At 49.1% G+C, this 115,343-nt stretch carries 104 protein-coding genes, 3 tRNA genes and 1 other RNA gene (2 of these 108 cut by a window edge); 64 read left to right on the forward strand and 44 right to left on the reverse strand.

All coding sequences use genetic code 11. From position 1 onward, the window contains the following. The 7 genes in view from hemW to J3B89_RS09215 are tightly spaced (at most 41 nt apart) and all read right to left on the reverse strand, a layout consistent with a single transcriptional unit that may run on beyond the window. On the reverse strand, positions 1–876 hold the 5' portion of the coding sequence (hemW, locus tag J3B89_RS09185) for a radical SAM family heme chaperone HemW (RefSeq protein WP_215397238.1). It extends 267 nt beyond the left edge of the window; only the first 876 of its 1,143 coding nucleotides appear in the window; it begins with the start codon at positions 874–876; its stop codon lies beyond the left edge, outside the window. Between the two features lie 2 nt (positions 877–878). Next, a complete protein-coding gene (rdgB, locus tag J3B89_RS09190) occupies positions 879–1,475 on the reverse strand; it encodes an RdgB/HAM1 family non-canonical purine NTP pyrophosphatase (RefSeq protein WP_215397239.1) in 597 nt (198 codons plus the stop codon). 12 nt (positions 1,476–1,487) lie between these two features. Then, a complete protein-coding gene (locus J3B89_RS09195; protein ID WP_215397240.1) occupies positions 1,488–1,910 on the reverse strand; it encodes a DUF4426 domain-containing protein in 423 nt (140 codons plus the stop codon). 41 nt (positions 1,911–1,951) lie between these two features. Next, complete coding sequence (gene yggU / locus J3B89_RS09200; RefSeq protein ID WP_215397241.1) at positions 1,952–2,248, reverse strand: DUF167 family protein YggU; 297 nt, start codon at positions 2,246–2,248, stop codon at positions 1,952–1,954. After that, positions 2,245–2,784 carry a YggT family protein gene (locus J3B89_RS09205; protein ID WP_215397242.1) on the reverse strand — a complete coding sequence of 180 codons (540 nt, stop codon included), beginning with the start codon at positions 2,782–2,784 and terminating at the stop codon, positions 2,245–2,247. The genes yggU and J3B89_RS09205 overlap by 4 nt, the downstream gene beginning before the upstream one ends. Positions 2,785–2,822: 38 nt before the next feature. Then, positions 2,823–3,638 carry a pyrroline-5-carboxylate reductase gene (gene proC, locus J3B89_RS09210; protein WP_215397243.1) on the reverse strand — a complete coding sequence of 272 codons (816 nt, stop codon included), beginning with the start codon at positions 3,636–3,638 and terminating at the stop codon, positions 2,823–2,825. An 8-nt stretch (positions 3,639–3,646) separates the two neighbouring features. Continuing rightward, positions 3,647–4,333 carry a YggS family pyridoxal phosphate-dependent enzyme gene (locus J3B89_RS09215; RefSeq protein WP_215397244.1) on the reverse strand — a complete coding sequence of 229 codons (687 nt, stop codon included), beginning with the start codon at positions 4,331–4,333 and terminating at the stop codon, positions 3,647–3,649. Between the two features lie 30 nt (positions 4,334–4,363). Here J3B89_RS09215 and J3B89_RS09220 point away from each other — a divergent pair, with 30 nt between their 5' ends. The 3 genes from J3B89_RS09220 to J3B89_RS09230 are packed head-to-tail and all read left to right on the forward strand — an operon-like array spanning position 4,364 to position 6,996. Further along, positions 4,364–5,416, forward strand: a complete 1,053-nt coding sequence (locus J3B89_RS09220; RefSeq protein WP_215397245.1) for a type IV pilus twitching motility protein PilT — start codon at positions 4,364–4,366, stop codon at positions 5,414–5,416. Between the two features lie 6 nt (positions 5,417–5,422). Then, entirely contained in the window at positions 5,423–6,547 is a 1,125-nt protein-coding gene (locus J3B89_RS09225) for a PilT/PilU family type 4a pilus ATPase (RefSeq protein ID WP_215397246.1), read from the forward strand. Between the two features lie 26 nt (positions 6,548–6,573). Continuing rightward, entirely contained in the window at positions 6,574–6,996 is a 423-nt protein-coding gene (locus J3B89_RS09230; RefSeq protein ID WP_215397247.1) for a CBS domain-containing protein, read from the forward strand. A gap of 3 nt (positions 6,997–6,999) precedes the next feature. On the opposite strand, the gene J3B89_RS09235 is transcribed toward J3B89_RS09230, so the two are convergent. Together J3B89_RS09235 and J3B89_RS09240 are read right to left on the reverse strand one after the other, a co-directional pair. After that, on the reverse strand, positions 7,000–7,707 hold the full coding sequence (locus J3B89_RS09235) for a lytic transglycosylase domain-containing protein (protein WP_251372321.1): 708 nt from the start codon (positions 7,705–7,707) through the stop codon (positions 7,000–7,002). A gap of 72 nt (positions 7,708–7,779) precedes the next feature. Further along, the gene (locus tag J3B89_RS09240) at positions 7,780–9,063 is read right to left on the reverse strand and encodes a DUF3422 family protein (RefSeq protein ID WP_215397248.1); all 1,284 of its coding nucleotides are present in this window, start codon (positions 9,061–9,063) and stop codon (positions 7,780–7,782) included. Positions 9,064–9,363: 300 nt separating this feature from the next. On the opposite strand from J3B89_RS09240, the gene J3B89_RS09245 reads away from it, so the two are divergent. Together J3B89_RS09245 and J3B89_RS09250 are read left to right on the forward strand one after the other, a co-directional pair. Then, entirely contained in the window at positions 9,364–10,227 is an 864-nt protein-coding gene (locus tag J3B89_RS09245; RefSeq protein WP_215397249.1) for an EamA family transporter, read from the forward strand. A gap of 82 nt (positions 10,228–10,309) precedes the next feature. Then, entirely contained in the window at positions 10,310–10,741 is a 432-nt protein-coding gene (locus J3B89_RS09250) for a CBS domain-containing protein (RefSeq protein ID WP_215397250.1), read from the forward strand. A 239-nt stretch (positions 10,742–10,980) separates the two neighbouring features. Here the strand turns inward: J3B89_RS09250 and J3B89_RS09255 are convergent, their stop codons facing one another. The 10 genes from J3B89_RS09255 to hisG all read right to left on the reverse strand — a co-directional run bounded on the left by J3B89_RS09255 (position 10,981) and on the right by hisG (position 22,399). Continuing rightward, positions 10,981–13,134, reverse strand: a complete 2,154-nt coding sequence (locus J3B89_RS09255; protein WP_215397251.1) for a S46 family peptidase — start codon at positions 13,132–13,134, stop codon at positions 10,981–10,983. A gap of 153 nt (positions 13,135–13,287) precedes the next feature. Next, positions 13,288–14,778 carry a diguanylate cyclase domain-containing protein gene (locus J3B89_RS09260; protein WP_215397252.1) on the reverse strand — a complete coding sequence of 497 codons (1,491 nt, stop codon included), beginning with the start codon at positions 14,776–14,778 and terminating at the stop codon, positions 13,288–13,290. 194 nt (positions 14,779–14,972) lie between these two features. Then, positions 14,973–15,587: a bifunctional phosphoribosyl-AMP cyclohydrolase/phosphoribosyl-ATP diphosphatase HisIE gene (hisIE, locus tag J3B89_RS09265; RefSeq protein WP_215397253.1), complete on the reverse strand. Its 615-nt coding sequence runs from the start codon at positions 15,585–15,587 to the stop codon at positions 14,973–14,975. Positions 15,588–15,897: 310 nt separating this feature from the next. Next, a complete protein-coding gene (hisF, locus tag J3B89_RS09270; RefSeq protein WP_215397254.1) occupies positions 15,898–16,671 on the reverse strand; it encodes an imidazole glycerol phosphate synthase subunit HisF in 774 nt (257 codons plus the stop codon). After that, entirely contained in the window at positions 16,653–17,390 is a 738-nt protein-coding gene (gene hisA, locus J3B89_RS09275) for a 1-(5-phosphoribosyl)-5-[(5-phosphoribosylamino)methylideneamino]imidazole-4-carboxamide isomerase (RefSeq protein WP_215397255.1), read from the reverse strand. The genes hisF and hisA overlap by 19 nt, the downstream gene beginning before the upstream one ends. Then, positions 17,387–17,980, reverse strand: coding sequence for an imidazole glycerol phosphate synthase subunit HisH (gene hisH / locus J3B89_RS09280; RefSeq protein ID WP_215397256.1), 594 nt, complete (start codon positions 17,978–17,980; stop codon positions 17,387–17,389). The genes hisA and hisH overlap by 4 nt, the downstream gene beginning before the upstream one ends. After that, on the reverse strand, positions 17,980–19,050 hold the full coding sequence (gene hisB / locus J3B89_RS09285) for a bifunctional histidinol-phosphatase/imidazoleglycerol-phosphate dehydratase HisB (protein WP_215397257.1): 1,071 nt from the start codon (positions 19,048–19,050) through the stop codon (positions 17,980–17,982). Before hisB ends, hisH begins: the two co-directional genes overlap by 1 nt. Continuing rightward, complete coding sequence (gene hisC, locus J3B89_RS09290; protein WP_215397258.1) at positions 19,047–20,162, reverse strand: histidinol-phosphate transaminase; 1,116 nt, start codon at positions 20,160–20,162, stop codon at positions 19,047–19,049. The genes hisB and hisC overlap by 4 nt, the downstream gene beginning before the upstream one ends. A gap of 3 nt (positions 20,163–20,165) precedes the next feature. Then, positions 20,166–21,488: a histidinol dehydrogenase gene (hisD, locus tag J3B89_RS09295; RefSeq protein WP_215397259.1), complete on the reverse strand. Its 1,323-nt coding sequence runs from the start codon at positions 21,486–21,488 to the stop codon at positions 20,166–20,168. Positions 21,489–21,490: 2 nt separating this feature from the next. Next, positions 21,491–22,399: an ATP phosphoribosyltransferase gene (gene hisG, locus J3B89_RS09300; RefSeq protein ID WP_215397260.1), complete on the reverse strand. Its 909-nt coding sequence runs from the start codon at positions 22,397–22,399 to the stop codon at positions 21,491–21,493. A 453-nt stretch (positions 22,400–22,852) separates the two neighbouring features. On the opposite strand from hisG, the gene J3B89_RS09305 reads away from it, so the two are divergent. The 7 genes from J3B89_RS09305 to J3B89_RS09335 all read left to right on the forward strand — a co-directional run bounded on the left by J3B89_RS09305 (position 22,853) and on the right by J3B89_RS09335 (position 27,981). Continuing rightward, positions 22,853–23,104: a hypothetical protein gene (locus J3B89_RS09305; RefSeq protein WP_215397261.1), complete on the forward strand. Its 252-nt coding sequence runs from the start codon at positions 22,853–22,855 to the stop codon at positions 23,102–23,104. A 91-nt stretch (positions 23,105–23,195) separates the two neighbouring features. Then, a complete protein-coding gene (gene yoaA / locus J3B89_RS09310; RefSeq protein ID WP_215397262.1) occupies positions 23,196–25,121 on the forward strand; it encodes a DNA repair helicase YoaA in 1,926 nt (641 codons plus the stop codon). Position 25,122: 1 nt separating this feature from the next. Beyond that, complete coding sequence (tsaB, locus tag J3B89_RS09315; RefSeq protein WP_251372322.1) at positions 25,123–25,821, forward strand: tRNA (adenosine(37)-N6)-threonylcarbamoyltransferase complex dimerization subunit type 1 TsaB; 699 nt, start codon at positions 25,123–25,125, stop codon at positions 25,819–25,821. A gap of 62 nt (positions 25,822–25,883) precedes the next feature. Further along, the gene (locus J3B89_RS09320; protein ID WP_215397263.1) at positions 25,884–26,186 is read left to right on the forward strand and encodes a hypothetical protein; all 303 of its coding nucleotides are present in this window, start codon (positions 25,884–25,886) and stop codon (positions 26,184–26,186) included. A gap of 61 nt (positions 26,187–26,247) precedes the next feature. Next, positions 26,248–26,985, forward strand: coding sequence for an SDR family NAD(P)-dependent oxidoreductase (locus tag J3B89_RS09325; RefSeq protein ID WP_215397264.1), 738 nt, complete (start codon positions 26,248–26,250; stop codon positions 26,983–26,985). Beyond that, on the forward strand, positions 26,985–27,485 hold the full coding sequence (locus J3B89_RS09330; RefSeq protein WP_215397265.1) for a DUF2878 domain-containing protein: 501 nt from the start codon (positions 26,985–26,987) through the stop codon (positions 27,483–27,485). The genes J3B89_RS09325 and J3B89_RS09330 overlap by 1 nt, the downstream gene beginning before the upstream one ends. Next, positions 27,469–27,981, forward strand: coding sequence for a chalcone isomerase family protein (locus J3B89_RS09335; protein WP_215397266.1), 513 nt, complete (start codon positions 27,469–27,471; stop codon positions 27,979–27,981). The genes J3B89_RS09330 and J3B89_RS09335 overlap by 17 nt, the downstream gene beginning before the upstream one ends. Positions 27,982–27,983: 2 nt before the next feature. Here the strand turns inward: J3B89_RS09335 and J3B89_RS09340 are convergent, their stop codons facing one another. After that, positions 27,984–29,282, reverse strand: a complete 1,299-nt coding sequence (locus J3B89_RS09340) for an alkaline phosphatase (protein WP_215397267.1) — start codon at positions 29,280–29,282, stop codon at positions 27,984–27,986. Positions 29,283–29,649: 367 nt separating this feature from the next. Here J3B89_RS09340 and J3B89_RS09345 point away from each other — a divergent pair, with 367 nt between their 5' ends. The 5 genes from J3B89_RS09345 (at position 29,650) to J3B89_RS09365 (ending at position 37,032) form a co-directional block, all read left to right on the forward strand. Next, a complete protein-coding gene (locus tag J3B89_RS09345; RefSeq protein ID WP_349814208.1) occupies positions 29,650–30,423 on the forward strand; it encodes a class I SAM-dependent methyltransferase in 774 nt (257 codons plus the stop codon). A gap of 156 nt (positions 30,424–30,579) precedes the next feature. Then, positions 30,580–32,235, forward strand: coding sequence for a long-chain-fatty-acid--CoA ligase FadD (fadD, locus tag J3B89_RS09350; protein ID WP_349814209.1), 1,656 nt, complete (start codon positions 30,580–30,582; stop codon positions 32,233–32,235). 63 nt (positions 32,236–32,298) lie between these two features. Further along, complete coding sequence (rnd, locus tag J3B89_RS09355) at positions 32,299–33,432, forward strand: ribonuclease D (RefSeq protein ID WP_215397269.1); 1,134 nt, start codon at positions 32,299–32,301, stop codon at positions 33,430–33,432. A gap of 147 nt (positions 33,433–33,579) precedes the next feature. After that, on the forward strand, positions 33,580–34,965 hold the full coding sequence (locus J3B89_RS09360) for a DUF4397 domain-containing protein (RefSeq protein WP_215397270.1): 1,386 nt from the start codon (positions 33,580–33,582) through the stop codon (positions 34,963–34,965). Positions 34,966–35,106: 141 nt separating this feature from the next. Then, on the forward strand, positions 35,107–37,032 hold the full coding sequence (locus tag J3B89_RS09365; protein WP_215397271.1) for an alpha/beta hydrolase family protein: 1,926 nt from the start codon (positions 35,107–35,109) through the stop codon (positions 37,030–37,032). A 70-nt stretch (positions 37,033–37,102) separates the two neighbouring features. On the opposite strand, the gene minE is transcribed toward J3B89_RS09365, so the two are convergent. From minE to minC, 3 genes are read right to left on the reverse strand one after another with little or no spacing between them, the layout of a single operon-like run. Continuing rightward, complete coding sequence (gene minE / locus J3B89_RS09370) at positions 37,103–37,363, reverse strand: cell division topological specificity factor MinE (RefSeq protein ID WP_068230267.1); 261 nt, start codon at positions 37,361–37,363, stop codon at positions 37,103–37,105. 3 nt (positions 37,364–37,366) lie between these two features. Further along, positions 37,367–38,176, reverse strand: coding sequence for a septum site-determining protein MinD (minD, locus tag J3B89_RS09375; protein ID WP_215397272.1), 810 nt, complete (start codon positions 38,174–38,176; stop codon positions 37,367–37,369). A gap of 10 nt (positions 38,177–38,186) precedes the next feature. After that, entirely contained in the window at positions 38,187–38,894 is a 708-nt protein-coding gene (gene minC, locus J3B89_RS09380) for a septum site-determining protein MinC (RefSeq protein ID WP_215397273.1), read from the reverse strand. A 166-nt stretch (positions 38,895–39,060) separates the two neighbouring features. On the opposite strand from minC, the gene J3B89_RS09385 reads away from it, so the two are divergent. The 10 genes from J3B89_RS09385 (at position 39,061) to J3B89_RS09430 (ending at position 49,585) form a co-directional block, all read left to right on the forward strand. Continuing rightward, the gene (locus J3B89_RS09385) at positions 39,061–39,333 is read left to right on the forward strand and encodes a YcgL domain-containing protein (protein WP_215397274.1); all 273 of its coding nucleotides are present in this window, start codon (positions 39,061–39,063) and stop codon (positions 39,331–39,333) included. 25 nt (positions 39,334–39,358) lie between these two features. Then, complete coding sequence (locus J3B89_RS09390; protein ID WP_251372323.1) at positions 39,359–40,387, forward strand: lytic murein transglycosylase; 1,029 nt, start codon at positions 39,359–39,361, stop codon at positions 40,385–40,387. Positions 40,388–40,392: 5 nt separating this feature from the next. Next, on the forward strand, positions 40,393–41,055 hold the full coding sequence (locus tag J3B89_RS09395; RefSeq protein WP_215397276.1) for a fumarylacetoacetate hydrolase family protein: 663 nt from the start codon (positions 40,393–40,395) through the stop codon (positions 41,053–41,055). Positions 41,056–41,057: 2 nt separating this feature from the next. Beyond that, positions 41,058–41,552, forward strand: coding sequence for a YcgN family cysteine cluster protein (locus tag J3B89_RS09400; RefSeq protein ID WP_215397277.1), 495 nt, complete (start codon positions 41,058–41,060; stop codon positions 41,550–41,552). Between the two features lie 24 nt (positions 41,553–41,576). Continuing rightward, positions 41,577–42,194, forward strand: a complete 618-nt coding sequence (locus J3B89_RS09405) for a mechanosensitive ion channel domain-containing protein (protein WP_215397278.1) — start codon at positions 41,577–41,579, stop codon at positions 42,192–42,194. 93 nt (positions 42,195–42,287) lie between these two features. Beyond that, positions 42,288–45,701: a chromosome segregation protein SMC gene (gene smc / locus J3B89_RS09410; protein WP_215397279.1), complete on the forward strand. Its 3,414-nt coding sequence runs from the start codon at positions 42,288–42,290 to the stop codon at positions 45,699–45,701. Between the two features lie 14 nt (positions 45,702–45,715). Further along, on the forward strand, positions 45,716–46,621 hold the full coding sequence (gene zipA / locus J3B89_RS09415) for a cell division protein ZipA (protein ID WP_215397280.1): 906 nt from the start codon (positions 45,716–45,718) through the stop codon (positions 46,619–46,621). A 108-nt stretch (positions 46,622–46,729) separates the two neighbouring features. After that, the gene (gene ligA, locus J3B89_RS09420) at positions 46,730–48,763 is read left to right on the forward strand and encodes an NAD-dependent DNA ligase LigA (protein ID WP_215397281.1); all 2,034 of its coding nucleotides are present in this window, start codon (positions 46,730–46,732) and stop codon (positions 48,761–48,763) included. Between the two features lies 1 nt (position 48,764). After that, a complete protein-coding gene (locus J3B89_RS09425) occupies positions 48,765–49,100 on the forward strand; it encodes a DUF3392 domain-containing protein (protein WP_215397282.1) in 336 nt (111 codons plus the stop codon). Then, entirely contained in the window at positions 49,097–49,585 is a 489-nt protein-coding gene (locus J3B89_RS09430; RefSeq protein WP_215397283.1) for a DUF2919 family protein, read from the forward strand. The genes J3B89_RS09425 and J3B89_RS09430 overlap by 4 nt, the downstream gene beginning before the upstream one ends. Here the strand turns inward: J3B89_RS09430 and J3B89_RS09435 are convergent. The 4 genes from J3B89_RS09435 to J3B89_RS09450 all read right to left on the reverse strand — a co-directional run bounded on the left by J3B89_RS09435 (position 49,582) and on the right by J3B89_RS09450 (position 52,023). Then, positions 49,582–51,207 (reverse strand): response regulator, encoded by a 1,626-nt coding sequence (locus J3B89_RS09435; RefSeq protein WP_215397284.1) that lies wholly within the window; start codon positions 51,205–51,207, stop codon positions 49,582–49,584. The two genes, J3B89_RS09430 and J3B89_RS09435, sit on opposite strands and share 4 nt — an antisense overlap. A gap of 435 nt (positions 51,208–51,642) precedes the next feature. Next, positions 51,643–51,718 (reverse strand) — tRNA-Val (locus tag J3B89_RS09440). Positions 51,719–51,763: 45 nt separating this feature from the next. Next, positions 51,764–51,839, reverse strand: a tRNA-Val gene (locus J3B89_RS09445). Positions 51,840–51,947: 108 nt separating this feature from the next. After that, positions 51,948–52,023: transfer RNA gene (locus J3B89_RS09450), tRNA-Val, on the reverse strand. A 200-nt stretch (positions 52,024–52,223) separates the two neighbouring features. Between J3B89_RS09450 and gltX the strand changes: the two genes are divergently transcribed. After that, positions 52,224–53,642 (forward strand): glutamate--tRNA ligase, encoded by a 1,419-nt coding sequence (gltX, locus tag J3B89_RS09455; protein ID WP_215397285.1) that lies wholly within the window; start codon positions 52,224–52,226, stop codon positions 53,640–53,642. 168 nt (positions 53,643–53,810) lie between these two features. Next, entirely contained in the window at positions 53,811–54,608 is a 798-nt protein-coding gene (locus J3B89_RS09460) for a DUF481 domain-containing protein (RefSeq protein WP_215397286.1), read from the forward strand. A 55-nt stretch (positions 54,609–54,663) separates the two neighbouring features. Here the strand turns inward: J3B89_RS09460 and serA are convergent, their stop codons facing one another. The 4 genes from serA to ssrS form a co-directional block, all read right to left on the reverse strand. Further along, on the reverse strand, positions 54,664–55,890 hold the full coding sequence (serA, locus tag J3B89_RS09465; protein WP_215397287.1) for a phosphoglycerate dehydrogenase: 1,227 nt from the start codon (positions 55,888–55,890) through the stop codon (positions 54,664–54,666). An 82-nt stretch (positions 55,891–55,972) separates the two neighbouring features. Beyond that, a complete protein-coding gene (rpiA, locus tag J3B89_RS09470; RefSeq protein WP_215397288.1) occupies positions 55,973–56,629 on the reverse strand; it encodes a ribose-5-phosphate isomerase RpiA in 657 nt (218 codons plus the stop codon). Positions 56,630–56,899: 270 nt separating this feature from the next. Beyond that, positions 56,900–57,520, reverse strand: coding sequence for a 5-formyltetrahydrofolate cyclo-ligase (locus J3B89_RS09475; RefSeq protein ID WP_215397289.1), 621 nt, complete (start codon positions 57,518–57,520; stop codon positions 56,900–56,902). A 36-nt stretch (positions 57,521–57,556) separates the two neighbouring features. Continuing rightward, a non-coding RNA gene (ssrS, locus tag J3B89_RS09480) (6S RNA) lies at positions 57,557–57,741 on the reverse strand. A 195-nt stretch (positions 57,742–57,936) separates the two neighbouring features. Here ssrS and J3B89_RS09485 point away from each other — a divergent pair. From J3B89_RS09485 to J3B89_RS09515, 7 genes are all read left to right on the forward strand, one after another. Next, positions 57,937–58,518 carry a UPF0149 family protein gene (locus J3B89_RS09485; RefSeq protein ID WP_215397290.1) on the forward strand — a complete coding sequence of 194 codons (582 nt, stop codon included), beginning with the start codon at positions 57,937–57,939 and terminating at the stop codon, positions 58,516–58,518. Next, entirely contained in the window at positions 58,519–59,715 is a 1,197-nt protein-coding gene (gene ubiH, locus J3B89_RS09490) for a 2-octaprenyl-6-methoxyphenyl hydroxylase (protein WP_215397291.1), read from the forward strand. A gap of 1 nt (position 59,716) precedes the next feature. Continuing rightward, the gene (locus tag J3B89_RS09495) at positions 59,717–60,940 is read left to right on the forward strand and encodes an FAD-dependent monooxygenase (protein ID WP_215397292.1); all 1,224 of its coding nucleotides are present in this window, start codon (positions 59,717–59,719) and stop codon (positions 60,938–60,940) included. A 189-nt stretch (positions 60,941–61,129) separates the two neighbouring features. Then, complete coding sequence (gcvT, locus tag J3B89_RS09500) at positions 61,130–62,209, forward strand: glycine cleavage system aminomethyltransferase GcvT (protein WP_215397293.1); 1,080 nt, start codon at positions 61,130–61,132, stop codon at positions 62,207–62,209. A gap of 56 nt (positions 62,210–62,265) precedes the next feature. After that, on the forward strand, positions 62,266–62,652 hold the full coding sequence (gene gcvH, locus J3B89_RS09505) for a glycine cleavage system protein GcvH (protein ID WP_215397294.1): 387 nt from the start codon (positions 62,266–62,268) through the stop codon (positions 62,650–62,652). Positions 62,653–62,756: 104 nt separating this feature from the next. Continuing rightward, positions 62,757–65,648: an aminomethyl-transferring glycine dehydrogenase gene (gene gcvP / locus J3B89_RS09510; protein WP_215397295.1), complete on the forward strand. Its 2,892-nt coding sequence runs from the start codon at positions 62,757–62,759 to the stop codon at positions 65,646–65,648. Between the two features lie 162 nt (positions 65,649–65,810). Further along, positions 65,811–66,035: a toxin-antitoxin system HicB family antitoxin gene (locus J3B89_RS09515; protein WP_251372324.1), complete on the forward strand. Its 225-nt coding sequence runs from the start codon at positions 65,811–65,813 to the stop codon at positions 66,033–66,035. Between the two features lie 126 nt (positions 66,036–66,161). Here the strand turns inward: J3B89_RS09515 and J3B89_RS09520 are convergent, their stop codons facing one another. Further along, positions 66,162–66,665 carry a DUF4231 domain-containing protein gene (locus J3B89_RS09520; RefSeq protein WP_215397296.1) on the reverse strand — a complete coding sequence of 168 codons (504 nt, stop codon included), beginning with the start codon at positions 66,663–66,665 and terminating at the stop codon, positions 66,162–66,164. Positions 66,666–66,806: 141 nt separating this feature from the next. Between J3B89_RS09520 and J3B89_RS09525 the strand changes: the two genes are divergently transcribed. Then, positions 66,807–67,106 (forward strand): HigA family addiction module antitoxin, encoded by a 300-nt coding sequence (locus J3B89_RS09525; RefSeq protein ID WP_215397297.1) that lies wholly within the window; start codon positions 66,807–66,809, stop codon positions 67,104–67,106. Positions 67,107–67,337: 231 nt separating this feature from the next. Here the strand turns inward: J3B89_RS09525 and J3B89_RS09530 are convergent, their stop codons facing one another. Both J3B89_RS09530 and J3B89_RS09535 read right to left on the reverse strand, forming a co-directional pair. After that, entirely contained in the window at positions 67,338–68,462 is a 1,125-nt protein-coding gene (locus J3B89_RS09530) for a UvrD-helicase domain-containing protein (RefSeq protein WP_215397298.1), read from the reverse strand. After that, a complete protein-coding gene (locus J3B89_RS09535; protein ID WP_215397299.1) occupies positions 68,459–70,111 on the reverse strand; it encodes an ATP-dependent nuclease in 1,653 nt (550 codons plus the stop codon). The genes J3B89_RS09530 and J3B89_RS09535 overlap by 4 nt, the downstream gene beginning before the upstream one ends. 399 nt (positions 70,112–70,510) lie before the next feature. On the opposite strand from J3B89_RS09535, the gene J3B89_RS09540 reads away from it, so the two are divergent. The 4 genes from J3B89_RS09540 to J3B89_RS21480 all read left to right on the forward strand — a co-directional run bounded on the left by J3B89_RS09540 (position 70,511) and on the right by J3B89_RS21480 (position 74,063). Next, positions 70,511–71,218 (forward strand): hypothetical protein, encoded by a 708-nt coding sequence (locus J3B89_RS09540; RefSeq protein WP_215397300.1) that lies wholly within the window; start codon positions 70,511–70,513, stop codon positions 71,216–71,218. A gap of 366 nt (positions 71,219–71,584) precedes the next feature. Continuing rightward, the gene (locus J3B89_RS09545; protein ID WP_215397301.1) at positions 71,585–73,201 is read left to right on the forward strand and encodes a TIGR04141 family sporadically distributed protein; all 1,617 of its coding nucleotides are present in this window, start codon (positions 71,585–71,587) and stop codon (positions 73,199–73,201) included. Between the two features lie 475 nt (positions 73,202–73,676). Next, positions 73,677–73,934: a type II toxin-antitoxin system ParD family antitoxin gene (locus tag J3B89_RS09550; RefSeq protein WP_215397302.1), complete on the forward strand. Its 258-nt coding sequence runs from the start codon at positions 73,677–73,679 to the stop codon at positions 73,932–73,934. 21 nt (positions 73,935–73,955) lie between these two features. Then, the gene (locus J3B89_RS21480) at positions 73,956–74,063 is read left to right on the forward strand and encodes a type II toxin-antitoxin system RelE/ParE family toxin (protein ID WP_349814211.1); all 108 of its coding nucleotides are present in this window, start codon (positions 73,956–73,958) and stop codon (positions 74,061–74,063) included. Positions 74,064–74,171: 108 nt separating this feature from the next. Here J3B89_RS21480 and J3B89_RS09560 read toward each other — a convergent pair whose 3' ends face one another. After that, positions 74,172–75,761: a DUF1176 domain-containing protein gene (locus J3B89_RS09560; protein ID WP_215397304.1), complete on the reverse strand. Its 1,590-nt coding sequence runs from the start codon at positions 75,759–75,761 to the stop codon at positions 74,172–74,174. Between the two features lie 391 nt (positions 75,762–76,152). On the opposite strand from J3B89_RS09560, the gene J3B89_RS09565 reads away from it, so the two are divergent. The 5 genes from J3B89_RS09565 to rlmC all read left to right on the forward strand — a co-directional run bounded on the left by J3B89_RS09565 (position 76,153) and on the right by rlmC (position 88,480). Further along, a complete protein-coding gene (locus J3B89_RS09565) occupies positions 76,153–78,441 on the forward strand; it encodes a YgiQ family radical SAM protein (protein ID WP_215397457.1) in 2,289 nt (762 codons plus the stop codon). Continuing rightward, entirely contained in the window at positions 78,441–78,962 is a 522-nt protein-coding gene (gene thpR / locus J3B89_RS09570; RefSeq protein ID WP_215397305.1) for an RNA 2',3'-cyclic phosphodiesterase, read from the forward strand. The genes J3B89_RS09565 and thpR overlap by 1 nt, the downstream gene beginning before the upstream one ends. 128 nt (positions 78,963–79,090) lie before the next feature. Next, a complete protein-coding gene (locus tag J3B89_RS09575; RefSeq protein WP_215397306.1) occupies positions 79,091–84,913 on the forward strand; it encodes an alpha-2-macroglobulin in 5,823 nt (1,940 codons plus the stop codon). A 30-nt stretch (positions 84,914–84,943) separates the two neighbouring features. Next, complete coding sequence (gene pbpC / locus J3B89_RS09580; RefSeq protein ID WP_215397307.1) at positions 84,944–87,268, forward strand: penicillin-binding protein 1C; 2,325 nt, start codon at positions 84,944–84,946, stop codon at positions 87,266–87,268. A gap of 66 nt (positions 87,269–87,334) precedes the next feature. After that, positions 87,335–88,480 carry a 23S rRNA (uracil(747)-C(5))-methyltransferase RlmC gene (rlmC, locus tag J3B89_RS09585; RefSeq protein WP_215397308.1) on the forward strand — a complete coding sequence of 382 codons (1,146 nt, stop codon included), beginning with the start codon at positions 87,335–87,337 and terminating at the stop codon, positions 88,478–88,480. On the opposite strand, the gene J3B89_RS09590 is transcribed toward rlmC, so the two are convergent. Beyond that, on the reverse strand, positions 88,477–88,788 hold the full coding sequence (locus J3B89_RS09590) for a hypothetical protein (RefSeq protein WP_215397309.1): 312 nt from the start codon (positions 88,786–88,788) through the stop codon (positions 88,477–88,479). The genes rlmC and J3B89_RS09590 overlap by 4 nt on opposite strands. A gap of 139 nt (positions 88,789–88,927) precedes the next feature. On the opposite strand from J3B89_RS09590, the gene imuA reads away from it, so the two are divergent. From imuA to J3B89_RS09615, 5 genes are read left to right on the forward strand one after another with little or no spacing between them, the layout of a single operon-like run. Further along, positions 88,928–89,596, forward strand: coding sequence for a translesion DNA synthesis-associated protein ImuA (gene imuA, locus J3B89_RS09595; RefSeq protein ID WP_215397310.1), 669 nt, complete (start codon positions 88,928–88,930; stop codon positions 89,594–89,596). Between the two features lies 1 nt (position 89,597). After that, on the forward strand, positions 89,598–90,995 hold the full coding sequence (locus tag J3B89_RS09600) for a Y-family DNA polymerase (RefSeq protein WP_215397311.1): 1,398 nt from the start codon (positions 89,598–89,600) through the stop codon (positions 90,993–90,995). Between the two features lie 9 nt (positions 90,996–91,004). Next, positions 91,005–94,094 carry an error-prone DNA polymerase gene (locus tag J3B89_RS09605; protein WP_215397312.1) on the forward strand — a complete coding sequence of 1,030 codons (3,090 nt, stop codon included), beginning with the start codon at positions 91,005–91,007 and terminating at the stop codon, positions 94,092–94,094. Between the two features lie 11 nt (positions 94,095–94,105). After that, complete coding sequence (locus J3B89_RS09610; protein ID WP_215397313.1) at positions 94,106–94,651, forward strand: isochorismatase family protein; 546 nt, start codon at positions 94,106–94,108, stop codon at positions 94,649–94,651. Continuing rightward, positions 94,651–95,787: a dienelactone hydrolase family protein gene (locus J3B89_RS09615; RefSeq protein ID WP_215397314.1), complete on the forward strand. Its 1,137-nt coding sequence runs from the start codon at positions 94,651–94,653 to the stop codon at positions 95,785–95,787. Before J3B89_RS09610 ends, J3B89_RS09615 begins: the two co-directional genes overlap by 1 nt. An 18-nt stretch (positions 95,788–95,805) precedes the next feature. Here the strand turns inward: J3B89_RS09615 and J3B89_RS09620 are convergent, their stop codons facing one another. After that, positions 95,806–96,642: a 23S rRNA (adenine(2030)-N(6))-methyltransferase RlmJ gene (locus J3B89_RS09620; protein WP_215397315.1), complete on the reverse strand. Its 837-nt coding sequence runs from the start codon at positions 96,640–96,642 to the stop codon at positions 95,806–95,808. Positions 96,643–96,781: 139 nt separating this feature from the next. Between J3B89_RS09620 and J3B89_RS09625 the strand changes: the two genes are divergently transcribed. From J3B89_RS09625 to J3B89_RS09640, 4 genes are all read left to right on the forward strand, one after another. Beyond that, on the forward strand, positions 96,782–97,654 hold the full coding sequence (locus tag J3B89_RS09625; RefSeq protein ID WP_215397316.1) for a tRNA/rRNA methyltransferase: 873 nt from the start codon (positions 96,782–96,784) through the stop codon (positions 97,652–97,654). Between the two features lie 329 nt (positions 97,655–97,983). After that, the gene (locus J3B89_RS09630) at positions 97,984–98,592 is read left to right on the forward strand and encodes a DUF2589 domain-containing protein (RefSeq protein WP_215397317.1); all 609 of its coding nucleotides are present in this window, start codon (positions 97,984–97,986) and stop codon (positions 98,590–98,592) included. Between the two features lie 64 nt (positions 98,593–98,656). Continuing rightward, complete coding sequence (locus tag J3B89_RS09635; protein WP_215397318.1) at positions 98,657–99,361, forward strand: hypothetical protein; 705 nt, start codon at positions 98,657–98,659, stop codon at positions 99,359–99,361. Positions 99,362–99,366: 5 nt separating this feature from the next. After that, positions 99,367–99,921: a hypothetical protein gene (locus J3B89_RS09640; protein WP_215397319.1), complete on the forward strand. Its 555-nt coding sequence runs from the start codon at positions 99,367–99,369 to the stop codon at positions 99,919–99,921. On the opposite strand, the gene J3B89_RS09645 is transcribed toward J3B89_RS09640, so the two are convergent. The 7 genes from J3B89_RS09645 to metK form a co-directional block, all read right to left on the reverse strand. Beyond that, positions 99,899–100,165, reverse strand: a complete 267-nt coding sequence (locus J3B89_RS09645; RefSeq protein ID WP_215397320.1) for a DUF1653 domain-containing protein — start codon at positions 100,163–100,165, stop codon at positions 99,899–99,901. The genes J3B89_RS09640 and J3B89_RS09645 overlap by 23 nt on opposite strands. Next, positions 100,149–100,565, reverse strand: a complete 417-nt coding sequence (gene ruvX, locus J3B89_RS09650; protein WP_215397321.1) for a Holliday junction resolvase RuvX — start codon at positions 100,563–100,565, stop codon at positions 100,149–100,151. The genes J3B89_RS09645 and ruvX overlap by 17 nt, the downstream gene beginning before the upstream one ends. Further along, the gene (locus tag J3B89_RS09655; protein WP_215397322.1) at positions 100,565–101,122 is read right to left on the reverse strand and encodes a YqgE/AlgH family protein; all 558 of its coding nucleotides are present in this window, start codon (positions 101,120–101,122) and stop codon (positions 100,565–100,567) included. The genes ruvX and J3B89_RS09655 overlap by 1 nt, the downstream gene beginning before the upstream one ends. Before the next feature lie 24 nt (positions 101,123–101,146). Beyond that, positions 101,147–102,109, reverse strand: a complete 963-nt coding sequence (gene gshB / locus J3B89_RS09660; protein WP_215397323.1) for a glutathione synthase — start codon at positions 102,107–102,109, stop codon at positions 101,147–101,149. Positions 102,110–102,118: 9 nt separating this feature from the next. After that, positions 102,119–102,847, reverse strand: coding sequence for a 16S rRNA (uracil(1498)-N(3))-methyltransferase (gene rsmE, locus J3B89_RS09665; protein ID WP_215397324.1), 729 nt, complete (start codon positions 102,845–102,847; stop codon positions 102,119–102,121). Between the two features lie 106 nt (positions 102,848–102,953). Continuing rightward, positions 102,954–104,525 (reverse strand): AbgT family transporter, encoded by a 1,572-nt coding sequence (locus J3B89_RS09670; RefSeq protein WP_215397325.1) that lies wholly within the window; start codon positions 104,523–104,525, stop codon positions 102,954–102,956. Between the two features lie 186 nt (positions 104,526–104,711). After that, positions 104,712–105,860, reverse strand: coding sequence for a methionine adenosyltransferase (metK, locus tag J3B89_RS09675; RefSeq protein WP_215397326.1), 1,149 nt, complete (start codon positions 105,858–105,860; stop codon positions 104,712–104,714). A gap of 333 nt (positions 105,861–106,193) precedes the next feature. Between metK and tkt the strand changes: the two genes are divergently transcribed. The 9 genes from tkt to J3B89_RS09720 all read left to right on the forward strand — a co-directional run. Next, the gene (gene tkt, locus J3B89_RS09680) at positions 106,194–108,191 is read left to right on the forward strand and encodes a transketolase (RefSeq protein ID WP_215397327.1); all 1,998 of its coding nucleotides are present in this window, start codon (positions 106,194–106,196) and stop codon (positions 108,189–108,191) included. A gap of 76 nt (positions 108,192–108,267) precedes the next feature. Next, positions 108,268–109,284, forward strand: coding sequence for an erythrose-4-phosphate dehydrogenase (gene epd, locus J3B89_RS09685; RefSeq protein WP_215397328.1), 1,017 nt, complete (start codon positions 108,268–108,270; stop codon positions 109,282–109,284). Positions 109,285–109,297: 13 nt separating this feature from the next. Further along, the gene (locus J3B89_RS09690) at positions 109,298–110,479 is read left to right on the forward strand and encodes a phosphoglycerate kinase (protein WP_215397329.1); all 1,182 of its coding nucleotides are present in this window, start codon (positions 109,298–109,300) and stop codon (positions 110,477–110,479) included. A 45-nt stretch (positions 110,480–110,524) separates the two neighbouring features. Then, positions 110,525–111,589: a class II fructose-bisphosphate aldolase gene (gene fba, locus J3B89_RS09695; RefSeq protein ID WP_215397330.1), complete on the forward strand. Its 1,065-nt coding sequence runs from the start codon at positions 110,525–110,527 to the stop codon at positions 111,587–111,589. Between the two features lie 247 nt (positions 111,590–111,836). Continuing rightward, complete coding sequence (locus J3B89_RS09700; protein WP_215397331.1) at positions 111,837–112,607, forward strand: DUF3450 domain-containing protein; 771 nt, start codon at positions 111,837–111,839, stop codon at positions 112,605–112,607. A gap of 6 nt (positions 112,608–112,613) precedes the next feature. Then, complete coding sequence (locus J3B89_RS09705; protein ID WP_215397332.1) at positions 112,614–113,981, forward strand: MotA/TolQ/ExbB proton channel family protein; 1,368 nt, start codon at positions 112,614–112,616, stop codon at positions 113,979–113,981. Further along, on the forward strand, positions 113,981–114,508 hold the full coding sequence (locus J3B89_RS09710; protein ID WP_215397333.1) for a MotA/TolQ/ExbB proton channel family protein: 528 nt from the start codon (positions 113,981–113,983) through the stop codon (positions 114,506–114,508). The genes J3B89_RS09705 and J3B89_RS09710 overlap by 1 nt, the downstream gene beginning before the upstream one ends. Positions 114,509–114,520: 12 nt before the next feature. Continuing rightward, the gene (locus J3B89_RS09715) at positions 114,521–114,925 is read left to right on the forward strand and encodes an ExbD/TolR family protein (protein ID WP_092791992.1); all 405 of its coding nucleotides are present in this window, start codon (positions 114,521–114,523) and stop codon (positions 114,923–114,925) included. Positions 114,926–114,927: 2 nt separating this feature from the next. Then, positions 114,928–115,343: the 5' portion of an energy transducer TonB gene (locus J3B89_RS09720; protein WP_215397334.1), read on the forward strand. It continues 202 nt past the right edge of the window; 416 of the gene's 618 nt are visible here — the first part of the coding sequence; it begins with the start codon at positions 114,928–114,930; its stop codon lies beyond the right edge, outside the window.

The raw sequence follows: 115,343 nt of genomic DNA on the forward strand, positions 1-115,343 counted from the left end.
ATAGCCTTTTGGATGCTTAATTTTCACAGTACGCAAAATAGCATTACGTGACGGCAGGGTAATTTTGCCGTGCGCACCACAGCCTATGCCTAAGTAGTCGCCGTAGCGCCAGTAGTTCAGGTTATGCTTGCACTGATGGCCGGGTTTGCTATAGGCCGAAATTTCATACTGCTGATAACCATGTTGCTGCAACAGCGCCAGGCCCTGCTGCTGAATGTCCCATAGGGTATCATCGGGTGGCAGTACCGGCGGGCGTGAGGCAAAGGCTGTATTAGGCTCAATGGTTAGCTGATACCATGACAAATGCGGCGGAGCCAAGTCTATCGCTTGTTGTAAATCGGCCAGCGCGCCGCTGACGTCCTGCTGTGGCAGGCCGTGCATTAAATCGAGGTTAAAGCTGTCAAGGGGCAGGTTTTGCGCCAGCTGTGCCGCCCGTATGGCTTCGCTGCTATCGTGAATACGGCCCAACGCTTTTAATTGCGCGGTTTGAAAGCTTTGCACACCAATAGAAAACCGTGTTACGCCTGCCTGCACATAACCGGCAAAACGCTCGGCCTCTACCGTGCCGGGGTTGGCTTCCATGGTTACTTCCATATTGGCATCGCAGTTTAATCGCTGTTTTACGCCGGTTAAAATCTGGCTAATGCCTGCAGCAGAAAATACGCTGGGCGTGCCACCGCCAATAAAAATACTACTTAGGCTACGCCCGGTTACTAAGGGTAAGTCTTGCTCTAAGTCGGCCAGCAGATGGGCAATATACTCCTGCTCAGGAATACCTTGTTTTACCGCGTGCGAGTTAAAGTCGCAGTAGGGGCATTTTTGAATGCACCAGGGAATATGAATATACAGTGCCAGCGGCGGTAACTGCAGCGCCACTTTTAGTTCGCCCGTAGCTGGTTAAGTAGTTGCGCCAGTGCTTTACCACGATGGCTAAGCTGTTGTTTACGTTCGCGGCTTAGCTCTGCACTGGTACAGCCTTCGGAGGCAATATAAAACACCGGGTCGTAGCCAAAGCCGCCATTGCCCGATGCAGCCAGCGTAATTTCACCGTGCCATATGCCATGGCATACCAGTGGCGTGGGATCTTCAGCATGGCGTAAATATACCAGCACACAATGAAACTGCGCTGTGCGCTGTGCCGGCGGCACATTCTGCAATGCATTAAGCAATTTAGTGATATTAGCGGCATCAGTGGCTGCTTCACCGGCGTAGCGCGCCGAGTATATGCCGGGTGCGCCGCCGAGTGCGTCAACCGACAGGCCTGAGTCATCGGCTATAGCCGGTAAACCGGTAGCCAAAGCGGCATGGCGGGCTTTTAAAATAGCATTTTCAATAAAGGTCAGGCCGGTTTCGTCGGCATCGGTTACGCCAAGTTCAGTTTGTGGCACTATCTGATAGTGGTGCGGTGCCAGCATTTGCGACAGTTCTGCTACTTTGCCTTTATTGCCGGTAGCCAGCACAATTTTTTGTGTCATCGGAAACTCTTCTTAATCTACGTAAAAGGTCTGGTCGAACTGTAGTAACTGCGATTCATTGCCACTGGCTACGGTAATAGCAAAGCTAAAACGCTGTTCGTTATAAAAGGGTAACTGCGCCAGATAATATACTGCATTACCTTCTGCCACTTCGGTAAATTCCAGTTTGCGCTGGCGGCCCTGTAAATCTTTGGCAGTGCCGCTTAGCGCCACTTTTTGCGCTTGCTGGCTGGTTTTATCCAGTACCGATATATTAATAACCGCATTATATTTACTGCGTTGCAGCCGGTATTGCAGGGCTATTTCCGGTGTTAGCAACGGAGCAGGAAAGGCAATGTAGTGTACGTCCCAGTTACCCAGTTGTTTTTTTTGTTCGGCCACCGCGCTAAAGCTAATGGCAATGCCCAACAACAGGGCGATAATAATGCGCTTCATGGTTCACCTCGGTATTGGCACAGGGTATTAAGTATAGTGGTTTAAGCGGTTGTCAGCTGGTTTTTCACCAGCTCTGGTAGCTGATTAGGCGCCATTATCAGTATTGTTTTATGCCGCCCGGTCTCACCTTTTTCAATCACTACCTGCGATTTGGCTACGGCAAAGCTCTTAGCCAGAAACTTCTGCAAATGGGCATTGGCTTTGCCATCTACCGGCGGTGCTGTAATGGCAACTTTAATTTCGTCGCCATAAAGCTCTACCCAGGCGTCGCGGCTGGCTTTGGGCTGAATATACAGTTTTAACCGTATATCCGCCCCGCACCGTGTTACTGCAATCAAAAGCCCGGGAACCAGTTACTAAACAGGATGTTTAAAAATTGCAGGCCAATCAGCACAACCAGCACTGATAAATCCAGCCCGCCAAGTGGCGGTAAAATACTGCGCACAGGGCGTAATAATGGCTCGGTTAGCTGGTGCATAACATATTCAACCGGGCTGCGGCCCTGGCTAAACCAGCTAAGCAGAGCGCGGATCACTAAAATCCAGAACAGTAAGGTAAGCATTTCTTTTATCAGAAACACAACTGACAACACTAAACTGGGGGCCAAGGCTATCTGGCCAATCTGAATAAGCTGCAACACCAGCAATTTTACCAGCATAATGCTGTATGCCAGCAGCAGTGTTGCGGTATCCAGCCGGCCCAGGCTGGGAATAACCCGGCGTAGCGGTAATACCAGCGGGTTGGTGGCTTTTACCACAAACTGGCTGAACGGGTTGTAAAAGTCGGCACGTACCAGTTGTAACCACAGGCGTAATATCATGACCATCAGGTACAGGCTAAACGCAGTATCAATCAGAAATAGCACAGCTTGCATCAGGCTCTCCGCATCTTAAATTATAACAACGATGAAAATTACAAACTCTGCGCCATTTCCTGCGCCCGTTTTATGGCGGCATACATGGCATCTGAAACCATTTTTTCAAGGCCCTGGTTGGCAAAAGTGGTTACTGCTTCGTGCGTTGTGCCACCTTTTGATGTGACCTGTGCACGCAAATCAGCGAAGCTGAGATCGCTGTTCAGTGCCATGGTTGCCGCGCCCAGCGCGGTTTGCGCTACCATTTGTTTGGCTTGTGCTGCGTCAAAACCCAATTGCTCTGCCACTTGCTGCATGGCCTGCATAAAGAAGAAGAAATATGCCGGTGAGCTGCCGGTAACGGCAATAACATGATCTATCTGTGCTTCATTGTCTAACCAGACATTCATGCCGGTGCCACTGAACATATGATCAACAAAGGCTTTTTCATAGTTAGAGCAGCCCTGTGGCAGCAAGCCGGTAACGCCCAATCCTACCAGTGACGGCGTATTCGGCATAGCGCGCACCAGACGGATATTACCCAGCCACTGCTGATAGCGCGCTACGGTAATACCGGCAGCCAGAGTAACAAACAGTTTTTCGGTTATCTCCGGTGCGGCATTGATGAGTGTTTCACACAATTCCTGCATCATCTGTGGTTTAACGGCCAGCACAATAACATCGGCTTTGGTTACCGCTTCAATGTTATCCAGGGTGGTTTGAATGCCAAAATCGGCGGCCAGCGCCGTGAGTTTAGGCTGGCTGCGGTTGGCGGCAATAATGTTTTGGGCCGGATAACCTGCGCGCACCATGGCAGCGATAACGCAGCGGGCCATATTGCCAGCGCCGATAAAGGCGACAGTATTGTCATTCATCTGTGTAGTCATTCCTTGTGATAATCTCTTGCGCCAAAAATTGCGGTGCCTAATCGTATCATAGTTGCGCCGTATCGCAGAGCCAAAGGCCAGTCATCCGACATACCGATAGATAATTCATCTGCCAGCGGGTAGTGTTGCTGTAATATTTTTGACAGTTGCGCCATGGCCGCAAAGGCCGGTTCGCTCATGCCCGGTGCCGGTATGGCCATTAACCCTTTTAACTGCAGCTGTGGCAGGGCGCTTACACCGGCTGCTAATGGCAGCATATCTGCCGCCGCAATACCGGCTTTGCTGGGTTCATTACTGATATTAATCTGTAGCAGCACTTTAAGTGGCCCGAGCGTTGCCGGGCGCTGCGCAGCTAAACGCTCAGCAATTTTAAGCCGGTCGATACTGTGTACCCAGTGCGCGGTTTCGGCTACCAGCCTGGTTTTATTTGACTGCAACGGGCCGATAAAATGCCAGGTAATGTCCGGATAATTGCTTAATTGTGCTACTTTTTCGGCTAATTCCTGCGGGTAGTTTTCTGCAAACTGGCGCTGTCCGGCCTGATAGGCGGCAACGATTGCAGATACCGGCTTGATTTTACTTACCGCCAGCAGTTGCGGCGTGAATTTTGTTGCTGGTAAAGCCTGCAATTTTTCCGTCAGGTTCTGATAGGCGCGGTTAAGTTGTTCTGCTATGTTATTCATAAAGATTGGCAACGTAGAGTATAAATTGTCATGGATATTACCGAATTATTAGCCTTTAGTGTGCAACATAAAGCGTCAGACTTACACCTTTCCGCCGGTGTGCCGCCGTTGATACGGGTTGACGGTGATGTGCGCAAGCTGAATATTCCGCCGCTGACTCATAAAGACGTGCATGCACTGGTGTACGAGATTATGACTGACAAGCAGCGCAAAGAATACGAAGAACACCTCGAAGCCGATTTTTCTTTTGAGGTGCCCAACCTGGCCAGGTTCCGGGTTAACGCCTTTGTGCAAAACCGTGGCGCGGCGGCGGTATTTCGTACTATACCCAGTGAGGTGTTAACACTGGATGATTTAGGTGCGCCGGAGATCTTTAAAACCATTGCTGAAAACCCGCGTGGGCTGGTGTTGGTTACCGGGCCGACAGGTTCAGGTAAAAGTACTACCCTGGCGGCGATGATTGACTACATTAACACCATGCGCCATGACCATATACTGACAATAGAAGACCCGATTGAATTTGTGCACAACAACAAATCCAGCCTGATTAACCAGCGTGAAGTACACCGCGATACCCATAGTTTCAGCAATGCTTTGCGCTCAGCGCTGCGTGAAGACCCCGATGTAATACTGGTAGGTGAATTACGCGACCTGGAAACGATTCGTCTGGCGATGACAGCTGCTGAAACCGGCCATTTGGTGTTTGGTACTTTGCATACCACTTCAGCGCCCAAGACGATTGACCGTATTATTGACGTCTTTCCCGGCGAAGAAAAAGACATGGTGCGCTCGATGTTGTCAGAGTCACTGCGCGCGGTTATTTCACAAACTCTGTTAAAAAAGGTGGGCGGTGGCCGTATAGCGGCGCACGAGATCATGGTTGGATTACCGGCTATTCGTAATCTTATCCGCGAAGATAAAATTGCCCAGATGTATTCGGTAATACAAACCGGCGCAGCCCATGGTATGCAAACCATGGATCAATGTCTGGTTAATCTGGTAAACCGGGGGTTGGTATCGCAAAAAGATGCTGCGGCCAAAGCGCAGGACAAAAACACCTTTGGTGCCATGGGCAGGATATAAACACTTATGCAGCTAATTGATTTTCTGGAAAAAATGGTAGCTGTTAAAGCATCGGATATGTTTGTTACCGCCGGTATGCCGGTAGCAGCAAAGATAAACGGTGAAATGACGCCTATTGATGAAACACCATTGACGGATGCCGCGTCATTAAAGCTGGTGCTATCGGCTATGAATGACAAGCAGCAGCAGGAGTTTATGAGCAGCAAAGAGTGCAACTTTGCTATTGCCAACGAGGCGGGCCGGTTTCGGGTGTCAGCGTTCTGGCAACGCGACTGTGCTGGCATGGTAGTACGGCGTATTATTACTAAAATTCCTAATGTGGACGATTTAGGCCTGCCGCCGATCATGAAAGAGGTGATCATGTCCAAACGCGGCCTGGTACTGTTTGTCGGCGGTACCGGTACCGGTAAATCGACGTCGCTGGCGGCTTTGCTGGGGTACCGTAATCGCAATGCCAAGGGCCATATTCTGACGATAGAAGACCCGATTGAATTTGTGCACGAGCACCATAAAAGTTTAATTACCCAGCGCGAAGTGGGTATTGATACGGAGTCATTTGAGGCGGCACTGAAAAGCTCGTTACGTCAGGCACCGGATGTGATTTTAATTGGTGAAATCCGCAGCCAGGACACAATGGAATATGCTCTGTCGTTTGCGGAAACCGGCCATTTATGTATTGCCACCCTGCACGCCAACAATGCCAACCAGGCAATTGACCGTATTATGCATCTGGTGCCCAAAGAGATGCACCAAAAGTTACTGTTTGATTTGTCATTAAATCTGCGCGGTATCGTTGCGCAGCAGCTTATACCTACTGCCGATGGCCATGGCAGGCTGGCCGCCATTGAGGTATTGCTGAATTCGCCGTTAATTGCCGATTTAATTGCCCGTGGTGAAATGGGCGAAATTAAAGCGGTAATGACAAAATCACGCGAGTTGGGAATGCAAACCTTTGATCAGGCGCTGTACGATTTATATCAGCGTGGCCAAATTACTTATGCTGACGCTATTCACCATGCCGATTCGCCAAACGACTTACGCCTGATGATTAAACTGCGCAGTGGCGACACTAAAGGCGCAGGGTTCCTGTCTGGTGTAACCATAGAGGGTTTTGAAAATAAAGATAATTAACCAGCCGATGTCACATTGAGGTTGCTATGGCTATTGCACAGATCATGACACACCGCAGCAAACTGGTTACCACTATGGCCGATGCCAGCCTGGCCTCGTTACGTGATGTCTTTTCCAGAGCGGGTTTTCAGCATGTGCCGGTGGTGGATCACACCAACCGCCTTGTTGGTATCGTGTCGGTAAAAGACTATTTTCGTGAGCTCAGCCCGGTAATGGATTCCGCCAGTGATCCGGCAATCGGCCTGTTTATCCGCTCGCGCAAAGTGCATCAGGTGATGGTAAGCCCGGTTATTACCGTTAGCGAAACCACAGGTGTAAAGCAGGCTGCCGCTTTACTGTTACAACACAATATCAGTTGTTTACCGGTAACTGACGAATATAAGCATTTACTTGGCCTGGTATCGTGGAAGGATATTATGCGCGCCGCCCTACACAGGCCAGCCATTTAGCTGTTAACCGGCGCGTTGATAGCGCTTGTGCAAAATAGCCACCCGTTCAACATAGGCCTGAGTTTCGGCAAAAGGCGGAATGCCGTTATAACGGCGCACATTACTGCTACCGGCATTGTAAGCTGCCAGTGCCAGCGGTAACTCACCGTTATGCTGTTTTAATAACTGGGCCAGATAACGGCTGCCGGCAGCAATATTGTGTTCCGGCACACTGGCATCGCTTATGCCAAGCTGCCTGGCGGTACCTGGCATCAGTTGCATTAAGCCTACCGCGCCTTTAGATGATATTGCTGACGGGCGAAAAGAGGATTCGGCATGAATAACCGCACGGATAAGGGCAGGATCAAGCTGATGTTCTGCTGCGGCTCTGGCAATAAACTGATCAAAGGGCCGGGTATACAGAGGTACGGTGTGCCAGTTAACTTTGGAACCGGGATCGCAGGCAAAGCAGTCAAACCGCACCACCTGATAAGGCAGGTTTAGCGGCTGACGATCCGAAAACAGTGCTGTGCCATCGCTTTTTACCGATTTATATACTGCAATAGTAGGGTAGGCTTTTGTCTGTGCTTGCGGCAATGTTGTATTGTTGCTGTCTGGCGAAAGCTTAAGCTGCTTTTTTTCCGTTGTCTGCGGCTCAGCCGTCAGCATCAGGCTACAGCTTAAAACAAACACAGCAATGGCAGTACCGGCAGATGACAAAGCTACATCCATGTATAAATTCAGCGGACTGAAAGTAAAGCACTAAGCCGGTAAAAGCTCAAGCCATACCGGCTTATAAAAGTTTCAACGACTTTTATCCCGGTGTAACTGGCGGTTAATCCAAAACAGTACCGCAGCCACAATAACAACCACTACCGGCACACTGATACTTTGCCATTGTTTGGTATTTAGCTGTGGCAGCCAGTAACTCAGTGCATCAATGGCTTTGTCACTAAGCTGCACGGCATAGTAACTGATGGCTACCAGCGATAAACCCTCAACCATTTGCTGCATATTCAGCTGCAGTTTGGCCCGTTTGTCCATAGACGCCAGCAGTTGCTGGTTTTGTTGCTCCAGTTTTAAATTAATCCGCGTACGCAACAGCTCAGTAGATCGGCCTAAACGGCCAGATAAGGCATGCTGGCGGTATGCTACCGATTCACTGGTACGAAATGCCGGTGTTAAGCGCCGCTCGGTAAAATCCTGCAATGACAACAAGCCTTCTATCGGGGTTTCGTTCAGGCTTCTGATCCGGTCCAGCGTTAGCTGGTAATAGGCGGCAGTGGCTTGCAAACGCGAGCTGGTTTCGGCAATCAGATGTTCAGTTTGGGCTGCCATGGTGGTAATTTCGTTAAGTAAATGCTCATCGTCACTCAGGCGCAGCTCTATGCGTTGGGTAATATCCGACAAGCGTTGTTCCAGCATATTTAGCTTGCTAAGTGCCTGGCGCGATTGTGGCCAGCCCAGCAGTGATAATTTGCGGTAATTACCAAGATCAAACAACTGTTGCACTAAACGCCCCAGCGCTGCGGGGCTTAAGCCCTGATCCAGCAATAACATGCGGCCGGCACCTTCGGCATGTTTTTGAAAGTCGGTCCAGATACGGGCTTTTTGCCCGGCCAGCATACTGCTGATGCAATTGTCCGGGTTAAATAACTGGTTGGTGTCGGCATGGCTTTTTAGCTGTGCCGGTGTGATAACGCTTAGCTGAACCACACGGAAAATCTGGCCCGGAATATTATCCAGCCAGTTCTTCGTGGGCAGAAAATCCAGTGGATCATCAAATAGCTGCTTTTCGCTGCCATTTTGAATAAAGATATAGCTGGAAAACTCGCCATGTTTTTCAAACCGCAGGCTGCCGCCAAACAATGGCAGGTTAATGTCATGGTCGGTTTCACTAAAATGGCTGCCTTGCGCTGTGGCCAGTTGTTGCATAAAGCTAAGTTCGCTGCTACGCGAGGCCGGCGATACCGTTAGCATAAACTGGCACAGCCGGCTTGGCGCCGTTAGCGCCGGAAAAGTACGCTGCTGCAATTCTTTATCCAGTACATCACGCAGAGGATGGCTGCGGTTATGTAGTCCGGTCATAATAATGCTCCTGAAGCTGAAGGCACAAAACATGAATGAGCACAAATACCGTTAGCTTAAGCAAAGCAGCTAATGTGCCAAATGCTTGCTTAATAGCAATATGTGCCTAAATGATTGCTGCAAAATGATATTTTCTTTACGTATTGGTGTAATTCCACAGCAGGTTATGCCGGATAACGCTGTGTTTGCCCTGAAATAACGCAACCGCGGCGTAATTCAGTGCGCACTCAGTTACATTTGGCGCTGGCGGCGGGTTACAATGCTGCTCTTACCTTTTGCGTTCTGTCGGGTTTTAAACTTATGTCAATTGTGCTCAATCGTAACCTGGTTGTGGCGGTGGTCAGTGTTTTGCTGGCAATGCTGACTATTCAGTCTGGTGCATCTATTGCCAAGCAACTGTTTCCGGTAATAGGCCCCGAGGGCACTACCGCGCTGCGGCTGGGGTTTTCTGCACTGGTGCTGTGGCTGGTATTCCGGCCGTGGCGCAGTTTGCCAACAAACCGGCGTGACTGGAATGCTATAGTGACTTATGGCCTGTGTCTGGGCGGTATGAATATCTTGTTTTATTTAGCTATTGCCCGTATTCCGCTGGGTATTGGCGTAGCACTGGAATTTACCGGGCCTTTGGCCGTTGCATTGTTTTTATCACGACGTAAACGCGATTTAATCTGGGTAGCCTGCGCTATTGCCGGCATTTTATTACTGCTACCCGATATGCGTGGTGCCGACGCGCTGGACCCGATTGGCGTAGTACTGGCACTTGGCGCAGGTGCGTGCTGGGCCGGGTATATTTTATTTGGTAAGCGCACCAATGCGCAGGCTTCGGGCGGTATTACAGTGGCACTGGGTATGACAGTGGCGGCTGCTTTTTTGGTGCCGCTAGGTGCTGTGAGCCAGGGCATGGCGCTGCTTAGCTGGCAGGTGCTGCCATTGGGGCTGCTGGTGGGTATTTTATCCAGTGCTTTGCCTTATACACTGGAAATGGTGGCACTGCGTAATATGACATCGCAAAACTTTAGCGTTTTTATGAGCATGGAACCGGCAATAGCCGCGCTGGCTGGCTTTGTTATTCTGGCAGAATTGCTTACGCTATGGCAGTGGCTGGCGATAGGCCTGGTTATCGTGGCATCGCTTGGCAGTTCGATAAGTTCAAAGCCTGACTAAACGGCAAAAACTTGATCCAGCGCCAATTGAAGGTCTACCTTATGCGGTATAACTGAAAACCTGTTTTAATACGGAGACTGTTATGACCATTACTACTGTGGCCCAATTAATGACGCCAGATCCCTTATGTGTAACCCGGGGGGCCAGTTTAAAAGATGCACATGATTTAATGCGTGGCAAAAATATCCGCCATATTCCGGTAATAGATGCCGATGGTATTTTGGTGGGAATGCTGACGCAAAAAATTATGATTGCCAAAGTAATGGGCTTAATGGCGCAGTTTGGCGCCACCGCGCTGGAGCGTAAAGAAAAACAACAGCTGGTAGCCGATATGATGGCTACCGATTTTGCTGCAGTAACGCCGGAGCAATCGTTAAAAGAAGTGGCGGGGTTTTTCGTTAAAAACCGTCATGGTTGTATGCCGGTGGTAGATGAAAACAATAAACTGAAGGGCATACTGACCTCTTCAGATTTTGTCAGGCTGGCGGCTGAATTACTTGAAAAAGCAACTTAGACGATTGAACTCACTTTGGTGAGAATCGACTTGTTCTAAACAGACCGTTGACGGCATGGATGCGGACAAATTCGTCTGGAGCGAATTTGAACAGCGAAGCTGGTCCGCAGGATAAACTTCATGGACGAAGTTTATAATCTAGCCTACAGGGATGTATTTACGGCGTGTCTGTGTGGACAAGTCGGTTCGATCCGGAGCTGTGAATGAAAAAGGGCCTTGCGGCCCTTTTTTGCGGATGGTTATTGAACACCCATTTCTTGTAACAGGTTATCTGCGCCGTCCAGCTGCATTTGCCACAGCATAAAACGGTGATCTACCTGAATAGAACGGGTGTTGTCCGGGTTGAAATCCCAATCTGAAATGATGGAATCCAGCGTGCCGTCAAAGGCTAAACCTACCAGTTCGGCTTTGCTGTTTAATACTGCCGAGCCTGAGTTGCCGCCGGTAATATCCAGTGTAGCCAGGTAATTTACCGGTACAGAATTTAAGCTCTCTACTTTATACGGGCCGTATTGTTTGGCTTTTATCGCATCCAGCTGTTTTTGCGGTGCATTAAATTCGCCTTCACCGGTTGCTTTGGCAGTAATACCGCGCAGCGTGGTAAAGGGCGCCCAGGCGTTGCCATCTTCAGTGCCGTGCGCGCGGCCTTTTACGTTACCGTAAGTTACCCGTAGTGTGCTGTTAGCGTCCGGGTAAACGGCCTGGCCTTTAGACTGCATAAAGGCTATTTTGGCGCGCATATAGCTGGCGTACGCCTGCTGAATTTTACCGGCCAGTTCTTCTTCTTCAGCTTCACGTTTTAAATCGCTTTGATACAGTGCTACCGCAGCTTTGACAAAAGCATCGCTGCTTTGGGCAAATTGCTGTGGTGTGCTGTCCAGCAGGGCAGTACGTTTAGCCAAATCAGTTAAATCGCTGTTGGCGTACCAGCTGTCAATCAGGTTTTTCAGCTGTTCGCTGCTCATGCCATCTTTAATGCCCATCGCTTTGTCAAAATCGGCGTTACGTTGTTTTTTCGGCAAAGCGGCGTATTTGCTCAGGTTGTGCAGGTCCAGCGCTTTTTCTACGCCAACATCCAGGTTGCGCTCCATACCGGCAACAAAAGCTTTGTAGCGCGGAATGTCGCGCTGCTGAAAGCCAGCTTTACGCTGTGCATCCGGTTTGGTGCTTTCCTGCGCTAAACGATACAACGCGCGTGATGCTGCCAGCAGGCGCGGCGTGGCGTTGTTTAGCAGGTAATTGGCCCGTTCTTTGGTTTGGTTTTCTTTTAACAGTTTTTCTATTGCCGTTAAGTCTTTAGCGTAGGCTTTTTTATTGTCGCTGTTGCTGTTAACCCAGGCTGTCAGCGCTTTATGCTCTTGTGTTTTACGCTGTAAAAAGTCGCTTTGGGCAAAGCTGTCCAGCATGCCCTGACGGTTTTTCATATAGTTATTTAAGCCGGCAACACGGCTAGCGTACTTTAACTCAGCATCCTTATTGCTGGCCGTTTCGCGGGCAATAATATCCAGGGTGTCTTTAAACTGTGCCACGGTATTGGGGTAAGCCCATTCAAAGGTTTCGCTGACTTCGCTTGGTAAACGGTGGCGGTTAGTTCGGCCCGGGTAACCCAGTGCCATGACAAAATCGCCTTCTTTTAAGCCGTCTTTGGCCAGCGTTAAATGATAATCCGGCTTATAGGGCACGTTATTTATGCTGTAATCAGCCGATTTACCTTCAGGGCTGACATAAGCGCGGTAGAAACTGTAATCGCCGGTGTGGCGTGGCCACATCCAGTTGTCGGTGTCGCCGCCAAATTTGCCCACACCTTCGGCCGGAGCATGCACTAAACGTACATCTTTAATTTCCAGCTGTTTGATCAGGTAAAACTCTAAGCTGCCGTAATAGGCGGCTACGGTGCAGCGGTGGCCTTCGTCTTTTTCGCATTCAGCGACAATAGCTTTCTGGTTAGCTTCAATAGCATCGATACGCTTTTTACCACTTAGTTTAGCGGTTTGGGTATTAATCACTTGATCGGTAACGTTATCTACGGCTTTGGTGACAAAAATCCGGCTGCCAGGCGCGGCAGCAACTTCATCGCCAAGCTGTTGGGCTAAAAAGCCGTTGGCCAGTAAGTCGTTTTCCGGTGTTGAGTTATGCGCAATGCTGCCATAAACACAGTGGTGGTTAGTGGCAACTAAACCATTGGGTGAAACAAAAGAGGCTGAACAACCGCCCAAACTGACAATAGCAGCGGCCGGAAATTCGGTTAATTTGCTTAAGTTGGCCGGGTCCAGTTCCAGCCCTGCGGCTTTTAATTCGGTGGCAATTTGCGGCAGTTGCTGTGGCATCCACATGCCTTCATCAGCCATGGCAAAACTGCTGGCCAGTGCCAGCATCAGAATGGATTTTTTCATAAGTACTCTTTTATTTTAATTTTGACAGGAATATTACACGTAAGACGGCCACTATAGTCGATGCCTGCACAGGCCTTGTCAATACTCTGCTAAAGGTGGGGATGCTGCTATGCGACAGGTGTCGTCGTTCAAGCGTTGGCTGATAGCAGCGGCTTATTTATCGGAAAACCAACAAGGCTGGTTCCGGCCCAGCCGTTTGGCTTGATACATAGCTGTGTCGGCCTGGCGTAGTAGTTCATCACTGTTATTGTTACCCTGAAACAATACCAGACCGATGCTGCAGGCGCATTGATGCATATGGTTTTCAGATAAGGGATAGGGGCGGGAAAGCACCTGGGTAATTTTGGTGGCAATTTGTTGCATATAGTGTTTGCTGCGATCGGCATCCGTATCAATATCGCGCAGTAATACAATAAACTCATCGCCACCAAAGCGGGCTACGGTATCTGTCTGGCGCACGGTGCTAAGCAGACGGCTGGCTACGTCTGCCAGTAAGTTATCGCCTTTTTTATGGCCGTATATATCGTTTACCGGTTTAAAGTTGTCCAGATCGATAAACATTAAACCACTGTACTTTTGGCTGCGTTGGCTGGATGCTATCGCCTGCAGTAAGTGTTCTTCTAATAAACGTCGATTGGCCAGGCCGGTGAGGTTATCGTAAAACGCTAATCGGCGGATCTGTGCGGCACTAAGGCTACGGCTAATAGCCAGCTCAGCCAGGTTGCTATAAGCTTTAATAATATTAAGCTGCTCAGTTGAAGGGGTGGCCGGTTGATGATGGTAAATAGCAAAGGTACCCAGCACCTTACCCTGGGCATTTTTTACCGGCTGCGACCAGCAAGCTTTTACATCGGCCAACTGCGCCAGTGCCTGATAAGGTTGCCAGTAAGGATGTGTGCTGATGTCTGTCACAATAACCGTTTCTCCGGTAAACGCCGCTGTACCGCAAGAACCTACGCCCATGCCAATAGGTATACCGTCTAATGTCTGATTGTACCTATCCGGCAATGATGGTGCTGCACCATGATGCAGGGTTTTACCGTCCTCATCCAGTAACAGAATTGAGCACAGCATTTCGGGATGCAGCAGCTCTACCTGAGTTACCAGGGTGTGCAATATGCTTTTTAATTCGGTACCTTCGCTAATCTGGCTTAAAATTTGATTTTGTAGTAGTAGCTCCTGCGTATGCTGAGCTACCTTGCGTGTTGTTTGTTGCAGGTGCTGCTGATAGCGGGCGTTTATCAGGCTGAGTTTTGTAATTTGTAGCGTCAGTGGCGCCAGCATTTGCATTATGCTGTTGAGCTGGGCTTTATCCATATTGCTGTTATTTAGCCGGCGCTTGCCAACCAGCAAATTGGCAATATGTTCGCCGTCCAGTATTATTGGCGTCGCGTAATCATGCTGGCCGTATTCGGCATACATCTCAGTTACCTGCGCTAAATCACTACGGGCATCTGGCCAGTCAGATGACGCCAGCACCTTGCCGTTTATATCAAGCAATACCACGGGGGATCCCATTAGCTGCCGGACATTGTTAAAAGCGGTGTTAAGGGCTGAAAAATCAACAGTAGCAACCAGTTTGCTGGCTGGTTCATTGTCTGATATCTGCTGTGATTGAGCATTGCCGGTGGATACGTCCTGCATCTGGATTTGCTTAGCCTCGGCTTACATATGCGGCGGTTTAATCCTAATAACGTTAACAGTGTAGTCAAGGGAGAGTATTGTTGCCACGTTAACTTTAAACCTTATAGTAAGTTAAACCAGCGCCGGTTATAAATCCATAACCTTGCGCTGGCTGTATAAATTAAAACTACACCTGCCGTTTTAATCTAACCATGTTATTTATGCCGCTGTTGCAGTACCTTAATTACATCGTTCAGCTCCAGCTTTTGGCTGCGTAGCAGTACCAGCAGGTGGAAGATTAAATCGGCGGCTTCATTGGCCAGTTCTTCTTTATCGCCAGCCATGGCAGCAAGGGCTGATTCGACACCTTCTTCACCGACTTTTTGCGCAATACGTTTTACGCCTTTGGCAAATAAACTGGCGGTGTAGCTGCTGGCAGGATCTGCGCCTTCACGCTGTTTTATCACTTGCTCTAAGTCATATAAAAACGCCAGTTGCGGGCTGTTGGCGCTACTATCGTGCCAGCAGGTTTCAGTACCCACATGGCAGGTGGGGCCTTGCGGCAGTGCCAGCACTAAAATGCTGTCGGCATCGCAGTCGCTGTCGATGCTAACCAGTTGGAGTGTATGGCCGGAGCTTTCGCCTTTAGTCCACAGCCGCTGTTTGCTGCGGCTGAAAAACGTCACCTGGCCGCTTTGCAGTGTGTGTTCAAGCGCCTCTGGGTTCATATAACCCTGCATCAGTACTTTGCCAGAGATGGCGTGCTGGACTATTGCGGGTAATAACTGGTTATCGGGCCAGCTTAGCGCTTTGATTTGTTCTTCGTTCATAAGTAACCTTTATTCGTTTTATTGTACCGGCTAGTAGGCTCTGAGGTTTAGCTGCACACAGAGACGCCGTAAATACCTCCCTGTAGGCTCCTCTGTGGCATCCTTGCCACAGACGCTCTGTTTAGCAGCTAATCCTCGTCGCTTAAGACATTTGCTTAACGGCTGGCACAAGCAAAGCAAGCGCGGATGTACTTTTTGCTGTGACCGTTGAAGCCCCGGACGGGCTGAGACGAGCCCCCATGGACGGTTTATGGCGTGTCGCAGCAAAAATGTACGCAGCGATTGCGTGTTCGACGCTCCGTTTCCGTTCTTACGGCCGGATGCTGATACCATCGGCAATCAGTTTGGCTTTTAACGCCGCAATTTCAATTATACCTTTATGAAACACACTGGCCGCCAGGGCACCGTCTACATCTGCCTGGTTAAACACATCGGTAAAATGTTGCATAGTACCGGCGCCACCACTGGCAATCAGCGGTACTGTGCAAATATCGCGGATGCTTTTTAACTGGGCAATATCATAACCCTGGCGTACACCGTCCTGATTCATGCAGTTAAGCACAATTTCACCGGCACCACGTTTTAACACCTCAGCCACCCAATCACGGGTAAGCCATTGCGTTTTCTGCGTGCGGCTTTCATCGCCGGTAAACTGATATACCTGGTACTGGCCACTGGTAACATCAAAAAAGCTGTCGATACCTACCACCACGCATTGCTGGCCAAAATGGTGGTTCAGCTCGTTAATCAACTCTGGCCGGGCCAATGCCGGGCTGTTAACCGAAATTTTATCTGCGCCCATTTCCAGAATCTTTCCGGCGTCAGCCACCGTTTTAATACCACCGGCCACGCAAAACGGAATGTCGATCACTTCTGCTATGCGCTGCACCCAGCTTTTATCCACTACGCGGCCATCGCTTGATGCGGTAATGTCGTAAAATACCAGTTCGTCTGCACCGGCTTCGGCGTAACGCTGGGCCAGTGGTACTATATCACCGATAATTTCATGGTTACGAAACTGCACACCCTTAACCACTTTACCATCGCGCACATCCAGGCAGGGAATTAACCGTTTTGCCAGCATGCTATAGCCTCCTCAAGCGTAAACTTAGCCTCCAGTAACGAGCGGCCCAAAATAACGCCAGCTACGCCGCTGCCAATTAAAGCGCGGATATCATTTAATGAGCCGATGCCGCCGGAAGCCTGCCACTGAATTTGCGGATACTTTGCTGCCAGCTCTTTATACAACTGCACATTAGCACCACTTAGGGTGCCGTCTTTACTGATATCAGTACAAAGCACATGCTGGGCACCGGCAGCGATATAACCGTCCAGCACCTGCTCCAGCGTAATATCAGATTGTTCTATCCAGCCATGTGATGGCAGGGTTTTCTCGCCTTTTTCATTAATGGCAACATCCAGCGCCAGCACAATTTGCTCGCCCCCGTATTTACGCACCCAGCTTTGTACCAGCTTGCTTTGGCGAATGGCCAGGCTGCCAATAACCACACGGCCGGCACCGGCGTCGAGTAAGTCAATTAAATCCTGCTCACTACGCACACCACCGCCAACCTGAATATGCAGTGGTGAGGCTGTCATCAGTTCGGTTAATAATTTTAACTGGCGTTTGCCGGCATCTTTGGCACCCGATAAATCAACAATATGCAGCCAGTCGGCACCGGCCTGAGCATATTGATTACGCAGGTTAATCGCTCTGAACGCGTACTCAGTGGTATTGTCATAGCGGCCCTGATACAGCCGCACCACATTGCCGTCGATAAGATCAATTGCCGGAATAATCATAATTGCCACTCCAGAAAATTCTGTAATAAACGTGCGCCGGTTTTGCCAGAGCGCTCGGGGTGAAACTGGGCTCCGGCAACATTATCTTTGCCAATTACTGCCGCAAAATCGTTGCCATAATGGCACTGTGCCAGGCTGTAGCTGTCTGGTGCTACGGCAAAGCTATGAACAAAATACACGTAGTCTGTTTCGGTAAAACCCTGCATTAACGGATGGTTGTTGATATTTTTCAGCGTATTCCAGCCCATATGCGGCAGACGGAGCTCGCCGCTTTGCATTGGCAGCACTTCGCCCGGAATAAGGTTTAAACAGGCTACGTCACCTTCCATGCTATGGCGGGTAAGCAGTTGCATACCCAAACAAATACCCAGCATGGGTTGTTGCAGGCTTTGCAGGGTATTAATCAGTTCAGCCTGTTGCAGCCTGGCCATGGCGTTGTGGGCCGTACCTACGCCCGGCAGCAGCACTTTATCTGCTGCTTTAATTACCCTGGCATCGCTGCTGATGCTGGCTTTAACGCCTAAGCGTTTAAAAGCAAAATACACCGAGCTGATATTGGCGCAGCCGGTGTCAACAATCACCAGTTGCATTACAGTACCCCTTTTGAGCTGGGTAGCGCTTCGCCTGAAACGGTAATGGCCTGGCGCAGCGCGCGGCCGAAAGCTTTAAACAGGCCTTCTACCTTGTGGTGTTTATTGCCTTCGGTAATGCTTAGGTGCAGCGTCATTAACATGGCATCACTTATTGATCTGAAAAAGTGCGGCACCATCTCCAGAGTTAAGCCGCCAACTGCGCCTTCGCCGAGCTCGCCGTTAAATACAAACAGTGGCCGGCCGGATAAATCAAGCACACATTCGGCGCGGCATTCATCCATAGGCAGCACAAAGCCAAAGCGGTTGATGCCACGTTTATTGCCCAGTGCCTGCTTTAATGCCTGGCCAAGCGCCAGTGCGGTGTCTTCCACGCTGTGGTGATCGTCAATATGCAAATCACCACTTACTTTTACCTGTAGCGAAAAACCGCCGTGGGTGGCAATTTGCTCCAGCATATGGTCGAAAAAGCCGACGCCGGTGTCAAAAAAGTTATTGCCGCTGCTGTCCAGATCCACTGAAATTTCGATATCGGTTTCGCGTGTGGTACGGCGCACGGTCGCTTTACGGCCGCGGCTTAGTAAGCGCTTGGTAATCTCGCCCCAGCCCAGATTCTCGCGATTATATTGAAATGACGGCAGGCCCATATTTTCTGCCAGTTGCACATCGGTTAGCCTGTCACCAATTACATAAGAGTTGGTAAAGTCGATTTTGCCCTGCTGCAGGTAGTCTTTTACCAGCCCCAGTTTAGGTTTGCGGCAACTGCAGTTGTCTTTATCAAAGTGCGGGCAAATTAGTACGTCATCAAACTGAATACCCTGCGAGGTTAGCAACTGCATCATTTTATTGTGCGGTGCATCAAAGGTATCACGCGGGAAACTATCGGTACCCAGGCCATCCTGATTGGTAACCATAACTAAACGGTAGCCAGCAGCTTGTAGTTTTAACAAAGCAGGCACCAGGCCTGGCTCGTAGGCCAGTTTTTCCAGGCTGTCGAGCTGTTTGTCTACCGGCGGCTCTTCTACCATGGTGCCGTCGCGGTCGATAAATAAAATAGGTTGGCCACTCATGCGCGTTCTCTCTGTACTGTTTGTTGTAATGCTGTCTGCTGCCGGGTTGTCAGCGAGTTAAAATAGTTATCCATTACGCTGCAGAGCGCTTGCATTTCAGCCGGGCTGCCGACAGACACCCGTACTACCTGCGACAACCCCAACTGGCTGGATTGATTACGAATTAAAATGCCTTGTTGTGCAAGTGCCGCTACGCATGCTGCCGCATCGTCTACCTGTAGCAATACATAGTTGGCATTGCTGGGCCACACTTTACTAATGCCGCTGCGCTGTTTGGCATAAGCGATAAATTCGTCCCGCAAGGTGTTTATTGTTGTAACGGTGTTTTGCATTACCGCGACAGACTCAGCTGTTAAAGCTTGTGCGGCAATTTGTGCTACCGGTTCAGCAAGTGGGTAGGGCGCAATCATTTGTTTTAGCGCATTAATAATATCCGGCGCGGCCAGCGTAAAGCCGCAGCGCAGGCCCGCCAAAGCAAAGGCTTTAGACAGGGTGCGCAGTATCACCAGGTTTGGATATTGTGGTAGTAAATCAACTACTGACGCTTGCGGGGCAAATTCAATATAGGCTTCATCCAGCACTACTAAGGCGCTGTCTTTATAGTGCTCCAGCACGGCAATAATCTGCTCGCGCGGGATTAAATCGCCGGTGGGGTTATTCGGGCTGCAAATAAACACCAGTTTGGGCGTGGTAGAAAATAACGCCGCCAAATCCAGCGTAAAATCGGCGGTAAGCGGCACTATATTCACCGGCACCTGGTTACTTTGCGCGCTGATGGCATACATGCCGTAAGTTGGCGGGCAAATGCTGATGCTGTCTTGTTTCGGCTCACAAAAGCTGCGGATCAACAGCTCAATGCCTTCATCGGCACCACGGCTTACCAATACCTGTTCTGTTGCTACACCGGCATAAGTGGCATAGCTGTCGATCACCGCTTTGGGTTGGCACGACGGATAGCGGTTAAAACTGCCGCTTAAGCTATATTCCGGCGCCAGCGCGTTTTCATTAGCGTTAAGCCAGATAGCGCCGCCGCTCATACTGCTGCGGGCCGAGGCATAAGGCACTATGGCTTTTACTGCGTCACGGGCCAGTGAATTAATACTGTTACTCATGGTTTATTCCTTTGCTTGCTCTGTCAGGGCGGCCAGGCGCAGGGTTACTGCGTTGGCGTGAGCCTGCAGGCCTTCTGCAGTGGCCAGCACTTCAATGGCCGGGCCTATATGGCGTATACCGTCAGCAGATAATTTTTGCACTGTGTAGCGCCGGTAAAAGTCGGTTAACGACAAACTGGACACGGTTTTGCTGTAGCCGTATGTCGGTAACACATGGTTGGTGCCGCTGGCATAATCTCCGGCCGATTCAGGCGTCCATTTACCAACAAAGATACTGGCGGCGCTGGTAAATGTATCAACCAGCGCATCATCACAAGCGGTTTGCACTATTAAATGCTCCGGCGCATAAGCATTGGTTACCGCCACGGCCTGAGTTAAATCGGCGGTTAAAATATAGCGGCTATGGCTAAGCGCGGCGGCGGCAATATCTTTACGGGGTAGTTGTGCTAATTGAATGGCTACCTCGGCCTGTACTGCGCTGATCAAGTCAGCACTGTTGCTAACTAATACCACCTGGGAGTCGGGGCCATGCTCAGCTTGCGATAGTAAATCGGCGGCAACAAAGGCCGGGTTGGCGCTGCTATCGGCCAGCACCAACACTTCAGACGGGCCGGCCGGCATATCGATCATCGCGCCTTTGGCATCCTGGCTCACTTGCTGTTTAGCTTCGGTAACATAGCGGTTACCCGGGCCAAAAATTTTATCTACTTTAGCAATAGTGTCTGTGCCATAGGCCAGCGCGGCTATCGCCTGGGCTCCGCCAATGGTGTAAATCTCGCTAATGCCACACAATTCGGCCGCGTACAGAATTTCCGGCGCGATATCACCCGCTTCAGGCTTACCCGGTGGGGTAACCAGTACAATACGGCTACAGCCTGCCAGTTGTGCCGGTACACCCAGCATTAACACCGTGGAGGGCAGTGGGGCACTGCCGCCGGGAATATATAAACCGACAGCAGCAATAGCATGGCTTTTAAGCTGGCACACTACGCCAACACTGGTTTCTACCTCGATTTCACGCGGCAACTGCGCAGCGTGAAATTTGCGGATATTGTCATAGGCCAGTTCTATCGCCGCTTTGCGCTTTGGCAGTAAGCGGTTTAACTGTGCCAGTTTGGTTTGCGGGCTTAAGCGCAGTGGGTTGGCATTCAGGCCATCAAACTGGCGGCTGTATGCTACCAGTGCTTCATCACCCTGCTGGCGCACAGCCTTAATAATAGTACGCACCTGGTCGCTTAAGCTGGCTGAATCGGCAAGTTCCGGCCGTGCCAGTGCAGCTTGCTGCTCGCTTTTTGATAACTGCGCCCAGTTAATTACCCCGATCATAGCTACTCCATCATCTTTTCAATTGGCAATACTAAAATCGAGCTGGCGCCCAGTGCCTTTAACTGTTCCATGGTTTCCCAAAATAACGTTTCACTGCTAACCACATGAATGGCTACCATATCGCTGTTACCGGCCAGCGGCAGCATCGTCGGGTTTTCCGCACCCGGTAGCAGCGCAATTACTTCGTTCAAGCGGGCGCGCGGTGCGTGCAACATAATGTATTTACTTTCATTGGCTTGCATTACGCCGTTAATGCGCGGCATCAGCTTGCTGATCAGCTTCAACTGGCGCTCGTCGGTAAGGTTTTTGCGCTGAATAAGCACCGCTTTGCTGCGGTAAATCACATCGACTTCTTTTAAACCATTGGCCTCGAGCGTAGCGCCGGTAGATACCAGATCGCAGATGGCATCGGCTAAACCGGCGCGGGGGGCCACTTCTACCGAACCTTTTAAATTAACAATACGGGCATTTACGCCTTGTTGCTTTAAATAGCGTGCCAGCAGGCGCGGGTAGGTAGTGGCAATGGTTTTGTCTTCCAACGACACTGCGCCGCTGTAGCTTTCTTCCTGTGGTACAGCGATGGACAGACGGCAACCACCAAAATCGAGCCGTTTTAATACGGTGTAATCGAAGCTGTCGTTGTCGAGTTTGCGCTGTAATGACTCTTCTTCCAGCACATTTTCGCCCACGATACCCAAATCACAGACACCGTCCATCACCAGACCCGGAATATCGTCATCGCGCACCCGTAGAATATCAATATCCATATTCTCAACATGGGCAATAAGACGCTGCTCACGCAGGTTAATTTTTAAACCGCAACTGGTAAGCAGGGCCTGAGAGTCGACCGATAAACGGCCGGATTTCTGCATGGCGATACGTAAGCGTTTAGATTCTGTTGCCGGACTCATACTGGTCTCCGTGACGATAATAAAATTAGTAAAGTAATAAACAAAAACCCCGGCCTGGGCGCGGGGTTTTTGTTTATTACTTTACCACCGGAGCGCCAGACCATAGCCCTCCGACAAAGCGGACGGCTAGTACCTATGATGATGGTGCAGTACAGTAATAATATTCATAATCAGGGTTTTGCTGGTTAAGTTGCTATACAAGTTACCCTTGTGTAGCAGCAAGTGCAAGCCTGTTTTGGTTTTGAATATATTACAGTTCTATTTTTAAGTTATTGAAATTAAGTTGTTTTGTGTGTTTATTGGCTATGGGTGGCAATAAATTATTTTCTTTTAAAATCCAGACATTGGAATTTTAAGCTTAAAAAATGGTCAACTTGTATAGTCAATGCGGGTTTGAGATAAAGTTTTCAACCGGACAGCCGATAACGGGTAAATCGCTTTGAGGATGAGCTGATGGATGCTTTTATGCCTTTTATACAACGTGTACCGGGTACGCCAATAGAGCAGGATCCGAAAGTTGTGGTGCCGGTTTTTAAAGAGGCGCGCTTAAGCCCGATTAAGCCCAACGAACAAAAGTACCTTATTTTAACCCGGCCTGTGCGCAAGCGTGATCCACGCCAGCAAGAATACCCCAATGCGCCTTACACCACGCCGGAAGAAGACCAGCATGTTGATAAAGATGGTCATCTGGATATTTTTGTCTGAATTTTCCCGCCATTAAGGCATAATAACCGCCTTATTTTTCTGCCGGTTGTTTCAGTGCTGTCTACTTTCTTTAATCACAATCTGAGTTGTTATGCGTAAGCAGGTTACCAGTGCTTTTGCACCGGGCGGTGCTTTAGCTGCGCATATTGCCGGTTTTAATGCCCGCGAAGCGCAAGTAGAAATGGCACAGGCAGTAGCGGATGTCATTGAAACACCTGCCGCCCTGGTGGTAGAGGCGGGTACCGGTACCGGTAAAACCTATGCCTATTTAGTGCCGGCGCTGTTAAGCGGTAAAAAAGTGGTGTTATCTACCGGCACCAAAAACCTGCAGGAACAGCTGTATTTCCGCGATTTGCCCAAAGTAGTTAAAGCTCTGGCCAGCCCGTTACAACTGGCGTTACTTAAAGGCCGCAGCAACTATCTTTGCCTGTTTCGTTTAGAGCAGCATTACAACCATGTGCCGATGCAGGATGATCAGTTGATCCAGGATTTAAGCCTGATCAAAAAGTGGTCGGCCGAAACCCAAAGTGGCGATATCGGTGAGTTAAGCTATATCAGCGAAGACTCCAAAGCCTTGCCCTATGTTACCAGCACCACAGACAACTGCCTTGGCAAAGACTGCCCGGTGTATGAAGATTGCCATCTGTTAAAAGCCCGTAAAAAAGCCCAGGCTGCTGATTTGGTAGTGGTAAACCATCATTTGTTTTTTGCTGATCTGGCATTAAAAGACACCGGCTTTGGTGAGCTGCTGCCGCAAATGGATGTGATTATCTTTGATGAAGCACACCAGTTGCCGGATATTGCCAGTGACTACTTTGGCGAAAATGTCTCCAGCCGCCTGTTACTCGATCTGTGCCGTGATATTGATGTTGCCTGTAAAACCGAACTGCGTGATCATCCGCAACTGGCGAAAACTGCCGATAAAGTAGCGCAGTTGATCAAAGACTGGCGCCTGCAGTTTGGCAATGACGCCACTAAAGGCAATTGGCGCGAGGCTTATCAAAAACCAGAGATGCAAACGGCACTGAACCGCGTTAGCGAAGCCATAGATATGCTGTATCTGGTAATGAAAAGCAGCCTTGGCCGCAGCGATTTAATTGATAATGCCTTTGAGCGCTTAGCGCTGTGTAAAGCACGGCTGTTAAAGCTTACCGACATGCAGCAAAACGGTGTTAGCCTGTGGTATGAAACCACCCGCTTGCACGTTAGCCTGCATTTAACGCCGCTGAGTATTGCAGATAAGTTTCGTGACATAGTAGCGGCCGATAACCGCAGCTGGGTGTTTACCTCGGCTACCTTGTCGGTAAATAACGGTTTTAGCCATTACACGGCACAAATGGGCTTGAATAACGCCAAAACCCTGCTGCTGGAAAGCCCGTTTAACTATGCTGAGCAAGCACTGTTATGTGTGCCGCGCTATATGAGCGAGCCGCACGAGCAGGGCATGGCACGGCAGTTACTGCAAATTGCCGTTAGGCTTATTGAAGCCAATAACGGCCGCTGTTTCTTTTTATTTACCAGCCATCGTATGCTGCAACTGGTAGCGAAACAGCTGCCCGATCTGATACGCCAGCCGGTGCTGGTGCAGGGCAGCAGCGGCAAGCGTTTATTGCTGGAGCAGTTTGTTAAACTGGATAATGCCGTGCTGTTAGGTACCGGTAGTTTTTGGGAAGGCGTAGATGTACGTGGAGATACGCTAAGCTGCGTAATCATAGACAAACTGCCCTTTGCTTCACCGGATGAACCTTTGCTGCAAGCGCGCAGCGAAGACTGCACCCTGCGCGGTTTGGACCCCTTTGCCGAAGTTCAACTGCCACAAGCGGTAATTACCTTAAAGCAGGGCGTAGGCCGCTTAATTCGTGATGTTACTGACCGTGGTGTAATGGTAATTTGTGATAACCGTCTGGTTACTAAGCCCTATGGTGAAGTATTTTTAACCAGCTTACCGCCGATGCGCCGTACCCGCTCACTGGATGAAGCAGTAAACTTTTTACAACAAATGAAACAGGATAATTAAGTTGGACAAAGCCATCATTAAACTACTTGCCCTTGATACCTCAACTGAAGCCTGCTCAGTTGCAGTGCAGGTTGGTACGGATATGTTGACGCTGGACGAAGTTTGTCCGCAGCAGCATAGCAAACGCGTGCTGCCAATGGTGCAGCAGTTGCTAAGCCAGGCCGGGATCAGCCTGAAGCAACTGGACGGTATTGTATTTGGCCGGGGCCCCGGCAGCTTTACCGGGGTGCGCATTGGCGTGGGAGTAACCCAGGGGTTGGCCTTTGGTGCTGACGTACCGGTATATGGCGTATCTACCCTGGCGGCAATGGCGCAGGCCGCGCACCGGCTTTATGCAGCTAAGCAGGTAGTAGCTGCAATAGATGCCCGTATGGCCGAGGTGTATATCGGCAGTTTTACCTTACAACAGGGTCTGATGCAGCCAGGCAGCAGCGAAGTGGCCATTAAACCGCAGGATATCAGTGGCTTTGATCTCAGTGGTGAAGTACATGCTGTCGGCACCGGCTGGCAAACCTATGCTGATGTATTGCTGCAAAAACAGGCCGCTGTTATCGCCAATGATATTTTATATCCGTCGGCGCAGGATATGCTGACGCTGGCGCAGCCCGCACTTGCTGCCGGGCAGTTTATCGCCGCAGAGCTGGCTGAGCCGGTGTATGTGCGTGATGATGTAACCTGGCAAAAACTGCCGGGAAGATAAAATAACTTGGTTATTAATGCTTTCTGGTTATAATTAAGCCAGTTTGCTTAAGTGATGATGCTATGACGTTAAACGTTAATCAGAGCCTGAATGCCACCACCAACATTAGCAGCGTTTTTGCCGGTAATGAGCCACGCCGTGCGTTGCCGCGCAATGAAACCGCTACCGAGTTGCCGCAAGGCCGCGGTGTACGTGCCAGCAATGAGGTGATAAGCCAGCTTGACGACGAACGCCGCCGGCAAGCAAACTTCAGCTCTGCCAATGACCGGCGCAGCCAACAGGCCATAGATGCCTACCAAAGCCAGGCCAATGAACAACGCCGCAGCGAAGTGCAATCAATGCTCGGCGTCGATCTTTACGCCTGAATAAAACCAATCATCATTTATCGCCGTAGTCTAAGCAGAGAAATTCTGCATAGAGACGGTTATGACTTCTGTTTGTTTAATTACCGGTGCCAGCTCCGGCATCGGCCGCGAATTAGCGTTGCATTACGCCGCAAACGGCTGGACAGTTTATGCGGTGGCGCGCTCTGCCGATAAGCTGCATGAGCTGGCGCAAAACCCTGCTATCCGCGCTTTACCGCTGGACCTTACCGACAACACCATTTTGCAAAGTACTGCCCGGCAATTAGCTGATGACGGTGTAGTGCTGGATTTACTGCTGCTTAATGCCGGTACCTGCGAGTATGTTGATGCCAACAATCTCGATCTGGCTGCGTTTGAACGCACCTTTGCTATTAATTTTCACGCTGTGGTGGCGGCCACCAAATACTTTATGCCGCTGCTAAAAGCGTCTTTAACACCACAGTTGGCTATTGTCAGTTCAATGGCACACTTTTTCCCTTTTACCCGCAGTGAAGCCTATGGCGCCAGCAAGGCTGCCGTCAGTTATTTTGTCGATAGTTTACGGGTAGATTTAGCCGGTAGCGGTATTAGTGTCAGTTTAATTGAGCCGGGTTTTGTTGATACACCGTTAACGCAAAAAAACGATTTTGCTATGCCGTTTTTAGTGCCGGTAACGCAAGCGGCCAGCCGTATTTATAGCGGATTAGCGAAAGGCAACAGCCGGATCCGCTTCCCACGCCGGTTAAGTGTGTTGTTAAAGCTGTTGTCGTTACTGCCGTATGATCTGCGCAACAGTGTCGCCAGAAGGATGAAACAGTAATGGGATGCACTCAAGGTTTTAACTGGCGTGCTTTGGTTGGTTTTGAGCTGTGTTGGTTTGCGCTGGTGTATTTTCAGCAACAGGCTGTACTGCCAGTTTCAGCTTACTTACTTTATGGCCTGTGGCAGATGGATAAAGCGGGGCGCATTGCAGTACTGCTGATATTGTTGGCAGGCATCGGCATAGACACGCTGTTGCTGCGCCTGAGCGTTATACAGTTTAGTGGTGACGCGCTATTGCCGTTGTGGTTTGTGCTGCTGTGGGCTGTGTTTGCTTTGGCCGCCGTGGAGTTTATGGCCAAGGTACTGACTAAACCCTGGTTGGCAGCCATATTGGGCGCCAGCGGCGGCCCCTTATCTTACTGGGGCGGGGCAGCGTTAAGTGGCGGGGTTTTGCAGTTTCCGCTGCAGTTTTACTCTGCACTGGTATTAATTGTGGTTTGGGCGCTTATTGCCGTAGCGCTTGGCCAAAGCAGGAGGTGGTATGTTAAAGCCGTATAGTCTGTTATTGCTGCTGGGCCTGGCCGGTGGCGTTGGTTTTAATGCGGCGGCAGTGCCTGAGCTGACAACGGTTGGCGAGGGTTCATACCGCTATATGTTCTGGCAGTTATACGATGCCCGTTTAGCCAGTGAAGATGGTAAGTTTGACAGTTACCAGCAAAGTACACCTTTATTGCTGGAGCTGACTTATAAACGCGATATTACCAGACAGCAGTTTATCGATGCCACGGTAGATGAATGGCAAAAGCTGGGCCACAGCAGCAAAGCACAGCAACAGCAATGGGCGCAGCAGTTACAAAGCCTGTGGCAGGATGTAAAAAAGGGCGACACCCTGGCGGCATTGCTGCACGCAGATGGTAGTGTGATATTTTATTTTAATGGCACTGAAACAGGTAGGCTGGAAGACAGCGCTTTTGGCACGGCATTTTTTGATATCTGGCTGCACCCTGATACCAGCGCACCTAAACTGCGCCGCCAGTTAATAGCGGCGCAGTAACACTATTTAGTTTGCTGAATATATTGGATCAGCTTTTTCGCAATCTGGGTATTATCCTGAAAACCGACAAAGTCTTTAGCATTTTTGCCGTACGCCAGTACGGCTACATCAGCCGCGGTGTGGCCGCCTGTAGTCCAGCCGGTGTAGGAATATTTTGCCACCAGTTGGTTTGATAGCTTACGCAGTGTGGTTTCATCCTGTTGCCGGGCTGCCAGCAGGGCCTGCTGTTCTTCAGCGGTTAAACTGATTGAGGTTAGTTCTGCCCACAGCGCCAAAGCAGCGTTATCAGAATCTGCTTGTTTCAGCTGCTGTGCAATACTACGGCCGGTAGCGCTAACTTTGCGTACTACATCGGGCAGCCATTGGTATTCACCGGCTGCACCCAATGACATACCGCCGGTTTCGTGATCTGCGGTGATCACCAGAATGGTATCAGGGTGCTTATCAACGTAAGCTTTAGCCACGGCGATGGCTTTGGCAAAATCATCCATTTCTGCCATAGCGCAGGCGATATCGTTATCATGGCCACACCAGTCTATCTGGCTGCCTTCCACCATTAGTACAAAGCCTTTTTTAGCTGGTGTTAACAGTTGCAGGGCTTTTTCTGTCAGCGTAGCCAGTTGGTTATTCTGCTTGCTGTTTAATACTGCAGGCAGGGCTGACTCTGCCAATAGTGCCATTGCCGGCGCTTTGGTTAACGTATTCAGTTGCTGCCAGCTGTCGGTATATTGAAAGCCCAGTTGTTTAAACTCGCTAACCAGGTTGCGGTCATCACGAATAAAATAATCTGTGCCGCCACCTAAAATAACGTCGGCAACGGTTTTGCCTTCGATGCGGTAGTCGATATACATATCGGCTATTTCATTGTAATTACGCCGGCTTTTATTGTGCGCTAAAAAAGACGCTGGTGTGGCGTGGTTAACCTGAGAACTGGCAACAATACCATTGGCTTTCCCCATTTTTTTTGCCAGCTGCATCATAGTGCCAATCGGAATATGCTGGCGGTTAACCGAAATAGCACCGTTGTAGCTTTTAAAGCCGGTAGCCAGCGCTGTAGCACCGGCTGCTGAGTCGGTAACGTAGGTGTCATCGTCCGGGTAGGTACTTGCCATACCCAGCCACAGCTCATCAAAAATAGTGTTTTCTACTTCGGCAGTAGCTTTGTTATCACTGAAATAACGGTAACCTGCCAGATACGCAGGGCCCATACCATCGCCAATCATATAAATAATATTTTTGGGTGCAGCCAGTGCTACAGCGGGGGCCAGCAATAAAGATAACGATAACAAATGACGGCGCATGCAGGTTTACCTTATATAGAGCTTGATGTTCTGAATTGCTAGTGTACTTTATAGCAGTGCGATGACAAACCACTGTCGATAAAACGCTATTTTGTCAGGCTTAATGCTTTACGTTGTATGCGGGAGCAATTCAGCTAAATTTGCCGCAGGTAAATGGAACTGAATTAAAACTGAACAATCGAAGCTTTGGTAAAAGTGCGTAAATGCATATAAATGTGCCATAAGTATGCATAGCCAAGCTGTTTATAACGGTGCTATGTGATGTCTGCAAATTAGTAAGGTTTGGTGTATGTCGATTATAACTACAAGAAAGACAGTCATATTTTCTCTTTTTTTTGCCGGGTTAACCTGGCTGTGTCCCCCTGTTGTGGCTGAAGAGCCGAAACTGGTATTACAGCAACTGGCTGATGCCGCGCAGCGTAGTAAAGAGCACAAACTGCGCAATAAATATCGTAATCCGGCCGAGACACTGCAGTTTTTTGGTATTCAGCCTCAGATGTCAGTATTGGAAATCTGGCCTGGCCATGGCTGGTATACCGAGATCCTGGCGCCTTTTCTTAAAGATCAGGGCAAACTAACGCTGGCGCAATTTCGCCATAACGACGGCTCGTTAAAAGATGAACGCAGTATTTTCTGGGCCCGTGTCAGTGAGCGGCTGGCACAGCGGGTTGCCGAGCAAAGTGATTACTTTGGTGAGGTAACCAATATTGAGCTGGATCCTCCCCGGTTTTATCCGCCACAGCAAGAACAGTTTGATATGGTGCTGACTTTTCGTAACGCACATATCTGGAACGAAAGCGGTCACTTATATGGCACTTTGCAGAGTGTTTTTCAGGCATTAAAACCTGGTGGTGTATTAGGTATGGTTGAACACAGAGCTGCCCGCTTATCTGATATTTCCAGCTCTGCAGTTGAAGGCTATCTGGATGAAGCCTATGTTATTCAGGCGGCAGAACAGGCTGGGTTTGAACTGGTGGCGAGCAGTGAAATAAATGCTAATCCGGCAGATACCAAAAATTATCCCAAAGGGGTTTATGCCTTGCCGCCAACGCTGGCGATGGGGCAGTACAATAAAGAGCAGTATATGGCCATTGGAGAAAGTGACCGTATGACGCTGAAATTTATAAAACCGCTGGAATAAATCACGCTAATTGTGCAATGTCAGCAATTATGGGATGATTGGCTGTTAGAGTAAAAACTCCAATAAACACTATTTGAGTAATAAAGCGCAGCAACAGATTGCGTGCTTATGGTTTTAAACCTATACAATAATAACCTTAGACAAGAGGAGAGGACGGTGGATAGAGTTTGGTTAAAACGTTACCCGTCAGGCGTACCCGCAGAAATTAATGCCGATCATTACCCGTCATTATTAAGTATCTTTGAACAAAGCATTGCCCAGTACCCGGATAAAACCGCTTTTATTAATATGGGGAAAAGTATCAGTTATCGTGAGCTGGACCAGCAAAGCATCGCTTTTGCCGCTTACCTGCAAACAGAGCTGGGGCTGAAAAAAGGCGATGCTGTTGCCATTATGATGCCTAACCTGTTGCAATACCCGATAGCACTTATGGGGGTGTTGCGTGCCGGTTGTGCAGTAGTAAATGTGAATCCGCTATACACTCCCAGAGAGTTGCAGCACCAACTCAATGATTCTAAAGCAAAAGCTATTATTATTGTGGAGAACTTCGCGCATACATTGGCCGCTATTGAAAGCCAGGTAAAACTTGATCACATTATTCTGACCAAGATGGGTGATCGTCTTGGTGCTTTAAAGGGTACAGTGGTTAATCTGGTGGTTAAGTATATTAAGAAGCTGATCCCGGCGTATAAGCTAACCAAGTTTATCCGTTTCAATACTGTGTTAGAGCAAGGCGCTACACTCAAATACACTAAGCCTGATATGCAGGGTTCAGATATTGCATTTTTGCAATACACCGGTGGTACCACCGGTGTATCAAAAGGTGCGATGTTAACGCACCGCAACATGGTGGCTAACCTGGAGCAGGTCAGCGGTTGTCTAGATAATTTGCTGGAAAAAGGCGCCGAGCAAGTCGTTACTGCACTGCCGCTTTATCATATCTTTGCCTTAACGGCGAATTTCTTCACCTTCTTTAAATATGGTGCAACCAACCTGCTTATTACCAACCCGCGTGATATGAAAGGTTTTGTTAAAGAGCTGCAGAAGTTTCATTTTACTATTTTCACCGGGGTTAACACCCTGTACAACGGCTTATTAAATACCCCTGGTTTTGCCGAATTAAACTTTAGCGGCCTTAAAGCCTCTATTGGCGGAGGCATGGCGGTACAACGGCCAGTGGCTGAGCGTTGGCAAAAAGTAACCGGCACCCGCCTGATGGAAGGTTATGGCTTAACGGAATGTTGCCCGCTGGTAACAGTAAGCCCTTATGACTTAACCGGTTTTAATGGCAGCATTGGTTTGCCTGCGCCTTCTACCGATATTCGTCTGGTTGATGAAGAGGGGGTGGACGTGGCTGCCGGAGAGCCAGGTGAAATGCTGGTAAAAGGCCCACAGGTGATGTTGGGATATTTGAACCGGCCGGAAGAAACTGAAAAAGTACTACGGGACGGATGGCTTTATACCGGTGATATTGCCCGTATGGATGAAGAAGGCTTCTTTTATATCGTAGATCGCAAAAAAGACATGATCCTGGTATCAGGCTTTAACGTGTACCCTAACGAGATAGAAGAAGTAGTCGCTATGAGCGATAAAGTGCTTGAAGTCGCAGCTGTTGGTGTGCCGAACGAAACCACCGGTGAAGCGGTTAAACTGTTTATTGTGAAAAAAGACGCCAGCCTGACTGAGCAGGAAGTGATCCAACACTGCCGGCAACATTTAACGGGCTATAAAGTACCTAAACTGGTAGAATTCCGCACAGAATTGCCAAAAACTAATGTTGGTAAAATTTTGCGGCGTGAACTGCGCGGATAACGTGCAACACTACAAAAAGCCGGCCTTAAGCCGGCTTTTGTTTTAGCGTATAACAGGTAACAGATGATTGGTGTAATCACAGATAACAGTGCGTTGGCAGCCTATTGTCAGCAGGTAGCTAACAGTAAATTACTGGCGGTAGATACTGAGTTTATCCGCCAGAGTACGTTGTTTCCCAAACTGGGGTTAATTCAATTATATGACGGTAATCAGCTGGCACTGGTAGATCCGTTATCTGTTACCGACTGGCAGCCGCTACAACAGCTGTTTGCCAAGCCTGAACTAATTAAGTTATTGCATTCTTGCAGCGAAGATATCGAAGCGCTGGCCACCATTGGCATTATGCAGATAACCCCTCTTTTTGATACCCAACTGGCGGCTGAGTTGTTAGGCTGGGGCAGCAGCATGGGCTATGCCAGGCTGGTAGAGCAGCTAAGTGGCGAGATACTGGATAAAAGTGAATCCCGCACTGACTGGCTGGCACGGCCATTGTCACAAACTCAGCTGCAATATGCGGCAAATGATGTGCATTTTCTGTTTCCGCTGTATCAGCATCTCACCGCGCAAATGGCTCCTGAGCAGCAGCGTTTGTTGCTGGCAGAAGGGCAACAGTTAATGCAGCGGCGTGAGCAACAATTACCGCTGGAATTTAAGTATCTGGAAATTAAAAACAGCTGGCAACTTACGCCAAGAGAGCTGGCGGTACTGCGTGAGCTGGCTGCCTGGCGCCAGCAATATGCTATGCAGCGGGATCTGGCGTTGGGGCTTATTATCAAAGATATTCAGCTTGTTGAACTGGCCAAACGTCGTCCGGCAACAGCAGAAAGCCTGCTGAATATTCCTGGTATGCCGCCGCGCGAACTACGACGCCATGCCAAAGCGCTGATCGAACTGATTAGCACAGCTAAAGAACTACCACCGGCTGAGTGTCCGCAACGTTTTTATCATCCGTCGCAGTTTGCCGGTTATAAAGAAACGGTAACCCAACTTACAGCTGCGGTTAAACAAGCCTCAGCTGAACATAATATTCCGGCTGAATTTATGTCAGTAAAACGCCAGTTGAATGAATACCTTAACTGGTGCTGGCGGGTGACAGATCAAGAACGTGAGCAATTGCCCGTACCAGAGTATTTAAAAGGCTGGCGTGCTGAGTATTTAAAGCCATTTTTGCCGCTCCCGGCACATATCACCTTATAAAATGAGCGGGAACTACGTTATTCAGGCAGCTTTGGATTAGTGCTTTTTTTCGACATTTTTATTCTATTTTTGTTATAAAACAGTGCTGATCCTCAGCAAAAAATCAGGCGTAACACTTCAGCAATTCACAACTGAAGGGTTACAACAATGAATGAAATAAAAAGCTTTGCTTTACCTGCAGTGCTGGCAATATCGCTTACAGGTTGCTGGTTAGATGATGATGATAATCCGGCTCCAACACCAGAACCACCTCCGCCGGTCGTGGTTAACGCCTCTGTGCAGGTAGTTCATACTTCGATAGACGCACCTGATGTTAATGTGCTGGCCAACGGTGATGCCGCGATAGAAAGCCTGGCCTTTGGCGAAGCATCAGATGTACTGTCACTGCCTCCGGCGACTTACAGCATCGCAGTAGATGCTATTTTACCGGGCGACGATAACACTGCTACGGTAATAGGTCCACTGGATTTAACACTTGAAGAAGCAACCCGTTACACTGTATTTGCGGTTGGCAAAGTGGCTGAGGAATCACTGGAGCCTTTAGTGGTTACCGGCACCGTGGATGATGTAGCCGCAGGCAAAATCCGCCTGCAGGTAGTGCATGCTGCTTCTACAGCGCCTGAAGTCAGTGTACATGTTACCGCACCAGGCGCCGAACTTGGTACCCCGGCGGTGACCTTCTCATTTAAAGAATTTACTGATCCGTTAGAGTTAGACCCGGCAGAGTACCGCGTACGTATTACCTTGCCTGACAATGAAACGGTAGTGTTTGACAGCGGTACGCTGGACTTAAGCACTGCAGGTGCTGATTTAGTGGTGGCGGCTGTTGACAGCCAGTATTCAGGCGATTCACCGGTTTCACTGTTAGCCGTGGCGCAGGACGGCAGTGAGCTGGCCATTCTGGATGCCGGTGCTACCGCATCAATACGGGTAGTACATAATGTGTCGGATGCGCCGGCGGTAGATGTGTTAGTTAACGACGCCATAACACTGGTAGATGCGCTGGCATTCCCCGATTTTACCGATTATGTTGCAGTAGAACCTGATACCTACAACGTGAAAGTTGCTGCCGATGCCGACAACAGTGTGGTTGTGATTGACGCTGACGTTACCGTTGCAGCTGGGGCTTTTTACAGTGTGCTGGCTGTAGGCTCGTTGGGTGAGAATACAATTGAACCGCTGATCCTGACTGATATGCCGCGGCGGGTGGCAACTGAAGCAAAAGTCCGTATTGTGCATGGCTCTACGCTGGCCGGTAATGTAGATATTTATGTCACGGTTGATGGTGATATTGCCACCGCTACGCCTGCGTTTAGCGATGTGCCATTTAAAGCTGAAACAGGCTATGTTGCACTGGCTGGTGGTGACTATGTTGTTAGCGTAACGCCAACCGGTACTAAAACCGCAGCCATTGAAGCGCCGGTAAGTCTGGAAGCAAACAGCATTTATACTGCCATAGCGCGTGATGGCGTGGATCTGGATGCAACCATGATAGGTTTAATTCTGATGGATGACTTTGTTACTGTACAGTGAGTGCACAATACATTTAGTAATCTAATATTGAAGCCCGTTTAAAGCGGGCTTTGTTTTTATAAACAGATAAAGAAATATTTTGCTGAGTTAATCCGGTTTTGCTAATGTGCAACAACATTATTGATAAAATCAGGAATAATAATGAAAGGATGCATAAGTATAGTATTGGTTTTGTTATTTAGTCTGGTTAACGCTGCAGAATTACCGGTAGAAGCCTTTGCCAGTGCGCCGAGTGTCGATATGCTGAAGTTATCGCCTGACGGCACTAAATTATCCATGATCCAAACAGTCGATACAGAAAAGGAGCAGTTGGTGCTGGTAAAACTGTTTGATCTGGAAACCGGAAAGCAGAAGTTTCTGGTAAAAGCTGATAGCAGAGATCTGACAATTTATTCGGTTATCTGGGCCAATAATAAACAGCTATTAATGAAAGCCGCTTACGCCTCTCACCGCCATGGTACGCCAGTAACTGAAACCCGTTTAGTGGTAATTGACACTGAAACCGGTAAAAACCGTAGCGTTGTCCGGGGGCAACTACAGCGTAAACTGGTACGTACACCACAATTTCAATCGAATATTGTGGCATTAATGCCGGAAGACGAAGAGCATTTTTTGCTGGCACTAGATGGCTTTAATCACGGAGTGGGCACCAGTGTGGTTAAAATTAGTCTCAATGGCGCTATGTCTGAGGTTGTTGCACATTCCCGTGAGAACCTGATCGACTGGGTTGCCGACAGACAACACAAACCGCGTATCGCTATTTTTCGTGACGATGCCCAGTTTCAGATAAAAGAAAAAAAACCAAACAGTAAAGACTTCCGCTTACTGTGGCAGTTTGAAGCGTTATCAGAAGATACGATCTGGCCAATAGGCTTTGATGAAGATCCAAACCTGTTATATGTGTCGGCCTACCATAATGGCAAAAAAGCCATATTTAAAGTTGACCTGGCTAAAGACAAACCAGAGCCTGAGCTGATAAAAACTAATCCTGATTACGACGTTCCTGCTGATATTTCCTACTCCTGGCAGGACAAAAAGATTATTGCCATTGGTGAAGAATATATAGACCCTAAGTATCAGGCTTTTCAAAAGGCCGTAGACGACGCCTTACCGGATGCCGATAATTATATTGTTAGTATGAGCCACGACCAAAACCGCTACATAGTACTAACCAGCAGTGAAATCAACGCCGGTGCTTATTTATTAGGCGATCGTAAAGCCAAAACTATGCAGTTTTTGCTGCCTAAATTCAGCCAGTTAGAACCTGAGCTGATGGTGGCAAAACAAAAAATTCAATATAAAGCCCGCGACGGTTTAACGATTGAAGGCTATCTGACCACGCCGAAAGACTATCAGCAGGGGACATTGCCAACAATTATTTTCCCGCATGGCGGGCCGATATCTTTTGATGATGATGGCTTTGATTACTGGACACAGTTTTTTGCTAACCGTGGTTATGCCGTGTTACAGATGAATTTCCGTGGTTCTTACGGTTATGGCTTTGACTTTATGCAAATGGGCCTGCAGGGCTGGGGCTTGCAAATGCAGGACGATGTAGAAGATGGCACGCGCTGGTTAATTGAACAAGGCGTAGCGGTACCGGGAAATATTTGCATAGTGGGTGCCAGCTACGGTGGTTATGCAGCGCTGATGGGGACAATAAAAACGCCGGAGTTATATCAGTGCGCAGTAAGTTTTGCTGGCGTTACTGATGTGGAAGCTTTGGTAAAGTCACACCGCAATTATACCAATTATGAAATTGTCAAAAAGCAAATAGGCGATAATTTCGCCCTGCTGGAGCAACGCTCACCGCTGACACATGCCGATAAAATCCAGGTGCCGGTATTGTTAATACATGGCACTAAAGACCGTTCCGTGCCGGTGAAACAAAGCACAGCAATGTTCAGAGCACTGAAAAGCATGAAAAAATCAGTAGAATATATTGAGCTGGAAGACGGCGATCATTACCTCAGCACCAACAGCCACCGGCTGGAAACCTTTAAAGCGATGGACCGTTTCCTGAAAAGCCATTTACAGCTGCCGGTGCAACGTATTGCTGCTAATTAAGTTGAAAACTTACCGTAATCTCAAATAATAAGCCCGCGTTAAGCGGGCTCTATTTGTAGATTTCTGAAAATTAACGCTTATCTTCCGGGAAGGTCACGTTTAGCTCCAGTACCGACAGCTCATCGCCGCGTTGCTCCAGTGACACGGCAATATCTTCCGGCGAAATATCCACGTACTTGCGGATCACCTCTAAGATATCACGCTCCAGCTGCGGCAGATAATCCGGGCTGTTACGCCGTCTGCGCTCATGCGCCACGATGATTTGTAAACGCTCTTTGGCAGTATTGGCGGTGGTTTTCTTACTCGAGCGAAAATAATCCAGTAATGACATCCTTTATCCTCCAAAAATCCGCTTTAACAGGCCTTTTTTCTCTACCGTTAAAAAGCGAAACGGTACTTTTTCACCCAGCAGGCGATCAACAGTATCTAAATATGCCTGGCCGGCATCGCTGTCTTTATCCAGGATCACCGGCTGGCCTGAGTTTGAGGCATTAAGCACAGCTTGTGATTCCGGAATAACACCCAGCAAATCAATCGACAGAATTTCTTTTACATCTTCTACGCTGAGCATTTCGCCTTTTTCTACCCGCTCGGGGTTGTAGCGTGTCAGCAACAGGTGTTCTTTAATGGCGTCCAGCCCCTGTTCGGCACGGCGCGATTTACTGGCCAGCATACCGAGAATACGGTCAGAGTCGCGCACCGATGATACTTCAGGGTTGGTTACCACTACTGCTTCATCGGCGAAATACAGCGCCATCATGGCACCGGCTTCAATGCCAGCGGGCGAGTCACATAAAATAAAGTCGAAATCTTTTGCCAGCTCGTTTAATACCCGCTCAACACCTTCTTTGGTTAGTGCGTCTTTATCGCGGGTTTGTGAGGCGGGTAAAATAAACAGGTTTTCAATGCGTTTATCTTTAATCAGAGTTTGTTTTAAATTGGCTTCACCGTTGATCACGTTAACAAAGTCGTACACTACGCGCCGCTCGCAGCCCATAATCAAATCTAAATTACGCAGGCCAATATCAAAATCGATAATAACGGTTTTTTTGCCTTTTAACGCCAGGCCTGTACCAATGGCAGCACTGGAGGTGGTTTTACCTACGCCGCCTTTTCCTGACGTTACTACTATGATTTTTGCCATAGTGAAATCCTTACGCTAATTCTGCTAATACCAGTTGGTCGTCTTGTAATTTTATACAAGCCGGCTTACCCCAAAAATCGCCCTGCAGGCTGTCGCTAAGCCAGTAATTACCAGCAATAGACACCAGTTCAGCCTGTAAGTTGTAACAAAAAATACGTTTAGTACTGTCACCGCCTGCACCGGCAATCGCTTTACCGCGCAAGGTGCCATAAATATGAATATTGCCATCAGCTATTACTTCAGCACCGGCACCAACAGTGCCTTTAACAATTAAATCAGCACCTTTGGCATATACCTGCTGGCCGGAGCGCACAGTTTGCTCAATAATTTTGCTGTCCATCGGTACATTAACTGTGCTGGTTACCACTGCGGTTTGGCGTGTATTGCTGCTGGCGGTGACCGCAGTTTTGCTGTCTTTGGCCAGTTGTAAGGCGGCCAGGCCAGCTTGCTGCGCTTGTTGCTTTAACTCACTGCTGGCACCACAAACACCTACCAGTACCAGTTTTAACTCGGTAAAAAGTTGTTTTATCGCATGAAAATCAGGAGCTTGCTGTACATCCGCTAAATTAAGAATAATAGGCGCCTGATAAAAAAAGGCCGGAGCCTGAGCCAGCTTTTGCCTGAGTTGCTGTGAGAGTGAACTGACACTGAGATCGGCACATGACAGCACCGATAAAGGAAATAAGCTGCCTTTTAGTTCCAAAGACTGATCTGACATAAGGGTATAGTGCGCACTTGTTATTATTTACCATAACCGGCTGTTCTTCACTTAGCCAACACCCGGCATTTATTTGCGTTGCCGCAGGTTGGCGGGTACGCAATACAAGGCTGTCATGTTATAGTTTAGCCCTTAGTTAAGCAAGGTTGATGCGTGGTTTTATTCGATGCTGTGTGCCGTTTATAAAAGTGTGCGAAAAGACAGTACCTATCTGTATGTTGAACGCCGGGATGATTTTAGCAAGGTGCCTGAAGCACTGTTGCAAACCTTTGGCACGCCTGTGCTGGTTACACTGCTCAATTTGGCAGGGCGGGAACATTTAGCACTGGCAGATATCGATAAGGTAAAGCAGCAATTGCTGCAACAGGGTTATTATTTACAGATACCGCCGCCGGTAGACAATTTACTGGCAGAACACAAAAAGCTGTTACAACAGTAATTTTTCATTATCAATGGGTTTTTTTATGTTTAGATCTCTTATCTGTGTTGCCGTAAGTACCTTTTTTAGCGTGGCTGTAATAGCTCAGGAGCAAACCACCGACAACAAACCAAGCTTTGCAGATTACACCGCAACGCTAAAGCAGGAAGCATTAAGTAAAGGTTATGCGCCGGAATTACTTGAGCCGGTGTTTGCTTCGCTGACGTTTCACGAGCGCATTGTTTCTGCCGATAAAAGCCAGCCGGAATTTGTTGAAACCTTAAGTACTTATTTACCCAAGCGTGTAAGCGAAACCCGTATCAGAATGGCGCGCGAGCGTTATCAGCAATATTTACCTGAGCTGGAAAAAATTGGCGAGAAATATGGCGTGCAACCACGCTTTATTGTTGCGTTGTGGGGGCTGGAAAGCAGCTTTGGCCGCATTATGGGCAACTATTCGGTGCCATCGGCATTAGCTACACTGGCTTATGAGGGGCGGCGCGAAACCTTTTTTAAGCAAGAGTTTTATCATGCACTGGATATTTTGGCGCAGGGGCATATCAGTCTGGATGATATGAAAGGCTCCTGGGCCGGGGCTATGGGGCAAAGCCAGTTTATGCCCAGCTCTTTTATGGCCTACGCACAAGACGGCGACGGCGATGGTAAAAAAGATATCTGGACTAATCAGCTCGATGTATTTGCCTCTATTGCCAACTACTTAAAGAAGCAAGGCTGGGATAACAGCAAAACCTGGGGCCGCGAAGTAATATTGCCCGACGGCTTTGATGCGGCAAATGCCATTGCCAGAGGCAGCCTGCAGCGTAATGAATGGCTGGGCCGCTGGTCGCAATCTGAGCGCAGTCTGGCCGACTGGAATAAGCTGGGAGTGCAGCGGCTAAATAACACCGCTTTGCCAGCCCGTGATATTAATGCTGCGCTGGTTTTGCCTGACGGCGAAGGCGGCCGCGCTTTTCTGGCGTACGACAACTACAAAGTACTGATGCACTGGAACCGCTCTTATTACTTTGTTACCAGTGTAGGTTATCTGGCCGATTTAATTGTGGCTGAGGATTAACATTAATGACTTATCAGCATCTGAGTATTAGCGGCAGCCCTATCGATTTACCGGTAGGTAAAGTTGTTTGCATCGGCCAGAACTACCAGGATCATATTGCCGAAATGCAAAGCAAAACGGCCCCTGAAGCGCTGTTTTTTATTAAACCTTCTACTGCGCTGTGTGCGATCAGCCCCGGTTTTGCTATTCCGGCTGGTCAGGGCGCAGTGCACAATGAAACTGAACTGGCCGTATTGATTGGTAAACCGTTAAAACAGGCCGGTTATGCTGCGGTAAATGATGCAATCTGGGGCTACAGTTTAGCGCTGGATTTGACGCTTCGTGAGGTTCAGGCGCAATTAAAACAGCTGGGCCGGCCGTGGGAGATAGCCAAAGGTTTTGATGGCGCCTGCCCGGTAGCCGGTTTTGTTGAAAAAAGCCGGGTACAGCACCCGCAGCAACTGGAGTTTAGCCTAACCGTTAATGGTACACAGCGCCAGCAAGGTAATACTGCCAATATGATCCGGGGGATTAGCCAGCTTATTAGCGAAATGAGCCGGCATTTTACCCTGCTGCCCGGCGATATTGTGCTTACCGGCACCCCGGCAGGGGTTGGCCCGCTTAGCTCTGGTGATACGCTGCAGTTGCAACTTTCTGATATTTTTACAGTAAACAGCAAGGTAAATTAAAGATGGCGTTAGCAGAGCGGTTCTGGGAGACAAAAAGCCTGGACGAAATGAACACTGAAGAGTGGGAGGCCTTATGCGATGGCTGCGCTAAATGTTGTTTAAATAAATTTATTGACGATGACGAAGAAGAAGGCCCAACGGCAGTGCTGCATCAGGATGAACAGGTGCATTATACCAATATTGCTTGCCGCTATTTGAATAGCCATAAATGCGAGTGCACCGAATATACCCAGCGTACCGTGCTGGTACCCGACTGCATAGCGCTGACAAAAGAAAACCTGAAACACATTTTCTTTATGCCTACCAGCTGCGCTTACCGGCGTTTACATGAAGGGCGCGGCCTGCCGCATTGGCATCCGTTACTCAACGGCGGTAAAAAAAGCCTGATGCATAAAAAGCAAATGTCCGTGCGCAATAAAACCATTTCTGAGTTACAGGTAAATCTGGATGACTTTGAAGACTTTATCGTGCGCTGGCCACTAAACGATCTGGATTAAACAGCGCTGAGCGGAGTTACTGTCGTGTCATTTTTTGATTATATTCAGCAAATGTTTACCCATTTTAGCCCGATAACCGTTCAGCTATTGCTTAGTGTAACGGTGGTGGTGCTGTATTTTATTATCAGCCGCCGGGTTATGCCGCTGCTGTATCAGGTTATAGCTCACAGCAAACTCAAAGCCGAAATGAATAAACGCGCAGCGGCGGTATTTCATATTCTGCTGGTGTTACTGTTGGTTGTAGTGCTAAGCATAATCTGGGGTATTGATATCCGCGGTTTGCTGGTGCTGGCATCGTCAATGATTGCCGTGGTCGGGGTTGCGTTATTTGCCGCCTGGAGTTTGCTTAGCAATATTACTGCGTTTTTTATTCTGCTGGGGCAAAAGGCTTTTGCCGAAGGCATGGAGGTGCGGGTAATAGATGGCGGAAATTATCTTGAAGGGCGCATTGTTGAAATTAACCTGTTTAGCACAGTGCTGCGCACTAAAGACAATGAGCAGGTGGTATACCCGAATAATTTGCTAATATCGCGCCCTGTTATCGTATTTCCAAAGAAAAGCCGTACTGTGGTGCATAACACTGCAGCGGAAAAAGCCCAGCGCTGGCGGCGTAAGATGTTGATTAGCCAGAAAAGAGATTGATTTTTTCGTGACAGCGCAGATGGCCGCTGGTACATTTTGTCTAACGCAATGATAACCCCAAAGCAATGATAACAATAACACTATGCTGCCCAGATGCGCTTAAAACAAATAAAACTGTCCGGCTTTAAGTCGTTTGTTGACAGCACCAGTGTACCTTTTCCACAGCAGATGACAGCTGTGGTTGGCCCCAATGGTTGCGGTAAATCTAACGTTATTGATGCGGTGCGCTGGGTGCTGGGTGAAAGCTCAGCAAAAAATCTGCGTGGCGACGCCATGACCGATGTTATTTTTAACGGTTCGTCGCAGCGCAAACCAGTGTCTCAGGCATCAGTAGAGCTGGTGTTTGAAAATACCGAAGGCCGCCTGGCAGGTGGCCTGGCCGATCGCAGTGAAATAGCCATTAAACGCATTGTTACCCGCGATGCACAGTCGAATTACTTTTTAAATGGCAGCAAATGCCGCCGCCGTGACATTACCGATATTTTCCTTGGCACCGGCCTTGGGCCGCGCAGCTACGCCATTATTGAACAGGGCATGATTTCGCGGCTGATAGAATCCCGGCCGCAAGAGCTACGGGTGTTTATCGAAGAAGCTGCCGGTATTTCCAAATACAAAGAGCGGCGCCGCGAAACTGAAAACCGTATTAAGCACACCCGCGAAAACCTTGATCGGCTGGCTGATGTACGTGAAGAGCTGGGTAAAAACATTGAAAAGCTAAAACGTCAGGCTACTGCGGCGCAGCGCTATAAAGAGCTAAAAGCACAAGAGCGTAAACTAAAGGCAGAGCTGACAACGATAAAGTGGCTGCATTACAGTAACCGGCTTACGGCACTGGACAAGCAATTACAGCAACAGCAAACTGAACTGGAAAAATATCAGTCGCAGGAGCTGGGCGATCAGCGCGTACTGCTGGAATTAAAGCAGCGGGCGCAGGAAGCCCGACAGCAGCTGGATCAGGTGCAAAGCCGGTTTTATCAGCACGGTGCCACTATCAGCCGGCTGGAACAGCAAATTTTGCATCAGCGTCAGCAACAGCAAACTCTCACTGCGCAAATGCAGCAGGCCAAACACAGCCTGAGCCAGGCCGAAGATTTTATCGCCACCGAGCAGGCGCAACAAACTGAGTTGCAGCAACAGTTGCAACAGGACGAACCGCAACTGGCCTTGCTTAGCGAGCAACTGGACGAACTTAGCCAACAACTGCAGCAACTGGAAGATGAACAACAACAGCAGCAACAGGCATTTCAGCACTGGCAACAGCAGCATTTTCGTCTGCAGCAACAACAGCAACAGCAACAGTTGCAGTTACAAAATCAGCAACAACAGCTAAACCAGTTGCAGCAACAACAGCAGCAACTGCAGCAGGAAACCGCAGAGCTGTTACTTGAGCCGCTGCAGCAGCGCATCAGTAAGCTAACTGCTGAACTTGAACAAACCACAGAGTTGCTACAGCAACGTACTCAGGAGCATAGCCAGGCAGAGGCGGCGTTACAGCAACATGAACAGCTAAGCCGTCAACTGGAGGCAGAGCTGCTAAACGCCAATAGTGAACTGCAGATGCTGCAGCGCGAACAGCAAAAATTACAGCAACAACAACAGCAGCAGGACAACCAGCAACAACAATTGCTGCGCCAGTTGCAGGTTAAACCCGGCTGGGCTGCTGCAGTTGCGCTGGTGTTGGGGCAATTGCAGCATGCAGCTGTTGCTGCGCAGCTTCCGGAGCCGCCGGCTACTGTGGTAATAGCTAATAAACAGCCAGTTATAGCAGGCACGCTGGCAGAGGTGATATTGGCAGGCGTTTATCCCGACAGTTTTAACCATATTCTGCTGGCAGAAACCTTAACAGCAGCGCAGCAGAGTGTCGCAGCTCTTAAAGCTGGCCAGTCAGTTATTTGCCCGCAGGGTTACTGGCTTGGTAGCAACTGGGCACTGCTGGCCAGTGCCGCTGCACAAGACAGCTATTTATTGCGCCAGGAACGTTTAGCACAACTGATTACTGAGCTGGCGGTGGCACAGCAGCAACAGCAAGGCATTGCCGCTCAGTTAGCCACTCAACAGCAGGCGCAGCAACAAGCGGCTGACATGCTGCAACAGGCACAACAAAGCCTGCAGCAGATGCAGCGACAACTACAACAGCAACAAACCGGCTTGTTGCTGGCTCAGCAAGAGCTGCAGCAAGCACAGAAGCTGGCGCAAAAGCTGGCAGCCGAGCGCGAACAACTGCAATTGCGCCAGGCGCAGTTGGAAGAAAGTATAGAACAGCTGATGCAGGCACTAGAGCACAGTACTGAGCAGTTACTTGAGCATGAAGCCGGGCAGCAGTTGCTGCACAGCCAAAGTGGCACACAACAGCAACAGTTACAGCAACTGCGAGCCCGGTTTGAACAAAAGCGCAGCCAGCAACAACAATTGCTGATGCAGCAAAAAGTAGCCGAGCAACAATTGCATGCGCTGCAGCAAAGCCTGCAACGGGCCAAAGTGCAACAGCAGCAATTACAGGAACAACTAAACCAATTAACACATAAGTTGCAGCCAGACGATGAGCCTGAGCTGATATTACAGGAGCAACTGCAGCACAGCCTGCTGGAGCGTGAAGAGGCAGAACAACAGCTGATTGCGCAACAGGAATTGCTGGCGGCTACCGAGCAACAAATCCGCCAGTTAGAGCAAGGGCAGCATGGTGTGGTACAAATACTGAACAAAAAACGTAGCGAACTTGAAGAGCTGCGCCTTGATAGTGAAGGCTACCGTGTGCGCGCTAACAATATGCTGGAGTTACTGCGTGAGCAGCAAGCCAGTATGAAAGATATTCTGCCGCAATTGCCAGCCGATGCCGAAGAGGCGGTATGGCAGCAGCAACTGGATAAAACCGTTGACGCGGTTGGCCGGCTTGGGCCGATAAACCTCGCTGCTATTGAAGAGTATGAACAACAAGCTGAGCGCAAACAGTATCTGGATGCGCAGAATGCCGACTTAACCTCAGCAATGGAAACACTGGAAACGGCCATTCGTAAAATAGATAAAGAAACACGGCAGAAGTTTAAAGACACCTTTGAACAGGTAAACGACGGTTTAAAAACGCTGTTTCCGAAGGTATTTGGCGGCGGCAGTGCCTATTTAGCCCTTACCGAAGATGACTTACTGGAAACCGGTGTTACTATCATGGCGCGACCACCGGGTAAAAAAAACAGTACAATACATTTATTATCGGGTGGTGAAAAAGCCTTAACCGCTTTATCATTGGTGTTTTCGATTTTCCGGCTTAATCCGGCGCCATTTTGTATGTTAGATGAAGTAGATGCGCCACTGGACGACGCCAACGTTGGCCGGTTTTGCAATCTGGTGCGGGAAATGTCTGAAACAGTACAATTTATTTATATTAGCCACAATAAAATTGCCATGGAAATGGCGGCACAGCTAATGGGCGTGACAATGCAGGAGCCCGGCGTGTCACGTGTTGTTGCTGTCGATGTGGATGATGCTGTTAAAATGGCAGCAGCCTCTTAATTAAAGGTAACCTTATGGCTGACGAATTACGTTTGGTTTTTATTATTATCGGCGCCCTGGTATTAGGTGCATTGTTATTACATGGCTTATGGACAGTGCGTAAAAACGCCGGCCAGCCCAAGCACCGGTATTACGATGAGCAAGCGGGTAATGCCGCGGATGAAAAAGCAGATGGCTTTGATGAGCTGGGTGTAGGTGCGGTGCGGGTGGTAAAGGCCGGCGAAAGAACTGCAGCCGTAAAGCCAGCCGTTTCACCGGCAAAAACATCGGCGTTTAAACGTGCTGAAACTGCAGCAGTAAAGCGCCAGCCTGCCGCGCCGGTTAAGGCCGAAGTGCAAAGCGAACTGCCGTTTGACGAACCCAAAGAGCCACAGCTGAATTTCTCAGCACTGGCCGATGACGACGAACCCAGATTGCACGCAGATGCTGACTATGCTGTTGAGACTGAGCCAGAGCCGGAACCGCAAGCCGAAACCGTTGCGGAACAAGAGCCAGCCGAAGTGCTGATCCTGTATGTATTGTTACCTGAAGACAAAGAGATGAAAGGGCCGGATCTGTTGTCGTCATTACTGACTTTGGGCTTTAAATACGGCGAAATGGATATTTTTCACCGCCATCTGGACAGTGCAGGTTCGGGTGCGGTGTTATTCAGCCTGGCCAATATGTTTAACCCCGGCACTTTTGATTTGGAAAACATCGAAAAACTGGGTACCCGTGGTGTAAGTTTATTTATGACACTGCCAGGCCCGGGCGAGCCGCTGCAAAACTTTAACCTGATGCACAATGCGGCAAAAAAACTGGCAGAAGAGTTCGGTGGCCAGGTACTGGACGGCCAGCGCAGCGTGTTAACGGTGCAAACCGTGCGGCACTATGTAGATAAAATCCGCGAATTTCAGCGCCAGCGTTTAATCCACGGCTAAAACGGGCAGCTAACGGCGAAAATAACATCAGCTAAAACGGCAGGCAGTAGTCCTGCCGTTTTTGTTATGGCAAACTCAGGCGTAAATTTTTACAGGCAAAGTTATTTTATGAGTCAGGCTATTTTGCAGCAACTGCAACAACTGCGTCAGCAACTGGAAGAGTACAGTTATCAGTATTATGTATTAGATAACCCCACAGTGCCGGATGCCGAGTATGACCGTTTATACCGCCAGTTACAGCAACTGGAAGCAGAGCATCCGCAGCTTATTACCTCTGATTCTCCCACTCAGCGGGTTGGTGCTGCTCCGCAGGCGAAGTTTGGCCAGATAAGCCACAGTATTCCGATGCTATCGCTGGACAACGCTTTTGATGCCACCGATTTCAGTGCATTTTATAAACGTATGGCCGAGCGGCTGGACAACAGCGCCGAGTTCAGCTTTTGCTGTGAGCCTAAGCTCGATGGCCTGGCTGTCAGCATCCGCTATGAAAATGGTGTATTGGTGCAAGCCGCTACCCGTGGCGATGGCTATACCGGCGAAGATATTACCAGCAACGTAAAAACCATTCGTGCGGTACCGTTAAAGCTAAAGGGCAAAGCGGTGCCTGCAGTGCTGGAAGTGCGCGGTGAAGTGTTTATGCCGCTGGCCGGTTTTACGCAAATGAATGATAAGGCCCGTGCGGCCGGTGAAAAGGTGTTTGCTAACCCGCGAAATGCTGCAGCAGGTAGTTTACGCCAGCTTGATCCCAAGATCAGCGCGCAACGGCCATTAATGTTTTATGCCTATGCGGTAGGCGCAGTTGACGATCCACAGCGGCTGCTTAGCAGCCAAAGCCATTATCAGCGTTTAATGCAGTTAAAAGACTGGGGTTTGCCGGTATGCCCGGAAATCCGGCTGGTAACCGGGGCTGAACAAGCACTGGCTTATTATCAGGATATTTTGCAGCGGCGCAGCCAGCTGGCTTATGAAATAGACGGTGTAGTGATAAAGGTGTCAGATTTAGCCCAGCAACAGGCGCTGGGGTTTGTGGCACGGGCTCCGCGCTGGGCCATTGCATTTAAGTTTCCGGCGCAGGAAATGTTGACCACTTTACTGGATGTTGAATTTCAGGTAGGCCGCACCGGCGCTATTACGCCGGTTGCGAGGCTGGAGCCGGTAGTTGTGGGCGGCGTGACTGTCAGCAATGCAACCTTACACAATCAGGACGAGATAGCGCGGCTGGGCGTTAAAATAGGTGACAGCGTAATAGTACGCCGGGCCGGAGATGTGATCCCACAAATTGTCTCGGTAGTGCTGGAACAACGCCCTCAGGCAGCGCAGGATATTATTTTTCCAACATTGTGCCCGGTATGTAGTTCAAAGGTAGAGCGGGTTAGCGGCGAAGCTGTAGCGCGTTGCAGCGGTGGTTTATTTTGTGCAGCTCAGTTAAAAGAATCAATTAAGCATTTTGTTTCGCGCAAAGCCATTGATATAGAGGGCCTCGGCGACAAACTGGTAGAACAACTGGTTGATCAGCAACTGGTTAAAACCCCGGCAGATATCTATCAGCTTGAAATGCCTGCGTTGGTGGGGCTGGAGCGGATGGCTGAGAAATCGGCTTTAAAACTGCTGTTGGCTATTGAACAGTCGAAACAAACAACTTTGCCGCGTTTTATTTATGCGCTGGGTATTCGCGAAGTGGGCGAGGCAACGGCGCTTAATCTGGCAAATCACTTTGCTACTTTAGCTAACCTGCAACAGGCCACGCTGGAGCAACTGCTGGAAGTTGCCGATGTTGGCACTGTAGTGGCCGAGCATGTTAAAAGCTTTTTTGCCGAGCCGCATAACCAAAGCGTGATTAAAGCCTTAGAAGATGCCGGTATTAACTGGCCGGTTATAGAGCAATTGGCGCAAACTGAACAACCTTTAGCCGGGCAAACTATAGTGCTTACCGGTACATTAGTCAGTATGGGGCGTGATGATGCCAAAGCCCGGCTGCAGCGCCTTGGCGCTAAGGTATCTGGCTCGGTATCGGCGAAAACCCATGCCGTAATTGCCGGTGACAACGCCGGCTCTAAGCTGGCCAAAGCCACCGAGTTGAATGTACCTGTGTGGACTGAGCAACAGATGCTGGATGTATTTGCCCAGTACGGAGTGAGCTAAGATGCCGGATTTTCTTTATCAGTTGTTACTGGATTGGGGCAGTTTTTTCCGGCCTTATGTACGGGATATTGCCCTGGCTATGGTCGCAACCTGTCTGGTGGTATTTGGTGATGATTTAAACCGCTTTGTACGCCGCCAGATTGCCCATATGCATTTTATCTGGCGTACCGGTATTTTTATTCTGTTATGCGCCTTTGGTTATGGCGCCCTGACAATATTGCTGACACCATTGGTAGCAGGCCAGCTTGGCCGAATAGGCAACCTGTGGTTGCCCTGGGTTTGTCTGGCTATTTTTACGCTGCTGGGCATACTGGCACAACGTAAGCGCCAGTTATGACGCCACAACCGCTATGGCCGGTGCTGGACGATAACGGCCTGCATAAAGTGCCGCTGCGTTTTTACTGGTTATTGCTACTGCTATTACGGCCTTATATCTGCTGGGTGCTGGTATTAACCCTGCCGCAGGCACAGCGCGATATGCTGGCGCTGTTTTATCCGCGCCAGGCTGATTTTATCCTCGCCTGCGCGGTGGCTGCCCCGCTGCTGTTGCTCATAGCTGCCCTTAGCCAGCGCAAACCGAAAGGCTATGCCGGATGGCGCCATATCTGGCGCTTTGGCCGTGGTTTGATGTTAACGGTGGCAACGGTGGATCTGCTGCTCACCATACTGCATTTACCTTCTCAGGTTATGTTGGACGCACCCTGGCGTATTTTATCGCCGGTTTTGTTATTTATTGGCTGTCTGTGGTTATTGCGCTCGCGCACTCTTAAAGCGGTGTTTGCCGAATGGCCAGAGCCGGATAGCAGCAAGAGTAAATCTTAAACGGCGGTTTCGTCTAAATACTTTTGTCTTAATTGCAGATAGCGTTCCTGTTGTCCGGCTTTGAGTTTACTGCTGTCAATCAGCTGCTGGCATTGCTGCAGCAGGCTCTGGCGCTGCTGTGGCGGGCAAAGCGGGCGGGGTGCGGTTAACAGTGTTTGCAGCAGGTTAAGCGCTATCCCGGCGTTTTTCGGCATAACCTGGGCGGCCATAACAAAAGCGGCAAAGGCTTCTTGCCAGTTACCGTGCTGGTACAGGCGTACTGCATTGTTATTCAGCTCTCTGGGGCCTTGTGGCATACGTTCACGCTCTTGCTGCTCCTGTTGCAGATATTGCATAAATATCTGCTCAGGCTGTTGTTTACGACAGTGTTCGGTGATCTGCCGGAACAGTTGTCTGGACGCATCGGCTAAGCCCACTTCATGCAGAGCTTTGGCTTTATCCAGCGCATCTTCCAGTGAGGTAATTTCAGCTTGCGGTTCAAGCTCTGCCAGCAATTGCCGGGCTTTATCACGGTGATCCTGTAAATACATGAGCCGGGCCTGTAACACCTGCTGTTGCCCGGTCAGTTTATGATTGGCAAATTGGTGCTGCACCATATTCAGTGACAACGTGGCCTGGCGGTTAAGCCGGGACTGCTGTTCAGTGTCTTCAGTGCTAAGGGCGAAGTCTATGCTGGCGCGTGCCATATTCAGATATAAATCGGGTTCTTCATAAATTGAGTTACGGGCAAATTTAACCATATCGCGGGCTGCCCGGTATTGAATTTCGTAATCGTGATTCAGCCGTGATAACTGCAACAGTTTTTGCTGGCGCAGTAAATTACGCGGCGCTATGTTAGCAGCGGCCAGAATATGTTGTTGAGCCTGCTGGTAATGCTGCTGGCGAAACTCCAACTCACTGAGGTTGTCCAGAGCAAACAGCCTGGTTTCCTGCCGTTTTAGCATCTGCTCCAGTTCAGCAAAAGCTTGTTGTTCATGGCCTTGTTGCAATAAACAGCGCACCTGGCCAATTCTGGCCCAGCTAAATGGCTGAATTTGTAGCATGGCAGCGAAAAACACACTGGCCTCGTCCCAGTTGGCTTGCAGCAGTAAAATATCACCCTTAATTTTAAGCAGCAGTGGAAACAGCTTATGCAGTTCAGTTTTACCAAGTTGAATATTGATATGCTGTAATGCTTTGTCCAGCGCATTTTGTTCCAGCAAATCATAAACCGGCCGTAGCAACTGCTTGCGTTTTAGCACCCGCTCAATACGCTGCTGTAAATCCCGGATAACAAACGGCTTAGCCATAAACTCGTCTGGCTGCAATTCCAGTACGCTGTGTACCAGCGCGGGATCTGTTTCTGCGCTGATAAAAATCACGCCGCAAGCTGGTTTATGTAAACCACGGCTTTTTAATTCATCAAATAATTGGTAGCCATCTTTGCCTTTAGACAGGTTGTAATCACAGATCATTAAGTCGTAGCTATTTTGCCGGCAAAGTTGCAGAGCGGTTTGAGCCCGGTCAGTCAGCGCAATGTTCTGATACCCTAATTGTTCCAGCGCATAGCGCAAAAAACTCTGGCTCAGGCTTTGATCATCAATTATCAGGATGCGTTCGTCGCGTTTAACGGCAGGTTCCATAGAGGCAAAACAGATCCCAGGCAGAGTATTGAAGCTACTATAGCAACTTTTTAACAATACAGAACAGGGAAATATCAAAGGATTTGGTGGATTGTACTGGGGTGGCATGCAATGCTTCGGAGCAGTGGCAACCGTGTCTTAATAAAGAGCGGGCGGTGCTTTGCTATGGTTTTATCAGGAAGTGGTGGATTGTACTGGGGGCGGAGCAGTGGCAACCGTGTCTTAATAAAGAGCGGGCGGTGCTTTGCTATGGTTTTTATCAGGAAGTGGTGGATTGTACTGGAATCGGAGTAGTGGCAACCGTGTCTTAATAAAGAGCGGGCGGTGCTTTGCTATGGTTTTATCAGGAAGTGGTGGATTGTACTGGGTTCGGAGCAGTGGCAACCGTGTCTTGGTAAAGAGAGGGCGGTGCTTTGCTATGGTTTTATCAGGAAGTGGTGGATTGTACTGGGTTCGAACCAGTGACCCCCGCCTTGTAAGGGCGGTGCTCTCCCAGCTGAGCTAACAATCCATGGGATATCAATTTGTCATCAAACTTTCATTATAAGACATCAATTGGTGGATTGTACTGGGTTCGAACCAGTGACCCCCGCCTTGTAAGGGCGGTGCTCTCCCAGCTGAGCTAACAATCCATGGGATAAGTCTTTTACATCAAATTTGGTGGATTGTACTGGGTTTTAATCAGTGTCCACCGTCTCGTCGTGAAGAGCGGGCGGTGCTTTTCATGATAAGACATCAAGTGGTGGATTGTACTGGGTTCGAACCAGTGACCCCCGCCTTGTAAGGGCGGTGCTCTCCCAGCTGAGCTAACAATCCACGCTGTTTGATGGCGCTCATTATAGGGAGCATGAAAAAGCTGTCAACATTATTTTGGCAATTGTGGTTTGCCTGCTGCAAAAGTAAACATTCTGCCTTGCTTTAGCACAAAACAGTGGCTGCCGCTCCGCCTTAGCGGGTGCATCCGGCGCGCGGCGTTGCTACAATAGCCGCCATTATTGCACTGTGATGGATAAACTATGTCTCTTGTTACCCGTTTTGCTCCAAGCCCAACCGGTTATTTACACGTTGGTGGTGCCCGTACTGCCTTGTTCAGCTGGTTATATGCCAAAAAGAACGGCGGAAAATTTATTCTGCGTATCGAAGATACCGACTTAGAGCGCTCTACCCAGGCGTCGGTTGATGCTATTTTAGAAGGCATGACCTGGCTGGGGCTGGATTACGACGAAGGCCCGTACTACCAAACCAAGCGCTTTGATCTGTATAAAGAAGTGGTTGCACAACTGCTGGCTGATGGTAAGGCCTATAAGTGTTTTTGTACCATAGAAGAACTTGACGCTATGCGCGAAGCGCAAGCTGCAGCCGGTGAAAAACCGCGCTATAACGGTATGTGGCGTGACCGCACCGATCACCCGGCGGATAAACCTTTCGTTATCCGTTTTAAAAACCCGCAAAGCGGCACTGTGGTAATTGACGACTTAATAAAAGGCCGTATTGAAATTGCCAACAGCGAACTGGACGATTTAATTATTGCCCGCAGCGACGGCACTCCTACCTATAACCTTACCGTGGTGGTGGACGACTGGAAAATGGGTATAACTCACGTGATCCGCGGTGATGACCATGTTAATAACACACCACGGCAGATGAATATTCTGGCAGCGCTGGGGGCCGACATCCCAAAATATGCTCATGTGCCAATGATTCTGGGCGATGATGGTAAGCGGTTATCCAAGCGCCACGGTGCGGTGGGTGTAATGCAGTACCGCGATAACGGCTTTTTACCCGAGGCCTTGCTTAACTATTTAGTGCGTTTGGGCTGGTCACATGGCGATCAGGAAATTTTCAGCAAAGACGAGCTGGTTCAACTGTTTGATCTGGACAGCTGTAACCGTGCTCCGTCGGCATTTAACACCGACAAACTGATTTGGTTAAACCAGCATTATATGAAAACCCTGCCGGCAGAGCAGGTAGCAGCACAACTGCAGTGGCATCTTGCCGGGCAAAAACTGGATACCAGCAATGGCCCGGCGTTAACTGAGCTGGTAAAAGCGCAAGCCGAGCGGGTAAAAACGCTTAAAGAAATGGTAGAGGTAAGCCGCTATTTCTATGAAGACTTCAGCGAATTTGATGCAGAAGCGGCAAAAAAACATTTACGCCCGGTAGCGCTGGAACCTTTACAGGCTGTTGCAGCCAAACTGGATGCATTAAGCGAGTGGTCAGTGTCGGCCATTCATGATGCTATCAACGCCACGGCAGAGCAGCTGGGTGTGGGCATGGGTAAAATTGGTATGCCACTGCGGGTGGCTGTTACCGGTGGTGGAAATTCACCGGCTTTGGATATTACGCTGGCTCTGATTGGCAAAACGCGTAGCCTGGCGCGGTTGCAAAAGGCAATTGCTGCAGTACAGCAGCGTGCGGCAGAAACAGAGCAATAATCATTTTAGCGTTAAAAGCCCGGATAACCCGGTTCAGTATCACTGGGCAGGGGTATTTGGGCTGATACAATAAAAATGCCGAGAGGCAGGGAACAAATAATAACAACCGGGATGGCAATACGACTCATGGGTAACTAATTTATATAAAAGGAGTGACCAAGCGGAATAATGCCTTCTTTTTACAAAGGTATCAGCGCTGTGCTGATGCTTTGCTTGTATGGGGTACAAGCGAGCGAAACAGAACACTTACCCAGCAGCGAAGAGCCACTGCAGCCAATCGGCTTCTTTGGTACGGTGACAGGTGATGTGGAGCTGGGCTTTTTGCTGACGTCAGGTAACACTGATTCTTTTGCTATCAGGGCGAATAGTGAGCTGGTGCACGAACTGGAGTATTTTCGTAACCGCTATCATTTACAAAGCCTGTTGCAAAAAAACAATGTTACCAATGCCAGCACCGGCGACAAAAATCAGGTTACGACCGCCAGCCGTTATGGCCTTACCGGCCAGAGTAACTACAAAATTGTTACCGGCAGGCAAACAGTGTTTGGCCGTGGAGCCTACCTGCATGATAAGTTTGGTGCTTTTAAAGAGCAGGCTTCTCTGGTGGTAGGTTATGGTAACAGGATTTATGAAAAACAAAGCGACTACTTCGATCTGGAAACCGGCCCTGGTTTTGGCCATCAGGAAGCGGCGTCGGGTAACACCAATACCGGTTTGATCTGGTATCTTGCGGCAAACCTGGATTATCAGATGTATGATACCACCAAGTTTCGCCAGACACTGGAAAGTACAATGTCGCTTAATGGTGAAAACTCGACCCTGTTAAGCCGCAGCAGTGTAACGGCGCAACTGGCAGGTAGTTTGTCAATGCGGTTTAATTTCGTGGTTAAGTTTAACTCTGATCCCGAAGGGGATCGCAAGCAAACGGACACTGAAACGTCGGCTTCGCTGGTGTATACATTCTGATGTAAAAAGCCGGTGAAAACCGGCTTTTTTGTCTTTGAGTTTTACTGCTGAAAAATCAGTGTAATACACGGGCGCGTAAGGTGCCGGGTATTGCTTTCAACTCATTTAACGCCTGCTCAACATCGTCTGAATCAATATCTATAACCACATAGCCAATATCAGCATTGGTTTGCAGGTACTGGCCGGCGATATTAATATTCAGCCTGGCAAAAGCCTCGTTAATTTTGGTCAGTACACCGGGCTGGTTTTTATGCACATGCAACAAGCGTGAACGGCCTTTGTGCTCCGGCAGTGATACTTCCGGGAAATTCACTGCTGAAAGCGTTGAGCCGTTGTCACTGTATTTCACCATTTTACCGGCCACTTCAAAGCCGATATTTTCCTGTGCTTCCTGGGTTGAGCCACCGATGTGTGGTGTTAGGATCACGTTGTCAAAGACGCGCAGTGGCGAGATAAACTCTTCATCATTACCTTTAGGCTCAACCGGAAACACATCAATAGCGGCGCCAGCCAGCTTTTTGTTATGCAGTGCCTCGGTTAGCGCATCAATATCCACCACTGTGCCACGTGAGGCATTAATTAAAATACTGCCGGGTTTCATTAATTCCAGCTCAGCTTCACCAATCATATTTTTGGTTTGTGCTGTCTCTGGCACATGCAGGCTGATCACGTCTGATGTTTTTAACAAGGTACTAAAATTAACCTGGGTAGCATTGCCCAGCACCAGTTTGTCTTCTATATCGTAAAACTGCACGCGCATACCTATATTCTCAGCCATAATGCTCAGCTGCGTGCCGATATGGCCGTAACCGATAATGCCGAGGGTTTTACCGCGCGCTTCAAAAGAGTTGTTGGCTGTTTTTTGCCATTCGCCACGGTGGGCGGCGGCGTTACGCTGTGGAATACCGCGCAGCAGCATAATAATTTGCCCCAGCACCAGCTCGGCTACCGAGCGGGTGTTGGAAAACGGTGCATTAAATACCGGAATAGCACGCTTTAATGCTGCGGTTAAATCTACCTGGTTGGTACCAATACAAAAACAACCAATAGCGACCAGTTTACCGGCGGCGTCCAGTACTTTTTCGGTCAGTTGGGTGCGCGAGCGGATCCCGATAAAGTGCACGTCTTTTATGCGCTCGATCAGCTCGTCTTCCGGCAGGGACGTTTTTAAATACTCAATATTGCTATAACCCTGGTTTTTAAAACTTTGCACTGCGCTTTGGTGCAAGCCTTCTAATAACAATATTTTAATTTTGTCTTTGGCCAGCGAAAATTTTTCCATGTCACATCTCTTCAATAAATTAAAAGTAAAATCAGTTTGTTAGTTATTATTGTTATAGTTTTTCGTGGCCTTGAGCTGTTATTTAGCGAATAACCTGTGTACCTGTGGCACTGCCTACCAATACCATGTCAGCGGCGCGCTGCGCAAAGATACCATTGGTAACCACACCGACAATATTATTAATTTGCTGCTCCAGTTTAAGCGGGTTGCTGATGGTTAAATCGTGTACATCGAGGATCACATTGCCGTTGTCAGTGGTTACACCGGCACGTAATACCGGCCGGCCACCGAGTTTGGTAAGCTCGCGTGCAACATAGCTGCTGGCCATCGGGATCACCTCTACCGGCAACGGGAATTTACCCAGCACTTCAACCTGCTTGCTCTGGTCAACAATGCAAATAAAGGTATCAGCGACTGCAGCAACGATTTTTTCCCGGGTAAGGGCAGCACCGCCGCCTTTAATCATATGTTTTTGCGCGTTTATTTCATCGGCGCCGTCAACATACACACTAAAACTGTCAATGCTGTTTAAATCCAGTACCTCAATACCCAGCGCTTTAAGCTTTTCGGTAGATTGTACCGAGCTGGACACCGCACCTTTAATGTCATACTTAATGCTGGCCAAAGCGTCGATAAAATGATTTACCGTAGAGCCGGTGCCCACGCCAACCACGGTATTACGCGGAATAAACTCCAGTGCAGCCCAGGCGGCGTTTTTCTTCATTTCATCTTGTGTCATCAGCTGTTCCAAATTCGTTTAGCCATACAGATGGATATTATATCGAAAGGGCCTGCTGACAAAAGGGCAAAAACGGAAAAAGGTAAAACTGTTTTACGGCATGGGTTAGGTGTAAGTGTCGCCGGCCACAATACGCCCTCTGGCTCGCCACAGCAACTCGCCCTACTGCCTGCGGCAGGGCTCAGACACTCTGTGGCGACCAAATCGCGTTTCTGGCCTTTGCCGGTTAAAGTCTTTGTGGCCGGATTTTTACAACCTCAGCGCTGAGTTTCAGTTAAACACCCAATGTTTTGATGGCGTAATAATCTGCTTTAGCGGAATATCCCAGGCTTCACCTGGCACGGCATCTACCTGCTGGCAGTTATGTGCCAGGCCGATAACCTGACAGTGGCTGTCTGGTGGCAGTTGCGACAAAGTGCGATCATAAAAACCGCCGCCCATCCCCAGGCGGTTACCGGCAGCATCAAAGGCGACTAACGGCGTAAAAATAATATCCAACTGCTGCACTGGCATCAGCCTGTGACAAGCTACTAAAGGCTCTGGTATGCCAAATTTATTCGGGTAGAGCAGGGTGTTTTTATCGTAGCGTACAAACAACAAATAACCGGCTACAAAGGGATGCAATACCGGCAGATACACGCTTTTACCCAACTGCCAAAGGGCCTGAATAAGCGGATAGGTATCCAGCTCGCCGTCATTGGCTAAATACAGTGCTATATGCTGGCGTAGCGCAATAATGTCGCTGGCAAGCACCTCTGTGGCTAAATTTGTAGCAGCCTGCTGCTGCGCCTCAGCACTAAGCTGTTGCCTTTGGGTACGGATGATTTTTCTCAGTTGCTGGCGCTGGCTTGTTGTGTCGGGCAAAGCTGGCTTGGGTATGGTACTTGTCATGCAAATAAGTATGCCTGAATGGCGGCAGAATAAAAGAGGTTCTCCAAATTGCCGTGTCTGGTGTTAGCCCTTGAACCATAGGTTCAAGGCGGGAGTCAGATGGCTGCCTCAGGCTTCCCGGTACGGGCCGGGCTTGCACACTGGCAGCGCAGAAGAATCCCTGGTTAAAAACAATTATCGGCTCAGGGACATCCACCTGATCACTAACAATCCAGAGAACAGGCTTGAGTATAACACCGCAGTTTGCTCTGTATAAGGTTATTCATCGCAGTTTTGTGCCTGCCGATGTTAGTTGCATGGTTTTGCAGCAACTTTTGTTTACGCTTTAAGCCGTTATTAAAACTGCAGTGCGAAGGTTGGCGCTTTTTCGCCGGGGTGGTAGCATAAAGGCAGGTAATCACAGCACGAACAGTTATATGAGCAGCCCTTTTTTATTAACCTACGACGAGTGGACCTATAAGCTGGATCAGGCTTATGTTATGGCGTCTGCTGCAGAAGTGCATGGTTTAATTACCGGTTTATTAAGTGCCGGAGTAGAGCCCGATGCGCAACAGTTGCTACCGGTGCTGCACGATTTTCTTAACGATGGCCAGGCATTACCGGCAGAGGTTAAGCAACATGTTGCCGGGCTAATTGAGCTTACCCACAAAGAACTGGCACAAAACGATTTTAGTTTCAGCATGTTATTACCAAGCGACGACGACAGCCTGCCAGAGCGGCTGGATGCGATGGTCGAATGGACCCAGGCATTTCTGGTTGGTTTTGCCGTACAGCAAACGGATCTATCGCTGGTATCTGACGATGTACGCGAAGCACTGGATCAACTGAGTGAAGTCACCCGTATTGATATTCACACCACTGATGATGGCAGCAGCGAAGAAAACGAAGAAGCGTATTTTCTGGTGCTGGAGCATATCCGTATTATGGCTTTGGCCTGTTATACCGAAGTGGGACAAAAATTCAGCCCTAAACCCATCGGCAATAAGACATTACATTAAATGACACAGACTGCTGTAACTTCAGATTTACCGCTGTTTGATATTGTGATTAGTGGCGGCGGTATGGCTGGCAGTACTCTGGCCTGGGCATTGCTGCAGGCTAACCCGGCGCTTAGGCTGGCGATTATTGAGCAGCAAGCAGAAACTGTCAGCCAGGCCAGTTTTGACAGCCGCAGTATAGCGCTGGCTGCAGCCAGTGTTGATTTGCTGCAGCAATGGGGGCTTTGGGCTGACATTAAGCCTAAAGCCTGCGCCATTGAGCATATTCACGTATCTGATCGCGGCCATTTCGGTAAAACCCGGCTTAGTGCGGCGGAATACCAGCAACAGGCGCTGGGGTATGTGCTGGAAGTAGAGCACTTAGGCGCGTTGCTGGCACAAAAGCAGGCTGGTTATAAACAGTTACAGCGCTTTGCCCCCAATACCCTTACTGCAATAGCGTCAACGCAACAGCAGCAGATGCTGACATTAAATGACGGTACCGTGCTGCAAGCCAAATTACTGCTGATTGCCGAAGGTGGTTTATCGCCCAGCCGCAGCCTGGCAGGTTTTGGTGTGCAGGAGCGCCAGTATCAGCAGCATGCAGTGATTGCCAATCTGGCATTAGCACAGGGGCACCGGCATACGGCGTTTGAGCGTTTTACTGAACATGGCCCCATCGCATTGTTACCGCTTACCCGCCAGCGCTATTCGCTGGTGTATACCGCCGGCCCTGAGGATGCAGATAGATTGATGCAGCTTGATGACACTGCTTTTATCGCACAAGTACAGCAGGCATTTGGCTATCGCGCCGGTATCTTCAGTGGGGCAGGTAAACGGGCATGTTACCCGCTTAGTTTGCGTGTCAGCGGTGATATAGTGCGTCATCGCACAGCGCTGCTAGGTAACAGTTTGCACAATGTACACCCGATTGCCGGCCAGGGCTTTAATTTGGCGCTGCGCGATATTGCCGAGCTGGTACGCCAGGTTACAGCTGCGCCGCACGATATTGGCGGTTATGCCATGCTGCGCGCCTACCAGCAGGCCCGCCAGCAAGATATCAATACCGTAACCACTGCCACCGATGCCCTGGTGCGTATTTTTTCTAACCGCTCGCGCTTAATGGCGCTGGCACGTAACACCGGTTTACTGGCCATGACTCTTTGCGATGAATTAAAACGCCCGGTGGCCGAACAAGCCATGGGGCTGCGGAGTTAACATGCAAAATGTGGATATTACTATTGTCGGGGCAGGCAGCGCCGGTTTAACGCTGGCTTTATTGCTGGCACCACTTGGCCTGCAAATTGTTGTACTGGAACAGGGCAGCGCGCCGCATAGCAGCAATATTAACCATCAGCGCGTTAGCGCGCTTAACCTGGCATCGCAGCGGGTGCTTAGCCACATTGGTGCCTGGCCTGCTATTGCTGCTACGGCACAAAGCTATAACCGCATGCAGGTGTGGGATGCCGACAGCTTTGCCCGTATTGAGTTTGATGCTGCCACCGAGCGGTTAGCTGAGCTAGGCTGGATTTGCGATAACGAGCAAATCCGTGTTGCTTTGTATCAGCAATTGCAGCAGCTCAGCAATGTACGCTTTGAGTTTAACTGCAGCATTAACAGCCTGGTGCAAAGCGAACGTGATGTACTGATTAATATTAACCAGCAGCAATTGCTGTTAAGCCGGTTGCTGGTAGGTGCCGATGGCGTAAATTCTATGGTACGCACGGCGATGCAACTGCCGCTTACTCATTGGGATTACGAGCAGCAGGCCATAGTTGCCACCATTAATACTGAACAGCCGCACCAGAACACCGCAAGGCAGGTCTTTTTGCCAACCGGGCCGCTGGCATTGTTACCGCTGCCTGATCCGCAACAATGTTCTATTGTCTGGAGCTGCCACCCTGAACGGGCCACAGAGCTGCTGGCAATGGACAACAACGCCTTTAATCAGGCGCTTACAGCTGCCAGTAACAGTGTGCTGGGAGTACTGCAACTGCACAATGCGCCCACAGCTTTTGGCCTGAAAATGCGCTATGCCACCAATTGGTTGCGTGGCCGGGTGGTGTTGGTGGCCGATGCGGCGCACAGCATTCATCCGCTAGCCGGCCAGGGCATGAATTTAGGCCTGATGGACGTTACTGCATTAGCAGAACTAATCAGTGAATATGTTAGCAATAATAAAGACTTTACCGACAACCGCATGCTGCGCCGTTATGAGCGCTGGCGTAAGGCTGAGGCGCAAACCCTGATTGCAGCTATGGAAGCTTTTAAGCGTGGTTTCAGCAGTTCGCAGCCGCTACTAAAGCTGGTAAGAGCTGTTGGTATGAGTAGCGTTAACCAACTGCCGTGGCTAAAAGGCCAGATCATTGCTGCAGCCCTTGGCAACAGTGGTGACTTGCCTAAACTGGCCAGGCCACAGGCCAAAACGGCGCGGCGTGCCTGAGTTAGTTTTTTTGGTTATTACGGCTGTCGCATTACAAAAACTAATTAATCTGGGGCTGTTGGCAACGGTAGCCTTGCGTTATAATCCGGGCGCCTTTTTATCCGCTGATGCTGCTTAAGTTAACTAAAACCAAGCAGCTGCGCTGAATTTCCGGCGCCGTGCGGGCCTTACATTAAGCAGGACATAACAATGGCTAATCAAACTGCGTTACATGGCAAACACCTCGAAGCCGGTGCCAAAATGGTCGACTTCTTCGGCTGGGACATGCCAATCAACTACGGCTCTCAAATTGAAGAACATCACGCGGTACGCCGCGACGCTGGTATGTTCGACGTTTCTCACATGACTATTGTTGACTTAAAAGGCGCAGACACCCGCGCCTTTTTACGTTATTTACTGGCAAATGATGTAGCAAAACTGACCGTGCCGGGCAAAGCGCTGTACAGTGGCATGTTAAATGAAGCCGGTGGCGTAATTGACGATTTAATTGTGTATTTTCTGCAGGAAGATTTCTTCCGTCTGGTGGTTAATTCGGCCACCCGTGAAAAAGACTTAGCTCACATTACTAAAGAAGCCGGTGCTTTTGGTGTAAGCGTTACCGAGCGCCCGGAGTTCGCCATGATTGCCGTACAGGGCCCGAATGCTAAAGCTAAAGTAGCCACCTTATTAACTGCTGAGCAGCAAGCTGCTGTTGCCGGTATGAAGCCGTTTTTTGGTGTGCAGGCCGGCGAGTTATTTATTGCCACTACCGGTTACACCGGTGAAGACGGTTACGAAATTGCCCTGCCAAACGAGCAAGCTGCCGGTTTCTGGCAAAAATTGCTGGATGCTGGTGTGGCGCCGGCCGGTTTAGGTGCACGTGACACCCTGCGTTTAGAAGCCGGCATGAACTTATACGGCCAGGATATGGACGAAACGGTATCGCCTCTGGCGGCCAATATGGGCTGGACTATCGCCTGGGCACCACAAGAACGTAACTTTATCGGCCGTAAAGCACTTGAGCAGCACAAAGCCGAAGGTACGTTCAAACTGGTTGGCCTGGTAATGGAGCAAAAAGGCGTATTGCGCCACGGCCAACGGGTAGTGGTTGACGGCGGCGAAGGTGAAATTACCTCCGGTACTTTCTCTCCTACGCTGGGCTACAGTATTGCGATGGCGCGGGTACCTGCTACGGTGGGCGAGGTAGCCGAAGTTGATATTCGCGGTAAGATGGTGCCGGTTAAAGTGGTTAAACCTGCTTTCGTGCGCATGGGTAAGAAAGTCATCTAAACTGTGACAGTAATTAAAACTATATTAAATAAAAGACACCAGCTAAGGATTAAACAATGAGCTCAATTCCTAACACATTGAAATACGCCAGCAGCCACGAGTGGGCGCGCGACGAAGGCAACGGTATCTACACTGTAGGTATTACTGAACACGCCCAGGGCTTGCTGGGTGATATGGTGTTTGTTGAACTGCCGGAAGTGGGCGATGCTGTAACCCAGGGCGATGACTGTGCCGTAGCCGAGTCAGTAAAAGCCGCTTCTGATATTTATGCGCCGCTGTCTGGTGAAATTGTAGAAGTTAACGAAGCACTGGCCGATGCACCAGAGCTGGTAAACAGCAGCCCGTACGAAGATGGCTGGATGTTTAAAATTAAAGTGTCTGATACCACCGAGTTGTCAGCGCTGTTAGACGCAGCCGGTTACAAAAACTCTATCGACGAGTAAGCCAGCATAGTCAATCCATTTAAGCCCCGTGCCCGTACCAGTTAACTGTTCAGCCACGGGGCTTAACTTTAGTAGCAACGAAACCTTACCAGGACATTCAAGGCATGACCAACTCCGCTGTGAAAACCCTGTCGCAACTTGCGAACCACGACGAATTTATTCAGCGCCATATCGGCCCGGACGCGGCAGAAACCGCTGCCATGCTAAATGAGCTGGGTGTAGACAGCATTGAAGCGCTGATTGCCCAAACCGTACCGGCCGATATCCGCCTGACTACGCCATTGGCTACAGGCCCGGCCCGCACTGAAGCCGATGCGCTGGCTGTGCTAAAGCAAGCTGCGGCAAAGAACAAAATGTTCAAATCTTACATTGGCATGGGCTATCACCCGACGTTAACGCCGAATGTTATCCTGCGTAATGTGCTGGAAAACCCGGGCTGGTACACCGCTTATACGCCATACCAGCCGGAAATTGCCCAGGGCCGGTTAGAATCGCTGTTAAACTTCCAGCAATTAACGCTGGATTTAACCGGTATGGAGCTGGCCAGTGCCTCGTTGCTGGACGAAGCCACCGCCGCCGCTGAAGCTATGGCGTTGGCCAAGCGCGTAACCAAGAGCAAGTCTAACCTGTACTTTATCAGCGACGATGTGCACCCGCAGACTATCGACGTGGTAAAAACCCGCGCCGAAATGTTCGGTTTTGACATCGTAGTAGGCAAAGCGACCGACGCTGCCGCGCACGATGTATTTGGTGCCTTAATTCAATACCCGGCCACTAACGGTGAGATCCGTAACGACAGCGAATTAATTGCGCAGTTGCAGGCAAAAAAAGCCATTGTAGCCGTGGCTACCGATCCTATGGCGCTGCTGCTGTTAAAGGCGCCAGGCCAATTAGGCGCCGATGTAGTATTGGGCAGCGCCCAGCGTTTTGGCGTGCCTATGGCCTACGGCGGCCCGCACGCAGCTTTCTTTGCTACCCGTGATGCCTACAAGCGTTCTATGCCGGGCCGTATTATCGGCGTGTCGAAAGACCGTCGCGGTAATCAGGCACTGCGTATGGCGATGCAAACGCGCGAGCAACATATCCGCCGCGAAAAAGCCAACTCGAACATCTGTACTGCCCAGGTATTACTGGCCAATATGGCGTCGTTCTATGCCGTGTACCACGGCCCGCAGGGGCTGAAAAATATCGCCCGTCGTATTCACCGCAGTGCTGATATTTTCGCTGCCGGTTTACAAACCAAAGGTGTGGCATTAGTAAACCGCCACTGGTTTGACACCATTACCTTTAAAGTGGCTAACCGTGCTGACGTTATCAACCGTGCCTTAGCGGCCGGTGTTAACCTGCGTACCGACGTAGCTGACTCGTTAGCGGTAAGCTTCCATGAAGCCACTAACAGCGCTGATATTGCTGAGCTGTTTGATATCGTACTGGGCGCAGGCCACGGCTTAAACGTGGATACGCTGGATGCGGCTATCGTTAAAGACGGTAGCAAGTCTATTCCGGCCGATTTAGTGCGTAACGACAGCGTGCTGGGCCATCCGGTATTTAACCAGTACCACAGTGAAACTGAGATGCTGCGTTATATCAAAAAGCTGGAAAACAAAGACTTATCATTAAACCACTCGATGATTTCGTTAGGCTCATGCACGATGAAGCTAAACGCCACGGCCGAGATGCTCCCCATCACCTGGCCTGAGTTTGCCTCCTTGCACCCGTTTGTGCCGCGCGACCAGGCCGAAGGCTATTACGAGATGATTAACCAGCTGGGCGACTGGCTGGTAAACATCACCGGTTACGACAATATCTCGATGCAGCCAAACTCGGGTGCGCAGGGCGAGTACGCCGGTATGGTGGCAATTCGTAAGTACCATGAAAGCCGCGGCGAAGGCCATCGTAATATCTGTTTAATTCCGGTATCGGCGCACGGTACTAACCCGGCTACTGCCGCGATGACCAGCTACGACGTAGTACTGGTAGAGTGCGACAAGCGCGGCAATATCGACATGAACGATTTAAAAGCCAAAGCCGCCGAAGTAGGCGACCGCTTAGCCGCCATTATGGTGACTTATCCATCTACCCACGGTGTATTTGAAGAGAGTATCCGTGAGCTGTGCGATATTATTCACAGCTACGGCGGCCAGGTGTATATGGACGGCGCCAATATGAATGCTCAGGTAGGCTTAACCGCACCTGGCTTTATCGGCTCAGACGTATCGCACTTAAACCTGCATAAAACCTTCTGTATTCCACACGGCGGTGGCGGCCCCGGCATGGGCCCTATTGGCGTGAAAAGCCACTTAGCACCGTTCCTGCCTAACCATGCAGTGGTAAGCATTGCTGGCACCGGTAGCGATAACGGCGCGGTATCAGCAGCACCGTTTGGTAGCGCCGGTATATTGCCAATCAGCTGGATGTACATTGCCATGATGGGCGGCGAGGGCTTAAAACAAGCTACGCAATACGCCATCCTGAACGCAAACTACATGGCGAAAAAACTCGACCCGTTATTCCCGGTACTGTACCGCGGTACCAACGGCCGGGTAGCGCACGAATGTATTATCGACATTCGTCCGCTTAAAGAAGCCAGCGGCATTACCGAGATGGATATTGCCAAGCGTTTAATGGACTTTGGTTACCACTCACCAACAATGAGCTTCCCGGTAGCCGGTACGCTGATGATTGAACCAACAGAATCAGAAAGCAAAGCCGAGCTGGATAAGTTTATTGAAGCGATGAGCACCATCCGCGCTGAAATTGCCAAGGTAGAAGCCGGCGAGTGGACAGTGGATAACAACCCACTGGCCTACGCACCGCATACCATGCAAGACATTTTCGACCCGGCATGGGACCGCGCCTACGAGCGCCAGTACGCTGCCTTCCCGGCAAGCTTCGTGGCAGAGAACAAGTTCTGGCCAACGGTAACCCGTATCGACGACGTATATGGCGACCGTAACCTGATCTGCTCCTGCCCAAGCCCGGAAGCGTATCGGTAAGCGCTTAGCGTTTATGCAGTAACAACGAAAACCCCGGCCAGCGTGCCGGGGTTTTTTATGGCGTAAATTGGCAATTGCGGTGTGTATTCTTTAAAGCTAAGCTGTTCTAACGTTTCAAATAAGCATACATTGGCTAATGTGGCTGCCGGTAAAGAGCCTGGTATGAAAAAGCTAACTATCAGAATGCCGGATGATAAAGCCAGCAGGCTTAACGCCCTGGCGCAAAGCCGTAATATCAGTGTTAATAAGCTTATAGAAGAGCTATCTGCGATTGCACTGACTGAATATGATGCCCAAGTCAGGTTTGAGGTACGTGCAGCGCGAGCTAAAGCAACTCAGGGGCTGGCGCTGCTAGATGAGTTAGAAAAGCTGGAGTTGGCTGATTAAGCGTTCGGCTGCTATTCAGTAACAGACAACCCGACCGGTGTGTCGGGTTTTTATTGTGCAGTTCTAAGGATAGGATGTTAGAAATATCAATGAACCTGACCCTATCGATCAGGTGGGCAAACTGATCTAGTCTTGCTTCTTTGGCCAGTCAACTTTACTGAAATATTCTACTGTCTCGGTTGAGACAATTTTCCCTACTTCTTCCAGTAAACGCTCTGTTGCTTTTCCGGCTGCTTCATAGCGTTCTTTATCAGTATCTAATTTTTTTGCGAACGTTAAGCTAACCTGCCACAAGCCAATTAAGTGCAAAATAGCTAATTCGGAGCGAATAAAGCTCTGCCATTTCTCGCCCCATCTATAAAAAGAGTTGAAGCCTGAGGATATCGCAATAGTCATGGCCATTAGAGTGATGTACATATCTTTGCCCTCAATTGTATTTGCAGAAACCACAGGGATCGTTATAGAAAAAACAATAACGATCAGACCAGTAATCCGGAAGAGGATCCTCGGCGCATGTGACTGTTTTTTATACCAGTTGTAACTCTGAACAATTTTTGACTGTACTATCCGGTAGTAAGATTCGAACTCTTCATCATCGTCTGTGTAATCAAGAATTGGATCAAACTTCATTTCATAGCCCTTTTGTTATAGTTAGATGGTTTACTAAAAGTAGTACATCAGTGAAATACGAAAAATGTTATATACATATTTTATGCCGGTATTGGCTGCGAGCAAGCTTGCAGTTGATCGATTATCACTAACGGGGGAGTTATGTTTAAAAACGGCATGCGCGCAGTACACTCTGGTGAAGTATTGCGTGAAGATTATTTGTTACTACTAAATATGAGTGCCAATGCTCTGGCGCAGGCACTACGGGTAACACCGGCACGGAACAACGAAATAGTGCGTGAAAAATGCGGTGTTACTGCTGACACGGCACTGCGCCTGGCTCGCTATTTTGGCGGCGATGCCCAAAGCTGGCTTAATCTGCAGGCGATATACGACCTTAAACTGGCTGAGCAACTAAGTGGTGAGCAAATCAGTAAAGATATTTCACCTTATGCGGCTTGAACTTGAACATAGCTCTGCCAGATAGCGCTGGCTCTTGTTGCTTAATAGCAGTTATCTTTAGTTCATTCTGTACAACAATCAGCAGCGGCTGCGTTGTTGGGGAATGTTGCCAGCAGAAATATCAATGATGCTGACTCCATCGTTCTTAGTCCGTGATGTCCACTAAGTGCCAAAAGCGGACATTTCAACATTACTCAGTGATAACATAAAGCAAAGTAAAATTGTTAGCCCCTAATGGTCATGCTCTGAGTTGTAAATTTTAATTCCATTAGAGTTAAAAGCCACGCAATCATTGAAGACAATCGCAACACTTTTAACAGGTCTAGTCAGACCGACATACAATTTGGCTCGTGAATCATTGGCGAGTGCAGTGTTATTATTTTGAATCCACTTCAGCATAGGTTCGGTAGGGAAGATGATCACACGTTCAAATGTCAGACCTTTAGATGTACCAAAGGTAAAAACAGGATAACGTTCATCTACAGTGCGCCTTTTATCCCAGCGCAACTGCACAGGAGTATACGTTTTTAGGTAGTGACCCAGTAATTTTTCAGGCAGCAGGAAGACTCCGTCGTGACCGGATATTTCGCGAACGTTAGAGACTGAAGGGGCAAAAGCAGGATAAAGTTTATTGGCAAAGTCATTGATTTCGTGAAAGCACCGATAGTTCTCATTCAACATGTTATCATCGACGATCACCCCTGCCGCCTTGTCATCAAAGAAATTTATAATGGCAGCCTTTTTGTACTTTGCATTTTTCTCCGTATTAACGGTACTGTAAGTGGCCTGGCGAGGGTCGCCGACCAGCGTTATTTTAATGGGTGACCTGAACAATGTTTGGAGAATTTCAAGATCGTAACCGGCTAGGTCCTGAACCTCATCCACATAAATTTCATCAAAGCACGATGCCAGTCGAGCGATGACTTTTCCTCCTGACTTCTCATCACAGCGAAGCGAGAGTTTGGCCATTTTATCGGAGTAAAGCTTAAAATCAGAACTGAAATAGTGCTGCCTAAAATCCTTTTCCCCCCAATAGACGGGTCTCCCTGCGAACTTAAAAGGTTTTGCACCTGATTTGCTGCTGCAAAGGAGCATGCCTTTGATATCAAAATCAAATAAACACCCTTGATAAGGTTTTATCCAGTGTTTAATCAGAAAGGAAAACCAAGTGATCACATACAAATTAGGCGGAACATATCCATTCTCTTTAATGATTTTGACATTTATTTCATCCCGGCACGCCTCGGTGAATGTGGTAATCAAAATACGCTTGCCTGAAGTGGCTGCCTTTAATGCTTCACTGACCACAAAGGTGCTTTTACCCGCTCCAGCAGAGGCGATGATGACTTTGTTCATTTGATCGCATCCAGTATGTACTGCGGATACTGGATGCTGAGCGCCGCAGTATTCGTATAATTAAAGACCTTCAATGCGCAATCTGTTTTATTCGCTCGCATGTAAATGAGTAACTCATCATCAGAAGCATGTGTAGTCCCTAAAACGGTATTAAGTTTTTCTCTACTGTTGGCCTTCAGCAATTTAGGCTCAAGCGTATTGTAATTGTATGTTTTTGTACCCACCATCAGCTTACCGGTATCAACAACCGGGTCAAAACAGATATCAATGTGTGGTTTTTTATTCGCATCTAAATAGGCGCTGTATTTTTTCTGGATTGCGGCAATATCACCATCATTGTCCGTTACGACGCAGGTAGGTTTGTCGATAATCGCAGCAATTTCCAGAAATCTCAGAAACGAAATTCCCACGGAAATTACTTCTATCCCGTCCTCAATGGGCAGTCTTTCTTGGTTTGCATCCATGTAGGCTTTTTGAACCACAAGTTCGTCAGAATCGCCTTCAACCAGAATAGCTTTCTTACACAGAACCATTCGAAGAGTGTCGTAGCCCGCAATCTTTTCGAAAAACTCTTTTGTGCCTTGTGTTAACGAATCCAACTTCGTCGTCTTGCGGTTCGAGAGAAAAATCAGATCACCAAGACCGAGTTTGTTCGCAACGAAACTACTATGAGTCGTAATGATGATTTGTTTACCTTTACAGTTGTCTTTTATGGTCTTGATGAGCAGATTAAGCTTGGTATGTGACAGGTTATTCTCAGGCTCTTCAATCAGAATGACATTCGATTCTTTTGCTTTATTGTGCGAGAGCGCCAAATTTGTCTTCACAATACTTTGCTCGCCCTTTCCAATGTAGTTAAACGGAACATCATCTAGGCAGGTAATAAGACTTGATTCCCATGCTTTTTGAGAGGAAAGTTCAACCGAGATAGTGACCTTTTTACTGGTGATCTTGCTCGCACTGATAATTTTCTTATTGATGATTTCGATGGATTCGTCTGATATGAAGGCTTCTTTCATTTTACGGTGCGACTGAGAAACACTAATGACCTCATCGTCCGTCAGCAAGTCCTTGATTATTCTGCTTATGTAAACATCTGATCCATTATTACCTCTGACTGAGGATGAATCGATAAATGCAGACTTGAGGGGGATGCTGCGTGACGAGAGTGCGTCTCTGCTGAAGCTTTTCCACTCAATATCGTAATACTCAATAGGCAACGTTCTAATATCACCTGCTTTCAAGAGAGCTTCATAGGCAGCATTATAGTCCTCGTTAAACTTGATTTTAAACATAACTCCCACTGAGGAGGACTTCAGGCTGTTCCCATCTCCCTCTAGGAAAACCGTGTCAGGCGTCTTTTGAAAGTGAAGTTCAACAAATAGTTCTGGTGGCGGCAATCTGGCTGCGGTTGCAAGGCTGGCTAGATATTCCTTCACTAACTGATCATTAAAGAGATATTGGCTGATGTTGTTCTTTACAGGTTTCCCCGCATACAACCCCGTCAAACCTAAGTTGATAGCCTCAAGGATGGTACTTTTCCCCGCTTCATTGTCACCTACGATAATATTCACTGACTCATTGAACTCGATGCAGAATCGGTCTTTGAAGCCCTTAAAACCCTCAATAATTAACTTTGTAATAACCATTAACATCTCCATTGCACGTTGAGCAAAATCAATTCGGAAAACATTTTTGATGAAAGGTGGATAGTGATTTATAGCAGCAAGTCAAATATCAACCGAGCAATTGACCTGTCCCCTATCAAAACATTACGCCAATGTTCGTAATGCGGACAATTTTGAGCTTTCAATTTTCACAAGAGGCTACTGGCGAAGTAACTTCAAAACACCTAAAGCTGAGCTCGCCTGTGAAACAGGATGTCCGTTGTTTTTAGTTTATGAAAATAACATCTGTGCCTATAAGTTGTAAATTTTTAATAAGCGGTGTAGTGTTTTGTTCGTTAAATCAATATTTCAGGATGAGCTGTGCTTAAATGCGGGGAAACCCGTCGAACAATTGCCAGGTAAATGGAGTAAACATTTCGAATGGTTCTTATAGGGTCTACGGACTTTTATATTGGAGTAAAAAGCCTCCCTAAAAGGCAATTCGAGGACTACTCCGCTCACTTATTTGATGAGTGGCAGTTTTATGTAGACCGTGAGCTGCAGCTACCTGATTATTCTTTATCTCTGGTAGTAGAGGAGGGTTCGATAAAGGCTGTCGGGAGAATAGCTACGACCCTTGGTGTTCTTTATATTGGTATTGGGCAGTATGGTTCCTTCATATCCGGACTACAAATAATCCATGAGCAAGTTCGCACGGTTGGTGGATATCTTGCAGAGCGCGCTGGCGCGCCTTTTCAATCGAGTAAGGCGAAACCAAGGGTAAGGCGAAATGGAGAGTCGCTGGCCCGTCTTCAGACACTATTTGTAAAGGTTCAGAGAGGTGAATTGTCGATTAACGAAGCAATGATTGAATCAGAAAGAATTTTTGGATTTGAGCTCAACGATGCTGTTAAATTCAAAAACGAACTCAAACAATCATTTGAACAAGCTCCGCTTCTTCCCAAACAGTTGTATCTCCCATTGGTTGATGTTGAAGGAGAAGAAATATATTTGCGGGATGCGCCGAGAAAGCCACGTACTCCTCCGCCGAGATTACCAGTACCTGCGCCAGCTTCTGACTTATATCGTATTGAAATTAAGCGGGAAAGTAGGAGGGGCAAGAAAGATATACGTGTTGTTAGCTTGTAGAATTTAATCTAACAATCAGCTGACATTGCACCGATGGGGCAAATATTAGGGGCAGCTCAAAATTAAGCTGACCGTCCGCAATTCGCTCATTTCTGCCAGTTGGTTTCTGTCGCCTGGCAGGTTAGTGCAAATAGCGGACATGACTTTCGGTATCTCACTTGGAATTTGAGTCGTGTATTTATACCCAGCTTGCTCCATATTTGTCGCCTGCTTAAGTAGCAGTTGTACCTATAAGTTGTTGTATGTTTTAAAGAAGCGGTGTAATGTTGTTGTGCAATAAATATACAAAGACGGGTTGACCCGCGTTTAAATACGGGATGATCCGCTAAAGCATTAGTTTTACAGTGCTTAGCCGAGAAGGGATTTATGGCAAGAGTAAAGAAAATCAGAAAAGAAAAGCTATCTATCTATTTGGCTAGAGATGGTAGCAAGCCGGATTCCGACGTTATAAAGCTAGAAAATGCTAAGCAACCTATTGAAATAGACTTGCCAGAGGCAGAATCAGCCCGTCTTTACATAAAAAAGCAGCCACCTAAAAATGCCCCTCCTTGGACTAGATTATTTACAACAGATAACCAAGTAGATGCTTCTGAATTTGGCATCTCTTCAAATGTAGGGGCAGTATTCATAGTAAGAATTTCAGGAGCTACATTTATACTGTCTTTTGGCACTGGTTTTCATCTTCTAAAGCAAGAGTCTATCGAGCGTGATTTTGGTTTAAAGGTGACGCTGAACTCTGTAGATCCTGACAAACTGAGAAGTTTGGATAAAGCTAGCTATGATCACAATCCATTGAATTCAAGAACTCAAAGCACACGGGATGTAGATATATTTAATCTCCATTTAGATTCTGAGATGGAAATGCTTTACGCTGTGACAGGAACATCATTAGTAAAAGAATTTGGTAGTCATGTAACTGGCAGGGATGCTCTAACAATAGCAGTAGAAATCAACCTTTCACATATACCCGCGATTCTTTCAAAGTCTATCAAACAATATCGTTCTAATCTTCCAGACAAATTCAGCTGGGTAGAAAATATCAATAGGGTTCGAGACTATGACGAGATTGAAATACTTGATTTGGAACTAGATAAATACTTGAGTAGTAACAATGTTTCTAATTTCTGGTTAGGGGAACCCGAAATAGTAGACTGGGAAGGTCAAATCGGCTACTCATTTGATATGTACCAGAAAACCCTTCGCCATGTGGTTTTATCTTTCGATGACTATATAACATACCTCGGTGGTGTTACTCCTACAGTTGAGTTAATGAAGAGCAACGTTGTTCACGTAAACAACAATGAGTATCAGTCTGTAAAAAATTGGCCAGTCTACCGCTGTTTGTATGCTGAAATTAAATTTGGAAAAGATCAGTACATTTTAAGAAATGGAGTATGGTACAAAATTAACTGCGACTTTGTTTCAGCGGTTGATGATTACCTCAGCGATCTTGAAACTTATCAATTTTCGTTTCCCATATATGCTCATGATGATGAGGGAGACTATAACAAGCAAGTGGTTAAAACAAAAAGTGGCTTTTGCTTGATGGATAAAAAGAATATTCAAATTGGCGGCCCTTATGACAAATTAGAGCACTGTGATTTGATAAAAGATGGAAATGAGTTTGTTCATGTAAAATTATATAGAAGCTCAAGCACACTAAGTCATCTGTTCTCACAAGGGTTTGTGGCTGCTGAAGCATTTATCAAGGACTCTGAATACAGGGAAAAACTAAATCCAAAATTACCGGCATCAATTAAATTAGTAGACCCTAAGGAAAGGCCAGATCCAAGCAAATATAGGGTGGTGTATGCAATTGCTACAACCAAGGATATACCTGCTGAACTCCCATTCTTTTCGAAGGTGACTCTGAAAAATTCCTTAAAAACATTAAAGGCATTAAATTACAACATTTCTATTTCGAAAATAGATATTGATCCCACATGGTTAAAGACTAAAAAATGCAAGCCAAAGAAAAATTAACAAGGAGCTGCTAACGGATAAATTTTCCACCGCACTCCAAATTTGCCGCTGAGCGCGGCGTTAACGTCTGCTAATCGCTCATAGCAGCCGGACCGTATCTAAACAACTGCCCCAAATAGTAGATCCCCCAAGGAGAGAATTTGGCGCAGGCGTTACGGCTAACATCCGCGCAGCTTAGTTAGGCTGCACCTTCGCTGCACCATAAGCTTCTGTTCCCCACAACGGCACGGTAATAAGCTGTGCTAAAAGCTACCGCAGGTTTCTTTGGTAGAGTACGGCAAATACATCTGGGGTTGGTTTTCTATAGCGGGAGCTTCGCGCCTCTGGCTGCTTTTAGCAGCGCATCCCAATCATCCGGTGGGTTACCCGATTTAAGCATCTGGCCGAAAACTGCCGATGCAAAGCTACAAAGATTGACAATCTTTGTAGTGGCACCCAGCATTGTTGCTGTTAATGCTTACCCTTGGAGGCCATTATGCATGTATCCCTGACGCCTGAATTAGGGTCGCGCATTAAAGCCAAAGTTGACAGTGGGTTATACAACAATGCCAGTGAAGTTATCCGCGAAGCTTTACGCTTTATGGATACTCATGAAGATTGGATCCACGAAGTGAAACTGGCCCGCCTGCGTGAGCAACTAAAAGTTGGCACCGAGCAATTGGACCGTGGCGAAGGTATTGTAATTGAATCAAAGGCCGCGCTGGATACACTGTTTGACGATATAAAAGGCTGAGCCTAGATCAGAAGCTTACCCATTCAAAGCTATATCTTGTTTTACCGTGTTACTGCCAACCACATTGAAATTATTCGCGTACTGCACGGCCGTCAAGACCCTCAGCGGCATATGCTGTCGTTCCCATAATAGCGCCGCTAGATAAGTAGTGTTTAGCGCTGCCGGAAGTTTCCCTGGTGGAGTAGGGCAGTTCTTGCCGTGCCAATAGGGTAAGAATAAAGCATCATATTTTCCTGTTTATAATCCTATGCCGTTATCTCCGGTACGAGCCGCCTTACCAGAGGTTACAGATACCACCTGACGTAACCCGGAGAAGGTATAACCTAAGGCTGGTTGCTCTCCTGCACGGGGAGAATCTATTGCAATTTCCAGCCCGGTTCCCGCTTTAGGGGTATAACTGCCAAAGAAACTGGCCACAGTGCCAATATAGCATTGGTTATCAATCCATACCGGGATCAGGCCTACCTGTTCCATCGAGTAATGCATCGGGCGCCCGGTGTAATAAGCCTGCTGCTGGTTTGCATTTGTTCCTTCCGGTACCGGACATATGGCCTGCCCGGGCTTATTTTCGCCGTTAGCATCTATGGCAAATTTACCGGGTAGCCCGGCGATGGCCTGCAATAGCTGTTGCTGTTCCTGTGGGTGTTGTACAGGGCCATTGTCATGCCATTGCTGCTGTAATTGCATATTATATTGATAACGTACAGTGATTGCCGGAAGCTCCTGCTGATGTAAAAATGGTCTTAGCAGATACAACCGCTCCATACTGAAATGCCCATCCAGCCATACGACATACACTTGTCCCTGTAATGTTATCCACCAGGAATGCTGGTTAGCCCCTCTGCCATTTTGCGAGAAGAACCCACCTGGAATCATCTCATCGGCTTCCGGGCCGGGGTTAGTGGAATAAAACCGGTTTTTGCCCCTTTTTAATACTCCGGTATAGCTGAACAGCCCGGTTCCACCAATATAGCTCTCAATAATCAAATCACGGCGACCATCGCCATCCAGGTCAATCAGGGAAAAGTCGGCCTTTCTGGCTTCTCCGGCAGCAGTTAATAAATTGGTACCTAAAAAAGCCTGCCATTCATCATCAGTAATTTCAGCCACAGGTTTCTTGCGGGAAAGAGGCTGGCCACTGTCATAATCAAGGGAAAAATGGCTAACGCCTTGCGAAACCTGCAACTGATTCAGCGCGTTATCCAGCGACGATAATAATAACTCCGGGTCCTGCTGTTGCAGGTTTTCCACAATAGCGTGTAACTGCTGTAATGCCTTAGCATCAATCTCTGCCATTTCAGCTGCTGTTTTAACGACGGGGGCTGCCGGTACCGTACTTTCATCTTTATTTCCGGGCCGGATTAGTGCGCCGGTAGTATTAATGCGTCCCTGAAATTCATCCATTTTCAGCAGAACCGCATTAGAACCTGCGGTAGACAAACGATAATGCCTATCGCCAATCAGTAACGCTGTATTCTGATCATGTTTAAGCGCCGTCAGTACAGAGGTAACTTGTGATGCAGATAAAAGAAACTGCCCGGCAGAAGGCTGTAATGTTCCGGCTGACTCGTCATTAATATGCAATACCGCGGCTAATCCGGTGAATTCATGATTACGGCTAATCACCCGGCCGGAAAGGGCCTGGTTTGGTCCAGCCTGCCGGCTTAGCTCTACTTTGACATCATCACCGCTATGCGCAATACAGGCCCCGTTGTCATAACACCGGATGGCCCAGTCTTTGTGAGAAAATTCAACTTCTGTTATTGGTAATGCCCAAAGCGGAGATCCAACAAAACCAACAAAGACAGATAACAGAAAACGGCACATATGTTTTCCTAAAGTACAACCATGATCCAAAGATAACATTATGCTCAGACAGCATGTTTCTGTCCACGAGTGGTAAATACAACAGAAATCAGCAAATAAAAAAACGGCACATGAATTAATGTGCCGGGTTCCGGTTAGCGTTCAAAAAACTGGCTTTTATTTGCCGATCACAGGTATATGTCCGTGTAGCTGTCGCTCTGCATATATCAGGCATATGCATGAGCTGCTGTTTATCGACATATGTTTTCGTGAGTAAAAGACGATCAGTCAGGGCACCATTCGCCTTTCCCCAATACTCCTTGTATAATACGCGCCCTTGTTCCGCTCTGGTGCTTAATTTATGTCCACTGTTGCTACTACCGTTTCCCGCAAGTCTGCCCCTGTAGCACGTATGGCGCCTGAGCGTGATTTATTCAGCTACCCAAAGTACTGGGCCGGGTGCTATGGCACGGCACCGTTTTTACCTATGTCGCGCGCCGAAATGGATAAACTTGGCTGGGACAGCTGCGATGTTATTTTGGTAGTAGGCGATGCCTATGTTGACCACCCCAGCTTTGGTATGGCGGTAGTAGGGCGCATGTTAGAAGCCCAGGGCTACCGGGTTGGCCTGATATGCCAGCCGGATTGGCACAGCAAAGACGACTTTATGCGCCTGGGCAAGCCAAACCTGTTTTACGGCGTGTCGGCCGGCAATATGGACTCGATGATTAACCGCTACACTGCCGATAAAAAGCTGCGCCACGACGATGCTTATACCCCGGGTGATATTGGCGGCAAGCGGCCAGACAGAGCCGTAACGGTATACACCCAGCGCTGTAAAGAAGCTTATAAAGACGTACCGGTAATTATTGGCGGTATAGAAGCCAGCCTGCGCCGTATTGCGCATTACGATTACTGGTCTGAAAAAGTGCGTCGCTCGGTAATTTTTGATGCCAAGGCCGACATTCTTATTTACGGCAATGCCGAGCGGCCTTTGGTCGAAGTAGCGCACCGTATTGCCAGTGGTATACCGGTAAGCGAGATCCAGGATGTGCGCGGCACGGCGGTGATCCGTAAAGAGCCACTGCCAGGCTGGCGCGGTGTGGATTCTACCGCCATTGATAAAATCGGTAAAATAGACCCGATAGCCAACCCTTATGGTGCCGATGATGTTGGCTGCAGCAGTTATTCTGAATTTGCCAAAGCCGGTATTGATTTAAGTAAGCCGGCCGAGGTGGAAGCCAAGCCAATTTTAGTACAACCACCGCGGCAAAAACCGTGGGAGCAAACTTACGTTAAGCTGCCGGCGTTTGAGCAGGTAAGCGTTAATAAACCCTTGTATGCTCATGCTTCGCGTATATTGCACCAGGAAACCAACCCTGGCTGCGCCCGTGCGATAATGCAGCGCCATGGCGACAGGCATATCTGGGTTAACCCACCAGCCTTTCCGCTTAGCACCGAAGAGATGGACTTGGTGTTTGGCCTACCGTACCAGCGCGTGCCGCATCCGGTGTATGGCAAGGAGAAAATTCCGGCATACGAGATGATTAAAACCTCGGTAAATATTATGCGCGGCTGCTTTGGTGGTTGCTCGTTTTGCTCTATTACCGAGCATGAAGGCCGTATTATTCAAAGCCGGTCGAAAGAGTCGATCATGCAGGAGATCAAGGATATTCGCGATAAAGTACCTGGTTTTACCGGCGTGATATCCGATCTTGGCGGCCCAACGGCCAATATGTACCGCTTAAACTGTAAGAACCCCAAAGCCGAGCAAACTTGTCGCCGGCCATCTTGTGTGTACCCGACCATTTGCGAGCATATGGATACCAACCAAAGCCCGACAGTAGAGCTATACCGCGAGGCACGCACTTTACCCGGTATTAAAAAGGTGCTGGTGGCTTCCGGTGTGCGTTACGATTTGGCGGTGGAAGATCCGAATTACGTGCGTGAGCTGGTACAGCACCATGTTGGCGGCTATTTAAAAATAGCGCCGGAGCATACCGAAGAAGGCCCGTTATCGAAGATGATGAAGCCGGGTATGGGCGCTTATGACAAGTTTAAAGAAATGTTCGACCGCTTTAGTAAAGAAGCCGGTAAACAGCAGTTTTTAATCCCGTATTTTATTGCTGCCCACCCCGGTACCACCGATATGGATATGGTTAACCTGGCGCTGTGGTTAAAAGAGCGTGATTTTAAACTGGATCAGGTGCAAAACTTTTACCCCAGCCCAATGGCGAATGCGACCACCATCTACCATACCGAGATGAACTCGCTGAAAAACATCAACAAGGCTAATACCGAAGTGGTGGCAGTGCCTAAAGGCGAACGCCAGCGCCGTTTACACAAAGCCATACTGCGTTACCATGATCCCAAAGGCTGGCCGCAAATTCGTGAAGCTTTAATTAAAATGGGCTTAAAGCACTTAATTGGCCGCAGTAAAGGCTGTTTAGTGCCGGAAGAGGGCAAAGACGAGCAGTTTAAAAAGCCACAAAAAGGCGGCCAACCGGCACTTAGCCGGCATACCGGCTTAAACCCGGCGGCAAAAGCCATTGCTAAGCGTGGGCAGCGTGACACATGGGAAAAAGACGACAAGGCAGGCAAAAAGCCGCAGGGTAAAAAACCGTTTAGCGCCAAACCTGCGGCTAATACCGCTGCTGGCAAGGCTGGTGGCGCTAATTCGCCTAAGCGGCAAAAAGGCTGATGCAGCGGCTGTTTTTCAGCCTTAAATTTTCCGCCGCGCAGCAACAACAGTTGCTGCCGTATCAGCAGCAGGCGCTGAGTTTGTGCCCTGGCGCTAAGGCTGTTGATAACGACAATTTGCATTTAACACTGTTTTTCTTAGGCCAGGTTAATACCACACAGCAACAGCGGCTGGTTGACGCAGCGCAGCAGGTCAAGCTGGCGGCCTTTAGCCTGACGCTGGATCATCTGGCTTGCTTTGCCAGGCCAAAAATTCTGTATCTGGCGCCTTCGGTAATACCCGATGCATTATTGCGGTTACAACAAAAAGTGGCAGAGTTTTGTAAAGCAGAGGGTTTTAGCGATAGCCATGATAACTACCGGCCACATATTACGTTGGCGCGGCATGCGGTTTGCCCTGAGCTGTTCAAGCGGCCGGTAGTTCCGTTAACACTGCAAGTTAGTGAGTTTACGTTGTATCATTCAACGCAGTTGGATGGGCGCCTGCAGTATTTGCCGCTTTATCACTTTATGCTGATATAACAACTCTTTAGCTTTATGGGATTAAGAGTTTTATCTCAACCTGCTATAGTTCATCAGTGATTAATTTTCGCCGCTTATACTCGGCGCACACACCCGAACAACGACACCTCCGTTAACAAGGATTGGTTATGCCTGCCTCAGCGTCATTTATGCGTAAAATTTTCGGCTCAGTAAACTGGATTGCTCCTGATTGGCTGCAACGGCTTTGCAGCTATGTAAAGCAGCGCCCTGCCAAGTTCTGGGGCGCGGTAGTGGCGGTATTAGTGCTTATTGGGGCCGCAGTTGCGGGTTATTACTATTATCAGCAATTACCCAAACCGCTGAAAGTGAAGGCGACAGTACAAAGCCCGGCACTGGGGCATTATCAGGACAATGTTGAGCAGCCTACTGCCGTGCGGTTGCAGTTTAACTACGACATGAGTGATCAGGCCGGGCGTATTGCTCCGGTGCCGCAGCTTTCAGCAGCAAAGCTGGATTTAATTGGCGAGGTATTAACAGAAGGTGTTAGCTTAACCCCGGCTATTGATGGTAAGTGGATGTGGCAGGATGACAATACCTTAACCTTTATGCCGCAGCAGGCCTGGCCTGCCGGGCAGCAGTACAAGATCACGCTGGATAAAAGTATTTTTGCCGCCGGTACTTTACTGGCAGAGCAACAATACCGTTTTGATACTGTGCCACTTACCGGCGCTATTAACCGCTTGCGCTTTTATCAGCACCCTACCGAGCAGGCCACGCGGCAAATAGTTGCTACATTAAATTTCAGCCATCCGGTAGATATCGACAGCGTGAAAAGCCAGTTGTCGATGACCATGCGCCCTGATGGCGGCGATGTTCGCAGTAAAGGCAAGCCGCTGGATTTTACCCTCAGTGCCGATAAAACCGGCCGTGAAATTTATCTGCACTCTGCAGCATTAACCCTGCCCGAGCGGGAACAATATTTAACTGTGCTGCTAAAAGCCGGGGTAAAAGCACAAAACGGCAGTGGCAAAACCAGCCGGGAAAACAGCCAGCAGCTGTTGGTACCGGATAAAACCAGCTTTTTAAAAGTAGAAGAGCTGCGTACCGATATTATCCGCACACCAGAGCAAGAACCAGAGCAAATGCTGTTGTTAAGTTTTACTGATCGTATCAGCCGTACCGAGCTGCAAAACAAACTAAAACTCTATGTATTGCCAAAGCATCCACAGCGTAATTCTAACTATTGGGCGCCGGGTGAGGTAAGCAGCAGCGTATTACAGCAAGCCAGCCTGCACAGCTTTGAACTGATGCCCACACCAGAGCAACACGACAGTGCTTTTAGTATTAAGCTGGATGTGCCACCAGGCCAAAGCCTGTTTGTTAGTGTGGCCAAAGGTTTGTCGTCGGCCAGTGATTTTACCCTGGCCAGTGAGTACCGCGCTGTGGTGCAGGCACCGCAGTATCCCAAAGAGGCGCGGATAGTGGGTGAAGGCGCTATGCTAACGCTAAGCGGTGAGCAAACCCTGCAGTTGCTTAGCCGTGGCGTTAAGGGCGTGCGGGTGAAGCTGCATAAATTGCTACCGGGCGAGCTAAACCACTTTATCAGCCAGACTGGCGGCGACATCAGCCAGCCCTATTTTTACAACTATAACTTTGATGAAAGCAATATCAGCAGCAGCTACGAGAAAACCTTTACCCTGGCTAACAGCCACGCCAAACAGGCTAACTACCTGTCGTTAGCGCTAAAGCCATACCTGGCTGAAGCGGGCATGGGAGTGTTTTTTATTCAGTTAACCGAGTTTGACCCGGCCCGGCCGAAAAGCGAAGGCCAGCAACTGGATAAACGGGTGGTGCTGGTAACCGATTTAGGCTTACTGGTAAAGCATAACAGCGATAGCAGCCAGCAGGTATTTGTCATGTCGGTGGCCGATGGTAAGCCGGTAGCGGGTGCTAAAGTAGAGCTGCTGGGCAAAAATGGCTTAGCGGTGTTAAGCGGCACCACCAATGCCCAGGGCAGCGTAAACCTGGATAAAACCAGCGGTTTTGTGCGTGAAAAACAACCGGTGGTGTATCTGGTTAGCCGCAATAGTAATGGCGTAACGGATAGCAGCTTTATTCCGTATGACAGATACAGCCGCCAGCTGGATTATTCCAAATTTAATACCAGTGGCCGTTATCAGGATGAAAACAGCGCCAAAGCATTAAGCGCTTATATGTTCAGTGACAGAGGTATCTACCGGCCCGGCGAGCAGGTACAACTGGCAGCTATTATCCGCCACAACGATTTATCACTGGCCGGGCAAAAACTACCGCTAAAAATACAGGTGCAGGGGCCGCGTGGCAGCACGTTCTGGCAGCAAAACTTCAGCTTAACCGGCCGTGGTATGCACACTTTTAGCCTGGACACCCAGCCGCACAGCGATACCGGTAATTATTACGCCAATATCAGCCTGCTGGACAGTAAAGGCAATACCGAGCGGCACTTAGGTTCGGTTAGCTTTGTAGTGGAAGAGTTTCAGCCCGATACCCTGAAAATCAGCAGTAGTTTTAACCAGCAGGGTAAAGGCTGGTTGTCACCACAAAATTTAGTGGCACAGGTGCAACTGGATAACCTGTTTGGTACCCCGGCGCAGCAGCGGCGGGTAACCGCCAGGTTTGAGCTGATCCCGGCCGGTTTTAGCTTTGATGCCTATAAAGATTATCGTTTTATTGCCCCGCAGGAGCAGCAACTTAACAGCAACAGCATACGGCAGAACCTGGATGAGCAGCAGACTGACGCCGACGGTAAAGCCAGTTTTACACTGCCGCTTGAGCAATACAGCGGTGGTACTTACCGGCTGGTGTTAACTACCGAAGGCTTTGATGGCGGTGGTGGCAAAAGTGTACAAAACAGACGTAGCGCGTTGGTATCGCCGTTAAATGAGCTGGTAGGGGTAAAAAGTGATGGTGAGCTGAGCTACCTGAAAAGGCAGCAAAGCCGTAGTTTGCAGTTTATTGCTATTAACAACAGCTTAGCGCAGATAGCGCTGGATGAATTAACGCTGAAGCTGGTAGAAAAACGGCCGTTGTCGAGCTTAGTTAAACAAAACGATGGGACTTATCAGTATCAGAGCATAGTACAGGAGCTAACACTGGCCGAAACGCCATTTAGCATTGCCGCAGAGGGTACGACCTATCAGTTGCCAACCGATACCGCCGGTGATTTTGAACTGCAGTTGTTAAAAGGCGAGCAACTGCTGGGCAAGGTGGCATTTAGTGTCATCGGTGCCGGTAATATCAGCGCTATGCTGGAAAAAAATGCTGCACTTAACGTGCGGTTGGATAAAGCCGACTATAAACCCGGTGAGCGTATTGAACTGAATATCACCGCACCTTATACCGGCAGTGGTTTAATCAGCATTGAAAGCGATAAAGTGCATGCCTTTAGCTGGTTTACCGCCGATACCACCAGCAGCATTCAGCATATAGTGCTGCCGGAGGGCATTGAAGGTAATGCTTATATCAACGTTAGCTTTGTACGCGGCGCCGATTCAGACGCGCTTTTTGTCAGCCCCTTAAGTTACGCCGTGGTACCGTTTAATATTGACCGCAGCAAGCGCGAACTGAATATTAGCCTGGTAGCACCACAAGAAGTACGCCCCGGTAAAGCCTTTACACTGGGCTATAAAACCGACCGCCCGGCCGATTTACTGCTGTATGGTGTGGATCAGGGTATTTTGCAGGTGGCCGCTTACGAATTACCCGACCCGTTATCGCATTACCTGCAAAAGCGTGCCTTGCAGGTACGCAGTATGCAAATGCTCGATTTAATCCTGCCGGAATTTAGCGCGCTTAAACGCCAGTTAGCCGGGGTAGGTGGTGACAGCGCACGCCGGGCTATGGCCGCTGCCATGCTGGACAGTAACCTTAACCCCTTTGCCCGCAGAGCAGAGCAGCCAGGCGTATTCTGGCTGGGGGTGGTAAAAGCCGGCACTGAACTGGCCACTCAGCAGGTAACAGTACCGGCCAGCTTTAGCGGTAACTTAAAACTGATGGCAGTAGGGGTAAGCGATGATGCGCTGTCTGCTGTCAGCCAGGATTTACGTGTGCGCGGCCCCTTTGTGCTAACACCGGATGTGCTTACCAGTGCAGCCCCCGGCGATGAGTTTGATATCAGTGTATCGGTAGCTAATGGTGTAAAAGGCTCAGGCCCGGATGCTGCCATTAACGTGCAGCTTACTTTACCTGATAACCTTACTGCCGTGGGCGAAACCCAGCAACGGCTTAGCATCAGCGAAAATAGCGAGCAAAGTGCACGTTTTCGTTTAAAAGCCGGTGACGCACCGGGCGAAGCCAGTTTAAGTTTTAGCGCAACCTATCAGCAGGGCGATCTAACCGAACAGGCCAGCCGTAGTATCAGCCTGAGTATTCGCCCGGCCAGCCATTACCACTCCACGCTACAGGCTGGTTTTGCCGATAAAGGCCCGGTGACACTTAATACCCGTTATCCGCTGTATACTGAATTTGCACAGCAGCATGTGGTTGCCTCAGCCAATCCGTTGGTGCTGGCAGAAAGCTTTACCGATTATCTGGCGCAATATCCGCACGGTTGCACCGAACAGGTGGTGTCACAGGTGTTCCCATGGGTGGGTTTAGTACAGCAGCCGTCGTATCAGGCGCAGTGGCCTATGCTGAACGAAAAATTTGCCGTGCTGATACAAAAGCTGGCACAACGCCAGCAAAGCGACGGTGGTTTCAGCTTCTGGCCTGGCGGTTACAGTAGCGCCGACTTCCCCAGTATTTATGTAATGCATTTTCTGCTGGCCGCGCGTGAACAAGGCCTGGCTGTGCCGGATTACCTGTACAGGCAGGGGCTGGAGTATTTACGCAATGTAGCGCGGCAAAGTGGGGCTAATTTGTATCAGGCCAGGCTGCGCGCCAATGCAATTTACCTGCTAACCCGCAGCGGCGAAGTTACAACTAACTATTTGGTTGAATTACATGAGCGGCTGGAAAAACAACATAAACAAGCATGGCAGGCTGATATTACCGCTATTTATATTGCCGCCAGTTATCAGTTACTGCAAAAGCCTGAGCTGGCGCGCGGTTTGTTGTCCGGTTACCGTTTAGGTAAAACTTCAGCACTGCAAAGCGGTTATCTGGCACGTATTGCCACACCACTGCCGCCTTTTGCTAATCCGGCGTTTCAGTCACAGCTAAGCCTGGACGCGCAGTATGTGTATTTATTGTCCAGTCATTTTGCCGAGCAGGCCAAAGCGCTGGATGGTAAAGCCATTTTGCAGCTATTGCAGCCGGTGTTTAAGGGCGATTATAACACCATAGCCTCGGCCTATACCGTGCTGGCGTTGTCAGCCTACGGCCAGTTGCAAACAGAAGCGGCGGCTACGCCACCGCAGTTTTATCAGTTGGATGGCAAAGGTGCACGTACCGTATTAACGCCGGCCGATAACCAAAGCGCCATACCACGCGCAGCTTTTACCACTGCAGCAGAGCAAATACTGATAGAGAGCAGGCAGCAGCTGTTTTATGCATTAAGCGAAGCCGGTTTTGATAAAACAGCACCAACTAAAGCCGTAGCGCAGCAGTTGGAGGTCGTGCGTGATTATCTTGATGCTGAAGGCAAAGTGGTTAGCAGTGCAAAACAAGGCGATGAGCTTACCGTGCGCCTGCGCCTGCGCAGTTTAACCGACGGTTGGCACAGCAATGTTGCAGTAGTGGATTTACTGCCGGCCGGTTTTGCCGTGGTGCGCAGTTCCGTGCCACGCCAAAGTGGAGTATGGCGCGCCGATTATGTTGATATCCGTGAAGACCGCGTAGTGTATTACGCCGGTTTTGGTCCGCAAATGACAGAGCTGCGTTATCAGGTTAAGGTAACCGCAGCCGGTGATTTTGTATTGCCAACGGCGTCAGCGCAGTCAATGTATGATTTATCGGTGTATGCCAGCACAGCGGCCGGGCGCTTTGTGGTAACCGCAGCTGCTGTAAATTAACACTTTGCCGGGGTTGTGGTGCAACACGGGATGTTAAAAAAACGGGCAGGCAGGGTGGTGCTGGTATTGGCAGTGGTTATATTGCTGCTACCTCTACTGGTGCTGCTGTTATCACCCAAGCCGGTGCTTTATGGCCGCTATCTGCAGAGCAGTGCTTATTTTGCTGCCGGTGGCGAGTTGCTCAGTTTGCGGCTGGCGGCAGATCAGCGTTACCGGCTGCGGGTGCCACTGGCCGATATTGCGCCGGCGCTACAGCAAGCCACTTTGTTGTATGAAGACCGGCAGTTCTATAACCATTTCGGCGTTGATATCAGCGCTGTTGGCCGGGCGTTCTGGCAAGGTGTGGTTAAAGGTGGCCGGCGTCAGGGCGCATCAACACTAAGTATGCAGTTGGCGCGGCTGCGCTTTGGGCTTAATACCAGTAGCCTGAGCGGTAAACTGCAGCAACTGGCGTATGCGCTTTATCTGGAGCGGCATTTTAGCAAAGACGAGATTTTAGAAGCTTACTTTAACTACGCGCCTTATGGCGGCAATATTGAAGGTGTAGCCGCCGCCAGCCTGATTTACTTTGGTAAAGAAGCGCGGCGCTTAACCGTGGCCGAAGCGTTAGCTCTTAGCGTGATCCCACAAAATCCGAACCAGCGCAGCCCGCTAAGTACAAAAGGCGAGCAGCAATTAGAACTGGCGCGTCAGCGTTTGGCTGCACTGTGGTTGCAGTATTATCCCGCCACTGAGCCAGGCGTAGCGCAACGTTTAAGTTTACCACTGAAGTTTTATCAACGTGCCGATTTAGCCTACGCTGCGCCGCATTTTATTAATCAGTTACAGGCACAGGGGCAGACACAGGGCCGCTTTTATACCAGCTTGCAGCACAATGTTCAGCAGCGTATGCAGCAAGGTGTTACAGCCTATTTGCGCCGTAATGCCGACAAAGGCTTTAACAATGCCAGTGTATTGCTGGTAAAACGCAGCACCATGCAGGTGCAGGCCTGGGTTGGCTCAGCCGACTTTTATAATGCGGCGATCTCCGGTCAGGTTGATGGAGTGACAGCACTGCGCTCACCGGGCTCAGCGCTAAAGCCGTTTGTTTATGCGCTGGCGCTGCAACAGGGCGTTATTCATCCGCAAAGCCTGCTAACCGATTTACCGCGCCGTTATGGCAGTTTTAACCCGGAAAACTTCGACCGCCAGTTTGTCGGGCCGGTTAATGCCACAGAGGCACTGATTAACAGCCGCAATGTCCCGGCCGTGCAATTACAAGCCAGCCTGACTAAACCGGATTTTTATCACTGGTTAAAACAGGCACAGGTGCCGTTACATCATCCGGCTGAGCACTATGGCCTGGCACTGGTGCTGGGTGGTATGGAGCTGAGCATGCAGCAACTGGTGCAGCTGTATGCCATGCTGGGCAATGGCGGTAACTGGCAGACTTTGCAGTGGCAGGCCGATCCGGCGCCGGCAACACCACAGCCGCTGTTAAGCGCAGAAGCGGCGTTTTTAACGCTTGATATGCTGCGCCAGCATGCCAAACCGCAGGCTGGTTTGCTGAGCGAGCTGACAGACAGCGCGCCGGTGGCGTGGAAAACCGGTACCTCTTATGCGTTTCGCGATGCCTGGTCTGTTGCGCTTAGCGGTGATTATGTACTGGCAGTGTGGCTGGGCAACTTTGATGGCAGCAGCAATCCCAATCTGGTGGGGCGCACTGCCGCCGGCCCGTTGTTATTTGAACTGCTGGCACTGTTACCGCGCGATAAACAAGCGGAGCAAAGCCTGTTCAGTGCAGGCAATAAGCTAAACCTGAAGCAGGTAGCACTGTGTAGCCGTAGTGGTGAATTGCCAAATAAATACTGCCTGCAAACCCGGCCCGGCTGGTTTATTCCAGGTGTATCACCCATAAAAGTATCCGATGTGCACCGTGCTGTACCGGTGTATACCGACACCGGGCTGCGTGCCTGTAACCATCAGCCACCGCAGACTGAGCTGAAAGTATTTGAATTCTGGCCGTCAGATATTGCCCGTGCTTATCAGCTGTCCGGTATTGTATTAACACCACCACCGGCTTATCAACATGCCTGCACTGATCAACCACAGTCATCACAGCAGGCGCCGCAAATCCGCTCACCCCAGCAAGCGTTAACGTATCAGTTGGGTAAAAATGCAGAGCAGCAGAAAATTGCCCTGCAAGCCAGCTTTGATGGTGCAGTAACCACAGCGCACTGGTTTATTGATAGCCGTTATCTGGGGTCGGTAAAGCCGGGTGAAACCTTATTCTGGCAAGGCGAAACCGGTGAATTTCAATTACGGGTAGTGGATGATTTAGGTGGGGTTGCCAGTTTACGCTTACGGGTGCAGTAGCGGTGGGTGCGTATAGTTGCGGTCTGCGTTAGAATGGCGCCGATTTTTAACTGCCGCGGATCATCTATGCACTGTGTTCATTTTGCCGCTAAGCGCTGTCAGTCCTGCCACTGGCTGGATAAACCCTATCCGGCACAGCTGCTGCTTAAACAGCAGCAGTTAACCGCCTTACTGGCAGAGTTTCAGCCGGCACAAGTGCTGGAACCTGTGGCATCAGCTGAGCAGGGCTTTCGTTATAAAGCCAAAATGGTGGCGCTGGGTACGGTAGAACAGCCTGTTCTGGGTATTGTTAACGCTGTGGGGGATAAGGTTGATTTAGCCGATTGCCCACTGTACCCACCGGCGTTTTCACCTGCTTTTGCCTTGTGCAAAGCCTTTATCCAACGCGCAAAGTTAACCCCTTACGATATTACTGCACGCCGTGGTGAGCTGAAATTTATTCTGCTTAGCCAAAGCCTGCACAGTGGCCGTTTTATGCTGCGTTTTGTGCTGCGCTCAAAAAACTGTCTGGCGTCAGTGCAGAAGCATTTACCCTGGTTATTGGCACAGTGGCCACAGCTTGAAGTGTGTTCAGTTAACCTGCAGCCCAAGCCGGCGGCACTGCTGGAGGGGGAGGAAGAAATTATCCTGACTGAGCAAACGCTGCTGGCCGAGCAGTTAAATCAGGTGCCGCTGTATTTAACCCCGCAAAGCTTTTTTCAAACCCAGCCGGTGATGGCTGCGGCACTTTACCAGACAGCCGCAGACTGGGCGGCACAGTTGCAACAGCAGCAGGGAGCTTTTACCCATATCTGGGATCTGTTCTGTGGTGTGGGTGGTTTTGGCCTGCATGTTGTGACACCAGCGCAGCAGCTAAGCGGGATTGAAATAGCAGAAAAAGCCATTGCCAGTGCACAGCGCTCTGCTAATGAGCTGGGGTTAACCCTGGTGCAGTTTCAGGCGCTGGATTCCGCTGCTTTTGCAAAAGCTGCGGCACAGGCGCCGGATTTACTGGTGGTTAACCCGCCCCGGCGTGGTTTGGGCAAAGCGCTATGCCAGGATATACAGCGCTTAGCGCCGCACTGGCTGATTTACTCCAGTTGTAATGCCCAAACGCTGGCACAAGACCTTACGGCGTTGCCAGACTATAAGCTTTTAAAAGTACAACTGTTTGATATGTTTGCCCACAGCAGCCACTATGAAGTGCTGACATTGTTGGTTAAACATGCTTAACGTTTGCCTTCCAGAATGCGGACAATTTCACGGCTGTGTTCAAACAGCTCAATAATAGTGCCTTCAATTTGTACAGTGATGATGCCATCGGTGTTCGGGCGGCTGATCACTCGCCCGCGCCGGTAATATTCTTCTGCCAGCAACTGGCCGGGTGCCAGTTTTTTCTGCCAGCCCGGAGGCAGTGGCTGGCCTTTATCCAGCTTTTTTGCCAGGCCTGGTGGCAAGCCTTTATCCTGATCCGGCTTGGCATGTGCTAGCTGGCTAAACAGTAATGCGGCGCTGCACAAGACAAAAATAGCTGTTTTCATGTTAACTACCTCTTTATCTGCTTGCTGCCTTTGTAACAGGCCCGGCTTAATGCCAGCTTAACTAGCCGCTGCTTTGGCAGTGCTTGCTTCCTGCTTTTGATAATATATACTGTATTTAAATACAGTTAATTGGTGGCTTATGTCGGCTTTATTAGAGCAATTAGCACGGCGGCAACTGGTATGGCAAGGCAATAGCCAGCATACTGCCTACCGGGCGGTGTCGTCTGGTTATGCTGAGTTAGATCAGCAATTAGCCGGTGGCTTTCCGGCTACAGGCCTCATTGATATTCAAACTGGCACCGGCATTGGTGAGCTGCGTTTGCTGCTGCCGTATTTGCAACAACAACAAAGCAGTGGCCGCTTGTTAGTGCTTATTTCTCCTTTGGCAGAGCCCTGTGCCGATATGCTTTGTGCTGCCGGTATAGTGTTGTCGCAGTTAGTTATTATTACACCAAAAACCGGCAAAGATGCGCTGTGGGCAGCAGAGCAGTGCCTGCAAAGCGGTTGCTGTGCGTCGGTATTGCTGTGGCAAGTACCGCTGAAACTGGCGCAGGCAAGACGGCTGCAACTGGCCGCCGAACAGGGCGCAGCCAGCCTGATATTAATGCGCCGCCCACAACAGGGGCTAAGTTTACCGGTAAATTTAAGCATTAAGCTGCAACCGCACCGCCAGGGCGTGTTGCTAAGTGTGCAAAAACGTAAAGGTGGCTGGCCTGCTGCGCCTTTTCTGGTAGATATGCAAAATCGCTGGCCCGGTTTGTGTTTTAGTACTGAACCTCAATGGCAGGCCCGGCGTAAGGCCAGCTAAGATGGCGCTATATTTGTACTTACAGTTTCCGGCACTGCAGCCCGACAGCCTGGGCTGTACTGCAGCGCAACAGCTGCCGGTGGCGGTGGTGAATGAGCAACATTGCATTGTGCAGCTTAACGCTGTGGCTGAGCAGCGTGGCATTGCGCTGAATATGGCGCTGGGTACTGCTGCTGCGCTGTGTCCTAACCTGCAGCTGTTGCCCTATCAGCCGCAGTTGCAGCTGAACATTTTACAAAGCGTAGCGCAGCAGTTGTATCAGATAACAGCTGATATAGCGCTGGACCCGCCCGATGGCTTGTATATCCGGCTGTGCAATATGTTGCAGTTGTATCAGGGGCTGGCCGGTTACTGGCAGGCCCTGAGCCACGAGCTGCAGCTATTACCTTATCGTTATTATTATGCCAGTGGTGCTACCCCTTTTGCTGCCAAATGCCTGGCCCGGCAACAGTTAAATTTACTGACCGGGGAGCCCGATACCCTTGATGCCGCGCTAAGATGCAGCCCGCTTCGCTTTAGCGAGCTTGATACTGACAGCCAACAGCAGTTGCAGCGTTTAGGTATTAATACACTTGGCCAAGTGCTGGCATTATCGCAGGCTGAGCTGGCCCGGCGTTTTGACAGCAGTTTACTTAGCTATCTGGGGCGTTTACGCGGTAGCTTTTATCATGCCTTGCACTATATCAAGCCAGAGCACAGCTTTAGCCGCTATGTTGAGCTGTTGTACGACATTACAGATACTGCGGTATTCAGCATGCCGCTGCATAGTCTGCTGCTGCAACTGGAGCAGCAACTGCAGCGGATAAATGCGGCCTGTCATCAGTTACAACTGAGTTTGTTGTTTCGTGGTATGCCGGCATACCAGTTAAGTATTGGCTCGGCACAGGGCGAATATCGCGCGGCGAACTGGCTAAAGTTGTGTCAGTTACAGCTGGATAAACTGAAACTGACCGAACCGGTATCTGGCCTGCAACTGGAGGTCACCGCTTTTGTACCACAACAGAGCCAGAGCAATGATCTGTTTCAGCCGGTGCCGGGTGCGGTATCGGCATTACAGCTGGTTTCACTGCTACAGGCCCGCTTAGGTTATCACTCGGTCAGTGGCCTGAGATTACAAAACCAGCACCTGCCTGAGCTCGCCAGCCAGCGGCCCTTACCCTTGCTGGCCGGTAAAGCAGCAGTGGCAGCCTTAGCGCTTAGGCCGGCATTTTTGCTGGCAAAACCAGAACGGTTAACCGAAGCAGTAGAAATAAACCACGGCCCGGAACGGTTATGCCCAAACGGCTGGGAACTGGAAGCCCAGCGCGATTATTTTATTGGCCGTAACAGCAAAGGGCAGTGGTTGTGGTTGTATCGCACGGCACAGCAGCAGTGGTTTGTGCAGGGCATTTTCAGCTGACGGTTTGCCATGAGTTACGCTGAACTGTTTTGCCAAAGCCACTTTAGTTTTTTGCACGGTGCCTCCAGCCCAGAAGAGTTGGTGCAGCAGGCCGCAGCGCTGGGTTATGACGCGCTGGCCCTGACGGATGAATGCTCGGTAGCCGGTATAGTGCGGGCTTACCGGCAAATTAACGAGCAAGCGCTGAATATTAAGCTGATTATTGGCAGTTACTTTCAACTGGATAAACTGGAGCTGGTATTACTGTGCCCGGATAAAGCCGCTTACGCCGAACTGTGTCGCATTATTACCAATGCGCGGCGGCGTAGTAATAAAGGTGAATATTGCCTGACCGAGTGGGATTTAATGTCGCTAAAGCATTGCCTGCTGTTGTGGCTACCGGCCGGTGATAGCGAAAGTGATACGCATTGGGCCAATTGGCTGCAAAAATATCACGGCGACAGGTTATGGCTGGCCATGCGCCGTCAGCTTAGTCATAACGAGGCTGCCTTTACGGATTATTGCCTGCAATTAGCGCAGCAATATCAGCTTAATAGGGTGTGTTGTGGTGCGGTGTTAATGCATGTGCCACAGCGATTGGCACTGCAGCATTGTGTAAGCGCCATTAAAGCCGGTAAGCCAATTGCAGAGCTGGGACGGCAGTTATTAAGTAATGCTGAGCGGGCGCTGCGGCCACTGGACAAGCTGGAAAAGCTTTTTAGTACTGAGTTATTGCTGCAAAGCTGTATTATTGCTGCGCGCTGCACTTTTTCACTGGATGAGCTGAAGTACCAGTACCCCAGCGAGCTGGTGCCAGAAGGCGAAACGGCTGCCGGTTATTTAGCGAGGCTGGTGGTGCAGGGCAGTAAATTGCGTTTTCCAGCAGGGGTGCCAGAACGGGTGCAAGCCATTATTGATAAAGAAATGGCGTTGATCACTGAGTTTAATTATGAATACTTTTTTCTCACCATTTACGATCTGGTGCAGTTTGCCAAAAGTAAGGCCATTTTATATCAGGGCCGTGGCTCGGCGGCCAACTCTGTAGTGTGTTACTGTCTGGAAATTACTGCCGTTGACCCGGATAAAATTCAGGTATTGTTTGAACGCTTTTTATCGCGTGAACGCAAAGAGCCACCAGACATAGACGTTGATTTTGAACACGAGCGGCGCGAAGAAGTGATCCAGTATTTATATCAGAAATACGGCCGTGAACGCGCAGCACTGGCTGCCACCGTAATTAGCTACCGCTTTAAAAGTGCGCTGCGTGATGTGGGTAAAGCGCTGGGGTTGCCGCTGAGCCAGCTGGACTTCTTAATAAAAAATATTCAGCGGCGCGATCCGGCTTTAAGTTGGCAGCAACAGCTGGCTGCACTGGGGCTGGACAACAACAGCCAAACCACGCAACAGTTGGTTACTCTGGTAGAGCAACTGCGCGGTTTTCCGCGGCATTTATCGCAGCATGTCGGCGGCTTTGTTATCTCGCAAGGGCCTTTGTACGAACTGGTGCCGGTAGAAAACGCTGCCATGGCCGACAGAACTGTGATCCAGTGGGATAAAGATGATCTGGAAACGCTGGAGTTGTTAAAAGTAGATGTACTGGCATTGGGTATGTTAACGGCAATTCGCAAGTGTTTTACGCTGTTAAAACAGCATGCACAACAAGACTTAAGTATTGCCGGTATCAGCGCACAAGGGGATGATGCCGCGGTGTATCAGATGATCCAGAAAGCTGACACCATCGGGCTGTTTCAGATCGAGTCGCGTGCCCAGATGAGCATGCTGCCACGGTTACGCCCGGCGTGTTATTACGATTTGGTAGTGCAAATAGCCATAGTGCGGCCTGGGCCTATTCAGGGCGATATGGTGCACCCGTATTTAAAACGCCGCCATGGTGAAGAAGTGGTCGAATACCCATCTGTTGAAGTACAAAGCGTATTAAGCCGCACTTTGGGGGTGCCGATTTTTCAGGAACAGGTGATCCAACTGGCAATGGTCGCTGCCGGTTTTACCGGTGGTGAGGCCGATCAGCTGCGCCGGGCCATGGCCAGCTGGAAAAAAACCGGTGAATTGCTGCAATTTAAACATAAGCTGATAGACGGTATGCAAAGCCGCGGCTACGCCCAGCAATATGCTGAGCGTATTTATCAGCAAATTTGTGGCTTTGGTGAATATGGTTTTCCTGAATCACATTCAGCCAGTTTTGCCGTACTGGCCTATGTGTCAGCCTGGCTGAAATATTATTATCCGGCGGCGTTTTGTACAGCTTTGCTTAACAGTTACCCGATGGGGTTTTATACGCCGTCACAACTGTTGCAGGATGCCCGCCGCCATGGTGTTACCGTGTTGCCGGTATGTGTAAACCAATCGCAGTGGGATTACAGCCTGGAGCAGCAAGGTAAAGCGATACGGTTGGGGCTGCGTCAGGTAAAAGGTTTTAGTAAAGCGGCAGCACAGTTGTTGTTAGCACTGCGCCCGGCCGGCGGGTTTCGGGATTTAGCCCGGTTGCGCCAAACCGGGCTTAGCCATGGCAGTTTACAGGCACTGGCCAGTGCCAATGCGCTAAGTAGTATCAGTGGCGACCGTTATAACAGCCGTTGGCAACTGATGGATAACCAACATAGCCTGCCACTGTTTAATACCGATACTGCAGAGCCAGAGCAGCAGATCGCCGAGGCAGAGCCTGCCTATTTAGCTGCACCCGGGCCGGTAGCTGAAGTACTGGAAGATTATGCCGCTACCGGCCTGACACTGGCTGTGCACCCGATAGCATTACTGCGCCAGGCCAATAAGTTACCGCGCAGCGTACCGGTAGCAGAGCTTAACCGGGTAAGGCACAACAGCCCGGTGCGGGTTAGCGGCCTGGTTACGTTGCGGCAGCGGCCGGGTACGGCTGCCGGAGTCACTTTTATGTCACTTGAAGACGAAACCGGCACTGCCAACGTGCTGGTATGGCTGGCTACTGCACAGGCGCAACAGAAAACTTTTTTAACAGCACATATCCTGCAGGTAGACGGTATTTTACAGCGCGAAGGTGAGGTAACGCATATTATCGCCGGTAAGCTGGTTGACTTATCCGCGCTTTTGGCCGAACTTAGTTTGTCCTCACGCGATTTTCATTAACAGGAACTGCTATGTTACTGCAAGCATCCCAAAGTCTGGTGTTACTGATCGATATGCAGCAAAAGCTGGCACCAGCCATTTTTGAACATAAAGAAGTCGAACAAGCAGCTGCCTGGGTATTGCAGGTAGCATTGCAACTGGAAGTACCAGTGTGGGCAACCGAGCAATATCCACAAGGCATTGGTGCCACACTGCCAGCGCTGGCAGAGCTGATCCCTGAAGCGCAGGTGCTGCAAAAAATGCACTTTAGTGCGCTAAAAGAGCCGCATATTGCCAGCAGCCTGGCCTGCACTGAGCGCAAGCAAATAGTGGTGCTGGGCACCGAAGCGCATGTTTGTGTGCTGCAATCGGTTATGGATTTACTGGCACTGGGCTATCAGGTATTTGTGGTAGTTGAGGCTGTGGGCTCGCGTACCGAGCAAAACAAACAGCTGGCGCTTAGCCGCATGCAGCAGGCCGGTGCCCAGGTTATCAGTAAAGAAATGCTGGCATTTGAATGGCTGCAGCGCTGCGGTACCGATACGTTCAGGCAGATAAGCAAAGGCTGGATCCGTTAATGCGCTATTGCCTGTTACTGTTACTTTGGGCTTTGCCACTGCAGGCCGACAACCTGATTGACCAGCAATTGCCGGATTTTTATCAGCAACTGATACCGCCAACAACTTATCCGCTAAGCTGGCAACCAGAGCACTTTAACGATATTCAGCACTGGCGCACTCAGGGCCGCGCTGCACTGCGTGAGGCCTTGCTGTGGCCGGATGAACCGGTTGATTTTGCTGCCAGCTTGCTTAAAACCGAAGCACGTGACGGTTACAGTGCGCAGCTGTGGTCGGTGCAGCTAACCAAACAAAGCCGGGTGCAACTGTTGCTATTGCAACCCGACGTGGCTAAGCCCGCACCTGCGGTGTTACTGCTGCATGATCACGGTGCCCGCTTTGACATTGGCAAAGAAAAATGGATACGGCCATTTGCAACCGACGCGCGCTTGCCATCGGCACAGCAATGGGCCGATAAATATTTCAGCGGTAACTTTATTGGCGATGCACTGGCAAAACAAGGCTATCTGGTACTGGCGGCTGATACCTTAGGCTGGAGTGATCGCGGCCCGGTTGAATTTAGCGCCCAGCAGGCATTGGCCGGCAATATATTTATGCTTGGCCGCTCGCTGGCAGGTATGGCGGCTTATGAAGATTTACGTTTGGTAGAATATTTAAAACAGTTGCCACAGGCCGACAGTAGTAGCCTGGCTGTGTTGGGGTTTTCGATGGGGGCTTTTCGTGCCTGGCAGTTAACAGCGCTGACTGACGATATAAAAGCTGGCGTAGCCGTGGCCTGGCTAAATAGCTACCGGTATTTACTCACCCCCGGCAATAATATTCTTAAAGGCCAGTCGGCATTTTATATGTTACATCCGGGCTTAGCCGCAAAACTGGATATTCCTGATATTGCTGCGCTGGCAGCGCCCAAAGCCATGTTGTTTATTAATGGTGGTAAGGATCAGTTAATGCCACCGGCTGGGGTTGAGCAGGCGTATCAGCAACTGGCAACAGTGTGGCAGGCGCATGGTGCACCAGACATGCTAACCACCACGCTGTATCCGCAATATGGCCATGAATTTAATGCAGAGCAGCAGCAACAGGTATTTAGCTGGTTAAGCGACCAACTGACAGTATCGGCTTCTGCTAAGCACTAAGTACCAGTTGAGCTGTGTTTACTCCGGCACTAACTGGCTAACCTGATAGTCACCACCAGCGTTTAGCAGCGGGCTTAGCTCGGCTAATGCCTGCTGCATATCTTTAGCCAGCGTATAGGGTGGGTTAATTACCAGCATACCGCTGCCGGTCATACCAAAGCCGTTGCTGTCCGGCAGCGGGCAATATTCAATGCGCAGCTGATCCTTAATACCGGTAGCAACAATAGCATTGATAAAGGCTTCCACCGCCGCACGCTCTATTACCGGATACCAAATGGCATAAGTGGCTTGTGGAAAACGCTGATAAGCGCTTTGTAAGCCAGATACCACATCCTGGTATTCAGTTTTTAGCTCGTAGGGTGGGTCTATCAGTACCAGGCCGCGTTTATGCAGTGGCGGCAGCATGGCTTTAAAACCGGCCCAGGCATCCATATGCTCAATCCGGCTGTGGCGGCGCCGGGCAAACTGGCTGGCCAGAATAGGGTAGTCTGTCGGGTGCAGCTCAGTAGCCTGAATGCTATCACCGCTGCGCAGCAGCATGGCAGCAATTTTCGGTGAGCCGGGGTAAAACGCCAGCTCGCCATCAGGGTTCAGTTGTTTTATCAGCGCTATATAGTGCGCCAGTGCCGGGCTTGTCGCCTGATACTGCCACAATTTGCCGATACCGCCCTGATATTCGCTGGTTTTTTGCGCCTGTTCAGCCAGTAAGCTGTACAGACCGGCACCGGCATGGCTGTCGTGGTAGCAAAAGGGTTTATCTTTTTGCAGCAGGTAGTCAACAATGGCCACCTGCACCAGATGTTTAACCACATCGGCATGATTACCGGCATGATAACTGTGGCGATAACTAAGCATAAACAAGGCCTGTAGCGGCAAATTTAAAGGCCGTCAGCATACTGCGCACGTAGAAAAATACAAGTATTGTTGCGGTGTAGCTGGTAAAATCCGCTGTATTATTGATTATCACCGCTGTGCGGTGCCAGCAGGATGTTTTATGTCACAACACAAGCCAAAAAACGGCAAAGCCGCTAATCCGTTACATAAGCCGTGGACTAAAACCGATAAGGCTGCTGCAAATAAACCCAACCGCAATACGACAACAGCAAAACCGCAGGCAGCGAAAGCGGTTAAATCAGTGCATGAAGACGAGATCAAGGTGTATAGCCAAAACACTTGCCGTGTATTGTTTCAACAGCGACCTGATTCTGTTATCCGGCTTTACGTATCGGAAAAAATGGCTCCTAAATTTTCTGACGTAATGAAGTATTTAGCCGCCACTAAAAAAGCCTATCACATAGTAGACGAAGCGGAATTGGAGAAGGTTTCTGCCAGTACACATCATGGTGGGGTGGTGATGCTGGTAAAACGTAAACCTGTTCAATCGCTGGCTAATTATCTGCAACAAAAAGGGCGTAAAAAAGACTGCTTACTCGCTTTAGATAGTGTTTCAAATGCCCACAATTTAGGCGCGATAACGCGCAGCTGTGCGCACTTTGGCGTGGGCGGCATTATTATGAAGCAGCCTGAGCTGTTGCAATCGGCCGCGGCGCTGCGTACGGCTGAGGGCGGTGGCGAATTTGTTGATGGCTTAAGTTGCGACAACCTGCCACTGGCATTACAGCTGTGTAAAGAAGCTGGCTATACGCTTATTACCACCTCCAGCCACGGCGGCACCTCGCTGTATCAAAGTGAGCTTCCGGCCAAGGTCGTGATTGTATTTGGTGAAGAGATGTTTGGTGTATCAAAAAACGTGGCCAAAAGCGCCGATATCGCGTTGCAAATACCGGGCTCGGGCAAGGTAGAGTCACTGAACGTTAGTGTAGCCGCCAGCCTGATTTTAGGTGAATGGTACCGCCAGCAGCTGTAAGGTTAGAACGCACTAAACTGCTGTTTTAGCTGCTGCGCCTGGCGGCGGCTGACATCTACCTGCTGGCCGTCTTGCAAGATGGCAATTAAACCACCGTCGGCTATCGCTGGTTCAATATGGCTATTTGTTGTCAGCTATTTATCAGCAAAACGTTATTAAATTCCCTATTTTATCTCTGGTTATTCCTGTACTTGCAGCTAGGCTTGATACACTGCCGGGCTGGTGCTGATGTGCCGTCTGTAGTAGCTGTGGTAAACAGCCGGCGAATATGTAGTCGGCGGCAACCGAAAAGCCGAAACAGAGTAGGTACAGCTAGCAGGGAGAGAGTCATGCCAAATCTGGTGCAGGAACTCAATAGTTTAGATTTCAGTGTGTATATCGGCGGCCCGTTGCAGGCGGCTGTGCAGGCACAACATGCCGCCTCTATGTCGCAGGTTAGTTTTATTCAGGCGGTAGGCTTTGAAGATAACGGCGGCAGCAAGGCGTTACGCTATGTTGATTTTGACTTTACTAAGTCAACGCCTAACCCTCATGTCGGCAAGACGGCACAGCAACTGACCGATGAAGGCCTACCGCCAGGCACGGATGTAACCAGTAATTTTATCTCAACAGAAGTGTCGATAAAGGTGCCGTTTTTAACCATGCTAACGATACCAGCACTGCGCATAGAAGAAATTACTATCGATTTTAACGCCAAGCTTACCTCGACCGAAACCTCTAATGTATCCAGCGAGTTTGCTGCCAGCGCTGAACTTGGCATCAACTATAAGATAGTTAACTTTAAGGCATCGGCATCATATAAGCGTTCGTCTACCCGTGGTGTGAGTGTCGAAAAAACCTATAACCTCGGCGTAAAAGTCACTGCATTAAATGATGAAATACCGGCAGGGCTAGATCGGATCCTGACTATGCTGGAAGACAGTATTGTTAGTGCCTGATGGGCTTTAACAGGTTTATTGGGCTGGCAGCCTGGCTGCCAGCCGTTTTAACAGGGATAGCAAAATGCCGAATTTGAATGAGTACCTGGGCAGTATTATCAGTAGCATTACCAATGCCAGAGTGATGGCTGATATTCAAACCGTGAAGGTGGCAGAAGAATATGCCAAACATGATTTACTCAAACATTTTGCCGTGCCACATATGCGGGTTGGTGATGTTGAACTGACAATACCGGTGGCGCTGGATGTACTGACAGAGAAAACAGAGACCCAGTATCAACCTATTGATAATACAAAATTTAATAGCTTGATATACAGGGAATTAACTAACAGTCTGGGCCGTACAAGTTTGCCGTCTAAAGCGTCGAAAGCCTTGCGGGCGCTATTGGTTGAGCAAACTCATGTGCTTGAGCAGTCGTTGCGTATTAAGCAAGATCTGGCATCGGTTGCAGATTATAGCCAACTGGCAGTACGGCAGTTAGTACAACTGGCCGAAGAATATCAGCTGGTTAGCCGTGAAAGCTTGCCTAAACTGAATACTGAGCAAATAGCGTCCAGAGTAGCCGCTGTGGCTACACAGGAAATTAAAGTATTAAGCCAACGCAAAGTGATTGAAAATTTAAATGTGATTGCCGAGTCGCATAAACTGCGGGAAGAAAAGCCGGAAAACATTATTTATATTAAATTGAAAATCTCTGAAGATGGTATGGAATGGCAACAAATGGAAAGTAGTAATGGTGAAATCAGCCGTCGTTTATTGCCGGAATAACTGCCATGCAAAAGTCGATTGTACATTTAGTTAATGAGTTAACAGAGTTATTGCTGCAGTTTCCATTACTGGTAACGGGTTTTGAACGCAAGCAACCGCAAGCACTGGCAGCATTGCAAAGCTGGATCGCATCGGCAGAACAATTGCTTAGTAGCTACGGCTTGGTGGCCAGTGCTGAACTGGCGGGGTTACGCAGTAAACTTACTAGGCCGCTGCATTGTGACGAGCATCGTGGCCAGTTACGCAAGCAGCAACTGTACGCAGCGGTGGAAATATTATACCCATTGCAACAGTGTTTGCAGCAAACCTTAACACCTTACCAGCAAAAGCTGCAGCAGAGTTCTGAATTAATCAGACATTTGCTGAGTGTGATCAGGCAAAGCGGGGCATTGCACTATGATGCTGCTACGGGGTTTGACAGCTTCGTACAACAATTGTGGCTGTTAATTGGCCAGCATGATCAGCTAAAGGCCGGTGCTGTGCAATTACGCAGTTGGTTGTCGTCGCAAGATATTAGATTGTTACTGGCGCAGGAGGTTAATCCGGCAGATTTTCCCTAAGTGCATCTGGTTTAGTCTGGCCCAGATATTGAAAGCGCGGCAGCAACTCACCGGCAATTTCAACGTTTTCGGTAAACATGTCCAGCGGCCTGGCCCAAAGGCCGAAATCGCCATACAGGGCACGGTAAATTACCAGCCACTGTTCGGTTTCGCTGTGACGGGCGCAGTCAATCACCTGATAATATGCGCCTTTGTAGTGCTGATAATAACCGGGTTCAAGTGGTGGTTTAAGCACGTTGTTCATACCAACTCTCGAAGATAATTTTGGCAGATAAGCTGTCTACTTTGTCTTTGGCTAAATTACGGTAGCCGCCGTCGGCAAATAGCATACTGCGGGCTTCAGTAGTGGTTAAGCGCTCGTCGTGCAGCTCTACCGGCAAGCCAAAACGGCCGTGCAGCCGGTTGGCAAATTTACGCGTGCGGGCGGTAAACGGCTGCTCGGTGCCGTCCATATTCAGCGGCAACCCTACCAATAATAGCTGTGGTTTCCATTCGTTAATCAGCTTTTCCAGCACGGCCCAGTCGGGTATGCCGTCCTGCGCTTTTAGTGCGTTAAGCAGTGAGGCGGTGCCGGTAAGTTCCTGACCTACCGCCACGCCAATGCTTTTAGTACCGTAATCAAAGGTTAAAATGGTGCGGCTCATTAAGCGTGACCGGCCTCGTTAGTTAGTTGCCAGGGCTTGATACCAATTTTTGCTGTAGCACTTTGCCATTTCTCAGCATGGGTTAAATCAAAAATAATATCGCTGTCGGCCGGAATAATTAACCAGGCGTTATCGGCTATTTCCTGTTCCAGTTGGCCAGCTGTCCAGCCAGCATAACCCAGTGCCAGAATAAATTTTTCCGGTGCGTTGTCGGTGGTAAGGTCAAACAGAATATCTTTTGATGTTGTCACCATCAGGCTGTCAGTCAGGCGCATGCTGCTGGCGTAGCCTTCTTTGGCAGTATGTAATACAAAGCCTCTGTCGTGCTGCACCGGGCCGCCGGCACAAACATGGGCTGTTGCCGCCGGGCTTTCGGTGTTGTATTCAATTTGCAGTTGCTGTAGCAAATCGGCCACTTTTACATCCAGCGGGTGGTTAATGACTATAGCCATAGCACCTTCGGTATTATGCTCACAAATATAGGCGACACTGCGTTTAAACAGTGGATCATCTAATGACGGCATAGCAATTAAAAAATGATTCTGAAAACTCTGCATAGTGACCTCGTTACAACATGGTTGTCACTGGCGTGCTGCCAGCAGCTGTTCAATTTCATCAAATAACAAACCGGTGATACTGATCGGAAACGCCGCTTCAATTTCGCGGATACAGGTTGGGCTGGTAACGTTAATTTCAGTTAATTTATCGCCTATCACATCCAAACCAACAAAAATAAGGCCTTTTGCTTTTAGCGTAGGTGCGACCGCATTGGCAATAGCCCAGTCAGAATCTGACAAGGGCCTGGCTTCACCGCGGCCACCGGCTGCAAGGTTACCACGGGTTTCGCCGCTGGCTGGAATGCGTGCTAAACAGTATGGCACGGGTTTACCATTTACTACCAGTATTCGTTTATCGCCCTGGCTTATTTCAGGAATAAAGCGCTGAGCCATGGCATAGCGGCTGCCATGTTCGGTTAGTGTTTCAATAATTACGCTAACGTTGGCATCACCCGGCTTTAAGCGGAAAATAGAGGCACCGCCCATACCATCCAACGGTTTTAAAATAACGTCCTGCTCGGCCTGATAAAAAGCTTTTAAGCGTTTGGCATCGCGGCTAACCAGGGTTTTTGGCGTATGCTGGCTAAACCAGCTGGTGTACAGTTTTTCGTTGGCATCGCGCAGGCTCTGTGGTTTATTAACAATTAACGCACCTTCATCTTCAGCCCGTTCAAGAATATAAGTGGCGTAGATATACTCGGTATCAAACGGCGGATCTTTACGCATCAAGATCACATCCAGCTCACTAAGGGCAATATCCTGCTCGCTGCCAAACTGATACCAGTCGGCCGGATCTTGCTGTACTGTTAGTAACTTAGTTGCAGCGCGGGCCTGGCCTTCCAGCAGGTACAAATCGGCCATTTCCATATAGTGAACTTGATAACCGCGTTGTTGTGCCTGCAACAACATGGCGAAACTGGAGTCTTTTTTAATATTGATGGCCGAAATAGGGTCCATCACTATGCCAAGTTTTATTGGTTTACTCATCTTGTATCCTCAGGCCAGATCGCCAAATTGCAGTTGCAACGCACTTATCGCAGTAAGGGCTGCGGTTTCGGTGCGCAGTACCCGTGGCCCTAACTGGATGCCGCTATAGCCAGCGGCTGAGGTTTGCGCCATTTCCTGTTCACTGAAGCCGCCTTCAGGGCCTATTACTAAGCGGATATTGTGGTTGGGTATAAGCGTCTTAATGGTGTCTTTTGCCCACGGATGCAAGGTCAGCTTCAATTCTTTTGTGCTTTGAGCCAGCCAATTGTCCAGTGAAATGGCCGGATGCACAGTTGGCACTATACTGCGGCCACTTTGCTCGCAGGCGCTGATAGCAATTTTTTGCCATTGCTCGTTACGTTTGGCTAAACGCCCGCCGTCCAGCTTGACGCCACAACGCTCGGTAAATAGCGGGGTAATTTCGGTAACACCAAGCTCCACCGCTTTTTGAATGGCAAAATCCATTCTGTCGCCGCGCGATATACCCTGGCCCAGATGAATTTTCAGCGGTGACTCTACCGGGTTGTCTTGCTGCGCCTGGGCAATAACATTTACGCGCTTTTTATCGCTGCTGCTTATGCGAGCCGGGTAGTTAAAGCCATCGCCGTTAAACAGTAGTAATTCGCTGCCAACCGGCATGCGCAGCACGCGGCCAACATGGTTGGCGGCATCGTCATCCAGCGCAAATTCATGATTAAGTGCAATAGCACCGTGGTGGTAAATTCTTGGAATACGCATAAAAACTTCAGCTATTGAATAATGCTGTTATGGTAGCAGGCGGCAAAGGCGAGCAACAGAAAAAACAAACCCTGCCGGGGCAGGGTTTGTGAAAGTTAACGATGGATCAGTTTACTGCAGGGTAGCTGTAACTGGCCCCCACACCCAGTGGAATATCCAGCGCCCAGAAACCGAGCAGGAAAGCAGTCCACAATATCAGCATGGCGACAGAGTACGGCAGCATTAATGCGATAAGGGTACCGATACCGGTTGACTTAACATACTTTTGGCAAAACACCACTATTAACGGGAAGTACGGCAGCAGCGGCGTAATAATATTGGTAGAAGAATCACCGACACGGTAAGCTGCCTGAGTTAAGTCTGGCGATACGCCAAGCTCCATCAGCATAGGCACCATAATGGCACCAATCAGCGCCCACTTAGCTGAAGCTGAGCCAACTAACAGGTTGACAAAGCCGGATAAAAACACGATACCAATCAGCGTAAAGCCCATTGGGAAGGCCATTTCCTGCAGCCAGTTGGCGCCTTTGATCGCCAGCAGAGCGCCGAGGTTAGACTGGCCAAAAGCATAGATAAATTGCGCACAGAAAAATGCCATTACAATGTAATAGCCCATGCCGCTCATGGCTTTGCTCATGCCCTTGATAATATCGCGGTGATCTTTAGCATTGCCAGACACATAGCCATACACCACACCGGGAATTAAAAAGAATACAAAGATAATTCCTACGATAGATTGCATCAGTGGGGCGGCAGAGTGGGTTAGTTCACCATTTACCGGCGAGCGCCAGGCTGAGGTTTCCGGCATAGCCGATACCACCAACAGTACCGCACTTAATACCATGGCAAAGGTAGCCCAGCGTAAGCCTTTGCGCTCATTGTCTTTTAAATGGTCCATTTTCGGCAGATCGGCTGCATCGGCATCTACGGCAGTGGCTTTTAAACGTGGTTCAATAAATTTATCGGTCAGAACCCAGCCGATAATAACAACTAATACGGTAGAGGCTGTGGTGAAATAAAAGTTATTCAGCGGGCTTATCATCAGCTCTGCTGCAGCCGGATCTGAAGACAAACGTGCAGAAGCCTGAGTTAAACCGGACAACAGCGGGTCAAGACTTGATGGTAGTATGGTAGCAGAAAAGCCACCGGATACGCCGGCGAAGGCTGCAGCGATACCCGCCAGCGGATGACGGCCGGCAGCATAGAAAATTACCGCACCCAATGGAATAACCAGTACGTAACCTGCATCTACGGCCATATGGCTTAATACACCTACTGCTATCAGCACTGGTGTTAACAGCATTTTTGGCGTGACCGATAAAATGGAGCGTAAGCCAGCATTAATGTAGCCGGTATATTCTGCTACCCCTAAGCCCAGCATGGCAACCAGTACCACGCCCAGAGGCGGGAAGGTAACAAAGGTATTAACCATTTTGGCCATAAAACCGGTAAGTGAATCTGCCGCCAGCAGGTTATTTACCTGAATAGCTGCACCGGTGCGCGGGTCAACTTCATTAAAACTGACACCGGCCAGAGCCCAGGACAGGCCCCAGACAACAAACATTAATAAAGCAAATAACACAGCTGGATCGGGTAGTTTATTACCGACCACTTCAATGGCGTTAAGCGCACGGTTAAGCCAGCTGCTTTTTTCAGCGGCGGCGTTTTGTTCAGACATACATGTTCCTTTCTTATAGTTTTGTTTCGCTCTGCTCACCGACAGAGGACCCCGGATACAACATAACGGCTTATCATACACAAAAAGTGCCGGATGATAAGACGAAATTACTAACCTGGTTTGCTAACAGTAAGTGTGAAAAAGGAGAGCCGGGCTCTCCTTTTTTATACGATTGACCAGTAATATTTATTTCGCGTACTGGCGCAGTAACTCAGCTTTGTCAGTTTGCTCCCAAGGGAACTGATCGCGGCCAAAGTGACCGTAAGCCGCAGTGGGCAGATAAATTGGCCGTTCCAGTTTTAACATTTCAATCAGGCCGTATGGGCGCAGGTCAAAATGTTCGCGTACCAGTTTTATTAGCTGCTCTTCACTCAGCTTACTGGTACCGAAAGTTTCCAGACTGATAGAGGTAGGCTCTGCCACGCCGATAGCGTAAGACACCTGCAGCTCACAGCGGTCAGCTAAGCCTGCTGCAACGATATTTTTAGCTACGTAACGCGCAGCATAGGCTGCTGAACGGTCTACTTTTGATGGATCTTTCCCAGAAAACGCACCGCCACCATGACGAGCCATGCCGCCGTAGGAGTCAACGATAATTTTACGGCCGGTTAAGCCGCAGTCGCCCATAGGGCCGCCGATCACAAAACGGCCGGTCGGGTTGATAAAGAATTTAGTTTTGCTGCTTAACCACTCTGCCGGCAGTACCGGTTTAATAATGGTTTCCATTACGGCTTCACGCAGATCAGCAGTGCTGATGGTATCGCAGTGCTGGGTAGATAATACTACCGCATCAATACCTACCGGCTTGCCATCTTCATATATAAAGCTTAACTGGGATTTTGCATCCGGGCGCAGCCAGGGCAGAGTGCCGTCTTTACGCACCTGAGCCTGGCGCTGTACCAAACGGTGAGAATAAGTAATAGGGGCTGGCATTAATACGTCAGTTTCGTTGCTGGCGTAGCCAAACATTAAACCCTGATCACCGGCGCCTTGTTCTTTCGGATCGGCACGGTCTACACCCTGGTTAATATCAGGTGATTGTTTACCAATGGCATTTAATACTGCGCATGAGTCGGCATCGAAGCCCATATCTGAGTGTACGTAACCAATTTCACGCACTGTTTTACGGGTAATTTCTTCAATATCAACCCAGGCAGAGGTAGTAATTTCACCACCTACCAGCACCATACCGGTTTTAACGAAGGTTTCGCAGGCCACGCGGGCTTTAGGGTCTTGTTCCAGGATTGCATCCAGCACGGCGTCAGAAATCTGATCGGCAATTTTATCCGGATGTCCTTCAGATACCGATTCAGAAGTAAAAATGTGTTGTGCCATTGGTTGTATTCCAAAAATAAGGTTAATGCAGTTAAGTCCGTTACGGCGTAAAGTGCCATGCCGAACTCAAAAAAATAGGCGGGTATTCTAGAGAATGCGTGAAAGCATTGCCAGAAAAATCTGCCACCCAGACGTCTTTAATGCTATTTTAAGTTGCTTATTACGTTAGTACAGACAGTTAGATCTGCATCACTAAAAATTCTTTATGTCAGCAGATTTAAATTTGCCATCTGGCAGGGGCTCTGGGAAAATAGAACCTCTTTCTGCCTTAACATTTCAGCTAAATAATAATCTGCTTCGTTACACAGAAGCCGCGCAATGTCAGGAGTGAACATGCCATCTCGTAAACAACTCGCCAATGCGATCCGTGCACTTAGCATGGATGCGGTGCAAAAAGCTAAATCAGGTCATCCGGGTGCCCCTATGGGTATGGCCGACATTGCCGAAGTGTTATGGCGTGATTTTCTCCGGCATAACCCGCAAGACCCAACGTGGCCAAACCGCGACCGTTTTATCCTGTCAAACGGCCATGGTTCTATGTTGCTGTATTCTTTATTGCATTTAAGCGGTTACGATTTAAGCATTGACGATTTAAAGCAGTTCCGTCAGTTACACTCCAGAACGCCAGGCCATCCGGAATACGGTTATGCACCGGGAGTAGAAACCACGACCGGCCCGCTCGGCCAGGGTATTACCAATGCAGTGGGCATGGCGATTGCTGAAAAAGCCCTGGCGGCCCAGTTTAACCGGCCGGGTTATGATATTGTTGATCACCATACTTACACCTTTTTAGGTGATGGTTGCCTGATGGAAGGGATCTCGCATGAAGCCTGCTCTTTAGCCGGCACTTTAGGTTTAGGTAAACTGATAGCCTTTTGGGATGACAACGGTATTTCTATCGACGGCCATGTTGAAGGCTGGTTTACCGATAACACCCCAGCCCGGTTTGCAGCCTATGGCTGGCATGTGATCAGCAATGTTGATGGCCACGATGCCGCAGCTGTTGAGGCAGCTATCAAACAGGCAAAAGCTGAAACCGCCAAACCAACACTCATTTGTTGTCGTACCGTTATAGGTTATGGCGCCCCGAATAAAGGTGGCAGCCACGACAGCCACGGTGCGCCGCTGGGGGATGCTGAAATTGCCGCAGCCCGTGATTTTCTGCAATGGCCACATGCGCCGTTTGATATTCCGGCTGACATTTATGCTGATTGGGATGCCAAAGCTAAAGGCCGCGCACAACAGCAAGACTGGCAGCAGTTGTTTGCCCGTTATAGTGCTGCATTTCCTGAACTGGCGGCAGAGTACAGCCGCCGCATAGCAGGCGATTTACCATCAGACTGGGCAGAGAAATCTCAGGCCTACATTAATCAGCTACAAGCGAACCCTGCCAATATTGCCAGCCGTAAAGCGTCACAAAATGCATTAAATGCTTTTGGCCCGATACTGCCGGAATTTATGGGCGGCTCGGCAGATTTAGCCGGCTCTAACCTGACGATCTGGTCTGGCTCTAAACCACTTACCGGCACCGATGCCAGCGGCAACTACATTTATTATGGTGTACGTGAGTTCGGTATGTCGGCCATTATGAACGGTATTGCTCTACACGGTGGTTTTGTACCTTACGGTGCGACCTTTTTAATGTTTATGGAATATGCCCGTAATGCGGTGCGTATGGCCGCACTGATGAAGCAGCGGGTAATTTTTGTTTATACCCACGATTCTATTGGTTTAGGTGAAGATGGCCCAACGCATCAACCGGTTGAGCAATTAGCGGCGCTACGCGCTACGCCGAACTTAATGAACTGGCGCCCGTGCGATCAGGTTGAGTCTGCCGTAGCCTGGAAAGCCGCTATAGAGCGTACTGATGGCCCAAGCACCTTAATTTTCACCCGGCAAAACCTGGCGCAACAGCAGCGTAATGCGCAGCAACTGGCCGATATTACGCGCGGTGGTTATATTCTGCGTGACTGTAACGGCACGCCAGAACTGATTATTATCGCCACCGGCTCTGAAGTTGAGCTGGCAATGCAAGCCGCAGCTAAGCTGACTGAACAAGGCAAGGCGGTAAGGGTAGTGTCTATGCCATCAACCGATGTATTTGAGCAACAGGATGCCGCTTACCGTGAAGCAGTATTACCGGCCGCAGTAAGCAAACGGATTGCCGTAGAAGCCGGTATTACCGACTGCTGGTATAAATATGTCGGTTTAACCGGCAAAATTATTGGCATGACCAGTTTTGGTGAATCAGCACCGGCTGAACAGTTATTTGAACACTTCGGCATTACCACTGCAAAAGTGCTTGAGGCGGCAGAACAGCTATTGGCGTAAGAGTTAATAAAATGGGATCAGCTTTGGTCCCATTTTTTTGTCATACATTTTTTGTGGTAATTAATGGCGTGGTGTGATGGCAATAAGACTGGCAATAAACGGTTTTGGCCGTATTGGGCGTAATATTTTACGCGCTATTTATGAGAATGGCTGGCAGCATGAACTGAATGTTGTCGCTATTAATGAGCTGGCCGATGCCAAAGGCGTAGCGCATTTATTAAAGTATGACACTTCGCACGGTCGTTTTGGTTTCAGCGTCAGTTCATATGAGGGTGGTATTAACGTTGACGGAACTGATATTGCACTGTTTGCTGAAGCCGATCCGTTAGCACTGCCCTGGAGTGAGCTGGAAGTTGATGTGGTATTGGAATGTACCGGTGTATTTCATAGCCGCGAGCATGCGAACTGGCATTTAACTGCAGGTGCCAAAAAGGTGTTGTTTTCGCACCCGGCAGATACTGATATTGATGCCACCATTATCTATGGTATTAACCAAAACAGCTTAACTGCAAGAATGACAGTAGTGTCGGCTGGTTCTTGTACTACTAATTGCATAGTGCCGGTTATTCAGGTGCTGGATCAGCATTTTGGTGTTGAAAGCGGTACTATTACCACTATTCATGCTTCTATGCATGATCAACAGGTAATAGATGCTTACCACCCTGATTTACGCCGTACCCGGGCTGCCAGCCAGTCGATAATTCCGGTAGACACCAAACTGGCACTGGGTATTGAACGCATATTGCCGCAATTTGCCGGCCGTTTTGAGGCCATCGCCGTACGGGTACCTACGGTGAACGTAACAGCGATGGATTTAAGTGTGACACTGCATCAGGATGTCAGCATCAATGCGGTAAATCAGGCACTACAGCAAGCCCGTATCGGTGAGCTGGCCGGTATTCTGGATTATACCGAGGAGCCTTTGGTGTCAGTGGATTTTAACCACGACGCGCACTCCTGCATTGTTGATGGCTCGCAAACCCGGGTTAGCCATAAACGGCTGGTAAAATGCCTGGTGTGGTGTGACAACGAATGGGGTTTTGCTAATCGCATGATTGACACGGCGCGAGCCATGATGCAACCGACTTTATAATAAGGAGCCTGAAATGTCTGTTATTCGCATGAGCGATTTGGATCTTAACAGCAAACGCGTGCTGATCCGCGAAGATTTAAATGTACCGGTTAAAAATGGCAAAGTAACCTCGGATGCCCGCTTGAAAGCCGCAATACCCACAATTGAACTGGCACTGAGCAAAGGTGCTAAAGTGATGGTAATGTCGCATCTGGGCCGTCCGGAAGAGGGCGTTTATGACGCTGAATCATCTATGCAACCTGTGGTGGATTATCTGGCTGAGGCCCTGACTGCTCCGGTGCGTCTGGCGGCAAATTATCTTGATGGTATCAACATTAACACCGGTGAAGTGGTGGTGTTTGAAAACGTGCGATTTAATAAGGGCGAAGGCAAAAACGATGATGTTTTAGCACAAAAGCTGGCAGCATTATGTGATGTATTTGTGATGGATGCCTTTGGTACTGCACATCGGGCTCAGGCATCAACCCACGGAGTAGCCAAATTTGCTCCTGTTGCCTGTGCCGGCCCTTTGTTAGTGGCAGAGCTGGATGCATTGGCTGCTGCATTAAAGAACCCGAAACGGCCGCTGGTTGCTATTGTTGGTGGCTCTAAAGTATCTACTAAACTGACAGTGCTGGAATCGTTGTCCGGTATTGTTGATCAATTAATTGTCGGCGGTGGTATTGCCAATACCTTTATTGCCGCTAATGGCAATAATGTGGGTAAGTCGTTGTATGAGGCTGATTTAATTCCTGAAGCACAGCGTTTAATGGCACAAGCCAAAGCCCGTGGCGCTAATATTCCGGTTCCAACCGATGTTGTCGTAGGCCAGGCATTCAGTGAAACCACCGCAGCCACATTAAAACAGGTAGCTGCGGTTGATGATGGCGATATGATTTTTGATATCGGCCCGGATACAACAGCGCAACTGGTTAAAATTTTAAAATCAGCCGGCACTATCGTCTGGAATGGTCCGGTCGGTGTATTTGAGTTTGATCAATTTGCTGAGGGCACCAAAGCATTGGCGCAGGCGATTGCAGATAGCGACGCTTTCTCAATTGCCGGTGGTGGTGATACGCTGGCAGCGATAGATAAATATAATATTGCAGACAACATTTCATATATATCGACAGGTGGCGGGGCCTTTTTGGAGTTTTTAGAAGGCAAAATCCTGCCAGCAGTAGCTATACTGGAACAGCGCGGCAAAACACAATAATAATACGTTTTATAACTGTACCCTAAAAGATTAAGAGAGGATTTCATGGCCCTTATTTCCCTGCGTCAGATGCTGGATCATGCCGCTGAGTTTAGCTACGGCATACCAGCTTTTAACGTAAATAACCTTGAGCAAATGCGCGCTATTATGCTGGCAGCAGATAAAACCGATAGTCCGGTTATTGTTCAGGCTTCAGCCGGGGCGCGTAAATATGCCGGTGCGCCGTTTTTACGGCATCTGATCCTGGCAGCAGTAGAAGAGTTTCCGCATATTCCGGTCGTTATGCATCAGGATCATGGTACCTCACTGGCTGTTTGTCAGCGCTCCATTCAACTGGGTTTTTCTTCTGTCATGATGGATGGTTCTTTAGGCGAAGATGGCAAAACGCCTATGGATTACGCCTACAACGCCAATGTAACGCGCAAAGTTGTAGAAATAGCGCATGCATGTGGTGTGTCGGTAGAGGGCGAGTTAGGTTGTTTAGGCTCGCTGGAAACCGGAGCGGCTGGCGAAGAAGATGGTATAGGGGCTGATTGCATTCTAAGCCATGATCAAATGCTGACTGATCCGGAAGAAGCGGCACAGTTTGTAAGGGAAACCCAGGTTGATGCTCTGGCAATAGCTTGCGGTACCTCACACGGTGCTTATAAGTTCAGCCGGCCACCGACAGGCGATATTCTGGCGATTGACCGTATTAAAGCGATCCATGAACGTATTCCGGATACACATCTGGTAATGCATGGTTCGTCTTCAGTGCCGCAGGAATGGCTGCAAATTATTAACGAAAATGGCGGTAACATTCCGGAAACCTATGGTGTGCCGGTGGAACAGATCCAGCAAGGCATTAAATATGGTGTGCGTAAGGTCAATATTGATACCGATTTACGGCTGGCTTCCACCGGTGCTATTCGCCGCTATATGGCGCAACACCCGGCTGAGTTTGACCCACGTAAATATTTACAGGCATCAGTAAAGGCGATGACAGAAATTTGTATTGCCCGGTATGAAGCATTTAACGCTGCAGGCCATGGCAGTAAAATCAAAGCTATATCACTGGATGATATGGTGGCTTTATATGTGTCAGGGAAACTGACGCCGAACATAAAATGAGCAAAAAAATTAATGAACTATAACAAATAGATTCTTATTTGTTTAATAGTGCATAAATTGGGGCTAAGCCATATAAATAGCTGCATCAGAGCAGACATTCAGACGCCTGCGTTGTATTGACAAGGGCGTTTTTACCTGTAATGATGCGGATGGTTTACCCTCTAACCGAGGGCCTTTTCTGTCTGTAAGAACGGCAGGGTCCTTACAACTTCAGGTTACGTTAATCAGCAATAATTGGTTGGGAACTATGTTTAACAATAAAATTCGCAAGAGTCTTGTTGCAACAGCTCTGGCCGGTACTTTCGCCCTTTCGGCGAGCGCACTGGCAACAGATTTAAAAGCTTTGCATCAGGAAGGTAGTCAGATCCAGCGCGCAGCAGTGCAGTCTCAGGAAAAAATCAATACTATATATGAGCAGTCTCAGGAATTATTAGGTGAGTACCGTCAGGTTACTGATCAAACTGAAAACCTGAAAGTTTATAACGACTTCTTAGCTACTCTGGTTGCCGACCAGAAACGTCAGATAGACTCTATTCAACGTCAGATTAACGGCCTGGAAGATACCCGCAAAGGTACTGTGCCTCTTATGTTCCGCATGATTGATGCACTGGAAGAGTTTGTTAAAGCTGATATTCCTCTGCGTACCGAGCGCCGTATTGCCCGGGTAGAAAATTTACGCGAACTGATGGGCCGTTCAGACGTGCAATTATCTGAGCAGTATCGCCAAATTCTGGAAGCGTACAGCATTGAAGTGGGCTACGGTTCAGAAGTTGCATCATTCCAGGGCTCATTGCCAATGAATGGTCAGGACATTACCGTAGATTATGTTCATGTTGGCCGCCTGGCGTTAATGGCGCTGGCGCTTGATGGTAACGCTGGCTGGGTGTGGAACAAGCAAACATCAAGCTGGGAACAACTGCCAGGTTCTTACCTGTCATCAGTATCTCAGTTTATCAAGATGGCGCGTCGTGAAGCCACGCTTGAGATGGATCGCGTACCACTTATCGCAGCGGAGTAAGAACACATGAAACAAGCATTTAAGTCAATGTTAATTGCCGCAGCGGTAACTCTGTCCGCTGGTGTTGCTTTTAACGCAACGGCCAACACAGACAAGTTGGATCAGTTATTAGAGCAGTTAAAGAAAGAACGCACCGTTGAAGGTCGTGCTAATCAGGAGCGTGAGCGTGCGTTTCTGGCCGACCGTGCTGATAAGCAAGCGTTGCTAAATACAGCTAAAAGACAGTTCACTGAAGAAGAAAATCGTGGTAAGCGTTTACAAAAAGAATACGCTGACAACGATATTCTGATTGGTCAGAAGCAGCAGGAATTAGAAAGTGCCCTGGGTACTATGGGCGAGTTGTTTGGTGTCGTGCGCCAGTCAGCTAACCAGTCTATCGGTACTATTACTGGCTCAATCGTTAGTGCGCAGTACCCGGGACGTGACGTACCGTTACGCAGTGTTGCCTCAGCAACTGAATTACCTACTTTAGGTGAGATGGAAGACCTGTGGATGGCATTACTGACTGAAATGACAGAGTCAGGTAAAATTGCTAAGTTTGATGCTCAGGTAGTTAAGCTGGATGGCGGTACTGAAACTAAGCGTGTAACGCGTTTTGGTACTTTCCATCTGACGACTGATTCAGAATATCTTGTTATAAATAACGATACTGATCAAATCCAGCCTCTGGGTCGTCAGCCGCAATCTAAAATTCACAACTCTGTAGCGGCATATCACAATGCCAAAAATGGCGAGATTGCTGGTCTGTACTTAGACCCGACTAAAGGCAACAGCTTACTGCGTTTAAACCAGCAGCGCTCAACCATCTTTGAATACTATCAGGCGGGTGAAGAGGTTGGTTATATCATTACTGCGGTATTCTTTATCGGTTTACTGATTGCGCTTGAGCGTATTATTGTTCTGAGCGTTGTTGGTGGCAAGATCCGTGCGCAGCTGAAAAACCTGGCTAACCCGTCTGACAGCAACCCACTGGGTCGTATCTTACGTGTATATCATGAGAACAAAACGGCTGATGTAGAAAACCTGGAACTGAAGCTGGATGAAGCTATCCTGCGTGAAACACCAAAAGTAGAGCGGGGTATTGGTTTAGTTAAATTGTTCTCAGCGGTTGCCCCGTTACTGGGTCTGTTAGGTACGGTTATCGGGATGATTCAGACATTCCAGCAAATTACATTATACGGTACAGGTGATCCAAAACTGATGGCTGGCTCAATCTCTCTGGCACTGGTAACTACTGCTCAGGGTTTGATTGCCGCTATTCCATTATTGTTTTTGCATTCAATCGTATCGTCGAAAGCAAAATCTATTTTACACGTTTTAGATGAGCAGGCTGCTGGTATTATTGCTGCACATGCGGAGAAGGAGAAAGCCTAATGATACTCCAGCTAGTAGAGCTGTGGGAATCTGTTCAGGATTTTATCCATACCGGTGGCAACGTGTTATACGTTGTCGCCCTGGTACTCTTCGTCATGTGGGTATTGATGATAGAGCGGTTCTGGTTTCTTAAAGCGGAATATCCGAAGCTGAAAAAGGATATTATCGCCCGCTGGGATGCCAGAGCAGATACCACATCATGGTATGCGCATAAGATCCGTGATTGCTGGATTTCCGAGGCGTCAGATAAATTAGATCAGCGTATGCTGCTCATTAAAACCTTGGTTGCACTGTGTCCACTGGTTGGATTGTTGGGAACGGTTACCGGGATGATTGCTGTGTTCGATATTATGGCGACACAGGGAACAGGTAACCCAAGAACCATGGCAACAGGTATCTCTATGGCGACTATACCGACTATGTCGGGTTTGGTAGCGGCGATATCAGGTGTATTTTTCAGTGCGCGGTTAGACGTTCAGGTGAAGCGAGAAAAAGCAAGCCTGGCTGATAGCTTACCGCATCATTAAAGAGAGTTTTTTATGGCCCGCAAACGTATTCGCGAAGCTGAAACGGCAGAGATCGATATTACGCCGATGATGGATATCGTTTTCATCATGTTGATCTTCTTTATCGTTACCACTTCTTTCGTAAAAGAAGCCGGTATTGATGTAAATAAACCTGAAGCCGCTCAGGCACAGAAGAAACCAAGCGCAACTATCTTTATTGCTATCCGTGCAAACGGTGAAATCTGGATGGACAAGCGTACAGTTGATGTTGAGCGTGTTTCAGCAAACATTGAACGGCTAAGAGCTGAATCACCAACAGACACTATTATTGTGCAGGCAGATAAAGAAGCTAAGCACGGTATTGTGATGGAAGTTATGGATCAGATTAAAGCTGCTGACCCATCTCTGGTGATTAGTATAGCCGGGGAGACTAAGTAATTATGGTACGTTTCCTGACATCGTTAATAATCGGTGGTGTGGTAACGTTTCTGTTGTTCTTAATGATGGCCACTTTACTTAAGTCAAGTGGCGATCGTAAAGTGGTTGAGCAAGAGCGTATTGTTATTGAAATTAACACTACGCCGCCTGACTCAGAGACACAGACGCGGCGGCCACCACCGCCGCCACCACCACCACCACCGGCTCAGCCGCCTAAAGCGCCTCAGCCAGAACCTGAAACAGCTAACGCTGCGGGTGCAATAGGTTTTAATATGCCTGGGCTTAGTTTGGGTGCCGGTACAGGCGGTTTAGGCGACCCTTCCGGCATGATGCGGGATGGTGATGCAACGCCAATCGTTCGTATTGAACCTCGCTACCCTGTGCAGGCTGCACGTGATGGTTTACAAGGCTGGGTTAG

It is taken from the genome of Rheinheimera oceanensis (assembly GCF_018831085.1).
Classification (GTDB): domain Bacteria; phylum Pseudomonadota; class Gammaproteobacteria; order Enterobacterales; family Alteromonadaceae; genus Alishewanella; species Alishewanella oceanensis.

Coding starts and splice junctions, on each gene's coding strand:
- J3B89_RS09325 (WP_215397264.1), top strand. CDS start 26,248: ATGACTTCTGTTTGTTTAATTACCGGTGCCAGCTCCGGCATCGGCCGC.
- hisF (WP_215397254.1), bottom strand. CDS start 16,671: ATGCTGGCAAAACGGTTAATTCCCTGCCTGGATGTGCGCGATGGTAAA.
- J3B89_RS09575 (WP_215397306.1), top strand. CDS start 79,091: ATGCCTGCCTCAGCGTCATTTATGCGTAAAATTTTCGGCTCAGTAAAC.
- hisC (WP_215397258.1), bottom strand. CDS start 20,162: ATGAGTAACAGTATTAATTCACTGGCCCGTGACGCAGTAAAAGCCATA.
- rdgB (WP_215397239.1), bottom strand. CDS start 1,475: ATGACACAAAAAATTGTGCTGGCTACCGGCAATAAAGGCAAAGTAGCA.
- J3B89_RS09195 (WP_215397240.1), bottom strand. CDS start 1,910: ATGAAGCGCATTATTATCGCCCTGTTGTTGGGCATTGCCATTAGCTTT.
- J3B89_RS09395 (WP_215397276.1), top strand. CDS start 40,393: ATGACTTATCAGCATCTGAGTATTAGCGGCAGCCCTATCGATTTACCG.
- J3B89_RS09255 (WP_215397251.1), bottom strand. CDS start 13,134: ATGAAAAAATCCATTCTGATGCTGGCACTGGCCAGCAGTTTTGCCATG.
- ubiH (WP_215397291.1), top strand. CDS start 58,519: ATGACACAGACTGCTGTAACTTCAGATTTACCGCTGTTTGATATTGTG.
- J3B89_RS09495 (WP_215397292.1), top strand. CDS start 59,717: ATGCAAAATGTGGATATTACTATTGTCGGGGCAGGCAGCGCCGGTTTA.
- rsmE (WP_215397324.1), bottom strand. CDS start 102,847: ATGCGTATTCCAAGAATTTACCACCACGGTGCTATTGCACTTAATCAT.
- J3B89_RS09235 (WP_251372321.1), bottom strand. CDS start 7,707: ATGGATGTAGCTTTGTCATCTGCCGGTACTGCCATTGCTGTGTTTGTT.
- J3B89_RS09710 (WP_215397333.1), top strand. CDS start 113,981: ATGATACTCCAGCTAGTAGAGCTGTGGGAATCTGTTCAGGATTTTATC.
- J3B89_RS09430 (WP_215397283.1), top strand. CDS start 49,097: ATGACGCCACAACCGCTATGGCCGGTGCTGGACGATAACGGCCTGCAT.
- hisG (WP_215397260.1), bottom strand. CDS start 22,399: ATGAGTCCGGCAACAGAATCTAAACGCTTACGTATCGCCATGCAGAAA.
- J3B89_RS09330 (WP_215397265.1), top strand. CDS start 26,985: ATGGGATGCACTCAAGGTTTTAACTGGCGTGCTTTGGTTGGTTTTGAG.
- J3B89_RS09545 (WP_215397301.1), top strand. CDS start 71,585: ATGGCAAGAGTAAAGAAAATCAGAAAAGAAAAGCTATCTATCTATTTG.
- J3B89_RS09320 (WP_215397263.1), top strand. CDS start 25,884: ATGACGTTAAACGTTAATCAGAGCCTGAATGCCACCACCAACATTAGC.
- J3B89_RS09705 (WP_215397332.1), top strand. CDS start 112,614: ATGAAACAAGCATTTAAGTCAATGTTAATTGCCGCAGCGGTAACTCTG.
- J3B89_RS09205 (WP_215397242.1), bottom strand. CDS start 2,784: ATGCAAGCTGTGCTATTTCTGATTGATACTGCGTTTAGCCTGTACCTG.
- gcvT (WP_215397293.1), top strand. CDS start 61,130: ATGGCTAATCAAACTGCGTTACATGGCAAACACCTCGAAGCCGGTGCC.
- minD (WP_215397272.1), bottom strand. CDS start 38,176: ATGGCAAAAATCATAGTAGTAACGTCAGGAAAAGGCGGCGTAGGTAAA.
- hisA (WP_215397255.1), bottom strand. CDS start 17,390: ATGATTATTCCGGCAATTGATCTTATCGACGGCAATGTGGTGCGGCTG.
- J3B89_RS09655 (WP_215397322.1), bottom strand. CDS start 101,122: ATGCAGAGTTTTCAGAATCATTTTTTAATTGCTATGCCGTCATTAGAT.
- J3B89_RS09525 (WP_215397297.1), top strand. CDS start 66,807: ATGTTTAAAAACGGCATGCGCGCAGTACACTCTGGTGAAGTATTGCGT.
- J3B89_RS09625 (WP_215397316.1), top strand. CDS start 96,782: ATGTCACAACACAAGCCAAAAAACGGCAAAGCCGCTAATCCGTTACAT.
- hisH (WP_215397256.1), bottom strand. CDS start 17,980: ATGCAACTGGTGATTGTTGACACCGGCTGCGCCAATATCAGCTCGGTG.
- J3B89_RS09335 (WP_215397266.1), top strand. CDS start 27,469: ATGTTAAAGCCGTATAGTCTGTTATTGCTGCTGGGCCTGGCCGGTGGC.
- J3B89_RS09540 (WP_215397300.1), top strand. CDS start 70,511: ATGGTTCTTATAGGGTCTACGGACTTTTATATTGGAGTAAAAAGCCTC.
- ligA (WP_215397281.1), top strand. CDS start 46,730: ATGAGTCAGGCTATTTTGCAGCAACTGCAACAACTGCGTCAGCAACTG.
- J3B89_RS09385 (WP_215397274.1), top strand. CDS start 39,061: ATGCTGTGTGCCGTTTATAAAAGTGTGCGAAAAGACAGTACCTATCTG.
- proC (WP_215397243.1), bottom strand. CDS start 3,638: ATGAATGACAATACTGTCGCCTTTATCGGCGCTGGCAATATGGCCCGC.
- J3B89_RS09550 (WP_215397302.1), top strand. CDS start 73,677: ATGCATGTATCCCTGACGCCTGAATTAGGGTCGCGCATTAAAGCCAAA.
- pbpC (WP_215397307.1), top strand. CDS start 84,944: ATGTTAAAAAAACGGGCAGGCAGGGTGGTGCTGGTATTGGCAGTGGTT.
- J3B89_RS09690 (WP_215397329.1), top strand. CDS start 109,298: ATGTCTGTTATTCGCATGAGCGATTTGGATCTTAACAGCAAACGCGTG.
- J3B89_RS09460 (WP_215397286.1), top strand. CDS start 53,811: ATGCCTTCTTTTTACAAAGGTATCAGCGCTGTGCTGATGCTTTGCTTG.
- serA (WP_215397287.1), bottom strand. CDS start 55,890: ATGGAAAAATTTTCGCTGGCCAAAGACAAAATTAAAATATTGTTATTA.
- zipA (WP_215397280.1), top strand. CDS start 45,716: ATGGCTGACGAATTACGTTTGGTTTTTATTATTATCGGCGCCCTGGTA.
- imuA (WP_215397310.1), top strand. CDS start 88,928: ATGTCGGCTTTATTAGAGCAATTAGCACGGCGGCAACTGGTATGGCAA.
- J3B89_RS09475 (WP_215397289.1), bottom strand. CDS start 57,520: ATGACAAGTACCATACCCAAGCCAGCTTTGCCCGACACAACAAGCCAG.
- J3B89_RS09535 (WP_215397299.1), bottom strand. CDS start 70,111: ATGGTTATTACAAAGTTAATTATTGAGGGTTTTAAGGGCTTCAAAGAC.
- J3B89_RS09635 (WP_215397318.1), top strand. CDS start 98,657: ATGCCGAATTTGAATGAGTACCTGGGCAGTATTATCAGTAGCATTACC.
- J3B89_RS09620 (WP_215397315.1), bottom strand. CDS start 96,642: ATGCTTAGTTATCGCCACAGTTATCATGCCGGTAATCATGCCGATGTG.
- J3B89_RS09305 (WP_215397261.1), top strand. CDS start 22,853: ATGGATGCTTTTATGCCTTTTATACAACGTGTACCGGGTACGCCAATA.
- J3B89_RS09670 (WP_215397325.1), bottom strand. CDS start 104,525: ATGTCTGAACAAAACGCCGCCGCTGAAAAAAGCAGCTGGCTTAACCGT.
- J3B89_RS09640 (WP_215397319.1), top strand. CDS start 99,367: ATGCAAAAGTCGATTGTACATTTAGTTAATGAGTTAACAGAGTTATTG.
- J3B89_RS09615 (WP_215397314.1), top strand. CDS start 94,651: ATGCGCTATTGCCTGTTACTGTTACTTTGGGCTTTGCCACTGCAGGCC.
- J3B89_RS09390 (WP_251372323.1), top strand. CDS start 39,359: ATGTTTAGATCTCTTATCTGTGTTGCCGTAAGTACCTTTTTTAGCGTG.
- J3B89_RS09560 (WP_215397304.1), bottom strand. CDS start 75,761: ATGTGCCGTTTTCTGTTATCTGTCTTTGTTGGTTTTGTTGGATCTCCG.
- minE (WP_068230267.1), bottom strand. CDS start 37,363: ATGTCATTACTGGATTATTTTCGCTCGAGTAAGAAAACCACCGCCAAT.
- yoaA (WP_215397262.1), top strand. CDS start 23,196: ATGCGTAAGCAGGTTACCAGTGCTTTTGCACCGGGCGGTGCTTTAGCT.
- thpR (WP_215397305.1), top strand. CDS start 78,441: ATGCAGCGGCTGTTTTTCAGCCTTAAATTTTCCGCCGCGCAGCAACAA.
- J3B89_RS09240 (WP_215397248.1), bottom strand. CDS start 9,063: ATGACCGGACTACATAACCGCAGCCATCCTCTGCGTGATGTACTGGAT.
- J3B89_RS09215 (WP_215397244.1), bottom strand. CDS start 4,333: ATGAATAACATAGCAGAACAACTTAACCGCGCCTATCAGAACCTGACG.
- metK (WP_215397326.1), bottom strand. CDS start 105,860: ATGGCACAACACATTTTTACTTCTGAATCGGTATCTGAAGGACATCCG.
- J3B89_RS09530 (WP_215397298.1), bottom strand. CDS start 68,462: ATGAACAAAGTCATCATCGCCTCTGCTGGAGCGGGTAAAAGCACCTTT.
- J3B89_RS09230 (WP_215397247.1), top strand. CDS start 6,574: ATGGCTATTGCACAGATCATGACACACCGCAGCAAACTGGTTACCACT.
- J3B89_RS09630 (WP_215397317.1), top strand. CDS start 97,984: ATGCCAAATCTGGTGCAGGAACTCAATAGTTTAGATTTCAGTGTGTAT.
- J3B89_RS09715 (WP_092791992.1), top strand. CDS start 114,521: ATGGCCCGCAAACGTATTCGCGAAGCTGAAACGGCAGAGATCGATATT.
- J3B89_RS09515 (WP_251372324.1), top strand. CDS start 65,811: ATGAAAAAGCTAACTATCAGAATGCCGGATGATAAAGCCAGCAGGCTT.
- J3B89_RS09245 (WP_215397249.1), top strand. CDS start 9,364: ATGTCAATTGTGCTCAATCGTAACCTGGTTGTGGCGGTGGTCAGTGTT.
- J3B89_RS09340 (WP_215397267.1), bottom strand. CDS start 29,282: ATGCGCCGTCATTTGTTATCGTTATCTTTATTGCTGGCCCCCGCTGTA.
- J3B89_RS09610 (WP_215397313.1), top strand. CDS start 94,106: ATGTTACTGCAAGCATCCCAAAGTCTGGTGTTACTGATCGATATGCAG.
- J3B89_RS09700 (WP_215397331.1), top strand. CDS start 111,837: ATGTTTAACAATAAAATTCGCAAGAGTCTTGTTGCAACAGCTCTGGCC.
- gcvH (WP_215397294.1), top strand. CDS start 62,266: ATGAGCTCAATTCCTAACACATTGAAATACGCCAGCAGCCACGAGTGG.
- J3B89_RS09600 (WP_215397311.1), top strand. CDS start 89,598: ATGGCGCTATATTTGTACTTACAGTTTCCGGCACTGCAGCCCGACAGC.
- ruvX (WP_215397321.1), bottom strand. CDS start 100,565: ATGAGCCGCACCATTTTAACCTTTGATTACGGTACTAAAAGCATTGGC.
- J3B89_RS09225 (WP_215397246.1), top strand. CDS start 5,423: ATGCAGCTAATTGATTTTCTGGAAAAAATGGTAGCTGTTAAAGCATCG.
- J3B89_RS09365 (WP_215397271.1), top strand. CDS start 35,107: ATGAAAGGATGCATAAGTATAGTATTGGTTTTGTTATTTAGTCTGGTT.
- J3B89_RS09425 (WP_215397282.1), top strand. CDS start 48,765: ATGCCGGATTTTCTTTATCAGTTGTTACTGGATTGGGGCAGTTTTTTC.
- J3B89_RS09260 (WP_215397252.1), bottom strand. CDS start 14,778: ATGCAGGACGTATCCACCGGCAATGCTCAATCACAGCAGATATCAGAC.
- rnd (WP_215397269.1), top strand. CDS start 32,299: ATGATTGGTGTAATCACAGATAACAGTGCGTTGGCAGCCTATTGTCAG.
- hisD (WP_215397259.1), bottom strand. CDS start 21,488: ATGATCGGGGTAATTAACTGGGCGCAGTTATCAAAAAGCGAGCAGCAA.
- rpiA (WP_215397288.1), bottom strand. CDS start 56,629: ATGACACAAGATGAAATGAAGAAAAACGCCGCCTGGGCTGCACTGGAG.
- fba (WP_215397330.1), top strand. CDS start 110,525: ATGGCCCTTATTTCCCTGCGTCAGATGCTGGATCATGCCGCTGAGTTT.
- epd (WP_215397328.1), top strand. CDS start 108,268: ATGGCAATAAGACTGGCAATAAACGGTTTTGGCCGTATTGGGCGTAAT.
- gltX (WP_215397285.1), top strand. CDS start 52,224: ATGTCTCTTGTTACCCGTTTTGCTCCAAGCCCAACCGGTTATTTACAC.
- J3B89_RS09250 (WP_215397250.1), top strand. CDS start 10,310: ATGACCATTACTACTGTGGCCCAATTAATGACGCCAGATCCCTTATGT.
- tkt (WP_215397327.1), top strand. CDS start 106,194: ATGCCATCTCGTAAACAACTCGCCAATGCGATCCGTGCACTTAGCATG.
- gshB (WP_215397323.1), bottom strand. CDS start 102,109: ATGAGTAAACCAATAAAACTTGGCATAGTGATGGACCCTATTTCGGCC.
- rlmC (WP_215397308.1), top strand. CDS start 87,335: ATGCACTGTGTTCATTTTGCCGCTAAGCGCTGTCAGTCCTGCCACTGG.
- J3B89_RS09520 (WP_215397296.1), bottom strand. CDS start 66,665: ATGAAGTTTGATCCAATTCTTGATTACACAGACGATGATGAAGAGTTC.
- hisB (WP_215397257.1), bottom strand. CDS start 19,050: ATGAGTGGCCAACCTATTTTATTTATCGACCGCGACGGCACCATGGTA.
- J3B89_RS09605 (WP_215397312.1), top strand. CDS start 91,005: ATGAGTTACGCTGAACTGTTTTGCCAAAGCCACTTTAGTTTTTTGCAC.
- J3B89_RS09220 (WP_215397245.1), top strand. CDS start 4,364: ATGGATATTACCGAATTATTAGCCTTTAGTGTGCAACATAAAGCGTCA.
- hisIE (WP_215397253.1), bottom strand. CDS start 15,587: ATGAACGAAGAACAAATCAAAGCGCTAAGCTGGCCCGATAACCAGTTA.
- J3B89_RS09590 (WP_215397309.1), bottom strand. CDS start 88,788: ATGAAAACAGCTATTTTTGTCTTGTGCAGCGCCGCATTACTGTTTAGC.
- J3B89_RS09400 (WP_215397277.1), top strand. CDS start 41,058: ATGGCGTTAGCAGAGCGGTTCTGGGAGACAAAAAGCCTGGACGAAATG.
- J3B89_RS09565 (WP_215397457.1), top strand. CDS start 76,153: ATGGCGCCTGAGCGTGATTTATTCAGCTACCCAAAGTACTGGGCCGGG.
- J3B89_RS09435 (WP_215397284.1), bottom strand. CDS start 51,207: ATGGAACCTGCCGTTAAACGCGACGAACGCATCCTGATAATTGATGAT.
- J3B89_RS09485 (WP_215397290.1), top strand. CDS start 57,937: ATGAGCAGCCCTTTTTTATTAACCTACGACGAGTGGACCTATAAGCTG.
- J3B89_RS09360 (WP_215397270.1), top strand. CDS start 33,580: ATGAATGAAATAAAAAGCTTTGCTTTACCTGCAGTGCTGGCAATATCG.
- gcvP (WP_215397295.1), top strand. CDS start 62,757: ATGACCAACTCCGCTGTGAAAACCCTGTCGCAACTTGCGAACCACGAC.
- J3B89_RS09645 (WP_215397320.1), bottom strand. CDS start 100,165: ATGAACAACGTGCTTAAACCACCACTTGAACCCGGTTATTATCAGCAC.
- minC (WP_215397273.1), bottom strand. CDS start 38,894: ATGTCAGATCAGTCTTTGGAACTAAAAGGCAGCTTATTTCCTTTATCG.
- smc (WP_215397279.1), top strand. CDS start 42,288: ATGCGCTTAAAACAAATAAAACTGTCCGGCTTTAAGTCGTTTGTTGAC.